Source organism: Bartonella sp. AP19HLJMH (genome assembly GCF_042196245.1).
Classification (GTDB): Bacteria; Pseudomonadota; Alphaproteobacteria; order Rhizobiales; family Rhizobiaceae; genus Bartonella.
Window position 1 is genome coordinate 1 of sequence record NZ_JBHIPX010000004.1, and the last position, 115,343, is coordinate 115,343.

The 115,343-nt window shown below is 37.6% G+C and carries 96 protein-coding genes, 1 other RNA gene and 1 pseudogene; 51 read left to right on the forward strand and 47 right to left on the reverse strand.

The window, feature by feature from the left end; genetic code table 11:
- From ACFINR_RS03155 to ACFINR_RS03230, 16 genes are all read left to right on the forward strand, one after another.
- On the forward strand, positions 1 to 382 hold a 382-nt coding region (locus tag ACFINR_RS03155), incomplete at its 5' end, for a YadA-like family protein (RefSeq protein ID WP_375638348.1).
- Complete coding sequence (locus ACFINR_RS03160; RefSeq protein WP_375632260.1) at positions 379 to 981, forward strand: invasion associated locus B family protein; 603 nt, start codon at positions 379 to 381, stop codon at positions 979 to 981. The genes ACFINR_RS03155 and ACFINR_RS03160, both read left to right, overlap by 4 nt.
- A 903-nt stretch (positions 982 to 1,884) precedes the next feature.
- On the forward strand, positions 1,885 to 3,195 hold the full coding sequence (locus ACFINR_RS03165; RefSeq protein ID WP_375652488.1) for a Ppx/GppA phosphatase family protein: 1,311 nt from the start codon (positions 1,885 to 1,887) through the stop codon (positions 3,193 to 3,195).
- Between the two features lie 29 nt (positions 3,196 to 3,224).
- Entirely contained in the window at positions 3,225 to 3,953 is a 729-nt protein-coding gene (locus ACFINR_RS03170; protein ID WP_375611866.1) for an RlmE family RNA methyltransferase, read from the forward strand.
- Between the two features lie 173 nt (positions 3,954 to 4,126).
- Positions 4,127 to 5,152, forward strand: a complete 1,026-nt coding sequence (gene obgE, locus ACFINR_RS03175; RefSeq protein WP_375632262.1) for a GTPase ObgE — start codon at positions 4,127 to 4,129, stop codon at positions 5,150 to 5,152.
- Between the two features lies 1 nt (position 5,153).
- Positions 5,154 to 6,293 (forward strand): glutamate 5-kinase, encoded by a 1,140-nt coding sequence (proB, locus tag ACFINR_RS03180; protein ID WP_375652542.1) that lies wholly within the window; start codon positions 5,154 to 5,156, stop codon positions 6,291 to 6,293.
- Positions 6,294 to 6,338: 45 nt separating this feature from the next.
- A complete protein-coding gene (locus ACFINR_RS03185; protein WP_375652489.1) occupies positions 6,339 to 7,595 on the forward strand; it encodes a glutamate-5-semialdehyde dehydrogenase in 1,257 nt (418 codons plus the stop codon).
- A gap of 29 nt (positions 7,596 to 7,624) precedes the next feature.
- Positions 7,625 to 8,218 (forward strand): nicotinate-nucleotide adenylyltransferase, encoded by a 594-nt coding sequence (locus tag ACFINR_RS03190; protein WP_375652490.1) that lies wholly within the window; start codon positions 7,625 to 7,627, stop codon positions 8,216 to 8,218.
- Positions 8,219 to 8,329: 111 nt separating this feature from the next.
- On the forward strand, positions 8,330 to 8,716 hold the full coding sequence (gene rsfS, locus ACFINR_RS03195) for a ribosome silencing factor (RefSeq protein WP_375610572.1): 387 nt from the start codon (positions 8,330 to 8,332) through the stop codon (positions 8,714 to 8,716).
- Position 8,717: 1 nt separating this feature from the next.
- Complete coding sequence (gene rlmH / locus ACFINR_RS03200; RefSeq protein ID WP_375632265.1) at positions 8,718 to 9,200, forward strand: 23S rRNA (pseudouridine(1915)-N(3))-methyltransferase RlmH; 483 nt, start codon at positions 8,718 to 8,720, stop codon at positions 9,198 to 9,200.
- 133 nt (positions 9,201 to 9,333) lie between these two features.
- Positions 9,334 to 10,578: a murein hydrolase activator EnvC family protein gene (locus ACFINR_RS03205; protein WP_375613336.1), complete on the forward strand. Its 1,245-nt coding sequence runs from the start codon at positions 9,334 to 9,336 to the stop codon at positions 10,576 to 10,578.
- Positions 10,568 to 11,878 carry a S41 family peptidase gene (locus tag ACFINR_RS03210; protein WP_273790634.1) on the forward strand — a complete coding sequence of 437 codons (1,311 nt, stop codon included), beginning with the start codon at positions 10,568 to 10,570 and terminating at the stop codon, positions 11,876 to 11,878. The genes ACFINR_RS03205 and ACFINR_RS03210 overlap by 11 nt, the downstream gene beginning before the upstream one ends.
- 39 nt (positions 11,879 to 11,917) lie before the next feature.
- A complete protein-coding gene (locus ACFINR_RS03215) occupies positions 11,918 to 12,445 on the forward strand; it encodes an RNA pyrophosphohydrolase (protein WP_375611860.1) in 528 nt (175 codons plus the stop codon).
- A 99-nt stretch (positions 12,446 to 12,544) separates the two neighbouring features.
- Complete coding sequence (locus ACFINR_RS03220; RefSeq protein ID WP_273790632.1) at positions 12,545 to 13,105, forward strand: invasion associated locus B family protein; 561 nt, start codon at positions 12,545 to 12,547, stop codon at positions 13,103 to 13,105.
- A gap of 326 nt (positions 13,106 to 13,431) precedes the next feature.
- A complete protein-coding gene (locus ACFINR_RS03225; protein WP_375652491.1) occupies positions 13,432 to 13,725 on the forward strand; it encodes a YggT family protein in 294 nt (97 codons plus the stop codon).
- Positions 13,726 to 13,747: 22 nt separating this feature from the next.
- The gene (locus ACFINR_RS03230) at positions 13,748 to 14,062 is read left to right on the forward strand and encodes a DUF167 domain-containing protein (protein ID WP_375632266.1); all 315 of its coding nucleotides are present in this window, start codon (positions 13,748 to 13,750) and stop codon (positions 14,060 to 14,062) included.
- Between the two features lie 51 nt (positions 14,063 to 14,113).
- Here the strand turns inward: ACFINR_RS03230 and ppa are convergent, their stop codons facing one another.
- From ppa to mgtE, 3 genes are all read right to left on the reverse strand, one after another.
- Positions 14,114 to 14,644, reverse strand: a complete 531-nt coding sequence (gene ppa, locus ACFINR_RS03235) for an inorganic diphosphatase (RefSeq protein ID WP_375632267.1) — start codon at positions 14,642 to 14,644, stop codon at positions 14,114 to 14,116.
- Positions 14,645 to 14,723: 79 nt separating this feature from the next.
- The gene (gene typA, locus ACFINR_RS03240; RefSeq protein ID WP_330168603.1) at positions 14,724 to 16,550 is read right to left on the reverse strand and encodes a translational GTPase TypA; all 1,827 of its coding nucleotides are present in this window, start codon (positions 16,548 to 16,550) and stop codon (positions 14,724 to 14,726) included.
- Between the two features lie 1,260 nt (positions 16,551 to 17,810).
- Complete coding sequence (gene mgtE / locus ACFINR_RS03245; protein ID WP_375606748.1) at positions 17,811 to 19,187, reverse strand: magnesium transporter; 1,377 nt, start codon at positions 19,185 to 19,187, stop codon at positions 17,811 to 17,813.
- 549 nt (positions 19,188 to 19,736) lie between these two features.
- Here mgtE and ACFINR_RS03250 point away from each other — a divergent pair.
- The gene (locus ACFINR_RS03250) at positions 19,737 to 21,761 is read left to right on the forward strand and encodes a M3 family metallopeptidase (protein WP_375652492.1); all 2,025 of its coding nucleotides are present in this window, start codon (positions 19,737 to 19,739) and stop codon (positions 21,759 to 21,761) included.
- 162 nt (positions 21,762 to 21,923) lie between these two features.
- On the opposite strand, the gene ACFINR_RS03255 is transcribed toward ACFINR_RS03250, so the two are convergent.
- Together ACFINR_RS03255 and ACFINR_RS03260 are read right to left on the reverse strand one after the other, a co-directional pair.
- The gene (locus ACFINR_RS03255) at positions 21,924 to 23,000 is read right to left on the reverse strand and encodes an SGNH family hydrolase (protein WP_375652493.1); all 1,077 of its coding nucleotides are present in this window, start codon (positions 22,998 to 23,000) and stop codon (positions 21,924 to 21,926) included.
- A gap of 14 nt (positions 23,001 to 23,014) precedes the next feature.
- The gene (locus tag ACFINR_RS03260; RefSeq protein WP_375652494.1) at positions 23,015 to 24,271 is read right to left on the reverse strand and encodes a lytic murein transglycosylase; all 1,257 of its coding nucleotides are present in this window, start codon (positions 24,269 to 24,271) and stop codon (positions 23,015 to 23,017) included.
- 265 nt (positions 24,272 to 24,536) lie between these two features.
- Between ACFINR_RS03260 and ACFINR_RS03265 the strand changes: the two genes are divergently transcribed.
- Together ACFINR_RS03265 and ACFINR_RS03270 are read left to right on the forward strand one after the other, a co-directional pair.
- Positions 24,537 to 25,427: a UTP--glucose-1-phosphate uridylyltransferase gene (locus ACFINR_RS03265; protein WP_375613281.1), complete on the forward strand. Its 891-nt coding sequence runs from the start codon at positions 24,537 to 24,539 to the stop codon at positions 25,425 to 25,427.
- A 39-nt stretch (positions 25,428 to 25,466) separates the two neighbouring features.
- Positions 25,467 to 26,459 carry an SIS domain-containing protein gene (locus ACFINR_RS03270; protein WP_375652495.1) on the forward strand — a complete coding sequence of 331 codons (993 nt, stop codon included), beginning with the start codon at positions 25,467 to 25,469 and terminating at the stop codon, positions 26,457 to 26,459.
- 278 nt (positions 26,460 to 26,737) lie between these two features.
- Here ACFINR_RS03270 and ACFINR_RS03275 read toward each other — a convergent pair whose 3' ends face one another.
- The gene (locus ACFINR_RS03275) at positions 26,738 to 27,097 is read right to left on the reverse strand and encodes a hypothetical protein (RefSeq protein WP_375652496.1); all 360 of its coding nucleotides are present in this window, start codon (positions 27,095 to 27,097) and stop codon (positions 26,738 to 26,740) included.
- 253 nt (positions 27,098 to 27,350) lie between these two features.
- On the opposite strand from ACFINR_RS03275, the gene ACFINR_RS03280 reads away from it, so the two are divergent.
- The 3 genes from ACFINR_RS03280 to guaB all read left to right on the forward strand — a co-directional run bounded on the left by ACFINR_RS03280 (position 27,351) and on the right by guaB (position 32,361).
- The gene (locus tag ACFINR_RS03280) at positions 27,351 to 28,736 is read left to right on the forward strand and encodes a sigma-54-dependent transcriptional regulator (RefSeq protein ID WP_375611848.1); all 1,386 of its coding nucleotides are present in this window, start codon (positions 27,351 to 27,353) and stop codon (positions 28,734 to 28,736) included.
- 403 nt (positions 28,737 to 29,139) lie between these two features.
- Positions 29,140 to 30,711 carry a phospholipase D family protein gene (locus ACFINR_RS03285; protein ID WP_375632273.1) on the forward strand — a complete coding sequence of 524 codons (1,572 nt, stop codon included), beginning with the start codon at positions 29,140 to 29,142 and terminating at the stop codon, positions 30,709 to 30,711.
- A 150-nt stretch (positions 30,712 to 30,861) separates the two neighbouring features.
- Entirely contained in the window at positions 30,862 to 32,361 is a 1,500-nt protein-coding gene (guaB, locus tag ACFINR_RS03290) for an IMP dehydrogenase (RefSeq protein ID WP_375613284.1), read from the forward strand.
- Between the two features lie 178 nt (positions 32,362 to 32,539).
- Here the strand turns inward: guaB and ACFINR_RS03295 are convergent, their stop codons facing one another.
- A complete protein-coding gene (locus tag ACFINR_RS03295; protein ID WP_273722522.1) occupies positions 32,540 to 32,686 on the reverse strand; it encodes a hypothetical protein in 147 nt (48 codons plus the stop codon).
- Between the two features lie 467 nt (positions 32,687 to 33,153).
- Here ACFINR_RS03295 and ACFINR_RS03300 point away from each other — a divergent pair, with 467 nt between their 5' ends.
- The 7 genes from ACFINR_RS03300 to ACFINR_RS03330 all read left to right on the forward strand — a co-directional run bounded on the left by ACFINR_RS03300 (position 33,154) and on the right by ACFINR_RS03330 (position 42,212).
- Positions 33,154 to 34,440, forward strand: coding sequence for an RsmB/NOP family class I SAM-dependent RNA methyltransferase (locus ACFINR_RS03300; protein WP_375621173.1), 1,287 nt, complete (start codon positions 33,154 to 33,156; stop codon positions 34,438 to 34,440).
- Between the two features lie 132 nt (positions 34,441 to 34,572).
- Positions 34,573 to 36,129, forward strand: a complete 1,557-nt coding sequence (guaA, locus tag ACFINR_RS03305; protein WP_375652546.1) for a glutamine-hydrolyzing GMP synthase — start codon at positions 34,573 to 34,575, stop codon at positions 36,127 to 36,129.
- A 169-nt stretch (positions 36,130 to 36,298) separates the two neighbouring features.
- Entirely contained in the window at positions 36,299 to 37,021 is a 723-nt protein-coding gene (locus ACFINR_RS03310; protein ID WP_375652497.1) for a glycerophosphodiester phosphodiesterase, read from the forward strand.
- Positions 37,022 to 37,986: 965 nt separating this feature from the next.
- A complete protein-coding gene (gene ugpB / locus ACFINR_RS03315; RefSeq protein WP_375618067.1) occupies positions 37,987 to 39,321 on the forward strand; it encodes a sn-glycerol-3-phosphate ABC transporter substrate-binding protein UgpB in 1,335 nt (444 codons plus the stop codon).
- Positions 39,322 to 39,416: 95 nt separating this feature from the next.
- On the forward strand, positions 39,417 to 40,301 hold the full coding sequence (gene ugpA / locus ACFINR_RS03320; RefSeq protein ID WP_375627662.1) for a sn-glycerol-3-phosphate ABC transporter permease UgpA: 885 nt from the start codon (positions 39,417 to 39,419) through the stop codon (positions 40,299 to 40,301).
- A 10-nt stretch (positions 40,302 to 40,311) separates the two neighbouring features.
- Entirely contained in the window at positions 40,312 to 41,163 is an 852-nt protein-coding gene (ugpE, locus tag ACFINR_RS03325; RefSeq protein ID WP_375613289.1) for a sn-glycerol-3-phosphate ABC transporter permease UgpE, read from the forward strand.
- Between the two features lie 2 nt (positions 41,164 to 41,165).
- Positions 41,166 to 42,212 (forward strand): sn-glycerol-3-phosphate import ATP-binding protein UgpC, encoded by a 1,047-nt coding sequence (locus tag ACFINR_RS03330; RefSeq protein WP_375613290.1) that lies wholly within the window; start codon positions 41,166 to 41,168, stop codon positions 42,210 to 42,212.
- Positions 42,213 to 44,141: 1,929 nt separating this feature from the next.
- On the opposite strand, the gene ACFINR_RS03335 is transcribed toward ACFINR_RS03330, so the two are convergent.
- Genes ACFINR_RS03335 through ACFINR_RS03345 form a run of 3 tightly spaced genes read right to left on the reverse strand, consistent with a single transcriptional unit; the run spans position 44,142 to position 46,695 of the window.
- A complete protein-coding gene (locus tag ACFINR_RS03335) occupies positions 44,142 to 45,059 on the reverse strand; it encodes a metal ABC transporter solute-binding protein, Zn/Mn family (protein ID WP_375613291.1) in 918 nt (305 codons plus the stop codon).
- Positions 45,060 to 45,069: 10 nt separating this feature from the next.
- Complete coding sequence (locus ACFINR_RS03340) at positions 45,070 to 45,939, reverse strand: metal ABC transporter permease (protein ID WP_375630000.1); 870 nt, start codon at positions 45,937 to 45,939, stop codon at positions 45,070 to 45,072.
- A 3-nt stretch (positions 45,940 to 45,942) separates the two neighbouring features.
- Positions 45,943 to 46,695 (reverse strand): ABC transporter ATP-binding protein, encoded by a 753-nt coding sequence (locus ACFINR_RS03345; protein ID WP_375621179.1) that lies wholly within the window; start codon positions 46,693 to 46,695, stop codon positions 45,943 to 45,945.
- 680 nt (positions 46,696 to 47,375) lie between these two features.
- Between ACFINR_RS03345 and nrdH the strand changes: the two genes are divergently transcribed.
- From nrdH to nrdF, 4 genes are read left to right on the forward strand one after another with little or no spacing between them, the layout of a single operon-like run.
- A complete protein-coding gene (gene nrdH, locus ACFINR_RS03350; RefSeq protein WP_005774163.1) occupies positions 47,376 to 47,600 on the forward strand; it encodes a glutaredoxin-like protein NrdH in 225 nt (74 codons plus the stop codon).
- A complete protein-coding gene (nrdI, locus tag ACFINR_RS03355) occupies positions 47,600 to 47,998 on the forward strand; it encodes a class Ib ribonucleoside-diphosphate reductase assembly flavoprotein NrdI (RefSeq protein WP_375621180.1) in 399 nt (132 codons plus the stop codon). The genes nrdH and nrdI overlap by 1 nt, the downstream gene beginning before the upstream one ends.
- Complete coding sequence (gene nrdE / locus ACFINR_RS03360; RefSeq protein ID WP_375633944.1) at positions 47,980 to 50,130, forward strand: class 1b ribonucleoside-diphosphate reductase subunit alpha; 2,151 nt, start codon at positions 47,980 to 47,982, stop codon at positions 50,128 to 50,130. The genes nrdI and nrdE overlap by 19 nt, the downstream gene beginning before the upstream one ends.
- An 11-nt stretch (positions 50,131 to 50,141) precedes the next feature.
- Positions 50,142 to 51,116, forward strand: a complete 975-nt coding sequence (nrdF, locus tag ACFINR_RS03365; RefSeq protein WP_375611833.1) for a class 1b ribonucleoside-diphosphate reductase subunit beta — start codon at positions 50,142 to 50,144, stop codon at positions 51,114 to 51,116.
- On the opposite strand, the gene prmC is transcribed toward nrdF, so the two are convergent.
- The 4 genes from prmC to secA form a co-directional block, all read right to left on the reverse strand.
- On the reverse strand, positions 51,113 to 51,979 hold the full coding sequence (gene prmC / locus ACFINR_RS03370; protein ID WP_375632280.1) for a peptide chain release factor N(5)-glutamine methyltransferase: 867 nt from the start codon (positions 51,977 to 51,979) through the stop codon (positions 51,113 to 51,115). The two genes, nrdF and prmC, sit on opposite strands and share 4 nt — an antisense overlap.
- The gene (gene prfA, locus ACFINR_RS03375; protein WP_375632281.1) at positions 51,976 to 53,052 is read right to left on the reverse strand and encodes a peptide chain release factor 1; all 1,077 of its coding nucleotides are present in this window, start codon (positions 53,050 to 53,052) and stop codon (positions 51,976 to 51,978) included. The genes prmC and prfA overlap by 4 nt, the downstream gene beginning before the upstream one ends.
- 222 nt (positions 53,053 to 53,274) lie before the next feature.
- Entirely contained in the window at positions 53,275 to 53,766 is a 492-nt protein-coding gene (locus ACFINR_RS03380) for a Fur family transcriptional regulator (protein ID WP_375611830.1), read from the reverse strand.
- Positions 53,705 to 56,422 (reverse strand): preprotein translocase subunit SecA, encoded by a 2,718-nt coding sequence (gene secA / locus ACFINR_RS03385; RefSeq protein WP_375652498.1) that lies wholly within the window; start codon positions 56,420 to 56,422, stop codon positions 53,705 to 53,707. The genes ACFINR_RS03380 and secA overlap by 62 nt, the downstream gene beginning before the upstream one ends.
- 435 nt (positions 56,423 to 56,857) lie before the next feature.
- On the opposite strand from secA, the gene ACFINR_RS03390 reads away from it, so the two are divergent.
- From ACFINR_RS03390 to mutT, 3 genes are all read left to right on the forward strand, one after another.
- Positions 56,858 to 57,811, forward strand: coding sequence for a peptidylprolyl isomerase (locus ACFINR_RS03390; protein WP_375611828.1), 954 nt, complete (start codon positions 56,858 to 56,860; stop codon positions 57,809 to 57,811).
- A gap of 129 nt (positions 57,812 to 57,940) precedes the next feature.
- Positions 57,941 to 59,173 (forward strand): bifunctional glutamate N-acetyltransferase/amino-acid acetyltransferase ArgJ, encoded by a 1,233-nt coding sequence (gene argJ, locus ACFINR_RS03395; protein WP_375627653.1) that lies wholly within the window; start codon positions 57,941 to 57,943, stop codon positions 59,171 to 59,173.
- 125 nt (positions 59,174 to 59,298) lie between these two features.
- On the forward strand, positions 59,299 to 59,712 hold the full coding sequence (gene mutT, locus ACFINR_RS03400) for an 8-oxo-dGTP diphosphatase MutT (RefSeq protein ID WP_375627652.1): 414 nt from the start codon (positions 59,299 to 59,301) through the stop codon (positions 59,710 to 59,712).
- A gap of 907 nt (positions 59,713 to 60,619) precedes the next feature.
- On the opposite strand, the gene ACFINR_RS03405 is transcribed toward mutT, so the two are convergent.
- The 4 genes from ACFINR_RS03405 to ACFINR_RS03420 form a co-directional block, all read right to left on the reverse strand.
- Positions 60,620 to 61,483 carry an NlpC/P60 family protein gene (locus ACFINR_RS03405; protein ID WP_375613299.1) on the reverse strand — a complete coding sequence of 288 codons (864 nt, stop codon included), beginning with the start codon at positions 61,481 to 61,483 and terminating at the stop codon, positions 60,620 to 60,622.
- Between the two features lie 152 nt (positions 61,484 to 61,635).
- Positions 61,636 to 63,009 (reverse strand): M17 family metallopeptidase, encoded by a 1,374-nt coding sequence (locus ACFINR_RS03410; RefSeq protein ID WP_375613300.1) that lies wholly within the window; start codon positions 63,007 to 63,009, stop codon positions 61,636 to 61,638.
- 13 nt (positions 63,010 to 63,022) lie between these two features.
- Positions 63,023 to 64,021: a type I pantothenate kinase gene (gene coaA / locus ACFINR_RS03415; RefSeq protein WP_375613301.1), complete on the reverse strand. Its 999-nt coding sequence runs from the start codon at positions 64,019 to 64,021 to the stop codon at positions 63,023 to 63,025.
- A 122-nt stretch (positions 64,022 to 64,143) separates the two neighbouring features.
- Positions 64,144 to 65,133, reverse strand: a complete 990-nt coding sequence (locus tag ACFINR_RS03420; RefSeq protein WP_375652499.1) for an asparaginase — start codon at positions 65,131 to 65,133, stop codon at positions 64,144 to 64,146.
- 220 nt (positions 65,134 to 65,353) lie between these two features.
- Here ACFINR_RS03420 and hslV point away from each other — a divergent pair, with 220 nt between their 5' ends.
- The gene (hslV, locus tag ACFINR_RS03425; protein WP_012754621.1) at positions 65,354 to 65,935 is read left to right on the forward strand and encodes an ATP-dependent protease subunit HslV; all 582 of its coding nucleotides are present in this window, start codon (positions 65,354 to 65,356) and stop codon (positions 65,933 to 65,935) included.
- Positions 65,936 to 67,246, forward strand: coding sequence for an ATP-dependent protease ATPase subunit HslU (gene hslU / locus ACFINR_RS03430; RefSeq protein ID WP_375611822.1), 1,311 nt, complete (start codon positions 65,936 to 65,938; stop codon positions 67,244 to 67,246). It begins immediately after the preceding gene.
- A gap of 19 nt (positions 67,247 to 67,265) precedes the next feature.
- Here the strand turns inward: hslU and ACFINR_RS03435 are convergent, their stop codons facing one another.
- The 3 genes from ACFINR_RS03435 to rpsO form a co-directional block, all read right to left on the reverse strand.
- Complete coding sequence (locus tag ACFINR_RS03435) at positions 67,266 to 68,261, reverse strand: class I SAM-dependent methyltransferase (RefSeq protein WP_375652500.1); 996 nt, start codon at positions 68,259 to 68,261, stop codon at positions 67,266 to 67,268.
- 72 nt (positions 68,262 to 68,333) lie between these two features.
- Entirely contained in the window at positions 68,334 to 70,526 is a 2,193-nt protein-coding gene (gene pnp / locus ACFINR_RS03440) for a polyribonucleotide nucleotidyltransferase (protein ID WP_375611820.1), read from the reverse strand.
- Positions 70,527 to 70,775: 249 nt separating this feature from the next.
- Entirely contained in the window at positions 70,776 to 71,045 is a 270-nt protein-coding gene (gene rpsO / locus ACFINR_RS03445) for a 30S ribosomal protein S15 (RefSeq protein WP_375611819.1), read from the reverse strand.
- A gap of 314 nt (positions 71,046 to 71,359) precedes the next feature.
- On the opposite strand from rpsO, the gene ACFINR_RS03450 reads away from it, so the two are divergent.
- Complete coding sequence (locus ACFINR_RS03450; protein ID WP_375611818.1) at positions 71,360 to 72,988, forward strand: MFS transporter; 1,629 nt, start codon at positions 71,360 to 71,362, stop codon at positions 72,986 to 72,988.
- A gap of 458 nt (positions 72,989 to 73,446) precedes the next feature.
- Here ACFINR_RS03450 and truB read toward each other — a convergent pair whose 3' ends face one another.
- From truB to ACFINR_RS03570, 24 genes are all read right to left on the reverse strand, one after another.
- Positions 73,447 to 74,409 carry a tRNA pseudouridine(55) synthase TruB gene (truB, locus tag ACFINR_RS03455; RefSeq protein ID WP_375652501.1) on the reverse strand — a complete coding sequence of 321 codons (963 nt, stop codon included), beginning with the start codon at positions 74,407 to 74,409 and terminating at the stop codon, positions 73,447 to 73,449.
- 4 nt (positions 74,410 to 74,413) lie between these two features.
- Positions 74,414 to 74,821 (reverse strand): 30S ribosome-binding factor RbfA, encoded by a 408-nt coding sequence (gene rbfA / locus ACFINR_RS03460; protein ID WP_375613309.1) that lies wholly within the window; start codon positions 74,819 to 74,821, stop codon positions 74,414 to 74,416.
- Positions 74,822 to 74,942: 121 nt separating this feature from the next.
- Positions 74,943 to 77,462, reverse strand: a complete 2,520-nt coding sequence (gene infB / locus ACFINR_RS03465; RefSeq protein ID WP_375632288.1) for a translation initiation factor IF-2 — start codon at positions 77,460 to 77,462, stop codon at positions 74,943 to 74,945.
- Positions 77,459 to 78,094, reverse strand: a complete 636-nt coding sequence (locus ACFINR_RS03470) for an RNA-binding protein (RefSeq protein WP_375611814.1) — start codon at positions 78,092 to 78,094, stop codon at positions 77,459 to 77,461. Before ACFINR_RS03470 ends, infB begins: the two co-directional genes overlap by 4 nt.
- The gene (gene nusA, locus ACFINR_RS03475) at positions 78,095 to 79,726 is read right to left on the reverse strand and encodes a transcription termination factor NusA (RefSeq protein ID WP_375613310.1); all 1,632 of its coding nucleotides are present in this window, start codon (positions 79,724 to 79,726) and stop codon (positions 78,095 to 78,097) included. It abuts the gene before it with no gap.
- 47 nt (positions 79,727 to 79,773) lie between these two features.
- On the reverse strand, positions 79,774 to 80,424 hold the full coding sequence (gene rimP / locus ACFINR_RS03480) for a ribosome maturation factor RimP (protein WP_375652550.1): 651 nt from the start codon (positions 80,422 to 80,424) through the stop codon (positions 79,774 to 79,776).
- A 127-nt stretch (positions 80,425 to 80,551) separates the two neighbouring features.
- Complete coding sequence (locus tag ACFINR_RS03485) at positions 80,552 to 81,253, reverse strand: tRNA (guanine(46)-N(7))-methyltransferase TrmB (RefSeq protein WP_375613311.1); 702 nt, start codon at positions 81,251 to 81,253, stop codon at positions 80,552 to 80,554.
- A complete protein-coding gene (metK, locus tag ACFINR_RS03490; RefSeq protein WP_375613312.1) occupies positions 81,250 to 82,518 on the reverse strand; it encodes a methionine adenosyltransferase in 1,269 nt (422 codons plus the stop codon). Before metK ends, ACFINR_RS03485 begins: the two co-directional genes overlap by 4 nt.
- Positions 82,519 to 82,648: 130 nt before the next feature.
- On the reverse strand, positions 82,649 to 83,062 hold the full coding sequence (locus tag ACFINR_RS03495) for a helix-turn-helix domain-containing protein (protein WP_375611810.1): 414 nt from the start codon (positions 83,060 to 83,062) through the stop codon (positions 82,649 to 82,651).
- 148 nt (positions 83,063 to 83,210) lie between these two features.
- Entirely contained in the window at positions 83,211 to 84,845 is a 1,635-nt protein-coding gene (gene lnt / locus ACFINR_RS03500) for an apolipoprotein N-acyltransferase (protein ID WP_375639477.1), read from the reverse strand.
- Positions 84,808 to 85,833, reverse strand: a complete 1,026-nt coding sequence (locus ACFINR_RS03505) for a hemolysin family protein (RefSeq protein ID WP_375613314.1) — start codon at positions 85,831 to 85,833, stop codon at positions 84,808 to 84,810. Before ACFINR_RS03505 ends, lnt begins: the two co-directional genes overlap by 38 nt.
- A 109-nt stretch (positions 85,834 to 85,942) precedes the next feature.
- A complete protein-coding gene (gene ybeY / locus ACFINR_RS03510; protein WP_375652502.1) occupies positions 85,943 to 86,410 on the reverse strand; it encodes an rRNA maturation RNase YbeY in 468 nt (155 codons plus the stop codon).
- Complete coding sequence (locus tag ACFINR_RS03515; protein ID WP_375621222.1) at positions 86,407 to 87,531, reverse strand: PhoH family protein; 1,125 nt, start codon at positions 87,529 to 87,531, stop codon at positions 86,407 to 86,409. The genes ybeY and ACFINR_RS03515 overlap by 4 nt, the downstream gene beginning before the upstream one ends.
- Positions 87,532 to 87,690: 159 nt before the next feature.
- Positions 87,691 to 89,067 (reverse strand): tRNA (N6-isopentenyl adenosine(37)-C2)-methylthiotransferase MiaB, encoded by a 1,377-nt coding sequence (miaB, locus tag ACFINR_RS03520; protein WP_375632294.1) that lies wholly within the window; start codon positions 89,065 to 89,067, stop codon positions 87,691 to 87,693.
- Between the two features lie 31 nt (positions 89,068 to 89,098).
- A complete protein-coding gene (rimI, locus tag ACFINR_RS03525) occupies positions 89,099 to 89,590 on the reverse strand; it encodes a ribosomal protein S18-alanine N-acetyltransferase (protein ID WP_375627639.1) in 492 nt (163 codons plus the stop codon).
- The gene (gene tsaB, locus ACFINR_RS03530; RefSeq protein ID WP_375652503.1) at positions 89,590 to 90,276 is read right to left on the reverse strand and encodes a tRNA (adenosine(37)-N6)-threonylcarbamoyltransferase complex dimerization subunit type 1 TsaB; all 687 of its coding nucleotides are present in this window, start codon (positions 90,274 to 90,276) and stop codon (positions 89,590 to 89,592) included. The genes rimI and tsaB overlap by 1 nt, the downstream gene beginning before the upstream one ends.
- A 713-nt stretch (positions 90,277 to 90,989) precedes the next feature.
- Entirely contained in the window at positions 90,990 to 92,018 is a 1,029-nt protein-coding gene (locus ACFINR_RS03535) for a YeiH family protein (protein ID WP_375652504.1), read from the reverse strand.
- Between the two features lie 69 nt (positions 92,019 to 92,087).
- On the reverse strand, positions 92,088 to 92,696 hold the full coding sequence (gene recR / locus ACFINR_RS03540) for a recombination mediator RecR (RefSeq protein ID WP_375652505.1): 609 nt from the start codon (positions 92,694 to 92,696) through the stop codon (positions 92,088 to 92,090).
- A 30-nt stretch (positions 92,697 to 92,726) separates the two neighbouring features.
- Complete coding sequence (locus ACFINR_RS03545) at positions 92,727 to 93,050, reverse strand: YbaB/EbfC family nucleoid-associated protein (RefSeq protein ID WP_375632297.1); 324 nt, start codon at positions 93,048 to 93,050, stop codon at positions 92,727 to 92,729.
- A gap of 14 nt (positions 93,051 to 93,064) precedes the next feature.
- Positions 93,065 to 95,005 carry a DNA polymerase III subunit gamma/tau gene (locus ACFINR_RS03550; protein WP_375652506.1) on the reverse strand — a complete coding sequence of 647 codons (1,941 nt, stop codon included), beginning with the start codon at positions 95,003 to 95,005 and terminating at the stop codon, positions 93,065 to 93,067.
- A gap of 223 nt (positions 95,006 to 95,228) precedes the next feature.
- Positions 95,229 to 95,326, reverse strand: an RNA gene (ffs, locus tag ACFINR_RS03555) — signal recognition particle sRNA small type.
- Positions 95,327 to 96,913: 1,587 nt separating this feature from the next.
- Positions 96,914 to 97,321 carry a hypothetical protein gene (locus ACFINR_RS03560; RefSeq protein ID WP_375632299.1) on the reverse strand — a complete coding sequence of 136 codons (408 nt, stop codon included), beginning with the start codon at positions 97,319 to 97,321 and terminating at the stop codon, positions 96,914 to 96,916.
- 537 nt (positions 97,322 to 97,858) lie between these two features.
- Positions 97,859 to 98,722 carry a prephenate dehydratase gene (locus ACFINR_RS03565; RefSeq protein WP_375652507.1) on the reverse strand — a complete coding sequence of 288 codons (864 nt, stop codon included), beginning with the start codon at positions 98,720 to 98,722 and terminating at the stop codon, positions 97,859 to 97,861.
- Entirely contained in the window at positions 98,719 to 99,450 is a 732-nt protein-coding gene (locus ACFINR_RS03570) for a 3-deoxy-manno-octulosonate cytidylyltransferase (RefSeq protein WP_375632301.1), read from the reverse strand. The genes ACFINR_RS03565 and ACFINR_RS03570 overlap by 4 nt, the downstream gene beginning before the upstream one ends.
- A gap of 104 nt (positions 99,451 to 99,554) precedes the next feature.
- Between ACFINR_RS03570 and ACFINR_RS03575 the strand changes: the two genes are divergently transcribed.
- Positions 99,555 to 100,118 (forward strand): c-type cytochrome, encoded by a 564-nt coding sequence (locus ACFINR_RS03575; RefSeq protein ID WP_375652508.1) that lies wholly within the window; start codon positions 99,555 to 99,557, stop codon positions 100,116 to 100,118.
- 926 nt (positions 100,119 to 101,044) lie between these two features.
- Here the strand turns inward: ACFINR_RS03575 and ACFINR_RS03580 are convergent.
- The gene (locus ACFINR_RS03580) at positions 101,045 to 101,839 is read right to left on the reverse strand and encodes a molybdopterin-synthase adenylyltransferase MoeB (protein ID WP_375652509.1); all 795 of its coding nucleotides are present in this window, start codon (positions 101,837 to 101,839) and stop codon (positions 101,045 to 101,047) included.
- 87 nt (positions 101,840 to 101,926) lie between these two features.
- Here ACFINR_RS03580 and gshB point away from each other — a divergent pair, with 87 nt between their 5' ends.
- The 11 genes from gshB to ACFINR_RS03635 all read left to right on the forward strand — a co-directional run bounded on the left by gshB (position 101,927) and on the right by ACFINR_RS03635 (position 114,476).
- Complete coding sequence (gene gshB, locus ACFINR_RS03585) at positions 101,927 to 102,874, forward strand: glutathione synthase (protein WP_375652510.1); 948 nt, start codon at positions 101,927 to 101,929, stop codon at positions 102,872 to 102,874.
- Between the two features lie 133 nt (positions 102,875 to 103,007).
- On the forward strand, positions 103,008 to 104,054 hold the full coding sequence (locus ACFINR_RS03590) for a PstS family phosphate ABC transporter substrate-binding protein (RefSeq protein ID WP_375611795.1): 1,047 nt from the start codon (positions 103,008 to 103,010) through the stop codon (positions 104,052 to 104,054).
- A gap of 75 nt (positions 104,055 to 104,129) precedes the next feature.
- A complete protein-coding gene (gene pstC, locus ACFINR_RS03595) occupies positions 104,130 to 105,590 on the forward strand; it encodes a phosphate ABC transporter permease subunit PstC (protein WP_375652511.1) in 1,461 nt (486 codons plus the stop codon).
- Entirely contained in the window at positions 105,587 to 106,876 is a 1,290-nt protein-coding gene (pstA, locus tag ACFINR_RS03600) for a phosphate ABC transporter permease PstA (RefSeq protein WP_375611793.1), read from the forward strand. Before pstC ends, pstA begins: the two co-directional genes overlap by 4 nt.
- A gap of 51 nt (positions 106,877 to 106,927) precedes the next feature.
- Positions 106,928 to 107,686, forward strand: a complete 759-nt coding sequence (gene pstB / locus ACFINR_RS03605; protein WP_375632304.1) for a phosphate ABC transporter ATP-binding protein PstB — start codon at positions 106,928 to 106,930, stop codon at positions 107,684 to 107,686.
- Positions 107,687 to 107,707: 21 nt separating this feature from the next.
- Positions 107,708 to 108,430 carry a phosphate signaling complex protein PhoU gene (gene phoU / locus ACFINR_RS03610; protein WP_375611791.1) on the forward strand — a complete coding sequence of 241 codons (723 nt, stop codon included), beginning with the start codon at positions 107,708 to 107,710 and terminating at the stop codon, positions 108,428 to 108,430.
- 549 nt (positions 108,431 to 108,979) lie between these two features.
- A complete protein-coding gene (locus ACFINR_RS03615) occupies positions 108,980 to 109,813 on the forward strand; it encodes a cell wall hydrolase (RefSeq protein ID WP_375652512.1) in 834 nt (277 codons plus the stop codon).
- Between the two features lie 177 nt (positions 109,814 to 109,990).
- Entirely contained in the window at positions 109,991 to 111,238 is a 1,248-nt protein-coding gene (locus tag ACFINR_RS03620; protein ID WP_375652513.1) for an aminopeptidase, read from the forward strand.
- Positions 111,239 to 111,509: 271 nt separating this feature from the next.
- Positions 111,510 to 112,385 (forward strand): bifunctional DNA-formamidopyrimidine glycosylase/DNA-(apurinic or apyrimidinic site) lyase, encoded by an 876-nt coding sequence (mutM, locus tag ACFINR_RS03625; protein ID WP_375613328.1) that lies wholly within the window; start codon positions 111,510 to 111,512, stop codon positions 112,383 to 112,385.
- 83 nt (positions 112,386 to 112,468) lie between these two features.
- Positions 112,469 to 113,863, forward strand: coding sequence for a M20/M25/M40 family metallo-hydrolase (locus ACFINR_RS03630; protein WP_375652514.1), 1,395 nt, complete (start codon positions 112,469 to 112,471; stop codon positions 113,861 to 113,863).
- Complete coding sequence (locus tag ACFINR_RS03635; protein ID WP_375632307.1) at positions 113,856 to 114,476, forward strand: ribonuclease D; 621 nt, start codon at positions 113,856 to 113,858, stop codon at positions 114,474 to 114,476. The genes ACFINR_RS03630 and ACFINR_RS03635 overlap by 8 nt, the downstream gene beginning before the upstream one ends.
- A gap of 250 nt (positions 114,477 to 114,726) precedes the next feature.
- Here the strand turns inward: ACFINR_RS03635 and ACFINR_RS03640 are convergent.
- A pseudogene (locus ACFINR_RS03640) lies at positions 114,727 to 115,169 on the reverse strand (integrase); the annotation flags it as partial.
- Between the last annotated feature and the right edge of the window lie 174 nt (positions 115,170 to 115,343).

The window sequence follows — 115,343 nt, forward strand, 5'->3', positions numbered from 1 at the left end:
TGAAGAGCAGATGAAGATAGTTCTTGAAGATGCCAATAAGTATACGGATGAGAAAGTTAGTGGTCTTGTCAATGATGGTGTTAACGAGTCGAAATCCTATACGGATATGAAGTTTGAGACATTGAATTATGCTATTCAGGATGTTCGGAAAGAAGCAAGACAAGCTGCTGCTATTGGTCTAGCGGTGTCCAACTTACGTTACTATGATATACCAGGATCTTTAAGTGTTTCATTTGGGAGTGGTTTATGGCGCAGTCAATCTGCACTTGCTATTGGTGCTGGTTATACATCTGAAGATGGAAATATTCGCTCGAATGTATCTGTGACAAGTGCTGGAGGTCATTGGGGAATAGGCGCTGGAATTACTCTGAGGTTGAGATGATAATAGAAAAAATGGCTGTTATTGTAAAAACGAGAAGTATGTTAGTAAAGGTTCTGTTTGCTCTTGCCTTAATAGGCAAGAGCGAAAGCTTTGCCAACGAGAACAATAATATTTATACAGTGCATCCACCGCACTTATCGATACCTAAGGGAGAACCTGGCGAAACACGTCGAATTATTATGCAGTTTTATGATTGGACTTTGATTTGTGACGAAAAACAAAAGCTTAAACATAAGCAAGGTATATGTAATGTGACACAGACGGTTCATGATCAAGAAGGAAATACCATTTTTAGTTGGTCTCTTGTTTCTACGACAAGTGGTCAAGCAGTGATGCTTTTTCGAACATTGCCAAATTCTGATATAAATGTTCCGATTCAAATGTTTGTAAAAGGTGTTAAAAAACCTGTTCTTATTAATTATACGCAATGTAATGAAACGGTTTGTTTGGCACAATCACCTGTAGGGCCAGTTTTGACTAAACAAATAGAGCAGAACAATAAGGTACGTATTTCCTATAAAACTAAAGAAGGTAAGGTATTTTCTTTTACTGTACCATTTAAAGGGTTAAATGCAGCACTTAATTCTTTCCGTCCTTAGAATCCATCGAGTATTTTTAACAAGAGTCATTTTTCCATAAATTGTTGTATTATATTTTTGAGTGTAAATTATAAGGTCAAATAAGTAAGAAGTTTTATATAATATGATATCGAGGTGATTTATTGGAAAGAGTGAGAGTTTTATGAATATAAAGTCACAGTAAGTTCTTTATATGTAATAGAAAATCAAGTTAGTGTTTCCCGTAATGCTTAAAGAATGATTTCGTTAGTTATTAAAAGTAAAAAAGATTAGAAATACTCGATTTATTCCTTACAATAATGAGTAGACTAAATTCTTTTTTTAAGCTTAAAATGGATTTTTAAAGCGGTCTGATTAAGCATTAATATTTTTCAGATAAATTTATAATTCTAGAGTTTTTTTGAACGATAGTTTTTATTGGTATTCACGAAATAACAGCTATTGTAATTGCATTTTGTAGTACTACGGAACTTTTATTCCAGCATAATCAAAGCCATTTCATTGCATATAACAAACGAGGTTTGTGTGTGGATAACAAAAAAATTTTTTTCTTATAAACCGTACTGATGTATAGGTTGTTGTAACCTTAAGAGTCAGCAAATAGTATGATAGTGTAGGTTTGTTACAATAGAGGTGTGCTCCGTGTGAATGGTATCAAGAAAAGAGCATAATTTATAAAAATTGATGTGAACGTAAACGATTAATTTATAGTTTTAAGTTCATAAAGAGATGCATGATTTCACGGAAACAACCGAAAGATTATACAAAAAACTGAATGATGTTAGTGTAGAAAATTTTAATGATAGAAAAAGAAAGAATGATTTCTTGTATATATCATTTGATGCTGCATTATTGCTTTATTTAGGAATGAGCAGAAGAGTTTTCGCGTTTATTTATTGGGGGAACGCTCAAGGGATAAGGGACATGACCCCGTTAAATTATGGTTCAAAAGAGTTAAAGCAAGGAGAAATATACGATACCAAAGCAGATCAATTGTATGATCAGTGCGGTAGTAATACAAATAATCTTTCTGCATTGTCACGAACAGAGGCATACTCTGTCCTTGTTGATATAAAGAGACAACAGAGAAAAAAACATTATGAACAGAAACAGGTTTTTGTTCAATCTGAGGCAGCTTTTGAGTTTCATAATCAGATAATGATAGGTGCTCAAAAAACAAAAAAACTCAAAGCACCTTTTCTTCGACGGTTCCATTCAGTAAAATCTCCACCTCTTTATGCGGCACTTGATCTCGGAACAAATAATTGTCGTCTTCTTATCGCATCTCCCAGTAAACCTGGATATTTTCGTGTTGTTGATGCTTTTTCTCGTATTGTACGATTGGGAGAAGGTTTAATAAATAACGGTTTTCTTAATACACAAGCTATGGATCGTGCGATTGAAGCATTAAAGATTTGTCATTTAAAGCTAAAACAAAGGCATATTAAGCGTTATCGCTTGATTGCAACGGAAGCTTGTCGTTCTGCAGAAAATGGTAGACATTTTATTCAGCGTGTTTTGGAGGAGACAGGTCTTGAATTGGAAATTGTTGATCGGCAAACAGAAGCGCGTTTTGCTGTTACAGGGTGTAGTACACTTGTTGAACCAAATACTGACGCAATTGTGCTTTTTGATATTGGAGGAGGATCATCAGAAATTGTGCTACTTGATGTTTCTCAAAAGCGTTCTTTTCGTTTAGCTCGACAAATTATCGCTTGGACTTCTCTTCCTGTTGGTGTTGTTACGCTTGCTGAACGTTTTGGAGGGAATGATATTAGCTTAGACGATTTTGAAAAAATGAAAAGTTATGTGCGAGGGTTATTAAATAATTTTTCAGATCGTCATAAATTAGGAGAGTTAGCACAAGGTTCAAAGTTTCATCTTTTGGGAACCTCCGGTACGGTTACGACTTTAGCAGGAATGTATCTTAATTTAGAGCGTTATGATAGGAAAAAAGTGGATGGCATTTGGATGAATGATGCGGACATTACACTTATGACACAACGCCTATTATCATGGGATATAGAAAAACGTGTCATAAGCCCTTTTATTGGACGCGAGAGAGCAGATTTAGTTTTAGCTGGTTGTGCAATTTTAGATGTTATTCGGGAAGTTTGGCCAAGTCAGCGTTTAAGAGTTGCTGATCGTGGATTAAGGGAAGGAATTTTGATAGAGCTAATGTTACGCGATGGAGTATGGTGTCGTCATAGAAGGAGCAGAGATTTCAAGCGTTAGAGAATTAAATATGGAGACAATGAATAACGATGAAAAAAACAACAAAAACACCAAGAGGTGGCTATGGAGGTTCAGGGTCACATGAATTATATCAGCGCGTAAAAAAGAAAGCAGGAACCATTAAAGCTTCATCACGACGATGGTTAGAGAGGCATCTGAATGATCCTTATGTCCATCAATCAAAAGTAGATGGTTATCGTTCGCGTGCGGCTTATAAACTCATTGAAATTAATGAGCGCTATAGGTTTTTGAAAAAAGGTCAAAAGGTTATTGATCTAGGAGCAGCACCTGGGGGCTGGTGTCAGGTGGTTGAGCGTATAGTAGGGTCAAGTGATGAGGATCCTAGCGTTGTTGGTATTGATTATTTACATGTTGATCCATTACCTAGAGTTGCCATGTTGGAAATGGATTTTTTGCATACAGATGCACCGCAGAAATTAATTGAAACTTTAGGGACAAAACCGGATGTGGTTCTTTCTGATATGGCAGCGCCAACAACAGGTCATCGTCAGACGGATCATTTAAGAACGATTTATTTATGTGAAGTTGCGGCTGATTTTGCTCTTTCGGTTCTCAAGCCTGGGGGATATTTTTTAGCAAAGGCTTTTCAAGGGGGAGCAGAAAACACTCTTCTTGCAAGATTAAAACAGCATTTTAAAAAAGTCTACCATGTTAAACCACCCGCAAGCCGATCAGAATCAGTAGAGCTTTATCTTCTAGCACTTGAATTTAAGGGAAAAACAAAAGTACAAGAATAGCACCTTCTTTTAAGAAGACTTAATTTTACTTAACCTATTTAAATGCGATGATTTTTTTCTCAAAGAGTTATCAGCGATAGTGACAGTTTTTCTGTTATCAATGATGAAAAACTGGTAAAATTAATGTATTGCCTATAGAGGTAGAGAGATTGATTCCTCAGTGAGTGTTTCCAATGAAATTTCTTGATCAAGCTAAAGTTTATATTCGTTCTGGTAATGGAGGTTCTGGAGCAGTATCATTTCGCCGTGAAAAATTCATAGAATTTGGGGGGCCTGATGGAGGGAATGGAGGACGGGGTGGTGATGTCTGGGCTCTTGTTGTTGATGGACTTAACACGCTGATTGATTATCGCTACCAACAGCATTTTAAAGCAAAAACAGGGGGACATGGCAAGGGGCGTAATATGACGGGTGAGAAGGGTGATGATGTCATCCTTAAAGTTCCGGTTGGGACTCAAATTTTTGAAGAAGATAATGCAACGTTAATATGTGATTTAACGGAAGTGGGACAGCGCTATCGCCTTGCAAAAGGAGGGAATGGCGGTTTTGGCAATCTTCACTTTACAACATCGACAAATCGGGCACCGCGTCGTGCAAATCCAGGTTTGTCTGGAGAAGAGCGTGCAATATGGCTTCGTTTGAAGTTAATTGCTGATGCGGGACTTGTTGGTTTACCCAATGCCGGAAAATCAACTTTTTTAGCTTCTGTAACGGCGGCAAAGCCAAAAGTTGCAGATTATCCTTTTACCACTCTACATCCTCATCTTGGTGTTGTACGAATTGATGGTCGTGAATTTGTTTTGGCTGATATTCCGGGATTGATTGAAGGAGCGCATGAAGGTGTAGGAATTGGAGACCGTTTTTTAGGACATGTGGAACGTTGTCGTGTGCTCCTTCATTTGATTTCTGCTCAAGAAGAAGATGTAGCAAAAGCGTATCAAATTGTGCGTCATGAACTTGAGGCATATGGAAATAATCTAAGTGATAAGACTGAAATTGTAGCTTTAAGCCAGATAGATACTCTCGCTCATGAAGAGCGTGAAGCTAAACGGGAAGCTTTGCAAAGAGCAGCGGATCAACCAGTTATGATGTTTTCTGCGGTTAGCCGCGAAGGTTTAGAAAATGTGCTGCGTGCTGGTGCACATATTATTGAAATATCACGCAAAGAGGAGAACGGTGGGGATAGCAGGATTGATTGAGATGGCTGTTGGATCGCAAAAACTTACACACTATAAACGTATTGTGGTCAAGATTGGATCTGCCCTTTTGGTTGATCCTCAAGCAGGTTTACGGGTTGAGTGGCTTAAAAGCTTGATCAATGATGTTGTTGAATTGCACAAAAAAGGCGTAGAGATATTATTGGTGTCTTCAGGTGCTATTGCTTTAGGAAGGACATTGCTACAGCTTCCTAAGGGGGCTTTGAAATTGGAAGAAAGCCAGGCATGTGCTGCTTTAGGGCAAATTGAGTTAGCAAAAACCTATGGTGATGCGCTTGCTCAACATGGGCTCAAAATAGGCCAAATTTTGCTCACTTTATTTGATACGGAGGAGCGAAGGCGTTATCTCAATGCACGTGCAACGATTGAGATGCTTTTATATTTGGGAGCTGTGCCTGTTATTAATGAGAATGATACTGTTGCAACAACTGAAATTCGTTATGGTGATAATGATCGTTTAGCTGCACGTGTGGCAACAATGGTGAGGGCAGATCTTTTAATACTTTTATCCGATATTGATGGTCTTTATACAAAGTCTCCCCATAGTGATCCTACGGCTGAATTTATACCTTTTGTTGCATCCATTACGCATGATATCGAAAAAATGGCAGATGTTGCTGCTTCAGAGTTTTCACGGGGAGGAATGAAGACTAAGCTTGAAGCCGGAAAAATAGCTAATGCTGCTGGAACGGCGATGATTATCACCTCAGGCAAGCGTATGAATCCCCTTGCTGCAATTGACAAAGGTGAACGCAAGAGTTTTTTTGCGGCAAGTAAGAAATCTGTCAATGCTTGGAAAACATGGATTTCTGGTCATTTAGATCCATCTGGTGTTTTGACGATTGATCAAGGAGCCATTAGGGCCCTTGAATCAGGAAAATCATTATTAGCTGCAGGGGTTATTGCCGTTGAGGGAAATTTCCAACGTGGGGATACTGTTGCAATTGTTGATACAAATGGGGTTGAGATTGCGCGTGGACTTGTAAGCTATGACAAAGATGAGGCTGTACGCATTATAGGACATAAAAGTGAAGAAATTGAAGCTATTCTTGGGTATGAGGCGCGCTCTGCTATGGTGCATCGTAATGATATGATTGTACGTTGCTTGACCAATACTGTTTAAAAAAGTTACTTTTGTTTTTATTGTTTTGGCAGAGTGGATGTTACGATGACTTTAGAAGAACAAATGAAAGATATGGGACAAAAAGCACGCTATGCCGCTGCAGCGTTGGCCGTTGCTTCTTCTGAGCAAAAGAACAATGCATTAGAAATGATCGCTTTAAGTCTAGAGGCTCAGTCAGATGAAATTTTACGGGCGAATTGTCAAGATTTAGAGAATGCTGCTCAGAATAATTTGAAAGCTGCAATGATTGATCGGCTAAAATTAGATGATTTGCGTTTACGTGCAATGATAGACAGTGTTCGCCAAGTTGCTCGTTTGTCTGATCCTGTTGGGCAAGTGATGGATGAATGGACGCGTCCAAATGGGCTTCATATAAGTCGTGTACGAACACCTCTTGGTGTGATTGGCATTATTTATGAAAGTCGTCCAAATGTTACAGTTGATGCGAGTGCTTTGTGCTTAAAAGCTGGCAATGCTGCGATTTTGCGCGGTGGTTCGGATAGCTTTCATTCTTCTCATGCTCTTCATTTAGCTTTGGTACAAGGTTTAGAACGCTCTGGTTTACCTAAAGATGCCATCCAAATGGTTGGAACGACAGATCGTGCTGCCGTTGGGGGAATGCTCAAAGGATTGGATGGAGCGATTGATGTGATCGTACCACGTGGTGGAAAGAGCCTTGTTGCCCGTGTTCAGTCTGATGCACGTGTTCCAATTTTTGCTCATTTGGAGGGACTTTGTCATATTTATATTGATAAATCGGCAGATTTAGATATGGCACGCAATATTGTTTTAAATGCAAAGCTGCGGCGAACAGGGATATGCGGTGCTGTTGAGACAGTTCTCATTGACAGCCAAGCATTAAAAAAGTTTCTTCCTGTTTTAACTGCTTTACAGGAGAAGGGATGTGAAATTCGCGCCACAGAAGATATTGTTTTTCTTATACCAGATGTCAAATTAGCGTCTGAAGAAGATTGGTCGCATGAATATCTTGATGCTATTCTTTCTGTTAAAACGGTTGAGGGTGTTGAGGGAGCCATTTCTCATATCAAGCGTTATTCATCAGGACATACGGAATCGATTATTGCTGAGGATTTAGAAGTGGTGAAGAATTTTTTTAATCATTTAGATTCAGCTATTTTATTACACAATGCATCTACACAATTTGCTGATGGAGGTGAATTTGGTTTTGGAATGGAAATTGGTATCGCAACAGGAAAAATGCATGCACGTGGTCCCATAGGTGTTGAACAGCTAACATCATTTCAATATCACGTTAAAGGAAATGGTCAGGTTAGAGCTTGAGAACACCATTTTTTCCATGGAAAAATTGTATGCCACATGTTGAAAGATCTAATGTTGTGGGTCTTTTTGGTGGTTCCTTTAATCCACCGCATGCGGGGCATCTTCTTGTTGCAAAAATTGCCATTCGGCGTTTGCATCTTGATCAGTTATGGTGGATGATCACTCCAGGAAATCCTTTGAAGGATTGTACACAGTTGCTCTCTTTAGAGGAGAGAATGCAATTAAGTTTTAAACTTATTGACCATCCAAAAATTCGCTTAACAGGTTTTGAACAGGCTATAGGGAGCAAAGTATCAGTAGATACGATTTTTCATATTCTTACCCATTACAGTGGCGTAAATTTTGTATGGATTATGGGGGCAGATAGTTTTACAACGATACATCATTGGTATCGATGGCGTGATATTGTCTCTATGCTTCCTATTGCGATTATTGATCGTCCTTTAGGCAATCGGTCAGCACTTTCCTCTCCTATGGCACATATTTATCGCCGTTTTCGTTTGGATGAGAGAGAAAGTTGGCGCTTACCTTTTATCAAGCCACCAGTTTGGACTTATTTGCATGGACCTTTATCTTTTCAATCTTCAACAAACCTTCGTTTGAAGAAGAATGATTTTTCTTGAACATTTCATAAGATTCTGCTTCTCTTTAGAGAAGTCTCTTTTTTAGATTCCACAACGATAAGAAAGGATATTGAGCTGAAAAACGTTGCACACAAACACTCTTACGATATTATGCCTTCAAAAGAAAAAAAAGTTTTTTCTGTTAGTGAGAGTCTTGAAGTTATTCTCAAGAGTTTAGAAGATACAAAAGCAGAAGATATTGTTGCTATTGATATTCGAGGGAAGTCATCTTTGGCTGATTATATGGTCATAGCTTCAGCAAATTCGCAGCGTCATGTATCGTCTGTTGCTGATCATTTATTACATACTTGGAAAGATAGTGGGCAGGGGCTTGCGCGTGTAGAAGGGCTTGCTGGAGGTGACTGGGTATTGATTGATACAGGTGATATTATCATTCATCTTTTTCGTCCAGAAATTCGTCTTTTTTATAATTTAGAAAAAATATGGATGACGCCGGATTTAAACGATACGGCTTTGCTTCTCTTCGGAGATCATTAAAATGCAAATTTCTATTTTTGCGGTTGGTCGTATGAAAAGTGGGGCGGAGCAAAAATTAGTTCAGCATTATTTGGATCGTTTTTCTAAAATTTCTGGAGATATAGGCTTTCATTTAAAAAAGTTACAAGAGATACCAGAAAGTCGTGCTCAAACAGTTTATCAACGTATGGAGGAAGAGGGGAGAAAACTTATTGAATTTTTACCTGAAAAATGTCGATTAATTGTGTTAGATGAGCGTGGAGAATCGATTTCGTCAATTTCTTTTTCTGAAAAATTGAGGCGTTATCGTGATGAGGGCATTCGAGATGTCGTCATTGCTTTGGGAGGACCTGATGGGCATAATGAACAAATAAGGAAGCGTGCTGATTTTCTTTTATCTTTTGGTTTGATGACGTGGCCACATCAAATTGCACGTATTCTTCTTACAGAACAACTTTACCGCGCTGTAACAATTGAAAATAATCATCCGTATCATCGTTTTTAATATTTTTGTTCAATTTTTAGCACTTATTTATATGTTTATTAATATTGTTTTAGCTGACACCATTTAAAGCATCTCTAATGTATACGATGAGGTGTCATGGTTTTTGCAAATGAAAAAGCTTCTTCATAGAAAGATGCTATATTTATATGAGGAGTGCGTCATATTTGTCATTCTGCTCTTGAGTATATTTTTTTGCTTTTCTGTATCGCATGCGGAAGATACAATGAGGAGTACGGAAGTCCATAAAGAATTAGGAGAAATTCGCCAAAATATTTCACTTTCGCGTGAGCGTGTTGCTTTTCTTATGCATCAAGTTGAGCATTTAAAAAAAGATCAACGTGTTTTGAGTGATGCACTCATAAAGGCGGCTAAAGAAGAACGTATAGTAGCAGATGATATTGCTAAAAGGGAAGAAAAGCTTAAAAAAATGATAGAAAAGCGGGTACAAGTCTATCAAAGTTTAAAAAATCGTCGTGCTGAATTTGCGGAAGTTCTTGCAATTTTGGAGCGTATGGGATTGAATCCGCCTCCTGCTCTTATGATACAGCCAGAGGACGCGTTGGCTTCTATACGTAGTTCTGTTTTATTAGGTACCGTTATTCCTCAGATGCAAGAGAAAACACGAGATTTAACAGAAAAACTCAAGGAGTTGACCAATTTGAGTAATTCCATTACTACGGAATATAAGGCATTAAAGACAAAGCTGCAAAATCAAGCAGAGCAGCGAAAACGTCTAGAGCTTTTATTAGACCAAAAAAACAAACTACAAAAAAAATCAGAAAAAGAACTTACAGAACAGCAACAAAAAAATATTGCTCTTGCTAAAAAAGCGCAGTCTTTAGAAGAATTGATTTTAGAGCTCGACCGTCAGTCAAAACTTAGCTCTGATGCATCAGTACAGGTACGGAAAAGTTTGCAATTGTTAGAACAGTCCAATTTTGAAAGCCGAAAAGGTTCTTTACTTTTTCCTGTTTCAGGAAAAAGAATACATCACTCTAACAAAAGTTCGCAGATTACGCGCTTTGGTGAAACGATAGAAACAGAGTCAGGAGCTGTTGTTATATCACCTGTGGATGCTTTTGTTGCTTTTGCTGGGCCATTTCGTTCTTACGGACATTTAATCATTCTCAATGTTGGAAATGGTTATCATATCATTCTTACTGGAATGTCGAGAATTAATGTAAAACAGGGGCAGTTTGTTCTTTCAGGTGAGCCTCTGGGTATAATGGAAATGCAATTTATTTCAAATAGTGTTGCATTGGATATAGGAAAAACTTCTCCAATGCTTTACATTGAGTTTAGAAAGCAGGGAAAACCTGTAAATCCAACTCCTTGGTGGCAGACTGAAAAAATAAGAAGGAGCCAAAATGATTCGTAAAGTTATTCTTTTGGTCGCTGGGGTATTGCTCGGCGCCTGTTCAATGATTATGGTGCAGTCTGTTGCTGCGAATAATGAAGATAATGCATATAAAAAGCTAGCTATATTTGGCGATGTTTTTGAGCGTGTGCGTATGCAATACGTTACAGTTCCAGATGATAAAAAGCTTATTGAAAATGCTATCAATGGCATGCTCACATCACTGGACCCTCATTCATCTTATTTGAATGCTGAAGAAGCCAAGGATATGCGGGATTCTACGAAAGGAGAGTTCGGAGGTCTTGGTATTGAGGTCACTATGGAAAAAAACTTAATTAAAGTTGTTTCACCAATGGATGATACTCCCGCTTCAAAAGCAGGTATTCTAGCAGGAGACCTTATTTCAAAAATTGATGATGTACAAACGAATGGTCAAACATTGAATGAAGCTGTTAATAAGATGCGAGGTGCTCCTGGAACACCAATTACCTTAACAATTATTCGTTCTGGCGTTGATAAGCCATTTGAAGTGAAGATTGTTCGTGATATTATCAAAGTAAAAGCGGTGAAATATCGGGTTGAAGGTGATATTGGATATTTAAGAGTTATCCAGTTTTCTGAACAGACATTAAATAATCTTCTAGCGGCAATTAAAGATATCCAATCTAAAATTCCTGAAGATAAGCTAAAAGGTTATGTCCTTGATTTGCGGCTTAATCCGGGTGGGCTTTTAGATCAAGCTGTTAATGTTTCGAGTGCTTTTCTCAATAAAGGTGAAATTGTGTCGACTCGTGGGCGCAAAAAGAGTGATGTGACAAGATTTGATGCGAAGCCAGGGGATGTCATCAATGGAAAACCGCTCATTGTTCTTATTAATGGTGGTTCAGCAAGTGCTTCTGAAATTGTTGCGGGTGCATTGCAAGATCATCGTCGTGCAACAATTTTAGGGACGCAGTCTTTTGGTAAAGGATCTGTTCAAACAATTATTCCTTTGGGTGAAAATGGGGCTTTACGCTTAACAACAGCACTTTATTACACGCCATCAGGCACTTCTATTCAAGGAACAGGGATCACACCTGATATTATTGTAGAGCAACCACTCCCTGAAAAATATAAAGGTTATGATGTAAAAGTTGGTGAGTCTGCATTAAAAGGACATATCAAAGGAAAACGAGAGAGTAATAAAGGATCTGGTTCAGCTGCTTTTGTTCCCAAAGACCCTAAAGATGATATTCAATTGAATGAGGCTTATAAACTGTTACGAGGTGAAATGGCAAATGCAGCATTTCCACCAGATCCCAATAAGGATGTGTTAAAGTGAGAATTGATATCTATAGCTTGCGATTTTGAGGAATATTAAATGGATGCAGATATTAATTTGAAGATTCTTCCATATCGCAAATGTGTTGGGATTGTTGTCTTTAATCATGAGGGGAAAGTGTGGGTTGGGCGTCGTTTAATGATGCCCATTCATGCAGATGCAGATATTGACATATCTCATCGTTGGCAGCTTCCTCAAGGAGGGATTGATGAAGATGAAAAACCATTAGATGCGGCATATCGTGAACTTTATGAAGAAACGGGTATTCGATCTGTAAAGTTGATTAAAGAAGCACAAAATTGGTTCCATTATGATTTTCCACAAGAACTTATTGGGTGCACATTAACAAATAAATATCGTGGGCAAATACAAAAATGGTTTGCTTTCCAGTTTACAGGAAAGCTTTCTGAAATTGCGATTAATCCGCCACCAGATGGCAATAAAGCGGAATTCGATCAATGGAAATGGATTGATCTAGAAACCCTTCCGTTGATTGCTGTTTCTTTTAAAAAGCACGTTTATACGAAAGTTGTCAGCGAATTTCGAGGTAGCCTTAGACCATTATAAAAGCTATATGATTATGAGAAAGCTTTTTTTATTAAGATGCTTTATATTATAATAAATAATAAACATGTTTATCTTTTATGTAAAGAACAGGAATATAAAATGAAAAAGTTATTTAATTTACTTATAGTTTTTACTCTCTTGAGTATTTCATCTGTTGCATTTGCAACAAGTTCAAAGCCTCCTGCATCAAAAGATGCGGCAGCGACATTGCCAAATGGAGCTTCTTCTTTGACTGAAACCTACGGTTTGTGGACTATTAACTGTGGTATACAAGAAGGGAAAAGAATTTGTTTTATGCACCGTCAAGAAGTAAATGAGCAGGGGCGTGTTGTTGTGGCTATGGGCCTTACTCTCGATGCTGAGGGTGTTGTATCTGGTAATTTAACAGTTCCTTTTGGCATTTTGGTTTCTAAACCTGTTCGTTTACAAGTTGATGAGGGAAAAGCTGTTATCGAAACCGGTATCCGGACTTGTGTACCAGCAGGTTGTGTGGTTCCTGTTGTTTTTGACAAAAATCACGTAGCAGCTTTACGTTCTGGAAAACAGTTAAAGTTGGCGATGACAATTGCTGCTGCAGGTGAACCAGCTTTGAATGATTTATTTGTTCAGCTAGATGGTTTTAGCAGTGCTCTTAATCGTTTGACTGCTTTGCAGAAATAATTTTAAAACTAAAAGCGGCCTTTAAAAGGCCGTTTTTAGTTTGTTTGTTTTTTATAATTAATAATTAAAACGATGAGATTTAAGATTAATCCTATAAGGGATATTCAGATTTTTTGCCGTTTCTTCTATTTTATGTGCTATTTTTAATTTTGATATTTGTTTTCTAACTGCATCGTCATTAAATAGAGAGATGAAGAATTTAGATGCTTGGTTTTTATTCAAGAAAAAAGAGTATTGAAATATAAAACCATTTTTTGATACACAGACCTGCTTTAATGAAGGTTTTCTATACGCTCTTCTGTTTCCTTGATTGAAAGGGATGACGCATGATTTATGCATTGCTTCGAACGATTGATTTGATTTTTGAGATTTATATCGATATTTTAATCGCTAGTGTCATTTTTTCTTGGCTTTATGTCTTTAATATCATAAATTCGCGCAATCGCTTTGTTGTTTTGATAGGAAGCTTTCTATATCGTCTTACAAATCCCGTTCTAAGCCGTATCCGGCAAATTTTACCAAATTTGGGAACGATTGATATTTCACCTATTGTAGTGTTCATTATTATTTATTTTATTCGTACTTTTATGTGGCGCGTTTACGCAAACATGTATGTATAGAAATATTACTTGAGGCGAATACATGTTTTATCAAGTTGATGAAAATAACTTGATTTTGTTTGTATATCTCATTCCCAAATCATCTGTTGACAAAATAATAGGGGTTGAATGTAGGGATGGTGAAAAACAATATCTGGTTATACGCCTTCGTGCTGTTCCTGAAGATGGAAAAGCGAATAAAGCTCTCATTAAATTTCTTGCGAAGCAGTGGAGAATCCCATCTTCTTCTATTTCTCTGAAAAACGGTGCAATATCTCGCTACAAACAACTTTACTTTTCAACACATTTAGAAGAGCTAAAGCAGATATGGCAATCCTTTAGAGATTACATCTCGTAGAAAAAATAAATAACAAAGCCTATTTTTTATAGGCTTTATTTTATTAAATCGTTATATTTTGTTATTGCGCTCAACAGCTTGCTTAATTAATTCATGAGCAAAGTTTTTATCACGCCATCCTTCAATTTTAGCCCATTTTCCAGGTTCCAGATCTTTGTAATGCTTGAAGAAATGTTCAATTTGTTTGAGTGTAATCTCGGGCAGGTCTGTATAGTCATGAATATTGATATAGCGTTTTGTTAATTTTGTAGTGGGAATGGCAATAATTTTTTCATCTTTACCACCATCATCTTCCATCATTAGAGCTCCGATGGGGCGAACATTGATAACACAACCAGGCATAAGTGGACGGGTATTACAGATAAGGACATCAATAGGATCACCATCATCTGAAAGCGTATGAGGGACAAAACCGTAATTTCCAGGATAAACCATTGATGTATGAAGAAAACGGTCAACAAATAATGCACCAGACTTTTTATCCATCTCATATTTTACTGGCTGCCCACCAAGGGAGACTTCCACAATAACGTTAATATCTTCTGGTGGATTTTTGCCTACGGGTATTTCCTTAATATTCATAGAGACATCCTTTCTGGAATATAGTGAGGCTCAATACAATTAAATATTTTATAAATATTTTACCAAAGAGATTATGAAATTAACTTGAAATTGATGCACGTGTTTTTTCAAAACGTTTACGTTCATTAGGATCAAGATAGAGTTTGCGGAGACGAATATTTTTAGGGGTTACCTCCACAAGCTCATCATCTTGTATCCACGATAAGGCGCGTTCTAATGTCATTTTAATTGGAGGCGTTAGCTTTACGGCCTCATCTTTTCCGGAAGCGCGCATATTGGTGAGTTTTTTCCCTTTTAACACATTAACTTCTAAGTCATTATCTCGTGAGTGGATGCCAATAATCATACCTTGATAGACTTTAACACCCGCATCGATGATCATAGGTCCACGATCTTCAAGATTAAAAAGAGCATAAGCGACAGATTCACCGTTATCATTTGAAATCATAACACCATTAACACGACCAGCAATGTCTCCTTTATAAGGTTCATAAGCATGGAAAAGGCGATTCATAATTGCTGTACCACGTGTGTCCGTTAAAAGTTCAGATTGATAACCAATGAGTCCTCGGGTTGGTGCATAAAAGACAAGGCGGACACGATTACCTCCAGAAGGACGTAATTCCACCATTTCGCCTTTACGTTCAGACATTTTTTGTACAACAGTACCGGAATATTCTTCATCAACATCGATAACAACTTCTTCGATTGGCTCAAGAGTTATTCCATTTTCATCTTTTTGCATAACAACACGTGGACGTGAAACACTAAGCTCAAATCCTTCACGGCGCATATTTTCAATAAGAACTGCAAGCTGTAATTCTCCTCGTCCTGAAACGTAGAAAGAATCTTTATCGGCTGATTCTTCAATTTTAAGAGCAACATTGCCTTCTGCTTCTTTTAACAATCGGTCACGAATGACACGACTAGTTACTTTATCGCCTTCAGTTCCAGCAAGGGGACTATCGTTGACGAGAAAACTCATAGTAACAGTAGGAGGATCAATTGGTTGGGCAGTAAGGGGTTCATTGACAGTAGGGTCACAGAAAGTATCAGCAACGGTACCTTTTTGTAGACCTGCAATCGCAACAATATCACCAGCACTTCCTTCTTCAATAGGTTGCCGTTCTAAGCCACGAAACGCTAAAATTTTTGAAATACGCCCAGTTTCTAAAAGTTTTCCATCTTGTCCAAGAACCTTGACATTTTGATTGGGTTTTAAAGAGCCAGAATGAATCCGTCCTGTAATAATTCGTCCCAAAAACGGATCCGCTTCAAGAATAGTTCCAATCATGCGAAACGGTCCTTCTGCTACACTAGGAGAAGGGACATGCTGCGTCACAAGATCAAATAAAGGACCTAAACCCTGATCTTTTGGTCCTTCAGGGGCTTCAGCCATCCATCCATCGCGTCCAGATCCATAAAGAATAGGAAAATCAAGCTGTTCATCGGTTGCATCAAGAGCAGCGAAAAGGTCAAAAACCTCATTGATGACTTCATCAACGCGTGCATCCGGTCGGTCAATTTTATTAATAGCAACAATAGGGCGCAATCCTACTTTCAATGCTTTGCCAACGACAAATTTTGTTTGTGGCATTGGTCCTTCAGCAGCATCAACAAGTACAATGGCTCCATCAACCATATTGAGGATGCGTTCAACTTCTCCACCAAAGTCAGCGTGTCCTGGTGTATCAACAATATTAATTCGAGTATCTTTCCAAACAACAGATGTCACTTTCGCTAGGATTGTAATTCCGCGTTCTTTCTCAATATCGTTTGAATCCATCATACGTTCGCTTGTACGCTGATTATCACGGAAGTTTCCTGATTGCTTGAGAAGCCCGTCTACAAGCGTTGTTTTCCCATGGTCAACGTGGGCAATGATGGCAATGTTACGCAATTGCATAAATTTTCTTCTTTTCGTTTAATGAAATTTCATTTGAGGCAAAGTCTTTACATTCTTTGCCTGACTATTAGAAAACCTTTTACATGTTTTTTTATAATTTTGGAAGATGGAGGCAATATTTTTATGGCAAAACTATTTATCCAAGTCTTTAAGGCTCTATTGAGCTTCAATTTCTGAAGCTTCGTAAAAGGATTTTTATAGTGCGTATGTTCTATTCTCGAGCTAAGAATTATTCAAAAAATCACCGTCAACTTGATTTCTATCAATATGACACAAGGAATTTATATGAGCTCTTGTAAGAGTAAGTATAAAGCTAGCTGTATTATTGTTGTTGTTTTGCAAAGAGATTGATAAAAATCCGGAATATCTCTCAATCCATAGCCAATTTATTGACAATTTTACAATATTTTTATTCTAAATAAAGCTTTTTCTTATTCTATAACTTGTCAATCAAAATCCAGATCTAATGCAACCGTATATTTGAGGTAAATATTGAGATGATTAAGAATTTTATAAGAAGCTCTAGCTTTTGTATGCCAGATTGGGCAAGAGTTATATCTGTTTGATTTATTTATGAACTCGGCATACAGTCTTATTTAGAAAGAATATGAAGGCATCCAAAGAAAATTCCCATCTTTGCTGTTAATCCAATTTATAATTTCAAAAGCATCTAAAGTAATATCTTTTAAACCATGGAGATAGTGCATTGCCTTACTTTTGTTAATTGCACTCTCTAATAGGAGTATGCTTTTCATGCCAAACAGAACACTTTAAACAGCATATACTTTTTGTTGCATATTCATGTACTTAAGAGAGATTGCTTAACGTACCTACATCCATTCCATGATAGAGCTCATAAATGATATAATATACGCGAATAGTATACTATTAACGCCTTTGTGAAGAAATATAAGGCCTGTTGAGTATCATCATGATTATTCTTTCTCAGCTGTCAATATTGCGCCAGTTTTTGATACGAGAGAGAGAGGATATAAGAAGTATTTTATTTTTTCTTGAATAGTTTTTAGACATACACCGATCTCGTTTGTGACTGGCAAGAAGATGACTTTAATCGATTTAATATGAGAAGCTTTATGATGAGGTAAAATTACGTTATTCGGAGCTGTTATTCAAAAAAATAATAAATTATCTATAGAGCGGTGCGCTAGAAAATAAATAATAAAGCTTATTCTCTTATGGAAAGAATCTTAGGTTACATGACAAGATTTTTCCATAAGTAAGAGTTTTTACTTTACATGTTTAAAGAAGAGTTCCTGACAAAATGAGAGAAGCTACAGAAAAATAGATTATAATGCCCATGACATCTACTAAAGTTGCCACAAAAGGAGCAGAAGCACTTGCTGGATCAAATTTTAAACCTTTAAGAATAAAAGGCAACATAGATCCAGAAAGAGAACCAAAGGTAACGATTCCAACTAAAGCTGTACCCACTGTTGTCGAAATAGCAATCCAATGTTGGCCATAGTCGTAGATACCCAGTTTTTGCCAAAGAGCAATGCGCGTAACACCAATAATTCCTAGTAAGAGACCAAGGGATAGTCCTGTTGGAATTTCACGAATGATCACTTTCCACCAGTCTTTCAACGTGAGTTCACGTAAAGCCAATGCACGGATAATAAGGGATGTAGCCTGTGAGCCGGAATTTCCTCCTGAGCTCATAATGAGAGGTATGAACAGTGTAAGAATAATCGCTTTTTCGAGTTCTGTTTCGAAATGTTGCATAGCACTTGCTGTCAGCATTTCACCGATAAAGAGTAAAGCGAGCCAGCCTCCGCGTTTTTTCATCATTTCAGGAAACTTAATTTGCATATAGGGCTTATTAAGTGCTTCCATACCCCCAAATTTATAGGCATCTTCATTCATTTCATCGACCATAGTATCAAGCACGTCATCAACGGTTACAATGCCAATGACATGGTTACTTTCATCAACTACAGGCACAGAGAGAAGATCATGGCGCTGGAAAAGGCGTGCGATATCTTCATGATGTGTGAAAGGTGATATTGTAATGGGCGAGTCATGGGTAGGGACATTAAGAATTTGTTCATCAGGTGAGGCAAGAATAAGGTTACGCAGGGAAACAGCTTTGAGAAGAGTACCTGTTTTGGGGTCAATTACATAGCTGGTATAAACTGTTTCACGTGTTCGCTCGACCTCACGAATGTGATCCAAAGTTTTTTGTATGGTCCAGTTTGAAGGAACGGCTATAAACTCTGTTGTCATCAGTGCTCCTGCTGTATGATCAGGATAACTGGTGAGTTTTTTAAGTTCAGCGCGCGTTAAGGGGTTAAGCAAGGCATAAAGTCGTGTGCGGGTTTCCTTATCCATTTCTTGAAAGACGTCTGCAGCAGCATCGGCAGACATGCCATCAAGAATTTCAACAGCACGATTTATAGGGAGAAGTTCTAGGATGGCAGCAGGTTGCTCAAGCTCTGGTTTATCAAAAAGTTCGATAACATAATCAAGAGGCAGAAGACTAAGAATAGTTACACGTTCCATGATATCGAGGTCATTGATGATATCAATAGAGTCTGCAAAATGCTGGTTCTTTAACTTTTCAGCGAGAGCTTCAGGAGAAAAATTTTTGAAGTCGAAGGCCGTTTTGATTTCAGTCATGATAAAGTACCTCCTGAAGAGTTGGAGAGTTGTAAATCTAGATAATAGATGAGATAAAAACAAAAGTTTATGGAAGATTTAAAAAAAACTCCCCAGCTATATTCCCAATTGTTAATATTTGAAGTAAAGTCAAGGGTAAATTATAAGTTATAAACAAGTTTCTGAATCACTAAAACGAGAATACAGCTTAATTTGAGGATAATATAAAAACGTAAATGTAAAAATCAGTTCTGATTTTACCATCATTTCTTTAATGTAGTTTGCGATTTTCAAAAGAATCTAAAGCAATATTTTATAAAGAGTGGAGATTATGCTTTTCTCCAAGTGTTTTTGTTAATATGCAATTCTATTGTGATGTGCGAGCGAATAATCTTTATTGCTTCAATATAATATGGTTTGAATGAAAGAACTTTACGATTTTCAGGTTTTTTATTCAATAGGGTTTTGAAAGGTAGTTTTGAAACTCACGAAATAGTTTTAGTATGTTATCAATTTGTGTCGTAAAGATAATTGTTACAGTTTAAATTTATAATGGAGACATAAAGTATTATGACAAAAGCAGCAGTGCTGGACTGGAAGGGATTTTTAGGTCTTCCTGATTTTTCTTCTATAAGTGACGAAGATTTTAAACCCGCTTTTGAACAGGCACTTCAAGAAGCAGAAGAAGAACTAGAGGCAATTGCGATGGTGCAAGAACCACCAACGCTTGAGAATTTTTTGCAGCCTTTTGAGCTTTGCGGCAAAGCGCTTGATCGTGTCTGTTCAATATTTTTCTTACGCACCAGTGCTCATACGAATGTATTAATTCAACAGCTAGAGCAAGAGTTCGTTGTAAAACTTTCTCGTTATTCTTCAAAAATGATGATGGATGCGCGGATATTTGCGAAAATAGATATGCTTTATAAACAGTCGCAGTTGGGCACATTTGAGAGTGAAACAACACGTGTTCTTGAATTATGGTGGAAAAAGTTTGTTTGTCATGGGGCAAAACTCGATGAAAAAGCTAAGAAACGGCTTTTGGAAATTAATGAAAGACTTGCTTTTTTAAATGCTACTTTTGGACAAAATGTCTTAAATGATGAAGCTGAATGGATTCTGTTTTTAAAACAAACAGACTTATCTGGTTTACCGCAAGATCTCATTGCTTCAATGAAGGAAATTGCGTGTGAAAGAGGCAATGAAGAAGCGTATGCATTAACACTAGCACGTTCGATTGTTGAACCTTTTTTAAAATTCTCTGATCGTCGTGATTTGCGTGAGGTTGCATTCCAAGCTTGGGCTAAACGTGGTGAAAATAATAACAAGAATGATAATAAAACAATTATTGTAGAGATTGTTGCGCTTCGAGATGAGCAGGCTAAATTATTGGGATATAAATCTTTCGCAGATTTGAAGCTCGATAATACTATGGCTAAAAGTGTTGATTCCGTTATGGATTTGCTTATGCCTGTATGGAAGCGCGCAAGAGCGAAAGCTTCTACTGAGCAAATTGACTTACAAAATTTTGCCAACAATCAGGGCAGCAATGAATCTTTAGCTGCTTGGGATTGGCGTTATTATGCTGAAAAGCTTCGCACTGAAAAACTTTCTTTCGATAGCGCTGAGATTAAATATTATTTTCAGCTTGATCTTATGATTAAAGCGGCTTTTGGGGTAGCCGAAAAACTCTTTAGCATTACATTTGAAGAAAAAAACGCTGTTACACTTTGGCATCCTGATGCACGTTTGTGGGAAGTAAAAAAGTCTGATGGAAGTCTACTTGGGCATTTTATTGGTGATTATTTTGCACGTTCTTCAAAACGCTCCGGTGCGTGGATGAGTAGTTTGCAATCACAACATAAATTGGATGGCGGACAAAAGCCTATTATCTACAATGTTTGTAATTTTGCTAAACCATCTAAAGGGGAAGTTGCTCTTTTATCACTTGATGATGCACGTACGCTTTTCCACGAATTTGGACATGCATTGCATGGTTTGCTTTCTGATGTCACATGGCCATCTGTGTCGGGAACATCTGTTTCACGTGATTTTGTTGAGCTACCTTCTCAACTTTACGAACATTGGTTAACAGTACCAGAGATATTAAAATCTTATGCTATACATACAAAAACAGGCCATCCTATGCCACAAGAGTTGATAGATAAAGTCTTAGTAGCACAGACATTTAATGCAGGATTTTCTGCCGTTGAATTTATCTCATCAGCTTTAGTGGATATGGCTTTTCATCAAGGCGAAACAGTCACTGATCCAACAGTGTTTGAACGCCAAGAATTAGAAAAGCTGCAAATGCCTGATACAATTATTATGCGTCATCGTCCCCCACATTTTATGCACGTGTTTGCGGGGGATGGTTATGCATCTGGTTACTATTCTTATATGTGGTCGGAAGTCCTTGATGCTGATGCTTTTCAAGCTTTTGAAGAAACGGGAGATGTTTTTAATTCAGAGCTTGCTGATAAGTTGAAACGTTTTATTTACTCCGCTGGAGGAAGTCGTGATCCAGAGGAGCTTTATAAAGCTTTTCGGGGACGAATGCCTTTACCAGAGGCAATGATTAACAAACGTGGACTATAAGATATAACGGTATGGTTAACACCATGCCGTTTTCATATTATTCGAAAGGTACAGTTGCGATTTATGCAAATTTTCTCTTCATTATAGCTCTGTAAACAGAGTTTTTTATCTTATTCGCTTTTTGTTTATAGAGGAAAATAGATTTTGTATTTTAAATAGACATTATGGAAAAGAAAAATTATCAGCTCGATCTTTTTGATGCCCATTTGGTGGAAACCATGATTTTTTTATAAAACTTGACTTTCTTTTGCCTAAAAGGTGAGTGTTTTTTTGTGCCATATCATCGAGGCTCATTGGAGGCTGACGCATAATTTTACTCCGCTCTTGATTCTCTGATTCTTGTATAAGTTTTTGAATAACTTGATCGGTTGAGTAAGAATTTTCATGAGAAAAGGCATAAAAATTTGAAATATTTTTCAATGTTTTTTCTAAATAAGAGGCAAGTTTTTTCTTTCCTTCAGGGGTGAAATGCATGCCATTATTGGTGCGTAATTTGGTTATTTTTCCATTAATATCATAGCCTGAAAAAGAAAAATTTCCTTCTTCATCACTAAAGCCGCTCCAGATATCGAGAAAATACCCTCCTGCTGTTTCTGTTTCTTGTTTATAGAGCGCATTAAAAATTTTCATTTTTTGTGTCAAAAGGTCATTTCCAAAAGAAGGTTGACCTATCCATATCCATGATTTTCCAGAGGCGTGAAGACTTTCAGTAATTTCGATAATTCTTTGTTTGTAGATGCGTATCCATTCTGACTGATCTGTGTTAATCATGTTATGAGAGTCTGTGATGGGTTGATTATCATTTGCACCGATCATCATGATAATAACATCGGGGCTATTTTGATCAATGAGTTTAGAAATATTGCTTTGCCAAGAATAATAATCCGTTCGAACTAAGCCGGAAGCTGGCATTGTGTTGTTCATGATAACGATATCGCTATTATTTATAAAAAATTTCTTAAGTGCATCAGCAACAGCAGAAGCTGCAAAATCCCCTATGACAAGAATGCGCTTTGCATTCTCATTTTTTAGCTTTTGTATGTTTTTTTGTGTTACGATCTTTTTTTGCGGCTTGTCTATTTTTTGTTCTATAATTTGCGGTGGCTGCTGTGTCTGTTTGTTTTGTTGTGACAACCATTTGAAGAAGTTCGTTGCTTTACTTGGGGATGGCTGTAAGATCCCCACAATAGAAAGTGAAAACAGCAATAATGTCAAGTATATCAGGCGAGAAAGAGACAAAACCTTATTCTCCATTATTGTTTGCGAAGGAGAAAAAGCACTTGAGATGATGGATATCCATTTGCTTTTAGACCGTGACGCAGTTGAAAAGCTTTAATTGCTTCGCGAGAGGCTGTTCCGATTTTTCCATCAACATTCCCTTTATAATAGCCCAGTGTCTTTAAGCGCGATTGCAGTTCTTTACATTCTTGGAAAGTAATAGATTGAAAAGGTCTTTGCCAATTATGCACCAATCTAGGATGTCCAGCAATGCGATCAGCAAGAAGGCCAACAGCAAACGCATAACGATCTGCATTATTATAATGTTTCAGAACAAAGAAATTTTTTGTGACTAAAAATATAGGTCCTTTTGCTCCATCTGGATATTTTAATGTTGCTTGTTCAGCTGATGTAGGAAGAGGGTGCCCATTTGCGTGTTTTACACCTAATTTTTTCCATTGTTCAAAGGAATACCAGCCTTCAGGAAGGGTTTTCCTCTGCGGCACTTTTACCTCTACTCCCCAAATAAGATTAGGTTGCCAGCCATTTTTGTGGAGAAGGTTAGCAGCAGTAGCCAGAGCATCTGGAACAGAGTTCCAGATATCACGCCGTCCATCTTGGTCCATATCAACTGCATAGGCGAGATAACTGCTTGGAATAAATTGTGTATGCCCCAATGCACCGGCCCAAGATCCAGTGAGTTGAGAGCGTTTAATTTCGCCACTTTGTAGAATTTTCATAGCAGCAATCAGCTGTGTATATGCATATTTTGCACGTTTTTTATCAGCATAGGCTAAAGTTGCAAGAGAGCGAATGGTATCACGCATTACACTTTTATTAGCTAAAACCTTCCCATAGTTGCTTTCCATTGACCAAATAGCAAGCAGAATATTGCGATCAACACCAAAACGTTTTTCAATTTGAAGAAGCCATTTGTTCCATTTTTGAGTTTGGCGTCGTCCTTCCTCAATTGCAATATCATGGACACGATTATCGAAATAGTTCCATGAAGGAGCAACAAATTCCGGTTGGTATGCGGCGCTTTTTAGAACTTCTGGATCAATGGCATTAACACCTTTAAACGCCATATGAAACGTAGAGGGGGTAATATTGTGAGCAATAGCTATTTTTTTAAATTCTTTAATCCAGTGTTTAAATCCGCTATCAGCATATGAAAGGGGTGCAAAAAACATTAAAAAAGCAGAAAAAATAACGGCAGATCCAGTGAGAAGAGTTCTCCAAGCTATTGACTTCTCTAAAAAAGAGAAAGTCTTCAATTCTGTTTTTTGCATTTTGAAATCCCCATTAATATTCAATTCATTAGATGTGCAATAACTTTATTTTGTATTTAGTTTAATCGATAATATGATCAAGAAGAGGAAAAAACTGAAATAAATAATACGTTTTAATCCCTTCAATAAATTCTCAGACTCTTTTTACATTTTTATTGCTCATTATAATGATAATCAAAACAATAAGATATCTTTTTTACCATTTCGTAAAAACATATGATAAATAAAACAAAAAAGTTATATGAATTCATTGAGGAGGGTGAGTGTGCGTAAAATCCGGAAAGCAGTATTCCCAGTAGCAGGTCTTGGTACGCGTTTTCTTCCTGCGACAAAAACGATTCCTAAAGAAATGCTAACAGTTGTTGATAAACCTGTTATTCAATATGTTATGGATGAGGCGAGGGAAGCTGGTATTGAGCATTTTATTTTTGTAACTGGACGTAACAAAGCCGTTATTGAGGATTATTTTGATGAGCAAGTTGAATTATATACGACACTTGCTGAATGTGGAAAGAAAGAAGATCTTGCACATTTATACCGTTTACAGCCATTACCAGGGTCAACTTCTTTCACTCGGCAACAACAACCTTTGGGATTAGGGCATGCTCTTTGGTGTGCACGTGAATTAGTTGCAGGGGAACCTTTTGCTTTGTTATTACCGGATATGTTGATACAAGCGAAAAAGGGCTGTCTTTCTGAAATGATGAGCCTTTATGAAAAGGTGGGTGGGGGAAATATTATAGCAGTTCAGGAATGCGATCCTAGAGAAACACATAAATATGGTATTGTTGGGAAAGGCAAACAGATTGCAAATGGTTTTGAAATCACAAAAATGGTAGAGAAACCAGCACAAGGTACGGCACCATCAAATTTGTACATCAATGGACGTTATATTTTGCAGCCAGAAATTTTTAATATTCTTTCCACTCAAGAACGGGGAACAGGAAATGAAATTCAATTAACAGATGCTATGATACGGCTTTCAAATGAGCAAGATTTTTGGGGTTTGCAAGTAAAAGGGCGCACTTTTGATTGCGGTTCTAAAGCTGGTTTTATTGAAGCCAACGTTGCATTTTCTTTGGCACGCGCTGATATGCACAGCCACGTTTCTGCTTCATTGAAAAATTTACTAGAAACCATTAATGTCGAAAAGTGATATAGATCTCTCGCTTAATTTTATTGATCGAATTTGATTATGACAATACCGTCTCCTCATATGGCTTTGCAAGGTGCAGTAGCATCAGCGCTTAAAACACTTGCTAGTGAAAAGCAGGGGCTTGAAGCTCTTGAAAAAGCTCTTCTGGAAAGTCTTTCTTCTTCTTTTGAAGCGGCTGTTCAAACTATTAGAAATGCTCGTGGACATGTGGTTATTACTGGTCTTGGAAAAAGTGGTCATATAGGGACAAAAATTGCAGCAACCTTAGCCTCAACTGGAACACCTGCCTTTTTTGTTCACGCTGCAGAAGCCAATCATGGTGATCTTGGTATGATTGGCTCTGATGACGTTATTCTTGCTTTATCATGGTCTGGTGAAACTCAAGAGTTAAGTGGTATTATAAGTTATGCTGCGCGTTTTCGTATCCCCCTTATTGCGATGACATCAAGTAAGCACTCTGTGTTAGGACGACAAGCTGATATTGTACTATTATTACCAAAGATAGAAGAGGCTTGCCCCCATGGTTTAGCGCCTACAACTTCAACAATTATGCAATTGGCAATGGGAGATGCATTAGCGGTTTCTCTTTTAGAAATGCGTGGTTTTACCGCAACGGATTTCAAAATATATCATCCTGGTGGTTCCCTTGGTGCAAGCCTTAAATACGTGTGTGATATTATGCATGAGGGTGATAATATTCCTTTGGTTATGCAGGGAACAGCTATGACTGAAGCGATGAATGTTTTGGTGGAAAAACATTTTGGTTGTGTTGGTGTTGTGAATCAAGAAGGTGAACTAATCGGAATTGTAACTGATGGCGATCTTGCACGTAACATTCATTTTAATTTATCAAAATTTAATGTTGACGAGGTGATGACCAAAGCTCCTAAAGTTGTAAAGCCAAATACACTTGTTGGTGCAGCAACAGCTTTTATTAATGATCATCAGATTGGTGCATTTTTTGTGGTTGAAGATAAAAAACCGATAGGAATTGTTCATTTTCATGATCTTTTGCGCATTGGCGCTGCTTAGATTAAGCTTCCCTATCAAATAAAATGTTATTTTAGGTTGAAATAGATTGAATGATACAAAGTTACAATTTTATTGTGAGGTGGCTTTACTGATATTTTGTGGAAGAAAATAATTATTTTACGCATTTCATAATGTTTAGAAAATTTTCAGGGTAAAGATTATACTAGCCTCTTTGCGTATTTTAGAGAGGATTTTCTATCAGGAGGAGAAAGGATATCGCCTCCTGCTTAATGTGTGTGCTCCCTCTGTTCTTAAGAGAGGTTTCCCTTGTACTTTGTTTAAGATTTCCGCTTAAGGAAAAACTGTGCTCCTGTATGTGAGGTGCAGAGAAGTTGTGTGGCGTCATATGACATTGTACAATTGACTCTAGAAATTGTTCCACGGAGAATAGAGCGTATTTCAATTTCTATATTTTGGGCATTGAGATAATTATATGCTCCTTCTGATAGTTTTTCTTTTGTATCTGCTGCATGCGTTTCAAAAACACCATTGTGGAAAGAAGAAATAATACCATTCTCATCAACCCATTTTCCATCAATTCCAGTTGGCATATTTGAGTTATAATATCGCGAAAAGTTACAGGCACTTAACAGCAAGGCGGTAATTGTAAGACATAAAATATGATAGGTATGTTTCATTTATTGCACTCTATTTAGATTATTTTGCTCTCTAGTTTCTATAACATTATTAAATTACCCCATGAGTCAATATGAAAAATTTGATAAAAATCAATGAAAAAGCAAAAAAATGGAAAAAAATGCCTTAATGTTGTATTTAATTGACAGCTTGATGAAGTTCGTAAGTGAAACACAAGAGGTAAAATATTTCTTATGGTTTACAACAATTTTTATATTAAGCTGCTAAGTAGTCTCAAAGGAGATTATTAACATTATGGTTGGTCCCATTCTTGTTGCGAGTGAAGATTATGGAAGACGTATAGAACTTTCTTCTATGCTGCGAGGTTTTGGTTATCGTGTCATTGAAGCAGAAAATGGTCTCCGTACGATTGATCTTTTACACAGGCGTAAAAACATTGTGCTTGCACTCCTTGATGTCGTTATGAGTGATTTGAGTGTGAGCGATTTGATTAAAATGATTAGAGTTGCTGGTGTTTCTGTTCCTATTGTCGTTATAGCACAACAAGAGAATCAGCATTTACTCCAGAAAGCTTTAACAGCTGGAGCTATTGATTATTGGATCCATCCAGTAACATTATTACGCGTAAGAGTTACGTTGGATATCCTTGCTCTTATTTCTGCCTTGGAGCATGAGGTTCGAGATATTCGGCGAAAAAAAGAGAATCATTTACGGTTTTCTGATCTTTGCGTAAAAAGTAGAGCTATGCAGATAGTGTTAGAACAATCGAGACAAGCAGCAACTTCTTTACAGAATCTTTTGATAGAGGGGGAAGCTGGAACAGGACGTGAGACATTAGCTCGGATTATTCATCATGAGGGATTATTTTCGGAGGGTGTTTTTGTTCGCTTTCAATGTTCAGCCATCGTTGATCCAGAAGAAGAAAATCAGCAGTGGTTTAAAGAATTCCTACCATTGGTTTCTTCTCTTGAAAAAGGGACACTTTGCCTTTGTGATATTGATCGACTTGAGCCCATACAGCAAAAACGGTTTGCTCATTACCTTAAAGAAAGGGAAAGGGATACAAAAGGAGATTTTTTTCCTTTTCGGATCATCGCTATTTCAACATCGCGTTTAAAGGACTTGGTTAATGAGAACTTTTTTTTGCATAGTTTGTTTGAACAATTTTCTCACTTGTCTATTAGCGTTCCTGCTTTACGAGAATTAAGGGATGATTTTCCAGAGATCACACAACGTTTGATTGATCGCATTATCACAGAAACAGGGCGATCACATGTCCATGGTTTAGCAGGCTCTGCTCTTTCCTTGCTTATGCAGTATGATTGGCCTGGCAATAGAAATGAGCTTGAAACCTTTTTATTTCGTGCGATTTTACTCAGTGAAGGACCGTTATTAACTGTTCGAGACTTTCCGCAATTAATGGGAAATTCATTAATGAATGTTCCCAATATCATTGAGGGTAATATGCAAGAAGATAATGAGCAAGAATCGATAAAATTTTTGAATACTGATGGGCATGTACGTACTTTTGCAGAAATGGAGCATGATATTATAGAGAAAGCGATTAAACATTATAAAGGACATATGAGTGAGATTGCGCGTCGCCTTCATATTGGTCGCTCTACACTTTATAGAAAAATGGAAGAATTGAGAGCAATAAGAAATCAAGAACGAAAATAAAATTCATAACAAATTTCTCTTCATGACAAGCATGCGTTTCAAAAAATAGAGTGAATTTTGATAAAGTCCGTGGGGGAAAGCTGAAGAAAACAATCATTTATTATAAAATTTATCTATAGAGGATGATTTTGTTGATTTAAATCAAATATAAATTTTATGTGACTATTTTAATCGTTTGTTTCAATTTATACAATTTTAGTTAAGTTTACATTTATTAAAACAGAGAAGCATTTTTAAAAACTTTTAAATACTACCGCTAAAATTTTTGTATCATCAATATTAAATTTATACTCTCTTAAGCAAGAAGTGGCATTTTACCTGCTATACGATTAAGATAAAGTGATTAGTGTTATTGTTTGCATTACTGATGATGTGATAGTTTAAAATAGAAAGTTTGCCCTCTTTGACTCTTTTACAGATTGTTATTGGTTTTGTCCTCTTTTTTTTTATTGCATCTATGTTGGCAATCTACACCTATGGGCGTTTTGTGAAAAATGCTAGGGGGCAATGTTCTTATGCGTTACCTCTTCAGAAAGATGAAACTAAGCTTGATCGTATCGTCAGTCAATTAGCTGAGAAAGAAAATGGATTGGGGATTGATAAAGATGCCCTTTCTCTCATTATCAGCAATTTGGATGCGTTTTGTGTTCGTGCAATAGGAGCTGCAGAGGCTGGGCGTAGCCTTGATCTGATGTATTATATTTGGGATGATGATTTAACGGGGCGCCTATTATTAAGTGAAATAGTTGAGGCAGCTGATCGAGGGGTTCGGGTACGGCTTCTTTTGGATGATATTAATGCTCAGGCACGTGATCCAGCTTATATTGCGCTAGATAAACATCCTCACATTGAGGTGAGAATGTTTAATCCAGGGCGATCGCGTAAAGGTGGTTTACGCCGTGGTTTAGAAATTATATTACGGGCAATTACTGTAACACGTAGAATGCATAATAAAGCTTTTATTGTTGATGGCAGGGTCGCTTTTGTAGGAGGACGTAATCTTGCAGATTCTTATTTTGATGCTGGTAAAGAATCCCATTTTCGAGATTTAGATTTGATGTTAATCGGTCCTTCTGTTAAAAAGGTAGAAAGTATCTTTGATGATTTTTGGAATAGTGCTGTTGTTTTGCCAATTCATACTTTGGTTGTTCCTAAAAGCGCAAGTGATCTTAGCTATTGGAAAGATAAATTACGAAAGTTTCGTGATTCCAAAGTTGCAAAAGTTTATTTAGATTATGTCAAAGAGCACATTAACTTTAATTGTTTTATCCAAACAGGAAAGCGGTTATTTTTAGCAGACAAAGTTGTTGTTCTTTCTGACCCTCCAGAAAAAGCATTGCGTAAAAAAGCAAGTAATTGGCTTATGAAGGCACTTTCAAAGGTTATTGGAAATGCCCAAAAAACGGTTCAGATTACGTCACCTTATTTTGTTCCTGGTAAGGTTGGCACGCAGAATTTTAGTAATTTGGTTTCAAAGGGTGTTGATGTCAAAATTCTGACAAATTCTTTAGCTGCTACTGATGTAGCATTAGTGCATGGTGGTTATGTACCTTATCGTAAGGCATTGTTGAAAAGTGGTGTTAATCTTTATGAATTAAAAGCGGAAGGCAATACTCATGGGTTACGATTGTTTCGATCGAGTAAGGCAAGTTTACATGCCAAAGCTTTTTTAATTGATCGTAAAACAGCTTTTATTGGATCTTTAAATTTTGATCCAAGATCAGCATCATTAAATACAGAAATGGGCATTCTTTTTGAATGTGCTCCCATTACAGCAAGATTAGATTTGTTGTTTTCTGAAGAAACCACAGGGGAAATGAGCTATCATCTGCGTCTTGGTGATAATAATCGTATTTATTGGGATTTTATTGAAAATGAAAAAAAATATAGCATTGACTATGAGCCAGAAAGCAATTTTTGGCGTCGCGCATTTGCAAAAATAATAAGTTGGTTACCTATTGAATCACAATTGTAAATTTTTATAAACCACACTTAAAAAAAATATTTATTTTTCTTTTCATTTTGTTTGTAGCATGGCATAATTTTTTGCCAATCTACCATGTATGAGAACCGCAGTTGTATTTTAAAGCTTCTTGCGGTGTTTTATTATAAAAGGAATTTTGATATGGCAAAGATTGTTGAAACGGGGACAGGTGCATTGGCACTGACTTTTGATGATGTACTTTTACAACCCGGTCATTCTCTTGTTATGCCTAGTCAAGTGGATCTCAGTACGCGCATTGCAGCGGATATTAAGCTCAATTTGCCATTGCTTTCTGCGGCAATGGATACGGTAACAGAATCGCGTTTGGCAATTGCTATGGCTCAAGCTGGTGGTCTTGGGGTTATTCATCGTAATATGTCTCCTGCAGAGCAGGCAGAAGAAGTTCGCCAAGTAAAAAAGTTTGAATCTGGTATGGTTGTTAATCCAGTCACCATTGGACCAGATGCAACACTTGAAGAAGCAAAATCTTTGATGCGCTCTCATGGTATTTCCGGTATTCCGGTTGTTGAAAATGGTGCTAAAGGTGAAACTGCTGGACGGCTTGTTGGCATTTTGACAAATAGGGATGTGCGTTTTGCATCGGATCCTAAACAAAAAATTTATGAATTAATGACGCATGAAAATTTAATCACAGTGCGTGAAAATGTTCAACTCAATGAAGCGAAGTATCTTTTACATCATCATCGTATTGAAAAATTATTAGTTGTGGATGAACAGAATCGTTGTGTCGGACTGATAACAGTTAAGGATATTGAAAAAGCAAAATTAAATCCAAACGCTGCCAAAGATTCACAAGGTCGCTTGCGTGTTGCAGCTGCAAGTAGTGTAGGGAACGATGGGTTTGAGCGGGCTGAACGATTAATTGATGCAGGCGTTGATATTCTAGTAATTGATACTGCACATGGACATTCTCAGCGTGTATTAGACACTGTTGAGCGTATTAAAAAAATGACGTTTTCTCCAGCTATTATTGCTGGTAATGTGGCGACTGCTCAAGCAACACAGGCTTTGATTGACAGTGGTGCGGATGCTATAAAAGTTGGGATTGGTCCTGGTTCTATTTGCACAACGCGAATTGTTGCAGGTGTTGGTGTTCCTCAGCTTGCAGCCATTATGAATGCTGCAGAAGTTGCTGAAAAAGCGGGCATTCCCGTTATTGCTGATGGGGGGATAAAAGCTTCGGGTGATTTTGCTAAAGCCTTAGCAGGTGGGGCTTGTGCTGCTATGATTGGCTCTCTTTTAGCGGGTACAGAAGAAAGTCCTGGCGAAGTTTATCTTTATCAAGGACGATCCTTTAAAGCTTATCGCGGCATGGGATCTGTTGGTGCTATGGCACGAGGATCGGCAGATCGCTATTTTCAAGATGATGTTCGTGATGAACTTAAGTTGGTTCCTGAGGGTGTGGAGGGGCAGGTGGCTTATAAAGGTCCTATAGCATCAGTTCTACATCAGCTTGCTGGTGGACTTCGTGCTTCGATGGGGTATGTTGGAGCAAAAGATCTCGTAGAGTTTCGTGAAAAAGCAACGTTTGTACGTATTACGAATGCGGGACTCCATGAAAGTCATACGCATGATGTTTCTATCACACGAGAGAGTCCAAATTATCGTGGGCCAGTTTAAAGATACAAGAGCCTAATATCATATTGCATAAATATAAAATTTGCCGAGAACAAGAAAGAGAGACTGCGCTTTTTCTGTTTGTAATTTGGTGTAATAATCCCAAAAAGGAAAGAATTAGAGGTTAAAACTCTAATTCTTTCTGTTAAGACTATATGAAATAAGTTATATAAAATTAGAATTAACTTTTTGTTGTCTTCCGTCCAGTCTTTGACGCACGTTGGCGAGTGTTTGTCTGATCACTTTGAACGGATTTCTTTCCGTTGTTTGAGGGCATTGTATTATGACGGCTTTTAGACGAAGTTGTTTTTCCATTATTATAAGTCATTATTTTCTCCTTTAAAATTGTCTGGCAGTTGCCATTAGAGTAAAAACGGTCATGCCAAATAGTGGTTCCAAGCATTTTCTAAAAAGTTAATTTTTTTGTTGAACGTAAGATGAGCTTGTTTAATTTTATGAGAAGATTTTTTCTATTGTTCAGACAATCCTCGTAAACTTTATTTTACGCCAATAAATTAAAGAGTTTGTTTTTTTCGTAATGCATGGCGGAAATAAGTTTTTTATGGATGGCTACGTATCTTTTAGTATAAGAGGTAGAAGGATAAAAAACGAATGGGCAGAAGATGAAAGGAAAAATTTAGATACTCTAAATTGGATCTTATAAAAAAGTATGATCAGATCGTTTTAAGATTGAATGTAAATTTTTTATGGCGTTGAGAAGGTTTCATTGGCAAGAAGGCGATAATATTATTTTTTAGATGCTTTAAAATTTTATTATTTTAATGGGAGAAATGAATGCGATTAGGTGGGCGTTTGCAAGCAGCAATAGATGTTCTCACAGAGATAGAAATGAAGCATCGCCCAGTAGGAGAAGCTTTAAAGGATTGGGGTCTTTCTCATCGCTTTGCTGGAGCAGGTGATCGTGCAGCTATTGGTACAATCGTTTATGATGTTTTAAGACGACGTTATTCTTTACAATGGCGTATGGAGAGTGATGATATCCGAGATATCGTTTTTGGTGCCTTATTAGATTCTGGAAAAATGACGCTGGAGCAAATTGACGGTGAGTTGACAGAAGATCGGTTTGCACCGCAGTTATTAGGGGCTAAACAGCGTAAATCGTGGCAAGGTCAGCAATTAGTGGATGCTCCAGACTATATTCGTGGTGATATTCCGCAATGGTGTCAAGCGCATCTGCGTCCTTTATTTGGTGATAATTGGATCACTGAAGCGGCTGCGTTAGCAACGCGTCCTTCTTTAGACCTACGGGTAAATAACCTAAAGGCAACACCAGAAAAGGTGCTGAAAGAATTAGCAAAAACCAAACTTAAATCTTTTCCATGGTTTGGGCAAGCTTTAAGAATTGCACCGATTGAAAAGTTTAATCGTCATCCCAATGTTCAAGTGGAACCAGCTTTTCAAAAAGGACACTTTGAAATACAGGATTTAGGATCTCAAATTGTTGCTCACCTTGTGGAAGCGCAAGAGAGCATGCAGGTATTAGATTATTGTGCAGGTGCTGGTGGCAAAACATTAGCTTTAGCTTCCGATATGAACAATCGTGGGCAAATTTATGCTTATGATTCCGATAAAGCGCGCTTAGCTCCTATTTTTGATCGTCTTCGACGCGCTGGTGTTCGTAATGTACAAACACGAGCACAAAAAGAAGAATTGAAGCCATTAATAGGCCAGATGGATAGAGTTCTACTAGATGCACCATGTAGTGGGACAGGAACATGGCGTCGTCGTCCAGATGCGAAATGGCGTTTAACATTAGAACAAGTGAAACAACGCCAAACAGAACAGAGGGCTATTTTGAATGAAGCGATAGCTTATCTTAAGCCAAATGGGCGCTTAATCTATATTACCTGTTCTCTTTTTACAGATGAAAATGAGGAACAAATTTCCCATTTCCTTCAACAACATTCTCATTTTTCTCCAATAGATATGCCAGCGCTTTGGCAGAAACATTTTAGTTTTTCTCCTGTGCAACCAGTTTTTTCAAATTATGGACTTACTTTGTCGCCGGCCACAACACAAACAGATGGGTTCTTTTTATCTGTGTTGCAAAAAAAACATTGATCCATATTCTTACACTTTTTATCATAAACTTTACGAGAATAATCTTTTTCTTAAGAAAACAGGCTTGTGAAAAGAGAAAGATTAAATCATAACTCTCATGAGTTTTCTTTTACAATTGTTGATTGGTTTTCTATGAGCATATCACATCCAGACACTGTTCTTATTATTGACTTTGGTTCACAAGTTACACAACTTATTGCACGACGGGTACGAGCAATGGGGGTATATTGTGAAATTGCTCCTTTTCAATTGGCTTTAGAAGCTGTGCGCCGCATAAATCCTAAAGCTATTATTTTATCAGGGAGTCCTTATTCCGTTATTGATGAGGGCTCTCCGCGTGCTCCAATGGAAATTTTTGAGGCGGGTGTTCCGATTCTGGGTATTTGCTATGGTGAACAAGTCATGTGTATTCAGCTTGGAGGAAAGGTTGAAGCTGGACATGAGCGTGAATTTGGGCGTGCTTTTTTGGAAGTGCAAGAAGAGAGTGCCCTTTTTGATGGAGTGTGGGAAAAAGGTTCTCGTTATCAAGTATGGATGAGCCATGGTGACCGTGTGGCAGCTTTACCAGAAGGTTTTCGTGTCATAGGAACCTCAAAAGGAGCTCCCTATGCGGCTATTGCGGATGAAAAAAGACATTTTTATGCGGTACAGTTTCATCCTGAAGTTATCCATACACCGGATGGTACAAAACTTTTGCAAAATTTTGTTCATAAGATCTCTGCTATTAAAGGCAATTGGTCAATGGCTTCTTATCGTGAGCAGGCAATTGCTACGATACGACAAAAAGTTGGGAAAAGTCGTGTGATTTGTGGTCTTTCAGGGGGAGTGGATTCATCTGTTGTAGCGGTACTCCTTCATGAAGCTATAGGAGATCAACTGACATGTATTTTGGTAGACCATGGGCTGATGCGCAAGAATGAAGCTGAAGAAGTTCTCACGCTCTTTCGTGATCATTATAATATAGAGCTTATTCACGTTAATGCTGCTGATGTGTTTCTTAATGCTTTAAAAGGTGAGACAGATCCAGAAAAAAAACGCAAAACAATTGGTCGCCTTTTTATTGAAGTTTTTGAAGAAGAAACGAAAAAAATAGGAGGTGCAGAGTTTTTAGCACAAGGAACACTTTATCCAGATGTTATTGAGAGTGTGTCTGCTATTGGTGAAACGGTAACCATTAAAAGCCATCATAATGTGGGTGGGCTACCAGAACAGATGAAGATGAAACTTGTAGAACCGTTACGTGAGCTCTTTAAGGATGAGGTTCGCTCGCTAGGACGAGAGTTAGGGCTACCGGAGCAGTTTATTGGTCGCCATCCTTTTCCAGGTCCCGGCCTTGCAATTCGGTGTCCAGGTGCTGTAACACGTGAAAAATTAGAAATTTTACGCGAAGCAGATGCTATTTATCTTGAGGAAATCCGTAAGGCCGGTCTTTATGATGAAATTTGGCAAGCTTTTGCTGTTCTTCTTCCAGTTCAAACTGTTGGTGTTATGGGGGATGGTCGCACTTATGAATTTGTTTGTGCTCTTCGCGCCGTCACATCTGTAGATGGAATGACTGCTGATTTTTATCCTTATGATATGGCGTTTTTAAGTAAGACAGCAGCACGTATTATTAACGAAGTTAGAGGGATTAATCGTGTTGTATATGATGTAACCTCAAAGCCTCCTAGTACTATTGAATGGGAATAATTAAAATGAAGGATAAGTCTTTTAAGAATAAAATATGACTGAGGGTTTGATATTCGAAAAGTGTAGAAAAAATCATTTAAAAATGATTGTGTATTTTCATATGATATAAGCTTTTATCTGGCAATCTGTACGTCAATATCGTTTAAAATTGAGAAGTGTGGGATTTTGCATGTCTGAGAAAAAAGTTGTTGCACACCGTGGAGGAGCTCATCTTTATCCTGAAAATACCCTTTCGGCATTTAATAATGCTATAGCGTTAGGTGTTGATGAAGTTGAATGCGACGTTCATTTGCTAAAAAGCGGTGAAGTGGTTGTCTTTCACGACTTCCGTCTAGACCAATTGGTTGGAAAAAAGGGGTATATTCACGACATTGATAATGAAACACGCAAACAACTCTGCATAAAAGGAAGCCAAGAAGCACCTCCCTTATTAGAAGAAGTGCTTGATCTTTTAGCACCAACGAATGTTGCGTTGCATCTTGAAATCAAAACATGTGGTGAAGTGGAGCGTGAAACAATATTATCCCAAAAAGCGCTTGCACTAATAAAAAGCCGAAATTTATCAGAACGGGTTTCTGCAATTAGTTTTGATCCTTTTATCCTTCGTCCTTTTATTGAAGCAGGAATACCATCTGGTCCATGTGTTGATAATTTCGAAGGTGATATGTACCGTCATTTTTCTGAATGGAAGCAATTAGGTTATTCTGATCTAAGTTTAGATGGCTCTATTGTTTCACAGAACTTTATTGAATCAGCTCTTGAGGCTGGTTTTACTGTAGGGGTATGGACAATTAATGGAAAAGCTCGGTTATCATATTGGCTTGATATGCCTGTACATTATATTACGACAGATCAACCTGATCTCGCATTGCAATTGTGTGCACAAAGGTAAAAATACATCAACACAAAAGGAACTATATATCTTCATAAAGTTAGCGTAATGAAAGAAGAAAAATTATCTAATATACGACAATAATACATTGATTTATAATCATAATTAATATTTTATTCATGTGAGTAAGAGACCTTAATACGTAAGATTCTCTTATTTCAAATATTTTTACAATGAATCAATCAAAATCATTCGTTTGTACATTACAAGCAGGGTTGGTGTGTGGATAAAAAATGATTGAGAAAAGAATAAAAATATTCATTTAACGTATTTTAAATGCAAGATTTGTTGAAGCATTAGGATCGCACATGATGATGTCGTTTTGTACTTTTATGAAGTGTAAAAATGATGGCATACAAAAAGTCTTATATACTTTAATGGAGAGGCTTTAGGGCTTATTTTATAGGTGCTATCATGAAATGTAGATGTATTGAAAGATTTTTTAACAGCATGGAAATTGGTTATACAGTGTCATTTTGTTTTGCGTGAGGGGTGTGATCTTGTTACAGGGAAAGAGACTATTAAGCGCTTCAAAATGATTTTCTTAATTTTAAAAAAATTCTATTTGTCTCTTCTTTAAATTCAGTAGCAACATCGTGTTAAAGTTATAAGCCGAAAGTTATAAGACAAATAATAAAAGAATAAACAATTCTTTTTAAAAAAGTAAATCCAGATATTAAAATAGTCATTGAAATGATATTTACGATCTATATCTTTTTACCAAGTGACTTTTCTTATTTAAGCCATCTCACTTTTTTCAGATAGTTACAAACGCGTATTTCGTGAATACATAAGAAAGCTTATAAAAGAAAATAAATAAATTTAAACAAATTCATTTGACCTTTAGGTGGTTCCTGTTTAAATGAGAGAATATGTTTCTGAAATAAAACTGTCATAGCATGTTCATGTGTAATACTATAAATTTAGGGGTAGTTTGTATTCCATCACTTCAGAAAGGGTGAAGCATGAGTCGTTTTTATCTTTCCATAGCGGCCACGGTTGCTATCATAATGTCCACAGCGGGGATGACAGAAAGTTTTGCACAGACAAAAATCAGCTTTTGGCATTCTATGAGTGGTGAATTAGGAAAGCAAACTGAAAGTCTCATTAACGATTTTAATGCAAGTCAATCTGAGTATAAAGTTGTTTCTTCATTTCGCGGTGAATATGAAGAGGGATTGATTTCACTCATTGCAGCATTTCGTGGAAAGAAACAGCCAGTACTTGCTCAAATTTATGACGTTGGTACTGGAACTATGATGGCTGCAAAAGGCGCAATCTACCCATTTTATCAACTTATGGCTGATACAAAACAAGAATTTGATCCTACAGATTATTTCCCTGCTATTAGTGGTTATTACTCCGATGAACAGGGACGTATTGTCTCTATGCCATTTAATATTTCAACACCCATCCTTTATTATAACAAAGATATCTTTAAAAAAGCAGGGCTTGATCCAGAACAGCCTCCTAGAACGTGGCAAGATATAGAAAACTTTTCCAAGAAAATTCTTGAGACTAAAGCGGCAACTTGTGGTTTTACAATGGCTTATGCCGCTCAATGGATTGGTATAGAAAATTTTTCAGCGTTGCATAATGTTCCTTTTGGAACGAAGGAAAATGGCTTTAAAGGACTTGATTCAGAACTTACATTTAATGGACCTTTACAAGTGCGTATGTGGACTGACCTGAAAAAGTGGTCTGATCAAGGTATTTTCCGTTATGGTGGTCCAGCAGGTGCATTAGATTCAACACCAATGTTTATGGCACAAAATTGTGCAATTTTTATGCAATCTTCAGGATCACATGCTGGAATTGTTTCTGAAGCTCAGTTTAATGTGGGGGTTGGTATGCTACCGTACTATAAGGATACAGAAGGAGCACCACAAAATTCAGTTATTGGGGGAGCTTCTATTTGGGCGTTTAAGGGCCATACTCCAAAGGAATATGCTGGGGCAGCCGCTTTTCTTAAATTTCTTTCAAAAACAGAAAATCAAGCAAAATGGCATCAGGAAACAGGTTATCTCCCAACCACAAAAGCGACTTATGAATTGAGCAAAAAACAACATTTCTATGAAAAAACGCCAGGTGCGGATATAGCTATCAAACAGATTAATCTTAATCCACCAACAGTTAACTCAAAAGGGATAAGATTTGGTAATTTACCACAAATTCGTGCCATTCTTGATCAAGAGTTGGAAGCTGTTCTTAGTGGTTCAAAAACGCCGAAAGATGGTTTAGATGAGACCGTTGAACGTGGAAATAAACTCTTGCGTGAATTTGAAAGATCTAATCATTAATTTCGTTTTATTGTTAAACATTAAAGACTCAACAAAAACGGTTGAGTCCTTTTTGTTTACTTTTTTAAAGTCTCTACATTTAAAGAGCCCTATGAATGCAAGAAAAACATGCATATTTTAAAAATAGTCTACTTTCTTACGGACTGCTTTTTCCTCAGCTTCTTGTGACTTTTTTGTTTTTCTTTTGGCCTGCTGCTCAAGCAATAAAATCATCTTTTGAGCGTGAAGACCCTTTTGGCTTTACAACAACCTTTATTGGTTTTGAGAATTATCTAACCGTTCTTTCTGATCCTACTTATCGGCAATCGCTTTTTACAACCGCAGTATTTTCCATCTCAGTTACTGTCGCTTCAATGACAATATCACTTCTCTTAGCTGTCTGTGTTGATCGTGTCATACGTGCAAAAAAGGCTTATACAATGCTTTTGCTCTGGCCCTATGCTGTTGCTCCAGTATTGGCAGGTATATTGTGGCTGTTTATCTTTCATCCTACCATCGGAATTATCCCTTTTTTTCTCGAGAAAATAGGGGTGCTATGGAATTATCGTATTAATGGCACTCAAGCAATGATTCTTATTGTCATTGCGGCTAGTTGGAAACAAATTTCTTACAATTTTCTCTTTTTTCTTACAGGTCTTCAGTCTGTTCCGCGTTCTCAAATAGAAGCAGCCGCCATTGATGGTGCTGGTCCCTTTAAACGATTTTGGACAGTGGTTTTCCCGCAAATTTCACCAACGACGTTTTTCCTTCTTATTGTCAATGTCAATTATGTTATGTTTGATACTTTTGGTATTATTGATAATACAACTTCTGGAGGTCCTGCGCGTGCAACGAGCATCCTCGTCTATAAAGTATATGACGATGGCTTTAGAAATCAAATAATCGGTGCATCAGCTGCACAATCAACAATATTGATGTTGATGGTTATTGTCTTAACGTTTATCCAGTTTCGCTGGATTGAGCGCCGTGTACAATATTAGGAAACAAATTATGGTTGAAAATCGCCCTGTTTTGAAATTTCTAACCCATATTATTCTCATTGTTGGTATTATCATTATTTGCTTTCCAGTTTATGTTGCTATCATTGCATCAACTCATAGTTCAGCAGCATTTAACTCAGGAACACTTCCTCTTTTGCCTGGGAAATATGCTCTGGAAAATTATAAAACAATCTTTGGTGATGGCCTTGCACAGCTGGGTTTGCCCAACCTCTGGCCACTCTTAATGAATTCATTCATTATGGCTCTTGGGATTAGCGTTGGAAAAATTATTATTTCACTTTTGTCTGCTTATGCAATTATTTACATGCGCTTTCCCTTCCGAAAAACTGCTTTTGTTCTTATTTTTGTTACATTGATGCTCCCTGTCGAAGTTCGTATTCTTCCAACCTATGAGATTGTTGCAAAATTGGGGATGGTCAACACCTATAGTGGAATGATTATTCCACTTATTGCATCTGCGACCGCTACATTTTTATTTCGCCAGTTTTTTTTGACTGTTCCAGATGAACTCTTAGAGGCGGCACGTGTTGATGGTGCAGGTCCAGTTAAATTTTTTAAGGATATTCTTCTTCCTCTTAGTAAAAGCAATATTGCTGCTTTATTTATCATTATGTTCATTTATGGATGGATACAATATCTCTGGCCTCTTATCATCACAACGGATCAAAATCATCAAACGATCCTTATTATTTTAAAACAGCTTATTGTCGAATCACTTCAACATGATCCTCAATGGAATATACTCATGGCAGTATCGGTTGTTGCCATGGTTCCCCCTGTTCTTGTTGTTATCTTCATGCAGCGGCTTTTTATCAAAGGCCTTATTGAAACGGAGAAGTAATTGTGGCCATAATCCAGTTATCAAATATAAAAAAACAGTATGACAACGGCATTCTGGTCATTGATGATTTAAACTTAACTGTTGCCGATAAAGAACTTCTTGTTCTTGTCGGTCCTTCAGGGTGCGGAAAATCGACCTTATTACGTATTATAGCAGGACTTGAACAAGTTACCTCAGGTGAATTATGCATTGATAACGAATGTATCAATGATCGTGAACCAGCTGATCGTGATATCGCTATGGTTTTTCAAAATTATGCCCTTTATCCCCATATGACAGTTCGTGGAAATTTAGAATATGGTCTTAAAAATCGTAAAACTCCTAAAGAAGAAATTAAAAAACGTATCGCACATGCTGCAAAGCTTTTGGAGATAGAACCATTTCTTGATCGTAAACCACGACAATTATCAGGAGGACAACGTCAGCGTGTTGCAATGGGGCGTGTGATTGTACGTCAACCCCGTGTTTTTCTCTTTGATGAACCTCTTTCAAATCTTGATGCAAAATTACGGGCGCAAATGTGTATTGAAATAAAAACACTACAGCGTTCATTAGGAACAACGAGCCTCTATGTTACCCATGATCAACTAGAAGCTATGACATTAGCTGATAGAATAGTCGTTTTGAATAAAGGAGCTATCGAGCAAATTGGAACACCAATGGAAATTTACGATACTCCAGCAACAACATTTGTTGCTGATTTTATTGGTTCTCCTCCTATGAATTTTCTTGATCGCTATGTCTTAGAACAACATTTAGGGCATTCATTTTCTTATGGTGAAGAAACTGATCTTTTAGCATTCAGACCTGAAATAATCTTATTGGGCGAACATCCAGATAAAGGGCCTGTCTTTCACACAAAAATTGAGCTTATCAAGCTTATTGGAACAGGTTGCCATGTTTTAACGCGTTGGAATGGTATCATCTTTACGATTGAAATAAAAGAACGCTTGACACACGACTATGGTCAAAAACTAAGTTTCACTGTTGCTCATCAGAATTTTCATACTTTTAATAAAAACACAGGAAAGCGCACAAATAATAAGTAAGCATTAATTGATGTGATACGACTCTCTTTTATGCTGCGTCATGATAATGGTGTGTTTTGACTTGCTCAATTACATTTACAAACTCAGGTTGTAACCGATGGGATTAAAAACAAAATTTTAACAGTTTTGGTAATGATCTATTGTCCCATAGCGCTGAGAATGTCAAAACATTTATATGAAGAAATTTTGCATTTTCACGGTCTGTAAGAAGAATATAATTTTCAAACATCATTTTCATTATAAAAAATATCAATATAGAATAAATCTTTATTAACCATATTTTTACTCATTTATAATTTTGTTATAAAAAACAACATATTATAATATGTTTCTTGATGTAATAATTTATGTGTATTATAAAAGCAAATGAGAGAAATAGAGAGAAAAAATGAGTTACAGATAAGGAAGGATGCGCCCCATATCTGAGCTTTGATCCCTAACATAAGAAGTCTATTTGATGCACAAAATACGACGCTGTTCTAAATAATCTCTACGAGAATAGGCGCATTCTATTTTACCGCTGGCCATATGATCTAAAATAGTTTCAGAGCTCCTATAAGAAGCATTTGTTTTTTTTTACCAATCACATAAATTAGAGAGAAACCTATGCGCGCATGCTGCAAGTTTATTTTTTCTCATGTAAATCACTATGCAATTCTCAGCAAGGGTATCTGATAAGTTGCAAAAAATCACTGAGAGATAGAAGGCGTGCTTGTTTTAGAATTTTCATTACTTTTAGCGATAAAAGCAGATGAAACACATCTGTAACATCTCATCGATTTTTTCTATATTCTTGAGTTAAAAATTGCCTGTAGATCATCCTCAAACAGATCTTTATGAATATAACATAAGGGATCGATGCGAACATCTATAAGAATCAGCAGAGACAAAGACAATTATGTTATTGTTTTACAAAGCATTTTATAAAAGCTGGTATATTTTTTCAATATATTGCCAGTCTATTAATGGTTTTATGATATTACTTTCTTATAAAGCGCGTGCTTTTTGTTGCTTATAAATCAACCTAAACTTTATACAGCAGTATGTTTGAGAAAAATATGAAGACGGTTCGGTGTTGTATTCAGTTTTTGTATGCCAGAGTAGAATAAGTTTATCTGCTTGTGTAATTTCTAAAATGAGGAGACAGCTTAATTTAGGCAGAATATGAAAGCATCAAATAAAAAATAGATTTTATCTTTATCATCATCTTTTAATTTAGCATTGCAATTTTCAAAAACATCTAAGCCAATGTCTCTTACATAATGGCAATTAAGCATTGCCGAACACATTTTTTTACGTTCTTTGAATAAAATTGCATCTCTCATACAAAACAGAATACCTAAACAGAAGGCTGTTGGGTTGCCAATTTACGCACTTTTTTTAAAAAATATCTTGCAAGGTTGTTCCAACTATTTTTTCACGCAGTCGTTTATAAGTAGTATAACATAAAATCCATTGTGTATCGCCATCTTTATGCTTATAAAAATGCAAGCTGGGGCCATTATCATACTCTCTTTCAGTCTCCAACATTGCAACAATTATTGTGTTGAGACTCTTCATAAGAGGCATTTTTTCTTCAAGTGGTTTTTATTCATACACTAATTCTACTTGCATGTTATAAAGAAGTTGGATAAATAAAAATACTTTAAGAAAGAGACACCAAATTCTTCTTATGAATCGTTTCAAGTGTCGAGAGTTATTGTAAAAGAAGCATTGAAAAATAGAATGCTACTGCTGACAGTTTGGGCACCATGAGGCGATAAATCCACTTACTTTATCTATCTTAGAATCTATAGAGTATAAATTTCTCTGTAAAAGTAACTTTATTTCATATCAATGTTATCAATTATAGCTGTTGGGGCATCATTAGTAACATAATCATAGACTTACGATTTTATGAACTCTTTTTTATCTCTTTTATAGAAGATCTTAATGTTTTGTGATAGCATCAATGATGGTATTCACATTATGTTCCATCATATCGAGATAAGTTGCTGCAGGGCCATTTTTGTTTGACAATGCATCAGAATAAAGTGTTCCACCAATTGTTAAGCCTGTTTCTTTTGCAATCTGTTTTATGAGACGGGGATTAGAGATATTTTCAACGAATAGGGCAGTTGCTTTATTCGCTTTAATTTGTTTTATAAGTTTAGCAACATCGGCTGCGGTTGCTTCAGTTTCTGTTGAAGCACTTTGAGGGGCAAGGATAGTAAAACCATATTCCTTGGCAAAATAGCCAAAGGCATCATGAGATGTGATAATGATACGTTTATCTTTAGGAATGGTAGCAATTTTTGTTTTCAGGGTATCTTGTGCTATTTTAAGTTTTTGGATGTAGGTTTCGGCATTTTTTTTGTAGCTGGTACAGGATTGTGGATCGATTTTACAAAAAGCAGCAGCGATATTCTTCACATAGATTTTGACATTGGGAATTGTTTGCCAAGCGTGTGGATCAATAACGCTGTGGTGGTGATGGGCATTATGTTCTTGATTTTTCATTTTGAGGGAGGGAATGTTAGCGCTAACTTCGACAAGAAGTGCTTTTGTACCACTTGCTGTAATGAGGCGATCAATAAATCCTTCTAAATGAAGCCCGTTGATGAAAATAATTTGAGCATTTCTAAGAGCCTGAGCATCATGGGGGGTAGGTTCATAAGTGTGAGTATTCGCATTGGGACCTACAAAAGTGGTCATAGAGATATGGTTGTCTCCTACATTTTTTACGAGATCTGCAAGAATAGAAAAGCTCGCAACAACTTTGATTTTATTGTGTGCAGAAGCAGAAAATGGAGAAAGGGCAAGCAATAAAGCTCCAAGAAGAACAAATTTTTGAGCAAACTTAGGCACATTTTTTTCCTTAAAGTGAGGAGGTATAAAAGAGGTGGGGAAACCATGTTACAATAAAGCCACGTGGACTTATCAAACAGGAAACAAGATAAATAAATCCTGCGGCAATGATGATAGCAGGGCCGGAGGGAAGTGAAAGATGAAAAGAAAGCAGGAGACCACATACGCTAGAAATGATTCCAAAAAGAGTGGAAAGCGCGCAAATAGGGCCTAGCCGTGAAAACCAAAAACGGGCTGTAATGGCTGGAATCATCATAATACCAACGGAAAGTAATGTTCCTAGTGATTGAAAGCCTCCAACCAGATTCAACACCACAAGTCCAAGCAATGAAATATGAATATATTTACTCAATGGAGAGAGTGATTTAAAAAAGAGGGGATCAAAGCTTTCTAAAACGAGTGCACGCCAAAAAATACAAAGGCTGCAGAGTGTAATCAGCATTATAGTAGCGATTAACCAAAGGGCTTGTGCATCAAGTGCAAGAACCGATCCGAATAAGAGATGAAGCAGCTCAATTGTTGAGTCTTTCAGTGAGATAATAATAACACCTGCTGCGAGTGCAATAAGATAAAAGACGGTCATGGATGCATCTTCTTTCTGAAAGCTGTTTCGTGAAATCAAAATGGTTGCTAAAGCAACAATAAGACCAGCGAAGATGCCACCAAGTGTCATAGATATGAGGGAAAAACCACAAATCAGAAAAGCAATTGCAACACCAGGAAGAATGGCATGAGAGATAGCATCTCCTGTCAAGCTCATTCCACGGAGCATCAAAAATACACCAACAGGACAAGCGCTAATAGACAGAAAAATAGAACCGATAAGGGCGTTTTGCATAAATTGGAAATCAACAAAGGGGGCAAGAAAAAATGTATACACGTCTTATAACCTAAGAAAGAGAGGATCATTGATGAGAAGATTTTGTTTTTGTGCGCTAATAGGAAAAGAATTGGATGTGAGAGGTGGCATAACGTGATGAAGGGTGTTGTTTAAAAACTGTGTTGTTTCTCCATAAAAGGCGTTTTGTTGATCAATTTGAATCATTTGGGGGAAAAATTCTTGCACGATGAGAGGGTTATGGAGTGCTGTGAGAATTGTGCGTCCTTGCTGTTGCCAGTATGTGATCAGAGCAAGAAGGTCTTTTTGGGTATTATGATCTACACCATTGAAAGGTTCATCAAGTAAAATAATATTGGCATCTTGTACAATGATACGTGCAAAAAGAGCGCGTTGTAATTGCCCGCCTGATAATGTTTCAAGCGAACGGGGTGCGAGTTCTGTAAGCCCAACCATTTTAAGAGCATTTTGAATCTTAGAATCATAAGGGCGCTGATTCTTCCATAATCCACAAAAAGACCACAGTCCTGTTTTTACAAGCGTTTTCACATCAATTGGAAATGTTTTATCCACATCACATTGCTGAGCAAGATAAGCAATGCGGCTTTTTTTTGGTTTTGTAATTTTTCCTTTAAGAGGTTTAATCAATCCGGCGATGGCTTTTAGCAGTGTCGATTTTCCAGCGCCATTATCACCTGTTATTGCAACCAATGAACCAGCTTTTAACTTTGCTGAAAAGTTCTTTATTGCTATTCTATTCCTATAGCCTAATGTTGTCTTATTGAAGTACAGATCCATATTTTTTACCATCGTTACTTATTATTTTGGAAACTATGTAATAATATAACGTTTGTCAACAAAATGTTATATTATTACATAGTTTTGAGTACTGAAAATTTTAGTGGGAAGATCGTGGAAAATTAAAAATAATAATTGAATTCACCTTGACGAAAGAGAGAGAGTATATACTATATATAGTATCAAAATGATTGGTGATTCTAAATAAGCACAAGAGAGGGTGTTAGTGTGTTTCGTTTGGTATCTAAGTTATTTCCATTATTGTAAAGAGTTTATTGGCCAAAGGTATAGCAGTATTTTTACTGAAGGGTCTCTTTTGGAAGGATTTCCTTTCGTTTTTGTAATTGATTTTTGCCGTAAAAGAGCAAACAGAGCTCTTGAAAAACGGTAGTTTAGAACATTAGTTTTTTAGACAGCAGGAGGGAATTGTAATGCAAGCAAAAGATTGTTTTATAACTAGGGGGCTTTGCCATTTAAGTTGTAGAATAATCGCTTATTCTCATCATAGTGTTTGAAGTTATTTGATGAGGAATTCTGTTATGTTCAGGAAGCTGTGTATTATTTGAAAATAACCACATGTTTTGCGTACAATTTCTATTTTTTGTTATTCTTGAGTACCTATAAAATTATTAGATTGACCTTTCAGGGTTGATTGTTTGGAATTGTGAAAGTTGAAGAAAATGTCGATCACTATTTATAGCAAACCATCTTGTGTCCAATGTGATGCTACACGCCGCGCTTTTGATGCAAAAGGCATTCATTATCGTGTTGTTGATATTTCTTGTGATGAACAAGCATACAGTTTTGTTCAATCTCTGGGGTATCGTCAGGTTCCTGTCGTTGTTTGTGGTGAAAATCATTGGTCTGGTTTTAGACCAGATATGATTAGTGGTCTTTGTGCTTAATGGGGCTTATTGTTTATTATTCGAGTGCAACGGGTAATACAGAACATTTTGTCTCGCAGCTTGGGCAACGACTCTTCAAAATTGATAAAAAAAAGCCTTCTGCATTGGTTGGTGAACCTTATGTATTGGTTGTTCCTACATATGCAGATGGCGAAGGAAGAGGGGCCGTGCCGAAAGCCGTTGTCCAGTTTCTTAATGAAGCTGAGAACCGAAAATTAATTCGTGGTGTTATTGGCGGTGGGAATCGTAATTTTGGTCGCTATTATAATCTAGCAAGTAAAATTATTGCTGAAAAATGTTGTGTACCTTGCCTTTATCGTTTTGAGCTGCGTGGAACTGATGAAGACGTTATTTATGTAAAAAAGGGATTGGAAAGATTTTGGAAACAATTGGTATAGGACAATCGCAGAAATCGGATCAGATTACTGATTATCATGCGTTGAATGCGATGCTTAATCTTTATGATGAAAATGGTCATATTCAATTTGATATGGATCGGCTTGCTGCGCGGCAATATTTTCTTCAGCATGTTAATCAAAATACAGTTTTTTTTCATAACCTGAAGGAAAAAATAGATTACTTAATAGAGGAAGGTTATTATGAAAAAGCTTTATTTGAGCTTTATGATTTTTCTTTTATTAAAAAGCTTTTTAAACGTGCTTATGCATTTAAGTTTCGTTTTCCTACCTTTTTAGGCGCATTTAAGTATTATACTAGCTATACACTGAAGACTTTTGATGGGAAACGTTATCTTGAACGTTATGAAGATCGCGTTTGTCTTGTAGCTTTATATTTGGCACAAGGGAATAAAGCTCTTGCTGAAAGTTTTGTGGATGAAATTATTACAGGACGTTTTCAACCGGCAACACCAACATTTTTAAATGCTGGGAAAAAACAACGAGGTGAATTGGTTTCGTGTTTTTTGCTACGTGTTGAAGATAATATGGAATCGATAGGTCGTTCGGTTAATTCGGCTTTGCAGCTTTCAAAACGTGGTGGAGGTGTAGCGCTTTGTTTAACGAATTTGCGGGAAGCAGGGGCGCCAATTAAGCAAATAGAAAATCAGTCCTCAGGTGTTTTACCGGTGATGAAACTCTTGGAAGATTCTTTTTCTTACGCCAATCAGCTTGGGGCACGACAGGGGGCTGGAGCTGTTTATTTGCATGCTCATCATTTAGATATTATGAAGTTTTTGGATACAAAGCGTGAAAATGCTGATGAAAAAGTTAGAATTAAAACGCTTTCGCTTGGTGTCGTTATTCCTGATATTACTTTTGAGCTTGCACGGAATAATGAGGATATGTATCTCTTCTCATCGTATGACATCGAGCGTGTGACAGGTAAGCCCTTTAGCGATATTTCTTTAACGGAGCATTATCGTTCTTTTGTTGATAATGCAAAGATTCGTAAAAAGAAAATAAGTGCACGCGTTTTTTTCCAGACATTAGCGGAAATTCAATTTGAGTCCGGTTATCCCTATATTTTATTTGAGGATACTGCTAATCGATCGAATCCGATAGCTGGGCGCATAAGTATGAGCAATTTATGTTCAGAAATTTTGCAGGTGAGTGAGGCGAGTGAACTGGAGACAGATTTAACTTATCGCACGATTGGAAGTGATATATCCTGCAATCTTGGATCCATGAATATTGCCAAAGCAATGGAAAGTCCTGATTTTGGACAGACCGTGGAATCTGCTGTTCGTGCTCTTACTGCTGTTTCGGATATGAGCAATATTGCTTGTGTGCCTTCCATTGCGAAAGGCAATGCTGAAAGTCATGCGATTGGTTTGGGACAAATGAATTTGCATGGGTTTCTAGCGCGTGAGCAGATCTATTATGGGTCTCCAGAAGCGATTGATTTTACCAATATCTATTTTTATATTGTGACATATCACGCCATACGGGCTTCCAATTTAATTGCGCACGAACGTCAAGAAATGTTTGCAGGGTTTGAAAAATCAGCTTATGCAGATGGACGTTTTTTCGAAAAATATATTGAAAAAGAATGGAAACCGCAATTTCCGCTTGTGCAAGAGCTTTTTGCACGGAATAATATTGTTATTCCAGATCAAAAGGATTGGCAGGAACTCAAAAAATTAGTTATTGAGTATGGGCTTTATAACCGCAATTTGCAGGCAGTTCCACCTACGGGATCTATTTCCTATATTAATCATGCCACTTCTTCCATTCATCCAATTGCTTCAAAAATTGAAATTCGCAAAGAGGGAAAAATTGGGCGCGTTTATTATCCCGCTCCTTATATGGATAATACGAATTTGAATTTTTACCAAGATGCTTATGAGATTGGTCCTGAAAAAATTATAGATACCTATGCTGCTGCAACACAGCATGTTGATCAAGGTCTTTCATTAACATTATTTTTTCCTGATACAGCGACCACACGTGATATTAACCGCGCACAAATTTATGCTTGGAAAAAGGGTATCAAGAGTATTTACTATGTACGATTACGGCAAGTAGCATTAAGTGGAACAGAAGTTGATGGCTGTGTTTCGTGCAGTTTATAGGAGATCATCATATGACAAAGATTACAACCAAAAATCCTGTTGTGTGTGCTGTTAATTGGAATAGATTACATGATGAGAAAGATCTTGAAGTATGGAACCGCTTAACTGGGAATTTTTGGTTACCTGAGAAGGTTCCACTTTCCAATGACATTCCCTCATGGTCAAGCTTAACGGATGAAGAACGCAAGCTAACAATTCGTGTTTTTACAGGATTAACGCTTCTAGATACAATTCAAAACACCGTAGGAGCCATTTCGCTTCTGGCTGATGCGATAACAGAGCATGAGGAGGCAGTTTTGACGAATATTGCCTTCATGGAAGCGGTTCATGCACGTTCTTATTCCTCTATTTTTTCAACCCTTTGTTCGACGGTAGAAGTTGATGATGCGTTTAGATGGTCAGAAGAAAATATTCATTTGCAGAAAAAGGCTAGATTAGTACTTGAGCGTTATGAAGCAAATGATCCACTTAAGAAAAAAATTGCTTCGACTTTGCTGGAAAGCTTTTTATTTTATTCTGGTTTTTATTTGCCCATGTATTGGGCCAGTCGCGCTAAGTTAACCAATACAGCAGATCTCATTCGACTGATCATTCGTGATGAAGCGGTCCATGGTTATTATATAGGTTATAAATTCCAATTGGGCTTTGCAAAGCTTGATGAAGCCAAAAGACAAGAAATTAAAAATTTTGCTTTTAACCTGCTCTTTGATCTTTATAACATCGAGTGCAAATATACTGAAGATCTTTATGATGCGCTTGGATTGACAGAAGATGTTAAAATTTTTCTTCATTATAACGCTAACAAGGCTTTAATGAATTTAGGTTTTGAAGCTCTTTTCCCCCCTGAGGTTTGTCGTGTTAATCCCGCTATTTTGGCAGCTTTATCACCAAACTCTGACGAAAATCATGACTTTTTTTCAGGGGCAGGTTCTTCTTATGTCATTGGCAAGGCGGTTGCTACCACGGATGATGATTGGGAATTTTAATGTTTGCATGCAAATAGAAGTGCGCGGGGTATTCCACTGAGGTCTTTGCGCATTTCTAAACATTGGAAGCCATTTGTTTCAAACAAATTGCAAACTTCTTTTTCTTGAGAGTAACCAATTTCAACAGCGATAGTGCCGTTTTCTTTTAAGTAGTTGGCTGCTTCATGGGCGAGCTTTCGATAAAAATCAAGACCATCTTTTCCACCGACAAGAGCGCGCAATGGATCATGTAAGCGCACTTCTTTTGCAAGTTTTTTGATATCTTTTGCGGGGATATAAGGTGGATTGGAAACAATAAAATCAAAGCGATCTGTGACAGAATCAAACCAGTCGCTAAGAAGGGGTGTGAAGCGGTGTGCTACTTCAGCATTTTTTGCATTCTTTGTCGCTGTTTTAAGGGCATCTTCAGAAATATCGACAGCGACTGCATAGGATTGGGGAATTTGTTTAAGAATGGCAATGGCAATGGCGCCACTTCCTGTTCCCATATCAAGGAATGTTGTTCTTCTCGAATTTTCGATCTGTTTTTGGAGAAAAGGGAGAACAAGATCTATCAGCGTTTCTGTATCAGGGCGTGGTTCTAACGTCTCTTGAGATAATGTAAAAGATATACCATAAAATTCTCGTGCTCCTATAATACGGTAAACGGGTTCGCCTGCAATACGCCGTTGTAAAGCCTGTTCTATTTGTATAATATGCTCAGAAGATAGATGCATATCTGGTTTAGAAACTCTTTCAGCAGCATTTATTCCTGTTATCCATTCAATGAGTATTTTCGCATCGAGATCGGCTTCAGCAATCCCTTTCGTGCGCAATTTTTCTTGCATTTGTTGGATAACATTCTTGAAAGAATATTTGCTCAATTATTATCCATTTCCATCAGCAGTCTTGTTTGATGATCTGAGATGAGTGCATGAAGAAGCTCATCAAGATCTCCCTCTAGAATGCGATCAAGCTTATACAAGGTTAGATTAATACGGTGATCCGTGACACGTCCTTGTGGAAAATTATAGGTACGAATACGCTCTGAGCGATCACCAGAACCAACTTGGCTTTTACGAGAAGCTGAACGTTCACTTTCCGCTTTTTGTCGTTCGATATCGAATAAGCGTGCCCGTAAAATTTGAAGGGCTCTTGCTCGGTTTTGATGTTGTGATTTTTCTGCTTGTACGACCATAATTCCTGTTGGAATATGCGTGATACGAACAGCTGAATCCGTTGTATTAACATGCTGTCCTCCTGCTCCGGATGCACGCATTGTGTCGATACGAATATCTTCAGGACGAATATCAATATCAATATCTTCAGCTTCTGGAAGCACAGCAACGGTAGCAGCAGATGTATGGATACGTCCACCTGTCTCTGTTTCAGGGATGCGTTGCACACGATGAACCCCTGATTCATATTTCAATTTAGAAAAGACACCTTTTCCTGAAATGGTAGCAATAATCTCTTTATATCCGCCAACTTCCCCCTCACTAAGTGAAATAATTTCTACTTTCCAATGGTGAGCATGGGCATAACGTTCATACATGCGGAAAAGATCACCGGAAAAAAGTGCTGCTTCTGATCCGCCCGTTCCTGCTCGAATTTCAACAATAGCGTTTTTTTCATCAGCAACATCTTTAGGCAAAAGCAGAATTTGGAGTTCTTTTTCAAATTGCTCTACTTTTTTATATAACGATGGTAGCTCTTCTTGGGCAAGATTACGCATCTCTATATCTGTTTGTTTATCGTTGATAATCGTTTCTAATTCTGTAATCTCTTCGTAAAGAGCATTTAATGCGCGTATAGAGGCAATAACGGGTTGTAGTTCTGCATATTCAGAAGCTAATTTGACATATGTTTCAGCATTTGGATTCGTCGTCATTTGGCTTTCAATTATTTCAAAGCGCTTTTCAAGCTGTCTCATACGATCTTGTGGCAAGGAAACCATGATAATATTGGCCTAATTTTTCATAATACAATTTTTATAATATTTTGTTGCAATGATTGTTTGTTATAATATTGGCAATGAATTACCGTATAGCATCATACAAAGAGGGGTAATAAAGCAATTCTTTTTTTTTGCCAATGAAAACTATTATATTTTAAAGGTAAATTTTTATAAAATTTGATTTGCCTGAGGTATTTTATCTAATGATATATGATTACTTTTTTAAGAGTTTTTTTTTCCGTAAAGTTCAAGGCGGTGATGAATAATATCATAGCCAAGGGATTTTGCAATTTCCTCTTGCAGCTTTTCAATAACATCAGAATGAAACTCGATAACTTGTCCTGTTTCTATATCAATGAGATGATCATGATGTTGCCCATCTGCTTGCTCAAAACGAGATGGACCACCACTAAAGCTATGGCGATGAATTGTTCCATTTCCTTCTAATATTTTCATGGTTCGATAAACAGTTGAGAGTGAAATATTCGAATCTATTTTGTTTGCACGCTGAAAAATTTCAAATGCATTAGGATGATCATTTGTATCAGTCAAAATATCAAGAATAACTCGTCGTTGACGTGTTACTCTTAAACCAGCTGTGCGCAATTCTTGCTCATAATTTCGCTTTTTATTCATTTGCATAGTTTGCTTTTCAAACAAAGGCTCCATGACAGTGTTTGTATTTTTTCTCTGAACCGCAAGGACAACGCTCATTACGTCCAACTTTTCCCCATGTGGTTATATCGTTAGGGTCACGATCTTGTGGATTAACAAATCTATTTTCTTGTGATCGTGCCCATAAGGTGGGAGCATTTTCTTGACTTTGATCATTAAAGACAGAAGAAGCAGCATCAGTTTGCTCAGGCATGGTCGGTTCTGTGGGGTGTTGAATGATTTCAAAGCGCATAAGCTTAGAAGTGACAATTCGGCGCAAATTTCTCAACATACTTTGAAAGAGTTCAAATGATTCTGTCTTATATTCATTGAGCGGATCCCGCTGCGCATAACCACGAAAACCAACAACAGAACGCAAATGGTCTAAACTCACCAGATGTTCACGCCATAACGTGTCAATAGTTTCGAGCAATACTGCTTTGTGAAAATAAGCCATAACTTCTGGAGAATATCGTTCAGTACGCTCATTTTCAAGTTTTGTAACAGCATCTGATACACGCTCTAGAATTTGCTCCTCGGCAATTCCATCTTCTTTTGCCCATTCTTCCACTGGAAGCTCAAGATTAAAGAGTTGTTGAAGCTCTTCTTCAAGAGTTTTTGCATCCCATTTTTCAGAATATGTCCCTGAAGGAATATAAGCCTCTACGAGATCCTCTACGACTTCATTGCGCATTTCAAGGATCATTTCTGATAAATCATCTGCGTTCATGACCTCCATACGCTGTTCAAAAATAACCTTGCGTTGATCATTCATGACATCATCATATTTTAGCAGATTTTTACGAATTTCAAAGTTCCGTGCTTCGACCTTTTTTTGTGCTTTTTCAAGGGCCTTATTAATCCATGGGTGGATAATAGCTTCATTTTCTTTCAATCCAAGTTTTTGCAGCATACCATCCATACGGTTAGAGCCAAAGATACGCATAAGATCATCTTGAAGAGAGAGAAAGAATTTTGAGCGCCCAGGATCGCCTTGGCGACCAGAACGTCCACGAAGCTGGTTATCAATACGACGGCTTTCATGACGTTCAGTAGCGATAACGTAAAGCCCTCCAGCCGCTAAAGCTTTTTCTTTAAGCTTCTGAACATCTTTTTTTATTTCTTCAATTTTAGCTGTTCGCTCTGGACCTTCGGGGATATCCTGTAACTCTTGTCGGATGCGCATTTCAACATTACCACCAAGCTGTATATCCGTACCGCGTCCTGCCATGTTGGTTGCAATGGTGAGAGCTCTAGGAACGCCTGCTTGCGCAATGATATATGCTTCTTGTTCGTGATAGCGAGCATTTAAGACTCTAAAATCGGTAATGCCTTCTTTTCGCAAACGCTCTGCCAATTGTTCTGACTTTTCAATAGAGGTTGTTCCAACAAGAATGGGCTGTTCTTTTTCGTGCGCTTGACGGATATCACGCACAATTGCCCGATATTTCTCTTCTGCTGTTCGATAAATCTCATCATCTTCATCAATACGTTGTATTGGCAAATTTGTAGGGATTTCGACAACGTCAAGACCATAAATATTTCTGAATTCTTCGGCTTCTGTTGTTGCAGTTCCAGTCATGCCAGATAATTTCCTATACATACGGAAGTAATTTTGGAAAGTGATGGAAGCAAGTGTCTGGTTTTCTGGTTGAATAGCAACATGCTCTTTAGCTTCTAACGCTTGATGAAGTCCTTCAGAATAACGCCGCCCAGGCATCATTCGCCCTGTAAATTCGTCAATAATAACGATTTCATCATTGCGAACAATGTAATCTTTATCGCGAGCAAACAGTTTATGAGCTTTTAGAGCATTATTGACATGATGAACGATAGCGACATTTTCTATGTCATAAAGACTCTCACCTTTAAGATGCCCAGCTTGTTCGAGCATTTTTTCAATTTTTTCAGTACCAACTTCGGTAAAGGTCGTTGTTTTTTGTTTTTCGTCTATTTCATAGTCTTCTGGAGTTAAGGCAGGAATAAATGTATCAATAAGGTTATAGAAGTCAGTACGATCTTCTAGAGGACCAGAAATAATAAGGGGGGTACGGGCTTCATCAATAAGAATCGAATCAACTTCATCAACAATTGCGTAATGATGTCCACGTTGGACCATTTGACTATGATCGAAGGCCATATTATCACGCAAATAATCAAAACCTAGTTCATTATTTGTGGCATAGGTGATGTCGCATGCATAGGCTTCTCGGCGGGCATCACTATCAAGATCATGAAGAATCACGCCTGTTGTAAGCCCTAGAAAACTAAAAATTTTCCCCATTGTTTCAGCATCACGACTGGCGAGATAATCGTTTACTGTCACAACATGAACGCCTTTACCTTCCAATGCATTGAGATAAATTGGTAGAGTTGCCATTAATGTTTTACCTTCACCAGTACGCATTTCAGCTATGCCGCAGTCGTGAAGGACCATTCCACCAATAAGTTGCACGTCAAAAGGACGCATGTCATAAACACGTTTTGCGGCTTCACGAACAGTCGCGAAAGCTTCTGGTAAGAGCAAATCAACACTTTCACCTTCACTAAGACGTTTACGAAAGGCATCTGTTTTTTGGCAAAGCTGCTCATCACTTAATTTTACGAATTGTTCTTCCAAAGCATTAATTTGTGCAACTTTTTGGCGGAGTGCTTTGAGATGTCGCTCATGAGCTGAACCAAAAAACTTACGGGCAAAAACACCTAAACTGACCATCTCTGGCCCTTTCTTTTAATTGTTGTCACTCTTGTTGGGTAATTCATACGCTCTCCCCATACTCTACATTTTCTTCAAATTATCTGATATCATTAGTGACATCATGAAATGCAGATGGTACCATTATACTTGCTGGTGTGCAATTTTTCACTCTAATTGTAAAGTAGAGATAAGAGGCTAAGCGCTTTATGTCAACTTTAAGTATGCTATTTAACTGATACAATACAAAGTAATTTAAGATACAATATGTCATTTTTCTCTATTATCATGTTTTTCATCTGCATTAGATAGGATTGGAGAAACTGAGATAAAAGGATAATTTTATACTTTTTTAAAATAAAATTACTAATTTATTTCTCTATGTTTAAAGATTAAAGTGTTATGGTAAAGAAAATTGGAATCTTGAACCTGCCTTCATTTTTAAGGAGTATATTTATGAAATTTAACTTTATCACGCTTTTTTTAGCATCAACTTTATTGGCAAGTACAAGTTTAGGGGTGAGTGCTCAAGAAGGTTTGAATTCATCGTCGAGTGATTTAAAGACTTTAGAGAAAGCTTCTGAAAAAGCCGTTTCTCCTTCTCATGTTATGGCGGTTATTGATGGGAAAAATATTACAGCAGGCCAATTGGATGATTTAGCGCTTGAAATAAATCCTAATTTAGCACGTTTTCCTGATGAACAACGCCGTATGATGGTTCTAAAAGCTTATTTAGATATGCAGGCCCTCGCAAAAGCAGCAAGAAGCAAAGGTCTTGATAAGACAGAAGCTTACGATAAACGTATGGCAGTCATGCGTGACAATGTTCTTCAACAGCTTTATTTTAAACAGGCGATTGTTGATAAAATATCGGATACTGATTTGGAAGCTCTTTATAAGCAAGAAGTTGCTGCTTTACCTAAAGAGGATGAGGTTAAAGCGCGTCATATTTTGGTCAAAACGAGAAAAGAAGCAGAAGCTATCATTAAGCATTTAAATAAAGGCGAAAATTTTGAAGAGATTGCAAAGAAAAGTTCAACAGATGGTTCTGCTGCCGTTGGGGGTGATCTTGGTTATTTTAGCCATGGTCAAATGGTCAAGCCTTTTGAAGATGCCGCATTTGGTTTGAAAGTTGGCGAATACACAAAACAACCCGTTGAAAGTCCTTTTGGTTGGCATATTATTAAATTAGAAGATCGTCGTGTAAAACAACCGCCTGCATTTGATGATGTTAAAGAGATGTTGCGGACACAGCTGATAAAAAAGCGCTATCAAGAACTGATTGTTGATTTGCGTAGCAAGATAGATGTGAAATACCCTGATCCTAATGTTACAAAAATCATGGAATCGCTTCATCAAAATGGGACGCTACTTCCCGATGAGACATCTGATGAAGAAGATACGGAATAGCTAGTAAAAATAAGTAGATAGCCTCTTTAATAGATAATTTGCTAGGTTAGTTTTGTTCAAAAAGCCTAGCAGTTTTCTATGAGAGGTTATTGATCTGCAATCATTTCATTTTTTTATAGAAAGCATATTGTGGTTTTGAAAATCTCTCCTTTGTCGCCTCAAAAGATCCAAGAGCTTTCTCCATTATCTGGTGTACGGATAGCAACAGCTGAAGCTGGGATTAAATATAAAGATCGTACAGATCTTCTTTTCATCATATTCGATAAGCCAGTGAGTGTGGCCGGTGTTTTTACTCGTTCAAAATGCCCATCTGCTCCTGTAGAGCATTGTCGTGCATCGCTTCCTCATGGGGTTGCGAGGGGTGTTGTTGTGAATTCTGGAAATGCAAATGCTTTTACAGGAAGCAAAGGAAAGCACACTACCGATGCAATTATTTGTGCAGCAGCGAACGCTTTAAAGGTTAGAGAAGATGAAATTTTTATAGCTTCTACGGGTGTTATTGGTGAGCCAATGGATGCATCGGGTATTGTCAATCTTTTACCAAGTATGACAGAGACAGCAGAAGAGGGAAATTGGTTGGAAGCTGCAAAAGCCATAATGACAACGGACACATTTCCAAAACTTGCGACGCGCACTTTTGACTGTGGGGGAGAGCGTGTTACCATTAATGGAATTGCAAAAGGTGCTGGTATGATTGCACCCGATATGGCGACAATGCTGTCATTTGTGGTTAGTGATGCTACCATTTCTTCGGATGCACTCCAATCCATGTTATCAGAGGCAGTTGAGGGTTCTTTCAATTCAATTACTGTTGATAGCGATACCTCAACTTCAGATACGCTTATGTTGTTTGCGACAGGAAAAGAACATTTTCCATGTCTTACAAGTAAATCTGATCCGCGTTATGGGGTTTTTGTGAAACAATTGAGTGCACTTCTGCATGAACTTGCACTACAAGTTGTTTGTGATGGTGAAGGTGCTCGTCATTTAATTGAGGTTAATGTGGTAGGTGCTACAACAAATAATGCAGCTAAAACTATTGCTTTATCAATTGCAAATTCACCGCTCGTAAAAACGGCTATTGCCGGTGAAGATGCGAATTGGGGGCGGGTCGTTATGGCAGTTGGGAAGGCCGGTGTTGAAGTCGATCGTGATCTATTGACGATTTGGTTTGGTGAGCATCGTGTGGCCGTGAATGGCGTACGAGATCCTGAGTATTGTGAAGAGACAATAGGTACTTATATGCAAGGTAAGCACATCACGATTCGTGTTGATATCGGTTTGGGTAAGAGTACGGCGACGGTTTGGTCTTGCGATTTAACAAAAGAGTACGTTATGATCAATAGCGATTACAGAAGTTAATGGATGCACTTTATATTTAACAGTTTATTATTTTTCAGAGCAAATGGGGTATGTGAGCTCTTTTAGGAGCAGAGGGGATATGATAGAAAAGTCAGTTATCTTTATGTTCCCTATTGGGGAGTGATATGTGTATGAAAAGTTCCATTCTTCTTGTTGTTGCATGTGCACTGTTAGATCAGAATAATCGTGTTTTGCTTACACAGCGTCCTGAAGGAAAATCACTGGCTGGTTTATGGGAGTTCCCTGGTGGCAAGGTTGAGCAAGGTGAAACTCCGGAAGCATCATTGATTCGTGAATTAGAGGAAGAGCTTGGTATTTATGTTCAACCAAATAATTTACACCCTTTAACATTTGCAAGTCATAGCTATAAAACATTTCATCTCTTAATGCCATTGTATCTTTGTGACCATTATGAGGGCGTTGCGCAAGGACGAGAGGGGCAAAATTTAGAATGGGTTTTTATTAATGATCTTGATAAATACCCTATGCCTGATGCTGATAAACCATTGGTTCAGGTATTGAAAAATCATCTTCTTTAATGTGTTATAAGAAGAAAATATAATTCAATATATTGATTTAAAATAATAATTTATATTTTTTATGTTGAATAGGGAAGTCCAGAGTCGTAAAAAAATTTCTCATATTTCAAATCTGTTTTATGTTAAATTAATCAAAACCATTCTTTTGCACGTTCCAAGCGGGGAGGGTTATGTGGATAAAATTATTTAAGAAAGAAATAAAATACGTGCTGAAAGAACACTCTCCAATAGCCAAGGGTTATCGCAACATTGAGAATTGGCAAAGTGTATAATGATGTCTTTACACGATTCATAAGTATAAAGATAGTGGTAGACAATGTATGTTATACTTTTCACGTGTATCATTGTGAGATGGGTTTGGGTGAACTGAGAGGTATAAGGAGTATTTATTTCATAAGATATCGATAATAGGAAAAATTTCAAAAAATGTTGCTTTTGATTAAGAGGGGTACGTTCTTTACGTAATGTAGAACGGCATTGTGTTGCATATTCACGAGCTTTTTAAAAGAGGCACCTCGCAATGCTCCAAAGCCCATTTCGCGACGGTGCCCGGAATGATATAACGTTAAAGCCCTTATGGAAATAATGTAAAATCTATTGAGCGCCACTATCTTTACGCTTATGAAGGAGTAAGCTGGTTCCAATGTTAGTTACGATAGCTCTTGGCATTTGAGGGCATTCAGAAGGGATATTTTTCTTTTCGTAATCATTTTTACTTATACATCAATTCCGCTTGTGATGAACAGACAAGCGGCTTTGATTGATCCAACATAAAAACAGATTTGAAATAAGAGAATTTTACGATATTTAGAATGCTTGACGCAGAGTGAATGATGGATAATTATCCTTATAAATCAATATATTGTAATAATAAAACATTCAATTAATTTTTTATAGGAGGCATGTATTAAGTTTCTTGAATTGGACGGCGTTTTGCGATAGGATATTGATTTTTTTTAGCGATACGCGTAATTGCTTTTTCCAAGGGCTCAATCATAACGTCCATAGAAAAACCATTTGCGTGAATAATATTTGCGTGACCAACCATAATAGCAACATGATCTTTCCAAAAAATTAAATCGCCTCGTTGAAGTTTATCAGTATCTGTAAGAGGACTGCCTATAGTTTCTTGCTGCATATCGGTGTCACGTAAAACTATTTGATCGGTCATCATCATAGAGAGCTGAATGAGTCCCGAACAATCAATTCCAAAACCGCTGACACCACCCCAAAGATAAGGTGTACGGATAAAGGTTTCTGCAACTGTGACATAATCTTCATATACGCGTCCAATGGGGCTGAGATGACTCGTAATGATTGCTGTTCCATTTTCAAGAATAGAATACATTGTGTCACGGACTTCAATTTCATCAACAACACTAACTTTGCTTCCCATAGATAAAGGGGATACTATTGGTCCACGTAAGTCAGCGTGTAAATATTTAAATGTACGTGGTACTGAAACCACATGCGTTTGTTTTATGGTTGATGTACAAAGAACTTTTGTATCAATATAACCAACATAACCATCTTTGAGTGATTGTCCCCACGACATTGTTTCCCCTTGTTCAAAAATGAGAAGTTCTTCTCCGAATAAGCATTCTGTTTGTCTTTCACTTTTTTTACTATTTTCTTTAAAAAGTCCAGCGACCGCTGTATTAACACGTCTTTTTTCACCTTGAACAAAGCGCTGAGCTGTAATTTCTGTTTCAAGACGTTGATCTGCTAGATCATCTCTGAATGCATGAAGTCTTGGGTCTTTAGAGATCATCTTTTTGCTTTCCATTTTGTTATTTCTTACCTTTAAACAAACTCATGAAAACTGTATTGGTAAGGTTTTTATCCTCAAACAAAACTAAGAACACAGTGTAAGACCAATTATTCTTTAAGCTGCAAAATTGTCCATTTTTGTGGATATTTGTGTCAAAATTCATTTTTAAAAATATTATAAAGGGCACGAATAGTTTGTGCTGATCCACCAATAGGATATCCTGGTTTTTCTTTTGGAACCCATCCATAAAGGTCAAAATGCGCAAAATGTTCAGCTTTTTCAACAAAAGAATTAAGAAATAAAGCAGCCGTTATAGAACCAGCAAAGCTATTTCCAGTTACATTGTTAAGATCGGCAATTGGTGATGATAACATCTCTTGGTAAGGTTTCCAAAGGGGCATTTGCCAAAGAGGATCAAAGACAGCGTGAGCAGATTCAGAAATTTGTTGTGCCCATATTGAATCATTACAATAAAATGCGGGAAGATCTGGTCCTAATGCTATACGCGCTGCCCCTGTTAAAGTAGCCATACAAAGCATGAATTGTGGACTTTCTTCATCACCATAGGCGAGTGCATCGGCAAGGACAAGTCGCCCTTCAGCATCTGTATTACCTACTTCAACACTTAAACCTTTACGACTTTTGAGAATATCACCTGGTCGGTAAGCATTCGCAGAAATTGCATTTTCTACAGCTGGAATCAAAACGCGTAAACGGAAAGGCAATTTTGCATCCATGATAAGTTTAGCCAATCCCAAAACGTTTGCTCCACCCCCCATGTCTTTTTTCATAAGCAACATGTTATTGGCTGATTTAATATCGAGACCTCCAGTATCAAAAGTTACGCCTTTGCCCACCAACGTTATTTTAGGACGATGTTCTTGCCCCCAGAGTAACTCAATCAGTCGTGGTGCAGTGCTGCCTGCTCGTCCTACAGCATGAATCATCGGAAAGTTATGGGTTAAGAGATCGTCTCCACAAATACTTTTGATATGAGCACCATAGGTTTTTCCTAGTTTTCGAGCTTCTTTTTCGAGAGTATCAGGGTTCATATCATTGGCTGGAATATTAATGAGATCACGGACGAAAAAGACAGCTTCATAAATTCGTTGGAGTTCATTAAGATCAATAGCCTCATTGACATGGATAGATAATGATTTGAAAGAAGAATTTTGACGATAGCGATTAAATTGATAGCTACCAAATGCCAATCCAAGATAGGTATTTATTTCATCAGAGGTTGTACCTTCTAAATGCCATTGACCAGCAGGAAGCTTTTGAGCAAGCAGTCCTGTGATAAAAGGATCGTTCCCATTGCCAATTCCAAATAAAACTTTTTTTAAATGCCCCGTTTCGTGAGGAATAAAGAGTATTTGTCCTGCTTTACCAGTAAAGTCATTAACTTTTATCCATGCTGTTGTTGACGCATCAAGTGATAAGTTGGCAAGAGTTCTTTGGTTTACCAAGATGATAGGGCAACTGTTATCGATACGTGTTGAGGTAAAATAAATGTGGTGGTGCTGCATAGTTATGAGATCCTTATAGTCGTCTAAGTGCGACATATTCGACCAAATGATTTTTTCCCTTTCGTAGAATGAGATTGGACCGTGGTCGTGTTGGCAATATATTTTCCTGTAAATTTTTTAAATTAATCGTTTGCCAAAGATCCTCAGCGATTTTTGAAGCTTCTTTTTCATTGAGGTGGGCATAACGATGAAAATAGGATTCAGGATTTTGAAAAGCTGTTTTACGCAAACGTTTAAAGCGCTCCAAATACCAGTGACGAATGACTTCTGTTTCAGCATCGACATAGATTGAAAAATCAAAAAAATCTGATACGAAAGGAATAGCTTTTCCATCTTTAGGAAGATCACTGACCTGTAATACATTAATACCTTCAACAATTAAAATATCAGGACGATCAATGGTAATAGTCTGATTTTCTAGAACATCATAGATCATATGTGAGTAAAGCGGGGCACGTACATTTCCGATACCTGCTTTTATAGCCGAAAGAAAACACAGCAACTTTTTAATGTCATAGGAATCAGGAAATCCTTTGCGATTCATTCGATTTTTTTGCTGTAAGATTGCGTTAGGATAGAGAAAACCATCCGTTGTGATTAGATCAACTTTAAGGCTAGATGTCCATCTTTTCAACAGTTCTTGAAGAATGCGAGCCGTGGTTGATTTTCCTACAGCTACAGAACCAGCAATTCCAATAATAAAGGGCGTTTTTCTACTCTCTTCTTGATGGAGAAACTGCTGACGTTTGTGAAAAAGTTCCTGTACTGCTTCAACATGGCATGATAATAGACGCGATAAAGAAAGATAAATGCGTTGGACTTCTTTAAGATCAATAGGATCATCAATAGAGCGTAAACGCTTAATTTCATCAAAAGTCAAAGTAAGAGGTGTGTCTGCACGAAACTCTGACCATTCTTGTGCAGTAAAAACGCGATAGGGTGAATATCGGTCAGAAACGGATTTGACCAGATTATCTTTCTGATTAATTTTTTGTATAGTCGTATCAATCATTTGTATTAGTCGAGAATTTTTTGCAGCAGCAATTGATTAAGAGCAGACAGATGAGCGGCTTTATTTTCAAGTGAATTTTGTTTTGCATGCTCTCTTCTTTTAAGATAATAGATCATTTTTCATTAACTTATAGTCCAGTCATTCCAGTTTGCACGGATTTGTGCTAATGAGTACCCCTGCGCCCAAAAAGCCCATAAAAGTAGGCGCGCTTTTACGGCTGATAAATAACCAGACATAAGAGCACCAGAAGCAATCATATCGATTTCGGAGCCTTTATAGCCATAAGTTATACGAGTTGTTGAGCCATTACAACAACGACTAGCAATAATGATTGGTATTTTTTGTGCATATTGTTGTACAAGGTCTGCTTCTTGAAAACTACAGTGTCCTGCACCAAAACCAGCAATAACAACTCCAGCATAATACCCACTTTCAAGGCATAGTTTCATTAATTTTGCATCAGATGATAAAGAGGAATAGAGGAGTGCAATTTGATGATCATGGTTTTGGGGAAGATCAAACGTTTTTGGGAAAAATTTTCGATCATTGAAATAAATAAGTTTTCCCTCTAAAATAGTTCCTAAAACACCTGCAAGACCTGATTGAAATGTTTCGACTTTGACGGTATGGCTTTTATAGAGCCAATAAGGTGAATGAATTGCATCATTTATGACAACGAGAACGCCCCTGTTACGACTTTGTGTGGCTGCTGCGACACGAGTGGCTGCTAAAATGTTGGCGGGGCCATCGGCGCCTGCTTCATGAGGCATGCGCATAGCGCCGGTTATGATGAGTGGTTCGGCTTCTTTCCAATAAAGAGAAAGAAAAAAAGCTGTTTCTTCCAGAGTATCAGTCCCTTGTGTTAAAACAATACCTTCTGCACCAGCGTTTATTTGTTGTTTTGCCCACTTAATTATTTCAAAAAGCATTTGAAACGATAAAGATCCACTTGGTATTTGCATTAATGTTTGTGCATTAATATCAGCAACGTTATTTAAATCAGGAACACTTTTTATGAGGTTATCTGAAGTTAAAGTCGGTTGCATGTGACCAAAACTATCAGCAGTCATTGCAATTGTTCCACCTAAGGTCCCTATGGCTATTTTTTTCATAATTTTCCTCTAAAAAGCACAAACTGTTTATATAAAGCTATTTAGCAGTAATTTACATTGACAACAATGATATCATTTTTCCATTTTCAACAAATTGAGTTATGCTGAATCATTGTGTTTTGCTGTATATGTTCTTAAATAGGACAATAGGAATTGAGTTTTACATTGTATGAAAAGAAATCAATATTAAAAAGTAAAGTTAATATTAAGGAGTTTCCTTATGACAGAACATAAGCCAGACATAATGTATGGTACAACAATTATTACGGTACGAAAAGGTGGAAAAGTCGTGATGGCCGGGGATGGTCAGGTCTCTCTTGGACAGACAATTATGAAAGGCAATGCACGTAAAGTGCGTCGTCTTGGAAAGAACGGAGTGGTTATTGCTGGTTTTGCTGGTGCTACGGCAGATGCTTTTACATTACTGGAGAGATTGGAAACAAAGCTTGAACAATATCCTGATCAGCTTATGCGTGCTTGTGTGGAACTTGCAAAAGATTGGAGAACAGATCGCTATTTGCGTCGTCTCGAAGCAATGATGCTCGTGGCTGATAAGAAAGTAACTTTGGCTCTAACAGGGCTTGGTGATGTCTTAGAGCCAGAAGATGGGGTTATGGCAATTGGCTCTGGAGGAAATTTTGCTCTTTCAGCAGCGCGTGCACTCATGGATTTGGATTTGGATGCAGAAACTATTGCTCGTAAAGCTATGGCTATTGCCGCTAAAATTTGTGTTTACACCAATGATCATTTTACGATTGAAACATTGGATGCAGAATTATCTTCTTTAGAGAAAGCTATTTAAATGTGTGTTGTATTTTCCCCTCGTGAAACTGTTTCTGAACTTGATCGTTTTATTATTGGCCAAAATGATGCCAAACGCTCTGTAGCTATTGCACTGCGCAATCGGTGGCGTAGGCAACAGCTTGATGAGCCGATGCGTGAAGAAGTTATGCCAAAAAATATTTTAATGATAGGGCCAACAGGAGTTGGTAAAACTGGTATTGCACGTCGATTAGCAAAACTTTCTGGAGCACCCTTCGTTAAAGTAGAAGCGACTAAATTTACTGAAGTTGGTTATGTGGGACGTGATGTTGAGCAAATTATTCGAGATCTTGTTGAAATTGCCATTTCTCTTGTGCGTGAAAAGAAACGGGATGAAATAAAAGAAAAGGCTCACGTGAATGCTGAAGAGCGCGTTTTAGACGCCCTTGTTGGTAAAACAGCAAGTCCTGCTACCCGTGATAGTTTTCGTAAAAAATTGCGTGAAGGTGAATTGGATGAGAAAGAGATTGAAATTGAAGTCGCCGATAATAATAGCAATAGTGCTTCAACCTTTGATATTCCTGGTATGCCTGGGGCACAAATGGGTATTATGAATTTATCAGATATTTTGGGTAAAATGGGCAGTCGTACAAAAGTCCGTAAGACGACAGTAAAGGATTCTTTTAAACCGCTCATTGATGATGAATCTGAAAAACTCCTTGATCAGGAGCAAATTATTCAAGAGGCGCTTCGTGTTGCTGAAAATGACGGTATTGTTTTTATCGACGAAATTGATAAAATTGCAACCAGGGATGGTGGAGCAAGTGTTGCGGTTTCGCGTGAGGGCGTTCAACGGGATCTTTTGCCTTTGGTTGAAGGAACAACAATTGCTACAAAATATGGGCAAATCAAAACAGATCATATTCTTTTTATTGCCTCAGGTGCATTTCATGTTTCCAAGCCATCTGATTTATTACCGGAACTTCAAGGACGTTTGCCCATCCGTGTGGAGCTGAACCCTTTAACAAGGGAAGATTTACGGCGCATTCTAACGGAACCAGAAGCTAGTTTGATTAAACAATATATCGCTCTTATGGCAACGGAAGAGGTTCATTTGGAAATTACCGATGATGCAATTGATGCTTTAGCAGATATTGCTGTAGATTTAAATGCAAGGATTGAAAATATAGGGGCACGTCGTTTGCAAACAGTGATGGAGCGCGTTTTGGATGAGATTTCTTTCACTGCACCTGATAAAGCTGGAACATCGTTTAAAATTGATGCTGCTTACGTGAGAAAATCTATTGGCGAGCTTGCTGCTGATATCGATCTTTCACGTTTTATTCTTTGAAAGTTATTGCTTGTTCTGTTTATCTGCGTGCTTCGATAATTTTGAAACCATGGGCTTGTTCATGTATCAACACTGTGCGGAAAATATTTTTTAATAATGTTTCATAAGGCAGGTGGCGGTTTGCAACAAAAAGCAGACTGCCGCTTGGCTCTAAGCACTTTGCAGCATTTATAATAAAATTTTTTCCTAATGCAACATCTGTTGTTTGTTGTGTGTGAAACGGTGGATTTGAAATGATTGTGTCATATAGATTTGTGATAGGTTCATGTACAAGGTCATGCCAATAAAAATGAATTGGAAAAGGAGCTGTTATGGATTTAAGGTGCTGTTTTGCTGCTCTCAAAGCATTGTAGTCTGCTTCATAAAGGTCTAGAGCGGTGAGTTTTTCACTTCTTTCAAGCGCAATGTGAGAAAGATAACCCCATCCAGCACCAAAATCAGCCGTTTTTCCAGAAATAACTTTGAGCATATAAGAAGCAAGGGCAGCAGATCCTGGATCAATACGTCCGTGTGAGAACATACCAGAAGTGGTTTGAAATTTACCAAAAGTGAGCGGTGGTGAGCGCAATTGCGCAATGTTATGTCTCTCAATTTGTTGAGGAACTTGCAACCAAAATACAAGACCATGATTTTTAGACAATTTATTGGTGATGGGAACAATTGTTTTGACCCATTTCATCATTGAAGCAGCACCAGCAGTTTTATTCCCACTGATTACAATCCATCCATTGGGTTTAACGCATTCTAATAAATCAAGAAAACAATTTTGGTTCAAACCACGATATTTGCTCAAATGTAAAAATGCACCATCATAGCTGAAAGTTTTATCTATTTGAGGAGAGCAGTGAAATTGAGTATCGACAAATTTTAAAAAATCTGGTCGCCAAGGCGTAATAACTTTTAAATTTTGTGCCCATTCTGGAGCTGGGATTTGTGTTAAACCAAAACTTAGCCAACACTGGTTTGGATCAGGATACGGGAGTTCATGATTTTCAAAAGGCAAAAATAATAACACATATGACTCTTTCAAAGAAAAATGCCACTCCAATATTGGGATGGCATTTCATGATACGATAAGAGGAAAAACTTACTCTTCTTTCTTACGGCGGCGCTTATTTTCAGGTTGTTTTTTTTCATCCACGCACTTTTCTTCATTCATCGCTTTATCACCGGTGATTTCCTTTCCGGTTGTTTGATCAACGACCTTCATTGATAACCGAACTTTTCCACGCTCATCAAAGCCCATTAATTTAACCCAAACTTTGTCACCTTCTTTTACAATATCTGTTGTTTTGGTGACGCGTTCTGATGCAAGCTGAGAGATATGAACGAGTCCATCACGAGAACCAAAGAAGTTTATAAATGCACCAAATTCTGCAGTTTTTACAACTGTTCCTTGGTAGATAGCACCAACTTCAGGCTCATCGACAATAGAATGGATCCAACGTTTTGCTGCTTCAATGGTTTTAGCATCAGCAGAAGCAATTTTAATGGTACCATCATCTTCAATATTAATTTTTGCTCCAGTTTGTTCCACGATTTCCCGAATAACTTTACCACCAGAGCCGATAACATCACGGATTTTATCGACAGAAATATTCATAACTTCGATTCGTGGAGAAAATTCACTCAGCTCAGCACGTGCACTGGTTAAAGCTTTCCCCATCTCATTAAGGATATGGATTCGTCCACCTTTGGCTTGTTCAAGCGCGATTTTCATAATCTCTTCGGTAATACCATCAATTTTGATATCCATTTGCAAGGCAGTAATACCATTTTCTGTTCCTGCGACTTTAAAATCCATATCTCCAAGATGATCTTCATCCCCTAAAATATCAGAAAGAACAGCAAAGCGTTCTCCTTCTTTAATCAAGCCCATAGCAATACCAGCAACAGGGCGTGCTAGAGGAACACCAGCATCCATAAGAGCAAGTGAGGTTCCACAAACCGTTGCCATAGAAGAAGAGCCATTGGATTCAGTGATTTCTGAGACAGCACGAATGGTATAAGGAAAAGATTCTTTCGTTGGTAACATGGGGTGAATTGCCCGCCATGCCAATTTGCCATGTCCAATTTCACGACGACCTGGAGAACCAAGGCGTCCCGTTTCACCCACTGAAAATGGTGGAAAATTGTAATGGAGAAGGAATGTTTCCTTATACATTCCTGTCAAAGAATCAACATATTGTTCATCTTCACCAGTTCCCAATGTTGCAACGACAATCGCTTGTGTTTCTCCGCGGGTAAAGAGTGCTGATCCATGTGTGCGGGGTAAAATACTTACTTCTGATTGGATAGGGCGTACGGTAGAAAGATTGCGTCCATCAATCCGCTTTTGGGTATCAAGAATGTTTCCGCGAACAATTTTTGCTTGCAACTGTTTAAATACGGTTGCAATTTGATCTGCACTAAATTGACAGTCTTTTTCTGGTTCTGGCATAAATTTATTGAGGATTTCTGTCTTTAGTGCATCAATTGCAGCATAACGTTCTTGCTTATCAGTAATTGTGTAAGCCTTTCGTATATCCTGTTCTGCCATTTTCTGCATCGCTTTTTCAAGCTCAGAAAGATCTTCAGGAACAAAATCACGAGGATCTTTTGCAGCAACTTCAGCAAGCTTTATAATGGCATCAAGGACAGGTTGAAGGCCTTTGTGACCAAACATTACGGCCCCCAACATGATATCTTCCGGTAATTCTTGTGCTTCTGATTCAACCATCAAAACAGCACTTTCTGTTCCAGCAACAACAAGATCAAGTTTTGATTCAGGCATTTCATCGATATGAGGATTAAGAATATATTGTCCATTACAATAGCCAACGCGGGCACCGGCTATAGGCCCCATGAAAGGAACACCTGACAGGGTCAATGCCGCAGAAGATGCAATCATCGCAAGGATATCGGGATTGTTTTCGAGATCATGCTGTATAACGGAAACAATAACTTGTGTATCATTTTTATATCCCTCAACGAAAAGGGGACGAATTGGGCGATCAATCAAACGTGAAACCAAAGTTTCATTTTCACTTGGTCGACTTTCACGTTTTAAATAGCCCCCAGGTATTCGACCAACAGCATAGGATTTTTCTTGATAATTAACGGTGAGTGGAAAAAAGTCCTGGTCTGGTTTTGGGATTTTGGCCGATACAACGGTTGCTAAGACAATAGTTTCTCCATAGGTAGCAATCACTGCACCATCAGCTTGACGCGCTATTTTCCCTGTCTCAAGGGTGAGAGGACGCCCAGCCCATTCAATTTCTATCTTGTGCGTTTTGAACATTTTTTATCCTTAATGACCAGTGTTTAAATCTTTGATTGCTTACATTCTGGTTGTGCATAGCATATTTGCAAATTCTGGGGTGAACAACAAATTACTTCCTTTGTTACGACGAAGAGAGAAGTAAATCGTATTAAATGCGAAACGATGAGCAGTTCTATCCCATAATAACTTATCAGTTTTTAAAATTTTTAATTAAAAGCAACACGTTGAAAAAATGGGTGTTTTTTTAATACCACTTCCATTTTTCTTTTAGCGACGCAAACCTAACTTCTTTATAAGTGTCTGATAACGATTTTGGTCAACTCCTTTAAGATAATCAAGAAGACGCCGACGTTGAGATACCATCTTCAAAAGACCACGACGAGAATGATTATCTTTTTTGTGAGATTTAAAGTGGTTTGTTAAATTAGAAATACGTTCAGAAAGTACAGCAATTTGCACTTCTGGTGATCCTGTATCACCAACTTTGTTTGCGTATTCTGCGACAAGAGCTTTTTTACGTTCAGCTGTAATCGACATCGTATTATCCTTTCCAAAAACGAAGAAACATAAAGCCACCCATAGCCGAGATGTCGTTCAGCAAGGGTCTGTGAGAAAACAGGAAAAGTCGAAGACTCTTACCTATTTTCGTTCTTATATAGGAAAGAAGGTTAAAATACTAGTCCTTGACAGCATTTTGAAGTCTTTCTTTAAATAAAAGCTTTTGTTTTGAAATATTGATTTAAATAGAGTTTTATGAGAAGTGTTTTAAACAATTATGCATCCTTTTGATACAAAGATTATGAGTGTGTGTGAGTGGTAACAAAAGTGATAAATAGCGTTGGAGGGAAAAGATGCAGAGCATTTCAACATTAAAACTTTTTCGTAATTCGGTATTTCGAAATTTATGGTCATCTACTCTTATTTCTAATTTAGGGGGGCTGATACAAGCTGTTGGAGCAGGGTGGTTAATGGCGTTGATTAGTTCTTCGCATTCCATGGTTGGGCTAGTTCAAAGTGCCACAACATTACCACTTGTTATGTTTTCTTTGATGGCAGGGGCATTAGCTGATAATTTTAATCGGCGTCAAATTATGTTGTGTGTACAGATTATGATGATGGTCATATCGATGAGTTTATCTGTTTTAGCCTATATGGGATTTCTAACACCTTGGCTTTTGTTATGTTTTACGTTTTTGATTGGATGTGGCACAGCTTTTTATAATCCTTCTTGGCAAGCAACGATAGGAGATATTGTGAGCAGGGAAAATATTCCTGCTGCTGTTAGTTTGAATAGTGTCGGCTTTAATTTGATGCGGAGTGTTGGTCCTGCGATTGGTGGTGCCATCATTGCAACTTTAGGGGCATCGGCTGCTTTTTTGTTTAATGCTATAAGCTATATTCCTCTTATTGGTGCGTTGTTTTTCTGGAAGTCGAATTATGAAAACAACTCATTGCCACGAGAAAGGCTGTTAGGAGCTGTCTCAGATGGTTTGCGTTATGTTGCGATGTCACCTAATCTCTTAAGTATTATGGTTCGAGCGTTCCTTTTTGGTATAGGAGCAACTTCTATTTTAGCACTTTTGCCAATTGTTGCGCATAAAGTTCTTGGAGGAAGTGCCCTTCTTTATGGTACATTGCTCGGTTGTTTTGGGTTAGGAGCCATGACAGCAGGTATTATTAATGCAGTTGTACGGCATCATTTTCGTTCAGAAACAATTATTGCAAGTGCATTTATTGGTTTCGCCTTTTCTTGCTTTTTATTGGGAATCAGTCGTTCACTGATTATAAGCCATATTGCTTTATTTCCTGCAGGGTTATGTTGGGTTTTGGCCTTATCATTGTTTAATACATCTGTACAACTCTCTACACCACGCTGGGTTGTTGCACGTTCTTTAGCTCTTTATCAAACGGCATCTGCCGGGGGGATGGCTATTGGAAGTGCAATCTGGGGAGGTTTAGCTGATGGTTATTCTCCAACAATTGCTTTGAGCGTTTGTTCTTTATTCTTGATTTTTGGTGCTCTTGCAGGGGTAAAATTTAGAATTCAAGAAATTCCTCAGATAGATTTAAATCCTCTTGATCATTTTAGAGAGCCGGAATTATTACTTGACCTCAAAGCAAGAAGTGGCCCGATTATGATAATGATCGATTATAAAATTCATGAAAATGATCTTGAAGAGTTTCTCAAAGTGATGACGCGTCGACGCCATATTCGATTACGTGATGGTGCGCGTCAGTGGGTCCTTTTACGAGATCTTGAAAGACCTGAATATTGGACAGAGGCTTATCATATGCCAACATGGGTAGATTATTTACGCCATAATCATCGTCGTACAAAAGCAGATGCAGAAGTCAATAAGCGTCTACGTCATTTAAATTGTGCTCCTAACGGTATAAGAGTGCACCGCATGATTGAACGCCAAACAATACCTCAAGCCAATGAGATGCTTTTAAAAGTTTCCTCTGATCATCTTCCTTAGGGTTAAAACAGTTTTTGTAAATATTACATATATTAATATTATTTCGATCAATTTTTTAGCATAATCATAAAAAATTGCTATTTCAATATTTAATGAATTGATTTATAATGGTTATTTGTCATTTTTCATGTTGAGTGATAGTTCTGAAAATCTTAAGCTTTTCTCGTTTCAAATCTATTTAGAGTAAATCAGTCCATATCTTTGCTTGTACATTATAAACGAGGACTAAAGTATGAGTAAAAAACGATTGAAAAAGAAATAAAAAGCCTCTTACGAATCCTTTAAATGCAAGGATTGTTGCGACATTAAGAGGAAAAAGTGTGTGGTGGTGTTAGCTTATAGCACTGACTTAAATTTTGATATGAATACGGTAAATATAGACAATGAAAAGCACCATATTTTTCTTAATTGATAGAGAAAAATATCTTTCCGCAAAAGGTGGTTGGGAAAAGAATCGATTAAATTGTGAAAATCCGCTTTGGTTTAAATAGACCTTTGTCGAGAGTGCCAATAGCAAGAAGTTGTTCCTTATAGAGGACACAAATTTCCTCTTCATCAAGAGGTGCTTTGTGATGATTCAAGAGGATAGAATGGCCTCTTATAATTCTCTGTGCTTGAGTTTCATTAAGGATATAGTGAGGGAGGCAATCCAATGCGGCGCTTGTGTCAATTAAGAGCCCATCGAGTGTTGAGAAGTTTTTTTCAAAAGAACGATTATTCTCATCTGTAGTGTTTTTATTTGGCGGAATGGCCGCTTTTAGTTCCTCCCATGTAATGAGCTCTTCTTCATCAAAAGGTGCGACGGCAATACGTCTTAAATCAGCAATATGCCCATAGCAACCGAGATCACGTCCCATATCGCGTGCTAAAGAGCGCACATAAGTTCCTTTTCCGCAGGTTATTTCAAAGACAGAATGCTCTTTAGTAGGCATTTCTAATAACTTGAAAGTTTCTATTTCCACTTCACGGGGCGGAATTTCAACAACTTCCCCTTCACGCGCTAAATCATAGGCACGATTTCCAGCAATTTTGATTGCTGAAAATTGTGGAGGTGTTTGCAAAATAACACCTGTATATTGAGGAAGAAGAGCAAGTATTTCTTCTTGTGTTGGACGTATGAGAGAAGTTTTCGTTATTTCTCCTTCTAAATCATCTGTTGAGCGCTCTTGCCCCCAAGCAATATGAAAACGGTAAGTTTTTTTGCCTTGCATCACGTAAGGGACGGTTTTGGTTGCTTCGCCCAATGCAATGGGAAGGAGACCAGAAGCAAGAGGATCAAGTGTACCCGCATGTCCTGCCTTTTGAGCATGGAAGAGCCATTTAATTTGTGAGACAGCTTCTGTTGATTTCATTCCTTTTGGTTTATCAAATATGACCCAGCCAGAAACAGGACGCCCTTTTTTCTTGTGTTGCCGCGCCATATCTTTAATCCTCATCTGTATCACTATGGTGAAGATCGCGTGCAACCTCAGGCGAGCGAAGGAGGGCATCAATTTTTGAAAAATTATCAAAACTATTATCAAGTCGGAAACGCAGTTCTGGCATATATTTCATTTGTCGCAACGCATGACTGATTTCTCCACGGAGAAAACGACTATGTTTATTGAGGGTATCAACAACATCGGTATGAGAAGCATTTTTAAGAGTGCTGAGAGGTGATACAAAGCAAGTAGCAATTTTTAAATCTGGTGACATGCGTACTTCAGAGACAGAAATAACAATATCTTTTAAGATATCATCAAGCAAAATATCACGCTGTAATATATGCGCTATTGCATGACGTACTTGCTCTGCTACTCTAAGTTGCCGTTGTGATGGCCCTGCATTTTTCATCAAAGTTTTATCCTTGCTACAAGATCTCTTTTTTGACCATTTAGATAAGGAAAAAGAGATATTGTGTATAAAACCTAATAACTTTTCTCATTTCACAACAGAGTAAAGTTATTGGATTATTTTATAATGTGCGATTAATATGTTCGATACGGAAGGTCTCAATGATGTCTCCTGCACGCATGTCTTCATAATTTTCAAAGGCTATTCCACATTCTTGACCACTTTGCACTTCATTGACTTCATCCTTAAAGCGTTTGAGTGTTTTCAGCTTTCCTTCGTGAATAACGATATTATCGCGGATAAGGCGAACACCGGCTCCTCGTTCTATTTTACCTTCTGTAACACGACATCCTGCAACTTTTCCAATTTTTGTAATGTTAAAGACTTCTAGAATTTCAGCATTACCAAGGAAAGTTTCACGCTGTTCTGGTGAGAGTAATCCAGACATAGCAGCCTTGATATCGTCAACAAGATCATAAATGATGTTGTAATAACGAATTTCAATTCCTTGTGTTTTAGCAAAATCACGTGCCTGCTTATTGGCTCGAACATTAAAGCCAATTACAGCAGAGTTAGAAGCTTCTGCAAGAGAAATATCACTTTCGGTAATTCCTCCAGCACCAGAATGTACAATACGCGCACGAACCTCGTCATTTCCGAGTTTTTCCAATGCTGAAGCGATTGCTTCAATTGATCCTTGAACATCTCCTTTTATAATAAGAGAAAAATCCTTAACACCAGTCGTTTGCAATTTTGTCATCATCTGTTCAAGAGAACCACGCGAACCAGTTTGCCGCGCAACAGCTTTATCACGTGCTAATCGTTGCCGATATTCAGAAATTTCACGTGCTTTTGCTTCATGTGTGACAACAGCAAAACGGTCTCCGGCTTGTGGTGTTCCTTGCATGCCTAAAATTTCAATTGGTGTAGAGGGAACGGCCTCTTTGACATGGCGGCCATGGTCGTCAATCAAAGCACGTACACGACCCCATTCATTTCCAGCAACGATAATATCAGAAGGGTGTAATGTACCTTTTTGAACAAGAACTGTTGCAACAGAGCCACGTCCGCGATCCAATTTGGCTTCAATGATAACGCCCTCTGCAGTTCGTTGAGGATCTGCTTTCAGATCAAGCATTTCAGCTTGAAGAAGGATAGCTTCGAGAAGTTTATCAAGATTTTGACCAGTTTTAGCAGAAACTTCAACGTCCAAAGTTTCTCCACCCATAGTTTCAACAAACACTTCATGTTGTAGAAGTTCTGTACGCACTTTTTGTGCATTCGCAGCTGGTTTATCAATTTTGTTGATAGCAACAATGATAGGTACACCAGCAGCTTTCGCATGATTGATTGATTCAATCGTTTGAGGCATAACACTATCATCAGCGGCTACAACGAGAACAGCAATATCAGTAACACGAGCTCCGCGTGCACGCATAGCGGTAAATGCAGCATGACCTGGTGTATCAATAAAGGTAATTTTTTGACCATTTTGTTCTACTTGATAGGCACCAATATGCTGCGTAATACCTCCTGCTTCGCCAGAAACAACATTTGCTTTACGAATAGCATCCAAAAGCGAAGTTTTTCCGTGGTCAACATGGCCCATAATGGTTACAACAGGGGCGCGCTGCTGCATGTTTTGAGGATTATCTGTTATATTAAAGATACCTTCTTCTACGTCAGATTCTAAAACACGTTTAACAGTATGGCCAAATTCAACAGCGATGAGTTCGGCAACATCTGCATCAATAACATCGCCAGGTTTCATCATTTGTCCTTGTTTCATCAAGAATTTAATCACATCAACAGAACGCTCAGTCATACGTTGTGCGAGCTCTTGAATAGTAATCGTTTCAGGAAGAACAACTTCGCGAGAAATTTTTTCTCTTGGTTCTTGATTTTGTGCACGCTTAAACTTTTCCTGTCTACGCCGCATTGCAGCCATTGAGCGCCCACGTGCGCTTCCTTCTTCATCCAGTGCACTATTCAGAGTTAACTTTCCGCGTCTCCGCTCATCAGCTCCTTTGACAACTTTGGGTACACGTATTTCTGACTTAGCAGGATTAGCACGTCGACTATGCCGTTCTTCCTCTTTATTGTCATCTATTTTGCGTTTTTCAACCACGGTTGTCTGTTTAGGGGCAATAGGAATATCTGTCTGTTCAATGAGAGGGGGAACAGGTGGAGTCTGTACTGGCGATATTTCTTCTTCTTGTTGGAGATGTATTTCTTTCTCTTTAATTTCTTGCTGTAAAATTTCTTCACGCTCTTTAGCGCGTCTTGCTTCTTCTTCGGCTTGTTCTCGCGTTATTTTTTCTTGGATATGTGCTTCTTCTAACGCGCGAAGTCTCGCTTCCATTTCAGTTGATGAAAGATTGCTTTTGGTCACAGATTCTTGAGGCTTTTTTCCCTCAAAACGCGGTTTAGAACGCTGGGGGGCCACATGCGGCTTTGTAATGGGCTGTAGGGTTTCAGCTTTTTCATCAGGTCGCGTAATTTTACGCCGTTTGGTTTCGACAACGACAGCCTTCGTACGGCCATGACTAAAATTTTGTTTAACCGTACTCGTTTCCAAGACAGACCTCTTGAGAGTTAGTGTCTTCTTGACGGTTGTTTTGTCGTTGTTATTTTCACTCATTGTACTTCCTTCACGGCTTGGGCCGTCATCTCACTAGACTTACTATGCTTGTCGTCACGATAGCTGATCAATTTACATGTTGTTTTGAGAAATCCTTCAGCAGCTTTTGTGTCCAGTAAGGCCGCGTGCATTACAGGATTAGAGCCAAAAGCCACTCGCATTTCATCACTTGTAAATAAAGATATGGTTTTTATAGTCCGATTTGTTTGTTGTTGTATTGAATGGATGGCCTGTGCAATTTTTCGTTTCCCATCTTCTGTTGTTTCTTTAGCATGAAGTACAAGAATAACTTTACCAGAGCGGATAGCAGCGTCAACCTTTGTTGCTCCCATAACAATTGCTCCCGCTTTTCGTGCCATGGAAAGGCTTGAAAGAGCGGCTTTTAGTAAAAGCGTATCAACAACATGCACAAGATTTGGTGCAACCTCAACATCTGTTTTAAAATTTCTATGAAAAGCTTTCTGTTTGATTGCTTTCTCAATAACAGCGTGATGGGCAGAAATCCAAACGCCACGCCCTGGTAAATTCGCTTTAAGATCAGGAACAATTTGGTTGTTGGGTCCAATAACAAAACGGATCAGCGTTTGTGCTGAAGCATTTTTTCGGGTCACAATGCAAGTCCGTTCATTCATTTAAAGTGTATCCACATCCAAATCATCTATTTTTTCATTTTCTGTAGAATTTCCATCTTCTACAGGATTTTCTGTAACAAGATCAGCTTGGTCTATCCAGCCTGCTTGTACACGTGCGGCTAAAACCATAGCTTCTGCATCTGCGCGTGTAATGTCAAAAGGGGTTAAAATACCAGAAAAATTCTGTGTTTGACCTTCTTTACGTTCTCTCCAACCAGCTAAATCATCAACGGCATAGCCAGCAAAGTCTTCTATTGTTTTTACACCATCCTCACCTACAGCAACCAACATAGCACTTGTCATTCCAGGAAGTGTTCGCAATTCGTCAGAAACTCCGAGCTTTTTGCGTTTTTCATCGAGTTCTTTTTCTTGATGATCAAGATATTCGCGGGCACGACTTTGGATTTCAGCGGCGGTATCATGGTCAAAACCATCAATAGAAGCGATTTCTTCAAGATCAATATAGGCGATTTCTTCAATAGAAGAAAAACCCTCTGATGCCATAACCTGTCCGATCATTTCGTCAACCTCTAAGGCTTCCATAAACAATTTACTTCGTTCAGTAAATTCTTTTTGACGATTTTCAGATTCTTCCTTTTCCGTTAAAATATCAATGTTCCATCCTGTTAGTTGCGAAGCCAAGCGAACATTTTGCCCACGTCGTCCAATAGCAAGGCTAAGTTGATCATCTGGCACAATAACTTCAATCCGTTCAGCATCTTCATCAAGGATGATTTTAGAAACTTCAGCAGGTTGCAGTGCATTAACGACAAATGTTGCCGCATCAGGCGACCAAGGAATAATATCAATTTTTTCGCCTTGTAATTCAGCAACAACAGCTTGTACACGACTTCCTCGCATTCCAACGCATGCTCCAACAGGATCAATGGAACCATCACGTGAAACAACGGCGATTTTAGCCCGTGAACCTGGATCACGAGCAACAGATTTGATTTCTATAATACCATCATAAATTTCTGGTACTTCCATAGTGAAAAGTTTTACCATAAATTGGGGATGTGTGCGTGAAAGGAAAATTTGCGGACCACGCGTTTCACGGTGTACATCATTGACAAAAGCACGAATGCGATCTCCATAGCGGAATGATTCACGAGGAATTAATTCATCACGGCGAACAATAGCTTCACCGCGCCCTAGATCAACGATGACGTTACCATATTCCACACGCTTAACTGTACCAGAAATAATTTCACCAACTTTATTTTTGAATTCTTCATATTGCTGATCGCGCTCTGCATCGCGTACTTTTTGTACAATAACCTGTTTAGCAGATTGTGCTGCGATACGTCCAAAATCCATAGGAGGTAAAAGATCAGCAAAAAAATCACCAATTTTTGCTTCTGCTTGACGTTTGAGAGCATCAGACAAAGTAATTTCCGTTGTATAGTCTTCAACGACATCAACGATTTTAAGCAGGCGCTGTAATTTAATTTCACCTGTTTTAGAATTGATTTCAGCACGAATATTGGTTTCTTGACCATAACGAGAACGTGCTGCTTTTTGAATAGCATCAGCCATCGCAGAAATGACAATTTCACGGTCGATTGACTTTTCACGTGCAACAGCATCTGCAATTTGCAGAATCTCAAGCCTGTTAGCGCTTGTAGCCATCAATTTTCTCCTTCTTTGTGCCACACGATGGGTATTTCCCAGTGATATTATTTTTTGAAATTGAGCGTCTGTATAGAGTCGTTAGCGTTCTCTTCGGCAATGAATTGTTGACTTAAATCTTTATTTTGTTTCAATGCATCGCGAATAAGCTCATCGGTAAGCACTAAATGCGCATTTATGATATCACAAAAGGAAATAGGGGTATACATGGCTTCTCCATAAGCAGCTTTATCAGTGTTTAAAATAAATCCATCTTGCGTGATATTTGTAAGTGTCCCACGAAATTTTCGGCGCCCATCAATTGTTATTTTGGTTTCAATTTTTGCAAGATGCCCTTGCCAATGAAAAAAATCAGATTTTCTTACCAATGGACGATCAATTCCAGGTGATGAGATTTCTAAATGATATTTGCGTTCAATAACATTTTGTACATCAAGGAGGGGAGAAACAGTTCGACTAACAGTTTCACAATCTTCTATGGTCATAGAACCATCGGCACGTTCAACCATAATTTGAAGTGTTAAACCATTTTGACCAAGAAGTTTTACACGAACCAAACGAAAACCTAAAGGTTTAAACAATGGTATGACAAGAGCAGCAATCTGTGCTTCGATACCATCTTCTTCAAACAGGCGCGGTTCGTCAAGATTGCTTATTTTTTCAGCTTCGTTCATACATTTTATCCAAGTTGGTTTCATCAGTTTTATGATATTAAAAAAGAGCGGGTCCAACGGCCCACTCTTCATCATAAGACCAAGAATTTAACTATTAATACTCTTAAATTCAAAATTTTTCAAGTTGTTTATGAGAAAAGCGCTTGATCATTTATTTCTTGATAAAGGTAAGATAGGCAGGCGTTCGTCCTTCGCGTAAAGCTTTTGCTTCATAGCGGGTTCCGCTCCATAGTGGATAAGGGAGTTTCCAGTCTTGAGGGCTTTCTGCTTTCCATTCAAAGTGATCATGTTGTGCACAATGGTACAAAGTCCAGTTTACATAACTGTCTATATCGCTAGCAAAGCGAAAAAATTTTCCTATTTTAAGAACACGAGCAAAACGGTTAAGATTTTTTATATTGATGAAGCGTCGTTTCCAGTGTTTTTTTTTCGGCCAAGGATCAGGATAGAAGAGGTCTATTCCATCAAGCGAGTTATCAGGGAGCCAATCAAGAAGGCGTGTAGCATCATCATTATAGAGGCGAAGACGATTTTGATGGTTTTGATGCTGTTCAAGAGACGACAATATTTTTGCCATGCCATTGATAAAGGGCTCGACGCCGATAAAACCGGTTTTTGGAAAATATGCCATTTCATGAAGTAAATGTTCACCTCCACCAAAACCGATTTCAAGTCGAATTTCTCTTACTTTGCTTGAAAATAAGGATGTAAGGTTTAAGGGAGGAGGGACATTTAAATCAATATTCAAACTGGGGAGAAGCATTTGTATACGTGTAAGCTGACTGTCTCGAAGTTGTTTTCCTTGTCGGCGTCCAAAAAATGCTTCACTCTTACGTATATTATGTTTAATCATGGGATTTGGATCATTGTTTGAAGCGTTTTCACGAGATCAGTTTTTTCCCATGAAAACGAACCATCGTGTTTTGGTTTACGACCAAAGTGACCATAGGCAGCTGTTTTCGCATAAATAGGTTTATTGAGGTCAAGATGTTTTCGAATGCCGGTAGGTGAAAGGTCCATTATTTTGCGGATGGCTTCTTCAATAACCTTTTCATCGACTTTTCCTGTTCCATGAAGATTAAGATAAATAGATAAAGGTTGTGCAATACCAATTGCATAGGAGAGTTGAATGGTGCATCTCTCTGCTAAATGAGCAGCAACAATATTCTTAGCCAGATAGCGTGCCGCATAGGCAGCAGAACGATCAACTTTTGTTGTATCTTTTCCTGAAAAAGCACCGCCTCCATGGGGTGCTGCACCTCCGTAAGTATCCACAATAATTTTGCGTCCCGTTAATCCGGCATCGCTTTGAGGGCCTCCAATGACAAATTTTCCTGTTGGGTTAATATACCAACTACATTGAGCTGCAATGGGAATGTCATGTAAAGCTTGGCGAATGTAAGGTTCAACCACTGTACGTACTTTATTGGAATCCCAGCTTTCATCAAGGTGCTGCGTTGAAAGAACAATGGATGTGACCTCTATCGGTTTTCCATTTTTATAACGTATGGTTATTTGGCTTTTAGCATCTGGTCCTAATTTTCCAGTTTCTCCCTCTCCTTTATGACGAGCTGCGGCAAGAAGTTTGAGAATTTTATGCGCATAATAAATTGGCGCAGGCATGAGATCAGGTGTTTCACGGCAAGCATATCCAAACATGATACCTTGATCACCCGCTCCTTCTTCACCATGCCGATCCGTAGCATTATCAACCCCTCTTGCTATATCAGCTGATTGTGGGCGCAAAAGAACATCAATTTTAACAGTTTTCCAATGGAAGCCTGCTTGTTCATAGCCAATGGTACGAATAGCACGGCGCGCTGCTGTACGAAAACGTGTAGGATTAATGAGTGGAAAGCTAGTTTCATCATAGATGAATTCTTTATTTTTATCTTTTTTTAATAGCGTATCGGGAACACGTACTTCACCAGCGATAACAACACGGTTGACACTGACGAGAGTTTCACAGGCAACGCGTACTAACCATGGATCAGTACCAGTCTTTTCAGCTTCTTTATAGATCATATCAACGATTTCATCGGAAATACGATCACAAATTTTATCAGGATGTCCTTCCGATACCGATTCGCTCGTAAAAAGATAATCTTGATGCGGCATAGGAACTCCTTCAAAAAAGAAAACCAACGATTTAATCAATTGCTTACTAAAGTCGTCACCATTTGCTAATTCTACAGCAAATAGTCAATGCAAATGTATATGAATAAAAGAGAAAAGATATAATTTTAATTTATAACTTATTTGTCAAATCTTCCTCAGAAAGTGCTTTTGCCAAGTCAATAATTTTTCGACGCACTTTAGCATCAGATATATTTGTAAAAGCGCGCATGAGCTGAATCCCTTCGCTGCTAGAACAAAAGTCTATAAAATTGTGTTCACTTTCAGCAAAACCCTCTACTTGTTGGGAGGTAATACCTTTATCAAAAAAGTAAGAAACAGGAACATCCATAATTTCCGCTATCGCTTGAAGACGGCTGGCACCAATACGGTTTGTTCCTTTTTCATATTTTTGGATTTGCTGAAAAGTAATTCCTAATTTTTCACCTAGTTTCTCTTGAGTGAGTCCTAAAATATTACGACGTAAACGGATACGAGTTCCAACATAGATATCTATAGGGTCAGGTTTTTTTCTAGTTTCGGTCATAATGCAACTCTTTATTTCCAGCATTTTTCTTCTAAACCAACATCATATTTATGCGCAGTTGATTTATCATATAATTAAAACAATATGTAATATTTTTTCCCAATATCACTGGTACACGCAACACAATACCGTACAAAGGGCACTTGAATCATTTAAGCTGTTTTGTAAAACCAAAACCAATACGACACAATAGCATAAGGATGAATAAGATAAAAGTAGAGAAAGTTCTGTATTCATTGCTTCCTATAGGGGTAATGGATGATGGAACTTGTGAATCAATAATGCCCACAGCATTTTGTCGAAGAGCTACAACGATTCGTCCATAAGAATCAATAACAGCTGATATGCCATTATTGGCGGCCCGTATGAGGGGGATTCCCAGTTCAACGGCACGAAGCTGTGCTTGTTGAAGATGTTGATAGGGTCCAGGTGTTACACCAAACCATGCATCATTTGTAATATTAATAATTGCTTGAGGTGGGGAGCCTTTAAAAGTCATTTCATGGGGAAATATTGCTTCATAACAAATTAAGGGTAGATAAGAAAATCCGTTTGGCATTGTAACAATTTTGCGCACACTTGCAGCACTATATCCACCAATATTATCAGCAAGGGTACGCAATCCAATTTTTTTCAATAAATTCTGATAAGGAAGATACTCACCAAAAGGAACCAAATGAAGTTTATCGGAAGTATTTAAAATATTACCTTGAGCATTAATGACTGCAATTGTATTAAAATATTGTGTTTGGGAATGAGGTAGATCATTGCTGGCGCGTATTGCTCCAACAATAGCCCATTGTTTAGGTTTTAAAAGAGAGGCAATGCGCATTGTGATAGATGAGTTATCATAGAGAAGGTAAGGAACGGAAGCTTCAGGCCATACGATAAAATCGGGTTCTGAATTTTGATCGGTTGTTGGCGTTGCACTTAGCTTCATATGCGCTTCCAACATAGATTCTCGTGTATTATCACGCAATTTTATATTTTGTTGGATGGACGGTTGAACAATGCGCACCCAATAAGCACTTTTTTGATCTTCAGTTGTGTTTTCTATAGTATGAAGACGATAAAACCCAAAACCACAGTGAATGAATATAAGTGATAAACAAAGAGAAAGTGCCACTTTCTTTTTTTCATCCGTTAATAAAACAGTTGGCAAACTGTAGGCTAAGACAGCAAGAATATTCATTCCGTAAAGTCCTACGATTGCATCAGATTGCATGAACATTGGGGTTGGCATGGCTGTATAGCCAAGAGAATTCCATGGAAATCCTGTGAATAAAAACGCACGCAACCACTCGGATAATCCTAATGCAAAGGCTAAAACAAAAAAGCGTGCTATTCCTTTTGTCCATAATAAACCGACAATGAAACCAGAAAAAAACCAATAAAGAGAAAGGTAGAGTGGAGGGAATAAAATGGCTAATGGGACTGCCCAACCAAAAGAATCTGGATCTGTTAACAAAGCATTGCATAGCCACCAAAGGCCGCAAATAAAATAACTAAAACCAAAGGTTCCACAGCTTAAAGCGTAAGTAAAAAAATGTTTTTTATTGTTTTTGGTGGCCCGTATTGAGTCAAGTAAAACAATAAAGAGAGGGAAAGTTAAAAAGCAAAGAGGTGTTAAATAAAAGGGTGGAAGTGCAAAAGAAGTAAGAGCACCACACAGAAATATCCATGCTTGGCGCTTCCAGCCTGTAACAGAGAACAAAAAAACGATGAAATTGTTTAAAAATGCTGGACTATTCTTTAGGGATGGCATTGTTCTCAAGATTCTCATTTTTGGGAATGCGAAAAATGCGCAATCGTTTAATCCGGCGTTTATCAGCTTCTAAAATACGAAATCTATAGCCAGGTACAGCTTCGACAATTTCACCTTTAGCAGGAATGCGATCAAGAATTGAGACGATCAAACCACCAATAGTATCAACTTCATCACCATATTCCCCTACGATAAAATCAGGACCAAGAGCTTTCTCCACATCTTCTAGTTCAGTTCTTGCATCAACGAGCCATTTATTATTTGGTTCACGTACGATAGCATTGTCGACATTATCATGTTCATCTTCGATATCCCCAACGACTAACTCAACAATATCTTCCATTGAAACGAGACCATCTGTTCCTCCATGTTCATCAATAACTAAAGCCATTTGAGTTCGTGTAGTTTGCATCCGTGTTAATAATTTGCTTGCAAGCATAGAACTGGGAACAAAGAGAACTGTTCGGATCAAATCCAATTCACCAATTGGAGTATGCAAGTCTGTATGGTTTAATTGAAGCAAATCGGATTTTTGTTCGGTTTTTGTTGGGTTGATAATAAAGCGAGTGATGTAGTTAAGAATATCGCGGATATGGATCATGCCGCGCGGATCATCTAAAGTTTCAGCATAAACGGGGATACGAGAATGACCAATTTTTGCAAAACATTTAAGAGTTTCTCCAAGAGAGGTGTTTATTTCTAATGCTTCGATTTCAGAACGAGGTATCATAACATCATCCACGCGTGCTTCACGTAAGCGTAAAATGTTATGCAGCATAGTACGTTCTTCAGGTGAGAAGAGGGCGGTATCTTTTTCATTGTTAGTCGTGAGTGCAACGGTAAGATCATCGCGCAGTGACGTAGATGCACAATTACGACCCCGTAAGAATGAAAATAAATGATTCATCAGGGAATATTTCTCTGTATGATTCGTCTGTTGAGAGGGGTCTTTTTCATTATTAGAAGATGCTTGACTATTATTTTGTGCATTTATTTTGTTTGCCATGGTTTTGAAATCTTTTAGACTTTCTTTTTTATAATAGATAAATAAGAGGCTTTAAATGGTATGCTGGTAATATTGATTTTAAAAGTTAAATTTTATCATTGATAGACAATTATGCGTAAGGATCTTTTATGGAAAGCTTTTGAAGAATTTCTCTTTCGAGCTTTTCCATTTTATATGCTTCATCATCAGTTTCATGGTCATAACCAAGCAGATGCAAGATACCATGAACAATCATATGTGTTAAATGGTCTTGAAATGTTTTTCCTTCTTTCTCTGCTTCGAAAACAACAGTTTCTCGGGCAATAATAATATCACCGAGTATGGGACCAGGTCGATTTCCAGCTTTAAGTGGAAAAGCAGGAAAGGATAATACATTAGTAGATTTGTTTTTGTTGCGCCATTGTGTATTGATTTGTGCCATATGTTCATCATCCGTAAAAAGCAGGCTAATCTCGCTTACAACATTTGCCAATGAAACATGATGCATAGTTGTCATTAATGCTTTTTCAGTGATAGTATAAAGCATTTTCTCATCATTCCACCCTGCGCTTTTAATCATTATATCAATAATAATCATGATGAATCAAATTCATTTTTTAATGCATCGCATGCGAATGATTTTTTTTTATTTTGTATTTCGGAATCAAGATCATAAGCACGAACAATAGCAGCAACAAGTGGATGGCGTACAACATCTTTTTCATCAAAATGCACAATTGCAATATTTTCTACATTTGAAAGAATGCGAATTGCTTCAATGAGACCTGATTTTTGCCCTGTAGGCAAATCAATTTGGCTTACGTCACCGGTAACGATCATACGCGTTCCTTCTCCAAGACGTGTGAGGAACATCTTCATTTGCATGGGGGTAGTATTTTGTGCCTCATCAAGAATAACAGCAGCATGGGCAAGTGTTCGTCCGCGCATAAAGGCGAGAGGAGCAATTTCTATGACACCAGAGGCTAAAATGCGTTCTATTTTTTCAGCGGGCATCATATCATAAAGAGCATCATAAAGTGGTCGTAAATATGGGTCGACTTTTTCTTTGAGATCACCGGGAAGAAAACCAAGATGTTCTCCAGCTTCAACAGCTGGACGTGAGAGAATAATTCGCTCAATGATACCACGTTCTAGAAGCATTGCAGCATGAGCAACAGCAAGATATGTTTTTCCTGTTCCTGCTGGTCCTACACCAAACACAAGTTCAGTATGCTCCATAGCACTTATGTAAGCGTCTTGTGTTGGAGTTCTTGCATGAATTATTTTTTTATGGGTACTCAACCGAGCTGGTATACGTTTCGTTGCAGATTTGTGTGTTATTGTGTCTTCTTTCTGCTTCTTTGGTATATTTGCCATAGCAATCGCTCCTTTTATATCTGATAAAGTGAGCTCTTGATGTGTTTTGGCACGTTCATAAAGCTGCTGCAATACATATTGCGCACGTTTTATAACAGAAACATTTCCACGGATTAAGACTTCATTACCACGCGGATGAATACTAAGTTCGAGTTTTTTTTCGATATAAGCGAGATTTTCGTCAAATTTACCAAAAACTGCTTTTGCATATTTATTATTTTCGAAAATCAAAACAACTTGGCTCACATCTGAAGCGCTTGTTTGTTTCAAGGTATCAGCCTTTTCAAGGGACGTATTTACTTTTTCTTTAATACGCTTTATTTTTTCGGTTGAAGCTTTCAGCCTATTCTCCATATCTACATAAATGTTGCACATTTTGTTAAGTAAATTTTATAAAAGACAATTTTTACAAAAAGTGCACGCTTTAGATGTAATCATTTGCTTTTAAAATAAAAGAGTTTTCCAAAATATTTATTTTTGAACAAGGTATTAGAGGCATGTTTATCTATTTGTCACTTCACCAACAAAACTGTTTGAGCTTGCATTTTTAATATGAATTTCTATCACGCTACCTGTAGAGGCTTCTGTATCGACAACAACAGGTAAAAGCCAAGGGGAACGCCCTACCATTTGCCCTGAGTGACGTCCAGGTTTTTCGATGAGAACGTCCGTTTTTTGATCAATTTTAGAACGCAAAAACGCATTTTGTTGCTCAAGGAGAAGGGCTTGTAAATGTTGAAGTCGGGCATCTTTTACAGATTCATCAACATGATTTTTCATTGTGGCTCCCACTGTTCCAGGACGGGGGGAATATTTAAAAGAATAAGCTGAACTGTACTGTACTTGTTGAATAAGTTTAATGGTTTCTTCAAAGTCTTCATCTGTTTCTCCTGGAAACCCTACAATAAAATCGCCTGAAAAGGCAATATCTGGCCGTACGGTTCGAATTTTTTCGATAAGATGAAGATAATGAGAGCTTTTGTGTTGTCGGTTCATGGCTTTTAAGATGCGATCTGAACCTGATTGAACAGGAAGATGGAGGTAAGGCATTAACATATCAAGATCTCGATGCGCGGCAATAAGGCTATCATCCATATCACGTGGGTGGCTGGTTGTGTAACGCAAACGCTTTAAACCATCGAGTTTTGCGAGATGATAAAGAAGATCGCCAAGACGCCAAGTTTTGCCATCAGCACTTTGTCCATGCCAACCATTGACATTTTGTCCAAGCAGCGTAATTTCTTTGACACCCGCTTCGATGAGTTGAAGGGCTTCCTCGGTAATTTGCTCGACAGACCGTGATATTTCAGCACCGCGTGTGTAAGGAACAACACAAAAAGTGCAAAATTTATCGCAACCTTCCTGTACTGTTAAAAATGCGCTAACACCTCGTTTTCTTACTGCATGTTTATTATGGGGCGGCAAATGAGCAAATTTATCTTCAACAGCATAGTCTGTTTCGATAATTTTTTTTCCTTGTTTTGCTTTTTCTAACAATTCTGGCAAGCGATGATACATTTGCGGACCAATAACAAGATCCACTGTTGGAGCACGGCGCAAGATTTCACTTCCCTCAGCTTGTGCAACACAACCTGTTACACCAACCATCAGGGGTTTATCAGGTGTGCGCTCTTGACGCATAACGCGCAAACGACCAAGATCAGAATAAAGTTTTTCTGCTGCTTTTTCACGAATATGACAGGTATTAACAAGAATAAGATCGGCATCATTGGGAATTTGTGTTGTCACATAGCCTTGCGAACTGAGGCTATCAGTCATCCGTTGGCTATCATAAACATTCATTTGACATCCATAGGTTTTGATAAAAACCTTTTTAGGAGCAACAGGAGGCGTATTTTTAGGATTTACTTTATTCATAGCGCATGTGTAAATGTTTTTTACACAAATCTCAATCTATTTGCTTAAAAGTTTTTTGCATGATAATTGCATCACCACGACCATTTTTTGACGCGTAGTAGGCAAGACGTTCAGAAATTTTTTGAAATTCAAAGCGTTGATAAAGGTTCAAAGCAGAAAGATTTGTGGCTTCTACTTCCAAGAATAATTTTATGGCGCCCTTGTCGTGAAGATAGTGAACTGTGCTTTCAATAAGAAAGGTACCAATTCCTTTTTGACGATAATGAGGGTGAACAGCAATTGTGATGATTTCTGCTTCATCAAGGATGAGACGGCATAGGCAAAAGCCTAAAATTTGATCAGAGTGATCAATGAGAAAAGCTTTGTATCCGAAGATAGAGTGATCTGTTAAGAAATTATCAAAAGCTTGTTTTTCCCAAGAAGGGGTAAAACAATGCTGATGAATTTGATGAAGAGAAGCACTATCATTAACTTGTAGCGGAGCAATTCCAAAATTCTTTTTTGTCAATGAAAATTTGGGCATTATTTTTTTTGTGGTAAAGCAAAATTGGTTTGTTGTTTTGCATCAGCGCTGCGTAGATAGAGTGGGCGAGGTGAATTTTTTGATTGTTTGTTTGCAGCAAGATAAGCATAGTTTACAATATCGGCCGCTTCGCAGGGAATTTTTTCTAGGACAATTTTTTCGTGTATTTTATGGTTTTTAACATGCTCCACAACGACATCAGCAGCTGGGCCAGTCAGTCGGGTTTTTTTTGGCAAATCTTCGAGGATATTTTCAATTGTTTTTAATCTCGGCGCTCCCAAAGGTGTGAGATCATTATGAAAATTTTGATGGTAGAACATCCCTCTCCCTGCTTCAATGACAACAGTAATTGCCGATACTGTACTTTTACTGTTTATGACTTGTGCTGCTAACGCTTCAAGAGCACTCACTCCAACAGCTGGTATTTCAAGTGCTAATGCCAAAGCGCGCGCTGTTGCAACACCGACACGTACACCAGTAAATGATCCAGGTCCAATATTGACAGCAATACGCTCAACTTGATCAAGCGTCATATTGGCTTGTTTCATTATTTGTGTAATCTGCCCAATAATTTTTTCGGCATGTCCTTTGTTCATGCGTTCATTGATACGCGCAATAACAGATTTATGACGAATAAGCGCAACAGCACAATAAATTGAAGCAGTATCTATAGCAAGGATAAGCATAAAAATATTTTAGTTGAATAAAACGATAAATAAAAGTCCTGCTGTATTTTTAATCTTTTCATTATCGTATATTTCATTTGTAAGAAAGTTACTAGTGCCAATAAGCAACAATATCTTTTTATGGGATAGAACGAGATGTTGATTTAATCCTTATTTTTATCACTTTTTGAATGAGTACCTTGAGTATTGTAAGATTCTCTTATTTTAAGTCTACTTATGGTGAAACAATTAAAGTTATTAGCTTGTATATTACAAGCGGAGTTAGCGTATGAATCAAAACTCCTTTCACGAATCGTTTAAATGTAAGGGTTGTCACAACTTGTAAGCTATCAAATAGTACTTTGATGCCACTTGTATTACATAGTAAGTAAAAGTAATTTAAAAGAGGAAAAGTTATGACCCCACATTTTTTCCAAATAAGAATATATTTTATCAGTCTTTGTATAAAAACCTTAGCGTAATGAGAGCAGATGAAAGAAATGGCATTATTTTGCATGAGTTACGTATTTTGATACTACCCTGTTGCAAATCATTATGGACTGAAAAGCACATTTGACAGTTTTCACTTAAATATCAGCTCTTTCAATTTTTTGTATAGAATAATGAGCAGTATTTTAGAACTTTTTCTGGTTTATGAAAGAACTGATTTTAATAATAATGAGGACTTTGGGTTGATTGCATACTACGTTGAAAAAATAATAATCAATGCACATTTAAAATGTTATATGATTTAAATCATTCAATTGTATCATGATAAGGCTACAAATACCGAGAATAATTATGGAGCAGGTTGAAGCCAAAATGACGCGCCATCCTGCTTTTTTTAGTGATCGGATATCAACACCTAATCCTAGTGCAGCCATTGAGATAACAGTAAACAACTGGGCAATAAATTTGATGGGATTGATAGCCTTTTCAGGGATAAGACCACTTGAGCGAACAAGCATCATGATAATAAAGCCAATGATAAACCATGGGACGAGGGTATGTAAACGCAAGCGTGTTTGTGCTGATCGGCGATAAATGATTGATAGAGTAAAAATAACAGGGCCTAACATGAGAACCCGTACTAATTTGACAATTGTTGCAATTTGAACACTCAGAAAAGAGATAGGTGCTGTTGCTGCTAAAACCTGTGGTACAGCATACACAACCATGCCAGCAAGCACACCATATTGGCTAAATGACAAATTCAGAGATGGATGTAAAAAGGGTAGAAATAAAATAATAAGAATTCCTAAAAGAGCAGTGAAGGCAATTGACGCGGCTACATCGTCATGTTTTGCTTTTATGACAGGTGCAACGGCGACAATAGCTGAATTGCCACAAATAGCATTCCCACAAGCGACCAGCATTGCTAAATGTGTAGAAAGCCCGAAAAGTCGGCCGATGGCAAAGCTCAGGATAATCGTTACGAATATCACGAAAATGATACTAGCAAGCAAATTCCAACCAGCTGAAAGGACTGCGTTAATGCTAATGCTTGCTCCTAGAAGAACGATAGCAATTTCGAGAAGTGTTTTTGCAGAAAAGGTGATACCTTTTTGAAAATATGTTGGCAAAGGAAAACAACTACGGATAATCGATCCTAAAAGAATTGCCAAAACAAGGCTTTCAAGCCAAGCTTGTCCCAAAAGCTGTTTTTCTAAGACTTCTAAGCCATAAGCTAAGGCTGATATGAGTAAACATACTAGAATACCAGGACCAAAGTCGTTTAAAAGTGAGAGTTTTTTCTTTATCACTTGAATATTTTCCCCATACAAAGAAATAATAGTAAATAAAACGAGATAACAGGTAAGAGAAAGAAATTTTTAAAGATTTGTTCTTGCTTGTACAGCTGCTGCTAAAGTTCCGTCATCAAGATAATCAAGCTCGCCTCCTACAGGGACACCATGAGCAAGTCGCGTAATTTTAACTGGAAAATTGGAAAGCTGATCGGTGATATAGTGAGCAGTTGTTTGACCTTCGACAGTCGCATTGACAGCAAGAATAATCTCCGTAATAGTAGGGTTTTGTACAACACGCTGTATTAAGGTGGCAATGTTGAGTTCGTCAGGACCTATTCCATCTAAGGGGGAGAGTCGTCCACCCAACACATGGTAACGTGCGGCTAAAGTTTTTGCGCGTTCAAGAGCCCACAGATCAGCAATATCCTCAACAACGATGATTGTTGTATCATCGCGGCGCAAATCTGTACAAATTGAACAAGGATCAATGGTATCGACATTTCCACAAACAGAACAAATGCCGACTTTTTCTATAGCTGCTTGTATAGCTGCTCCTAAAGGCTCCAGCAATGTCTCTTTTTTTTTGATAAGATGAAGTGCAGCACGACGCGCTGAACGTGGACCAAGACCTGGTAACCGTGATAAAATCTGAATGAGACGTTCAATCTCAGGTCCTGCAATGTATTTAGACATATTTTTGTCCCACGGAAAAAATCCGTTTCATTAAAATGGAAGCTTGAAACCTGATGGGAGTGGTAGCCCTGCCGTCATACTTTTGGTTTTTTCTTCTATTGCGATTTCGATTTTTGTTCTTGCTTCATTATAAGCTGCCATAATAAGATCTTCAAGAATTTCAGCTTCCTCAGGTTTGAGTAATGAAGGATCAATTTGAATTGCTGTTATAATATTTTTGCCATTTAAAGTGATATTGACGAGACCACCCCCTGCAGTGCCCACAGCTTGCAGATTAGCTATTTCCTCCTGAATCTTCTGCATTTTTTCTTGCATTTCTTTGGCTTTTTTCATCATGCTCATCATTTCACGCATAGGAATAGGTATCCTTATTCATCATTGATATCATTTTTATTTTTAAAAATATCAGCATTTTTAAAGGTATTGGGGAGTAAATCAAGATCATTTTCTTCTTTATTGAGTCGAATATCGACAATTTTTGCTTCTGGGAAATGATTGAGGATTTTCGCGATATCAGGATCTGTTTCTGCATTGGAAAAAAGAGTCTTTTGAATCGCTATACTTTCCTCCTGTAAGGTTGGGCCACCTCCTTCATTAACAAAAGTTATTGTCCAGCGTTTTTCAGTCCATTGAGATATCTTTTTTTCTATATCATGAGCAAGAAATTGTGGGGTATTTTCAGAAAGTCTTAAGGTAATATGCCCAGCTTCAAAAGAAACAGGATGAACAAATTCTTTAACAAGGAGTTTGAAAGGAACGTCATTGTGCTGTTCGGCTAATTGAACAATATCGTGCAAAGAATTAATCACGAGAGTTTTAGGTTCAGTAATCTTTTCTGTTTTTTGCGTGACAGAATGCGATGAATTTGCAATCTTTTCAGAAAGATCAGTAGATTGAGAAGTTTCTGGAATTTCTGTTACTTCTTGGGCGTTGATTTTGTCATGGTTTTGATTTTCAACTAAATTTTCTGGTTGTAAGGAATGATCTAATTGGTTTTTCAAAGATGTTTTTAAATCTGATTGATCGGGTAATGTATTTGAAACGCTCGAGGAAGCATGGGCTCCGATCATTGTTTCTTTTGTTATATTATTTGCATTTGTAGATTCTTGATGAGAAGAGTTTTTAACCAGTGTGAGAGGCGTTTTTTCTTGCGTAAGCTTTTTTAAAGCCTCATCAAGAGTTGGTAAGTCAGCCATGTGAGCAAGACGAATTAAAAGCATTTCAGCGGCTTGAAGAGGACGTGCAGTTTGATTAACTTCCTGTAAACCTTTGAGTAACATTTGCCAGTTTCGGGATAAAATAGGAACGGAAAGTTTTTTTGAAAAGTCTAAACTTCTTAAACGTTGTTCTTCAGTCAGAGAGAAATCTTCCACTATTTCTGGTGTAAAACGTAAACGTGTGACCAGATGATTAAAATCGGCTAGTTCTGTCAATATAGTAAGAGGATCAGCACCTGCTTCATATTGACTGCGTAATTCATGTAACGCATTGACAACATCGCCCTTCATGATAAATTCAAAAAGATCAATAATACGTGCTTGATCCGCTAATCCTAACATTGTACGCACCGCAATAGCATTAACATTGCCATTGCTATGGGCGATTGCTTGATCAAAAATGGATAATGCATCACGTGCAGATCCTTCTGCAGCACGGGCAATCATAGAGAGTGCTTGATCTTCTACTTCTACCTTTTCATATTTCGCAATTTGACGCAAATGTGCACTCAAAGCTTTTGAGTCAATACGTCGTAAATCAAAACGTTGGCAACGCGAAAGAATTGTAATAGGAACTTTGCGAATTTCTGTTGTGGCAAAAATAAATTTCACATGGGAAGGTGGTTCTTCAAGAGTTTTCAATAAACCATTAAAGGCTTGTGTTGAGAGCATATGTACTTCATCGATAATATAAACCTTATAGCGTGCAGAAACAGGACGATAGCGTATTTGTTCAATAATTTCACGAATATCATCAATGCCCGTATGAGAAGCGGCATCCATTTCTATAACATCAATATGGCGTCCTTCGATAATTTGTGTGCAATGTTCACCAAGAGAGTCCAATACAGTTGTTGGTTGGTCAATATCTTTTGTTTTATAATTAAGTGCACGTGCCAAAATACGTGCTGTTGTGGTTTTACCTACGCCACGAATCCCTGTTAACATCCACGCTTGTGCAATACGACCTTTTTCAAAGGCGTTGGTGAGAGTACGCACCATAGCTTCCTGACCAATGAGGTCAGAGAAGTTTTGGGGTCGATATTTACGAGCAAGAACACGATAGGCTGTTTCTACCGGTAAATTTTCCATGAGTATTTCCAACTTCGAAGTTCTTTATGCGTACATTTTGATAATACAAAAGCATAGATCAATACTGTAGTCTCATATAAAAGGATTTTTTCTTAATCAAATTATTTATGGGACAATTTGTTTAAAAATAACAAAACCCCTTTATTTGCTGCATACAAATGCCGCTTTGAAGATTAAAAATACCTCGCTAAAAGACAGCATAAAAAATAATTTCTTCAGCAAAATAGGAGGTTGGAACGATGACCCGTACCAGAACTCGTTGGGGCTGCTTCTTTCCAGACCTGACCCAGTTGGCGAGTAGTTCGTCCACCACCAACCTCCCAAGTCCATATTGTCGATTTGGAATGAAAAATCAAGCTCAGAAACGAAAAATATCCTAAGAAAGACGAAGAATTTTCCTTTGCATTTAATTTATTGATATATAAACAACAAAGAGATTGTGGATTTACCAGTTTTTATAGCAGTAGCTCTGCATATTTATTTGGTATGAAAATATTTTTTCGCTTAAGATAGTCTGAATGTATAATTATCTCATTCGCTGAAACATGTAAGAGTTTTAGGATAGATACATCTGTTCTAAAACTACGAAATTGAATCATCAAAAATTTACAACAGTCAAAGAAGCAAATAAAGCAGATAGATCATGTGATTGGCTAACATTCGAAAGTCAGGGGGAAGAGTGCTATTTAAAGAATTATAAAATATTGCTTTAATGGTGTTGCTCCTCTATACAAAACAGAACATCCCAAACAGAATACATTTAATGTTATACATTCACAGGCTTTTGAAAGAGCGATTGCTCAATACTCTTAACTATATTTCAAACTCCACTCATAAATAGTATACATGCTTCCCTTGAGTTATAAATCTATTGTTGCGCTACCCTCTTTATGCTTAATACAAAGTATAAATTTTAGCCCTCATACTACTTAACAACTCCCAATGTTGCGATCCCTTGCACTTGAGAGGCTTTATAAGAAGCATTTTTATTCCTTTTTTAATCGTTTTTACTCACACATCACTCCCATTTGTAACTTTCAAGGAAACGATTTTAATTGATTCAATATGAGATTTAAGATGGGAGGATCTTACTTTATTTGTGGTTGTAATTCAGTGTAAGAAAATCAAAGTCTTATAATGATAAGCCAGTATCTTATAAGAGTACCACCTCATTTCTATAGTGAATGAGAATATAAAATATGTAATGTTTTTTCTTTTAACATAATATAAATATATAAATACTGAGTAGATGTTATCGCTCTTTTTTTGCGTGCTTGTTCTTTTAATTAAAAAACATTGATGTTTATCACAAAATGGATCAATATATGAAGTTTCATTATTTGAGAAAAGATTTCATATATTTTTAAGGGGCTGTACTTATACAAGAGAAGATGCAACATTCAACGCTATAGAAATAAGGGGATACTGGTTTTATAAGCATAAAAATGGTTCTTATTCGATATAAGCGATATTTTATAGTTTCAAATAATTATATCCTTTAATAAGGAGGGAAAAGCGAGATGAATTTTTACAAAAGCTGAATGAGTATGATTTAAAATGCAGCGAGGAATGCATCTGTAGAGCAAATTTTACTTTTCTGTTTATCTAAGTGATTTGGGTACGATGTGCTTTATAGTACTTAAAATAAAGCAGTTGCGAAGATAGAAGTCATATTCTTATTAAAAAAATAGCTCTGATAGTAGAAAATACAGAACAATTTAAGTTTAGTCTTTTAGTTTTCGAAAAAGTTCTTTAATATCTAACCTTATAAGCAGCTTAAGGTTTGCCATATTAGGATAAAAATAACCTTTTCAGCGATTAGTTTTAATGGCTCATTATGCCCTATTTTGAAAAAAATACCTGAAAAAAGAATAACTCTACTCAAATTTAGATGTTATAGAAATATTGTTAATCATAATCTCCTGTGTCACAATTTGTTCCAACAACTTTTTTCTTCGTAATATTTTTAAAAATATAATGTCCTGACGAAGGAAAACTTATATGAAGAGATTTTATATTTTTTAGGATAAAGATCTTCTTTTCTTTATCATGGGTTATTTTCTTTTCATCATCAACAGCAATTCTCAATTTGTTTAAATCAGAAGGGGTAGAGTACGATAAAGTAAAGGATACTTTCTTCGGTTTAAAGATACTACAAGAGTATTCAGCTCCTTGATGGATTGTATCGGATGGGATGATCACAACACTTTCATCCAGCCCAAAATTCCATTTTTTCTCACCAAAGCCAGCAAATGCAACACTAGAGTAGGCAAGAATATTTGCGGCTAATAATACTTGCATGAAGATTTTTTTCATTATCCTCTCCTTTTTCTAAAGTGAGGTGAATCATAAATCAATTTTTATAAAGATAAAAGCTCAAACTTAACGCTAAAATCAGGGTTGAGTTGCATTTTCTAGCTTTAAACCATGTTCAGACTGATATCAGTCTAAGAAATTTGAATGCTCTATCATGTATAATAATTTGAATTGTTTTGAGAGCTAATTTAGAAGTTCGTTATCTTTATTGGAATATTGTCAGAGGAAATGACTTTTCTCAAGAAGCTCTCTTTGAATATATAAAGGGAAATAGATGGTACAAGCGTTTTTATTTTTGGTTACTGTGTTTTTTTACACTGGTTTTTATACAAGTTGAAGTGCTTTTTATCATGATATAATTTGTGAAAAAATATTATGGAAATAATTTATATATTCTTTTATGAGCCGTTTTTTCTTCTTCAGTTTTTATGAAGGGTGTTGAGTAGAAAAAAACGAGCTCTTTCAAGATACGTTGCATTATGAAATTTTTACGATGCTTTTTGATATCAACAAAAAATGATAGCAGCTTAATTGCTTTTATATATACGATGTTCGATCGTTTTGTGCTGGATAAGTACCGATAATACGCAGTTCTGCAGAAAAGAAAGATAATTCTTCTAAGGCAAGTTTCATCATCGGGTCTTCAGGATGTCCTTCAATATCAACAAAGAACTGTGTTGCATTGAAATTTTCACCAATTTGATAGCTTTCTAATTTTGTCATATTGATACCATTCGTTGCAAATCCTCCCATAGCTTTATAGAGAGCAGCGGGGACATTGCGCACTCGAAAAAGAAGACTGGTGATGATTTTTTCGCCATTTTGAGGTTTGGGGACATGTCGTTTGGAGCGTGAAAGGATGACAAAACGGGTAATATTATGAGGGTTATCTTCAACATCTCTTTCAAGAATATCAAGTCCATAGAGTTCTGCTGCGATTAAAGGTGCTAAGGCAGCCTGTGAACGTTTAGCATTTTTTTTAATAAATTTTGCAGCTCCAGCGGTGTCAGCAGAAACAACAGGTTTCCAACCGTTGTTTCGTATGATTTTTCGGCATTGTGCAAGGGCATGCGTATGGCTGTGGACGGTTTTAATTTCGTCATGTGTAACGCCGGGCAAAACCATGAGTTGAAAATGGATAGGTAAAAAATATTCATCAATAATATAAAGAGATGACTGTGGTAAAAGATGATGAATGTCTGCAACGCGTCCCGCAAGGGTATTTTCAATAGGGATCATAGCAAGATCAGCTTTCCCGCTTTCCACTAAATTAAGGGCGTCTTCGAAAGTAGCAGAGGGAACAGCATCCATATTGGGGAACATATTGGAGCAAGCAATATGGGAATTAGCGCCGTATTCTCCTTGGAAAGAAATTTTATTGTTTTTTTTAAGTATTTTCATGCTAAAATCTCACAAACTCTATCGAGATCATGTTGTGTGTCTACACCTAAGGGAATTGTATCGACTATTTCCACATCGATACGCATATTGTTTTCTAATGCACGTAATTGTTCAAGTTTTTCACGTTTCTCAAGTGGTGAGGGTTTGAATGATACAAATTTCTCAAGTGCTTCGCGCCTATAGGCGTATATTCCAATATGGTGATAAAGAGGACCCTCTCCATAAGGTGCTTTGGCGCGCGTAAAATAAAGAGCACGAAGGCGATTTTGAGAAAGCGGTGTACCAATGATTTTGACAACATTGGGATCTCTTGTTTCATTTTCTTCAATGATTTTGGCACCCAAGGTTGCAATATCAGTAAAGCTATTTTCTAAAGGGCGTAGCGCACGAATGATTTCACGAGGCATGATTGTTGGTAAGTCACCTTGTATATTTAAAATGGCGTTGTAGCGTTGTTCAGGATCAATACGCACTAAAGCTTCATAAATACGATCAGATCCAGACTTATGATCACCTCGTGTTATGATATATTCATGCCCATAATCTGCAACAGCTTTAGCGATATCATTATGATCTGTTGCAACGATTGTACGTCCTATTCCAGCTTTTTTGGCTTGTTCTACGACATGAACAATCATCGGTTTTCCGCCAATTTCAGCGAGAGCTTTTTGAGGAAGACGGGTTGAGCCCATACGGGCAGGAATAAGAATAATTGGTTCAAGAGCCATTGTAAGATTCCCAATGTCATCTGTGATGCATTTATGATGTTGTGTGTTATAAAGAAAAAGCTTAGACTAAAAATGGTAATGAAACCGTGAACATTTGAGTTTTTATGAATCGCCGGAGATTTATTTATTTTATTTGTGCTTTTTTGTGTGTGCTGGTCGCTGTTGTGGGGATTTCCACACTCAGCAATATAATTTACGATCATCCTACATCAGTCCAATATCATCATACAGTTGCCAAGAATGATATATTTCAAGAAAAACAAAAAGCACCTGATGTTTCCCTATCACTAAATAGCCGCCTTCAACAAGGCAATTTTGAAAATGGCCGTAAAGTTTTTCGCCAATGTGCCATATGCCACACATCTGGACGCAATGAAGCAGGGCGTGTTGGTCCAGTTCTCTGGGAGATTGTTAACCGCCCTTTGGCATCAGCAGCAGGTTTTGCTTATTCACGGGCATTACGTGCTCATTCTGATCAAAAATGGGATTTTGTAACGTTAGATCGTTATTTACATTCTCCACGTGAAGCTTTTCCTGGGACCATTATGTCTTTTCGTGGAATTAAAAATGACCAAGATCGTGCCGATCTTTTGCTTTATTTACGCAGTTTATCCGATCATCCTGTTCCTTTACCAATGGATAATAATAAAGCGAATGAGCCAAATTAACTTATACCATAGATGTTAATTTTAGAAAGAAGTCTGATTTTTTTGTAATTTTAGTTTCACAGTTTTATAAAAAGAGCTCTTATTGATGTTTTGTTAGGGGGAACGCCCCTCACGCAAAACAGAACACATTTAACATTGCATATTTACTCGCTTATTTTAAAGAGATCTTTTATAAAAATGCACTCTTTACACTGTCGTCTGTGGATTGGTTTTCAAGATTTGTGTGCTTCACTTTTTCTACATATACTTGTCTGTGAAATTATTGCTGAAGGATTATCAATTCATGAGCCGCAGCTTTCTGCTTCTGAATGCAATAATTATGTAATTAAAGCTCTCCATGAGGTTTATCTCAATCCTTCTATACACATCAATCCCTATGTACTTTTACATCAAGTCCCATGTATTTTTCTTATGAACAGAGACAATTGATTGTTCTTATACGTGCAATAATTCCTAAGCTGCATTTTATGATGCTCGATGAATAGACGTTTTCTCTTGAGGTTAGAGATGTACGGACAGATCATTGACCTTTTATAGTATCGATCACTAAAATATGACTTAAATTATTTATTTATAGGTTATGGTTTGAAGTAAGCACTTTCATGTGAAACAATTTTTATGTGTGAATAGTAAAATAGTTGAATAGAGTTCTGCTGATTGTATTTTTATCTACGTCGAAAATTTTTTACACAAGAATACTGATAGCAGCTGCGTTCCCACGAGTCTCTGTCCATTTATAGACGATGACATGAAATTATGCTGATAATCCATTATAGAGAATTATTTTTTCACAAAAGGTTTGCCATATTTGTGATAAATTTAATAGGTTTCATTGGTTACAATGTTTCGATGACTTGCGATAAAATTAATTAGTATTTCAATACATATTGCGAGAGTGCTAAAAATTAGTGGAAGAGAGGACATAATCATGATTCTCCAAGCTTCTTAATAACTATGGTATTTTCTTTATAATTTGAGCGTTTATAAGTAATAATATTAAATTGCGCTAATAATCCATTATAGAGAAGAATCTTTCCTACTAATGGCTCTCCGATGTTTGTGATCATTTTAATAACTTCCATTGCTTGTAGGGTCCCAATAACGCCAGGTAAAACACCGATGATTCCAGTTTCAGCGCATGTTGGGATGGTCCCGTGAGCTGGAGGGGTGGGAAATAAATCGCGATAGTGAGGATTATTGTCTTTATACGGCATAAGGACCGTTAATGAGCCATTAAAACGTTCTACAGCACCGCTTATTAGAGGTTTTTTGCATTGGGCAGCGTGATCAGCGAGAAGATAGCGTGTGGTAAAATTATCACTTCCATCAACAATGATGTGGTAAGCATTGAGCAGTTTATCCACATTACTTTTATCTAAGCGTAGGGTGTGTTTTTCAACTACAACATGGGGATTTATTGCTTTTATAGTGGTTTCAGCACTGTCTGTTTTGCTTTTGTTGATTGCATTTGTTTTATGAATAACTTGGCGTTGTAAATTGGAAAGTGAAACGATGTCGTTATCGACAATTCCAAGGGTTCCAACACCTACGGCAGCCAAATAGGTTAAGACAGGAGCACCAAGACCACCCGCGCCTACAACAAGAACACGTGCTGTTTTTAGCTTTTGTTGCCCTGCACCACCAATCTCAGGCAAAATGATGTGGCGTGCATAGCGTTCGATTTCTTTGTTGTTTAATTTTATATCTGTTTCTTGTGTCATAAATTTTCTCTTGTCATAGTTCTTTTATTGTTTACTAAGTTTATGATGCATAGACCAGTCTGCTTTTAGGATAGAGAGGATTTATTTATGAAAATTGCCATTCAGATGGATCATATTTCAACAGTTCGGATTCAAGGAGATACGACATTTGCACTCGCTTTAGCAGCCCAAGAACGTGGACACTCTCTCTTCCATTATACACCAGATCGTTTATCTCTATACGATGGTTGTGTGATTGCACGACTAGAGCCATTGATTGTACATGATAAAGAGGGAAGCCACTATCGATTAGAAAAGCCTGTTCGTACGGAATTAACAGATATGGATGTGGTTCTTTTACGCCAAGATCCACCTTTTAATCTCAATTATATCACAACAACTCATTTGTTAGAGCGTATTCATCCTAAAACACTCGTTGTGAATGATCCTGCATGGGTACGCAACAGTCCAGAAAAAATTTTTGTTACTGAATTTTCTGATCTGATGCCAGAAACATTAATTACCAAAGATATTGAAGAAATAACAGCTTTTAGAGAGACATTTGGCGATATTATTGTTAAACCACTTTATGGGAATGGGGGCGCTGGTATTTTTTATTTAAGACAAGATGATCGCAATTTAGCATCATTGTTAGAAATGTTTGCAGAAATTTATCACGAACCTTTTATTGTTCAGCGCTATTTAGAGGCAGTACGAAAAGGAGATAAAAGGATTATTTTGCTTGATGGTACACCTGTTGGAGCTATTAATCGAATTCCGACAGAAACAGATGTGCGCTCTAATATGCATGTTGGAGGTCGCGCGGAAAATGTGGAGTTAACAAAACGTGATTATGAAATTTGTGAACGCATTGGTCCAGCCTTAAAGGAACGCGGTCTTCTTTTTGTGGGGATTGATGTGATTGGAGATTATATAACAGAAATTAATGTGACGTCTCCTACGGGAATTCGTGAAATTAAACGCTTCTGCGGTACGGATGTTGCTCATTTGTTTTGGGATGTTATTGAGTTCAAGCGTTCAAACAAATTTATTTGACAGAGGACAAAAACATGGTTTTAAAAAAATGATCCATGTTGTTTTTTATATTTGTTATGTTGCAAATGTGAACTAGAATGACCGTATAATATAAATTAAGAGGCTTTGTTTTCAATTTTTAGGGAGTTTATAGATGAACAAAGTATTATCAATTGGAGTGGGATTGATTTTTGCGCTACTGCTGTCAGCAAATGGAGGCAATGCGCGCGATCAAATACAGATTACTGGTTCATCTACAGTTTTACCTTATCAAAAGATTGTTGCTGAAACATTTGGAGAAATTTATCCCCATTTTAAGGTTCCTGTTATCGAATCGGGAGGAACAGGAGCTGGTATTAAGGAATTCTGCCGTGGTATTGGGGAGAACACTGTTGATATTGTTAATGCTTCGCGAGCAATGAAACCGAGTGAATTACAGTCTTGTTTTGATGCTGGTGTAAAAGATGTTGAGGAAATACGTATTGGGTATGATGGCATTGTTTTTGCAACTGATATTAAGGGACCTGATTGGAAATTACAGCCAGTAGATGTTTATAAAGCCCTTGCTGCTCGAATTATTATAGACGGAAAGTTGCAACCGAATAATGTTTTGAAATGGAGTGCAGTCAATAGTGCTCTTCCTGATTGGACGATAGCAGCGTATATTCCTGGAGAGAAGCATGGGACACGTGAAGTTTTTGAGGAAAAATTACTTACTGAGGGGTGTAAAGAGAGTGGGGCAGTTGAGGTGATGAAGTCTTTAGGAATGGATGATAAGGAGATACACACTGCTTGTATTGCGGTACGTAAGGATGGAAAAGCGGTTGATATTGATGGTGATTATTCTGAAACATTTGCGCGTCTAATTTCTAATAAAACAGGGGTTGGTATTTTTGGTTTGTCTTTTTATCAAAATAATGCTGATAGGCTAAAGGTTGCCGATATTAACGGTTTTGCGCCAACAGTTGAGACGATTTCTAGTGGACAATATCCAGTTTCTCGTCCGCTTTTTTTCTATATTAAGAAAGCACATTTAGGTATTATTTCAGGTTTGCGAGAGTATGTTGATTTTTTTCTTTCTGATCAAATGATTGGTCCAGAGGGTCCTTTGGCTGAATATGGTTTGATTGTTTCTCCTGAAAAGGAACGTCAAGCACAGCGTTCTGATTTTTCTGCTGGTCGAGTAATGACATTGAAATAATTTGCAGGGAAAATTTGTTGGATTTCTGAGATAGGAAATTTGGGTGCTATTTTTTTATAAAAACTGAAAGATAAAATGCGCATTTCCTTCATTGTTTTGCTATTATTGATTTTTGGATTTTGTGGCTTTTGTATTTCTTATATGCGAGCACGCATTCTTGAATACAGACAACATAAAATGCATTCTCGTGCGTATTATTATGGCTGGTGGACATTTTTGATTACGGTTATTCCAGCTTTTATTTTTTTAATTGTTTGGGATGCTGGGAGTACAATTTATTTAGAGTATAATGCCTCTCGAGAGCTGGGGGCGTATAGTGCGCATGTAACAGAGCCTGTAAATCACGATCTACTTTGGGAGACACTTCGAAGTCTCGTCAAAAAGATTCATCGCTTTGAGGGGAATCTTTCTACCGCTTCCTATAAGGAAGTGCAGGCACAATTACTCGCGAAGGGATTGATTTTATCCGATGAAGCATCGGATGATGTGTTCAAAATAGCACAGTCGTGGGTATTCTCTTCTGAAAAGCTTAAGTTTATAGGTTATGTTTTTCTTTTTGCTATTGCGTCCTTTGGTTTTATCTGTGGAATGATGCAAATTGCGCCTCATCAACGTGCCCGTAATAAGGTTGAATCTTTTATTATTATTGGATTGATTTGTGCATCTATTGTTGCAGTCTTGACAACAATAGCCATTGCGCTTTCTATGCTTTTTCAGACAGTAAGCTTTTTTCAGTCTGTATCCTTTTCAAATTTCTTTTTAGGAACAGTTTGGGATCCGCGTTTTTCCGCGAGCGGTTCCAGCGATGAAGTAGGACAATTTGGTTTAATACCGCTTCTTGCTGGTACGTTTTATATTGCATTTGTTGCCATGCTTTTTGCTGTACCTATAGGACTATTTTCAGCTCTTTATATGGCGGAGTATGCTTCTTCGCGATTGCGAGCAATTGTGAAGCCATTGTTAGAAGTTCTTGCTGGCATTCCAACGATTGTTTATGGCTTTTTTGCTTTGAAGGTTGTGGGACCATTTTTACGAGATCTCTCTGCTTCTCTCTCAGACGGGGTTAGTTTTATTATGGCACAAAGTGTTTTGACTGCTGGAGTTGTGATGGGAATTATGTTGATACCTTTTGTTTCCTCTTTATCGGATGATGTTATTACGGCTGTTCCACGCATTTTACGTGAAGGTTCTTATGGTTTAGGCGCAACGCAATCTGAAACAATTAAAAAAGTTGTTATACCAGCAGCGCTTCCAGGGATTATGGGGGCTATTTTGTTGACGGCATCGCGTGCAATTGGAGAAACAATGATTGTGGTTTTGGCGGCAGGTGTTGCAGCAAATTTAACACTCAATCCTTTCGAAGCAATGACTACGATGACTGTTAAGATTGTTAATCAATTGACCGGTGATTTTGAGTTTAATTCTCCACAAACTCTGGTGGCTTTTGCCTTAGGGATGACGCTCTTTGTTATGACACTTTTGATGAATATTCTAGCTCTTTATATTGTGCGTAAATATCGGGAACAATATGAATGAATGAAGATTTTTTTCCTCGTCGCAATATTAGTCTCAAGCGTCGGTATTGGGCTGAACGTCGTTTTCGTGCCTATGGTTTGATTGCCATTTTTATTGGTTTATTTTTTTTATTTACGCTTTTATGGTCTATCATTAGTCAGGGTTATACAGCTTTTTTTCAAAGTGAAATGACATTATCGATTTATTTGGATGAAAAGATCATTGATCCAAGTGGTCAACGTAAAACAAAACCACAAGTGCTCATGACGGCGAATTATCCACTTCTTGTACGCAATGCTTTAGCGAAGAAACTTAATATCAATCAAAATGATCGAGCCTCTCTTTTGGACGTTAACCGTATGTTTTCAAATGGTGTCCGTGTTCAACTGCGTGAAATGGTGACAAAAAATCCAAAACTGATTGGCACAATGCAAAAAGTTAAAGTTTTGGCATCTGCGGATATTGATTCTGCTTATAAGGGACAGATTGATCTGCGTGTAGCAGAAAAAAACCGTAAAGTTTCTAATCGACAGATAGAATGGATAAAGCGTTTAGCGCATGATGGTACGCTTTATAAAACATTTAATATTGGTTTTTTTACATTTGGCGCTTCAAGTCGTCCTGAGACTGCGGGATTAGGTGTTGCGATCATTGGTTCTCTTTATATGATAGGCATCGTTTTATTAGTTTCCCTTCCGATAGGCATAGCAACGGCTCTTTATTTAGAAGAATATGCACGCAAAAATAAATTTACAGATTTTATAGAGGTTAATATCAATAATCTTGCAGCTGTTCCTTCAATTGTGTTTGGTCTTTTAGGACTCTCTTTTTTTGTTAATTTTTTAGGATTACCACGTTCAGCCTCTTTTGTTGGTGGTCTTGTTTTAGCGCTCATGACTCTTCCCACGATCATTATTGCAACACGTTCTGCTCTGCGTGCTGTTCCTCTCTCTATTCGTTCTGCAGCTTTGGGGTTGGGAGCATCAAAAACACAAATGATTTTTCATCATGTTGTTCCTTTAGCTGCGCCTGGCATTTTAACAGGCACAATTATTGGAGTCGCTCAGGCTTTGGGTGAAACAGCTCCTTTGCTTTTGATTGGAATGGTTGCTTTTGTTGTTAATATTCCTACGACCCCCATGGATCCAGCAACGGCTTTGCCTGTTCAAATTTTTATGTGGGCGGGTGAAGCAGAGCGTGCTTTTGTTGAAAAGACATCAGGTGCTATTATTGTATTGATGATTTTTCTTGCGATCATGAATATTTCTGCGGTTTTTTTACGTCGACGATTTGAACGCCGCCAGTAATTTTAATAAAACAACAGCTTTGATAAGATTTTTGTAAGGTGAATTTTTGTAATGAAGATTAAAATGCGCGGTCAGGATGTGAAGGTTTCTTACGGAGATAAAGAAGCACTCCACGGTATTACACTTGATATTCCTGAACATCAAGTAACTGCTTTGATTGGTCCATCAGGATGCGGAAAGTCAACTTTTTTGCGTTGTTTTAACCGTATGAATGATACGATTGAAGGCGCTAAAACAACTGGTCTTATTACCTTAGATGGGGAGAATATTTATGACACACGGATTGATGTTGTAGAATTGCGCGCTCGTGTTGGAATGGTTTTTCAAAAGCCCAGCCCTTTTCCAAAATCTATATTTGAGAATGTTGCGTATGGTCCACGCATTCATGGTTTAGTTAAAACACGCTCTGAATTGCATGATGTAGTTGAAAAGAGTTTGAGGCAGGCAGGTTTGTTTGAAGAAGTAAAAGACCGCCTTCATGATCTTGGAACAAGTTTATCAGGGGGACAACAACAGCGTTTGTGTATTGCACGTGCTATTGCGGTTAGTCCTGAAGTTATTTTGATGGATGAGCCCTGTTCAGCTCTTGATCCCATTGCGACAGCACGGATTGAAGAGCTTATCGATGCGTTACGGCAAAATTATACAATTGTTATCGTAACGCATTCCATGCAACAGGCCGCACGTGTTTCTCAACATACGGCTATGTTTCATTTAGGGCATTTGGTAGAAGTTGGTGCGACTGAAATGATCTTTACCTCACCAAAAGAGCAACGGACGCAAGATTATATTACGGGGCGTTTTGGATAGGTGAATTGAGGAGTGTAAGATATGTCTATGAAACATACTGTCCGTTCTTATGATGCAGAACTAAAATATTTAAGAGTAAGGATTACAGAAATGGGGAGCCATGCAGAAAGGATGATTGAACGTTCTGTCGCATCGGTTGTGAGTAGTGATCTTCAACTTGCAACGACAGTGATTGCCGATGATGTGTTTTTAGATGAAGCAGAACGTGACATTGATGAAAAAGCGGTTGCTATTATTTGCAAACGCCAACCGATGGCTGTCGATTTGCGTGAAATTATTGGAGCCATTCGTATTTCTTCTGATCTTGAACGGATTGGGGATATGGCAAAAAACATTGCTAAAAGGACTGTTGCACTTTCAGAAATACGTCAATCTGCTTCTGTTTATCATGGGCTTGAAACAATTACAGCTTTAGCACTCAATCAATTAAAAGAAGTCTTAAATGCTTATACGAGTCGCCTATTAGAGCGTGTTGACGCGGTGCGTGAGCGTGATGAGAAGATTGATGCTTTGTATACTTCTCTTTTTCGTGAACTTTTGACGTATATGATGGAAGATATGCGCAATATTACGGTTTGTACGCACTTACTGTTTTGTTTAAAGAATATTGAACGAATTGGTGATCATGTTACTAATATTGCTGAAATGCTGCATTATATCATAACGGGTTACCATATGTCCTCTGATCGTCCTCGCGATGACCTTACTTATAAAGTTGGGGTAGGTGAGAAGAAAATAGATTAAAATTTTTCTTATATGTATAAAATAAGTTTGTAGATATATGAGTATTTTCTTACAGTGCAGCTATAAGAAGAATAAGATAACCATTTTATGGCAAAGCACAAAGAAGCAACAAAGAGTTTTTTCAGAGAAGCATGGCAGATTGTTAACTCTTGGTTTGACATATTTGTATATTGGATGATATCATCACTCGTATTGTGGCAGGAGGGGAGTTTTCTAGGGGAATTTCCTTTCAGATCATTTTGTTAAAATTTTATATTAAAGGGGATATCTGTATTATTTTTTCGTATGTAGAAGAAGTGGATAGTGTTACTTTATTGTAATTGAAACGTGTGGGTTATTATAGCCTATATTGAACCATGAAGAATAACAATATCGATCTGTAAATTAAGAGTTTTTTATTTTTTATTTTGCATAGATACTTTTTGATTACCTCTTGTATTAAAATTTTACTGAGTGGTAACAATTAGCTATGTACTTTATTGAGAGATACATTTAAAGCTCATTTCAAGACTTGAATATCTCAGAGATTATAGGAATGTGTTGCATAAGATGAAAAAAAATCGTTGGAATGTTTTTGTTACCTGTTGTGTAGCGCCGTTAGTTGTTGTGGGTTGTGCTTCAAGTCATTTAGATGCTGGAAAAATAAATAATAATAAGACAAAAACGGTTACATATCCATTGACAGAGCGTCAATGTCTTATGCGAGCGATGTATTTTGAATCAAATCGCACAAGCCGTGAAGGAATGATTGCCGTTGGAACGGTTGTTATGAATCGTGTTAATTCAACCGCCTATCCTAAGACGATTTGTGGTGTTGTTGGTCAATATAGGCAATTTGCTCCTGGTGTTTTAACGCGTCCTATGACGGAGAAAGCATCTGTTGCTCGTGTAAGAGAGGCGGCTGATGCCGTTTTACGGGGTGAACGAGATAAGAAAGTTAAACACGCTAAGTTTTTTCATACCGCTGGTTTGTCTTTTCCGTATAAAAACATGCATTATGTTCAGGTTGCAGGGGGAAATGCTTTTTATGAAAAACGATCACGTGATGGAGAGCTTCAAGTTCCTACAAATAATCGCCCTTATGATGTTGCTTATGCTTTTGCTCAAGAACGTTCTGGTCATGCGCCAAGCTTTATAGATGAAGGCTTAGAGAGTAGGGGCGTAAAGGCAGAGAAAAGTACATCCCCTTCGACAGAAGTAGCACAGTCCAAGATGGCACATCCTGCGCCTTTTGCTATGGTACAGCTTGATAAAGTTCCTATCCCTGCCTATGCACCTCAACATCTAGCTAGGAAAGAGGAAAATAAAACGATTATGGTTTTACCTTCATCAGATCAGTTGAATGCAATTGTTGCAATGTTAGAAAAACGACACAGGAACTAGTAAGTTTTTCATGACCAAAGAAGGATTATATACCCATTGCGGTTTATGAATTAAGTGAATTTTAGCGATAATGATACGCATAAATATACGTAGAGAAAGCGAACTCAAAGGATCTGAAAAACAATTTATAATATGACGACATAAAGAACGCATTCTATTTAAAGAAGGGTATTGGTAATGTACTTTGATATTCATGAGACAATTTTGCCTGAAATGCTTAATCGTCTTGCAGAAATTACAGTGAAAGTGGGGTTGAATTTACAAGAGGGGCAGGATCTTGTTTTAACTGCTCCAGTTTCAGCGTTACCTTTTGTTCGGCGTATTGCATATCATGCTTATAAGGTTGGTGCTGGTGTCATTACACCAATTTTTAGTGATGATATGTTATCGCTTACACGGTTTGAAAATGCCCATACAGCTAGTTTTGATTGTGCCCCTTCTTGGCTTTATGAGGGAATGGCAAAGGCTTTTGAAAATGGGGCAGCGCGTTTAGCGATTGTTGGTGATAATCCTTTGCTCCTTTCCAATCAGGATTTTGATAAGGTTTCACGTTTAAATAAAGCCACTTCAATAGCTTACCAGCCGGCACTCAAGCAAATATCAAATTTTGCTATGAATTGGTCGATTGTTGCTTATCCAACAGCAGGATGGGCTGAGGCAATGTTTTCTTCTTTACCACTTAATGAGGCGATTAAAAAATTAGCCGATGCAATTTTTTCTGCTTCACGTGTTACAGGAGAAGATCCGGTGCAGGCGTGGACTGTTCATAATGCACATTTGAAGAAACGGTCATCTTGGCTTAATGAGCAGCGTTTTTCTGCCTTACACTTTACAGGGCCAGGGACTGATTTAACTGTTGGTTTGGCAGATGATCATGAATGGCATGGTGGTGCATCCGTTGCTCAAAATGGTGTTATTTGCAATCCGAATATTCCGACAGAAGAAGTTTTCACGACTCCTCATGCTCATAAGGTTGAAGGTTTCGTTCGCTCAACAAAGCCCCTTTCCTATCAAGGAACTCTGATTGATAATATTGAAGTACGTTTTGAAGCCGGGCGTATTGTTGAGGCTCGTGCATCAACAGGCCAAGAAGTTTTACAGCAGGTTTTGCAAAGTGATGAGGGTGCAAGCCGGTTGGGCGAAGTTGCCCTTGTGCCCCATTCTTCACCAATTTCTAAGAGTGGCCTCCTTTTTTATAATACCTTATTTGATGAAAATGCTGCATGTCATATTGCTTTAGGGCAGTGTTATTCCAAATGCTTTTTAGATGGGGCATCATTGACGTCAGAAGAGATTGCAGCACGTGGTGGGAATAAAAGTGTCATTCATATTGACTGGATGATTGGTTCTGGTGAAATTGACATAGATGGCATTACCCAAGATGGTGTAAGAGTTCCTGTATTTCGTAAGGGTGAATGGGCTTAATTTTGTTACCATAAAACACGGTCATTTGAGGTGGGGTGGGATGTAAGCTTTATTGATACGTTAAGTATTTTAGAGTGTGTGTTATATATTCAAGGCAGGGTTTGTCCATAAAGCCTTTAGTTAAATGATTCACATAAGTAGGAATCCAAGTAAAATCCACTCATCAAGAATTTGTTTAGTAGATGTAGAGGAAGTCTTCGTTTTTTGAGGGGGGAAGAAGTCAATTTATCAGTGATACGATTGGAAAGTGTATAATTATTAAAGAAGAGTAATGCCTGAGCTTCCTGAAGTAGAGACAGTTCGTCGTGGACTTGAGTCCGTTGTAACTGATGCAAAGATAGTATCTGTCAAACTTAATCGTAGAGATTTGCGCTTTCCTTTTCCTGAGGCTTTTTCTGAGCGCCTTATTGGCAGAACAATTATAGAACTTGGTCGGCGTGCGAAATATTTATTATTTCATCTTTCTCAGGATGAAACGATTTTAAGCCATTTAGGAATGTCTGGTTCATGGCGTATAGAGAATGATTTTTTAAGAAAAGCTTGTTCAGCGTCAAGTAAATTAGTTAAACATGATCATTTTGTCATGGATATTCAGACAAAGAATGGTGACGTTTATCGTCTTATTTATAATGATGTGCGTCGCTTTGGGTTTATGCTTTTAGTCGATACGGATAAGCTTTATGAACATCCACTTTTAAATAAGCTAGGTCTTGAACCTATAAGTAATTCGTTTTCTGGTCGTTATTTACAAAAGGCTTTTGTTAATAAAAAAATGTCTCTCAAGGGTGTTTTACTTGATCAGTCTATTGTTGCAGGTCTTGGGAATATTTATGTTTGTGAAGCACTTTGGCGGAGTCGTTTGTCTCCACAACGTGGTGCATTTACATTAGCATCAAAAACGGCACGTGCACGTGAATTTGCAGATTCTTTAGCACAAAATATACGCAATGTGATTTCTGAAGCCATTTTGTCTGGTGGCTCTTCTTTACGTGATTATATGCATATAGATGGTTCGCTTGGTTATTTTCAGCATGCTTTTTCAGTTTATGGACGAGAAGGCAAGCAATGTTTGGAATGTGGAGCGCCTATTATGCGCATTTTACAGGCTGGACGTTCAAGTTTTTACTGCTCACAATGTCAAAAATGAATAAGGTGTCTTGCAAAATCTTACAAGAGGCTTAAAGTCATCGCATCTATAATATAATTACACAAGGCTTGAAAGGTTTTTTTATGCTGAATAAAGTACTAACACATCTTGATGGAAATATAGAGAAGAGCCTTGAACGCCTTTTTTCTCTTTTACGTTTTCAATCGATTTCTACAGACTCGGCTTACAAGGATGCATGTCGTAAAGCAGCTGATTGGTTAGTGGAGGATTTAAAAAGCATCGGTTTTGAGGCTTCACGCCGTGATACGCCGGGGCATCCAATGGTTGTTGGGCATCATCCTGGACCTTCAGATGATTGTTTGCATGTGCTGTTTTACGGACATTATGATGTTCAACCTGTTGATCCATTGAGTTTATGGGAGGATGATCCATTTACACCTTCTTTAAAAGAGAGAGATGGAGAGAAAGTTATTTGTGCTCGTGGAGCTTCAGATGACAAAGGTCAGTTGATGACTTTTATTGAAGCATGTCGTGCATTTAAGAAAGAAACAGGGCAGCTTCCTATTAAAGTTACTGTTTTATTTGAGGGAGAAGAAGAATGTGCTTCTCCTTCCCTTATTCCTTTTTTAAAAGCAAATACAGATGAACTTAAGGCAGATTATGCATTGGTTTGTGACACGTCAATGTGGGATGCGGATACACCATCTATTGCTCTTTCTCTTCGGGGAATTATGGCAGAAGAGATTATTATCACAGCAGCGAATCGTGATTTGCATTCTGGTTATTTTGGAGGAGTAGCAGCTAATCCCATTCGTATTTTAACGAAAATCTTAGCAGGACTTCACGATGAAAATAATAGGGCAACACTTCCTAGTTTTTATGATGGCGTAGAAGAAACACCTCCACAGATTTTACAATCATGGAATGCACTTAATTGTACTGCTGAAAATTTTCTTGGTCCTATAGGACTTTCCGTTCCAGCTGGTGAAAAAGGGCGGAGCATTTTAGAGCTTGTATGGGCACGTCCTACCATGGAAATTAATGGTATTAGTGGCGGCTATGAAGGGGAAGGGATGAAAACAGTTATTGCTTCTCAAGCGAGTGCAAAAGTATCGTGTCGTTTGGTGCATAAGCAAGATCCAGAGAAAATACGCCAAGCGTTGCGTGATTATGTACGTAGCTCAATTCCTGCTGATTGTAAGGTTGAATTTAAGAATCACGGTTCTTCTCCGGCACTTCAGATTTCTGATGATTCATCTTTTATCAAGGAGGCGAAGGATGCCTTATCACAAGAGTGGGAAGTGCCCGCTGTCTTGACAGCCATGGGGGGCTCGATCCCAATTGTAGCAGATTTTCGGTCAATTCTTGGTATGGAAACTCTTTTGGTTGGTTTTGGATTGGCTGATGACCGTATTCATTCTCCTAATGAAAAGTATAATTTAAAATCGTTTCATAAGGGGCAGCGGTCTTGGGCGCGTATTCTTGCTGCTTTAGCAAGTAGGAGGGTAAATGGCTGAGATTCGCGTTCATCAAGGTGATTTACCAAACTTAGACAATTATAAAACTGATGCCATTGCGATTGATACCGAGACTTTAGGATTACAACCCTATCGTGATCGTTTATGCGTTGTTCAGCTTTCTTCTGGAGATGGTACTGCTGACGTTATTCAGATTGCTAAAGAACAAAAGAGTGCACCAAATTTGATAAAATTGCTTGAGGATAACGCAATAACCAAAATATTTCATTTTGGGCGTTTTGATCTTGCTATTTTAGCGCATACATTTGGTGTTATGCCAGAGGCTATTTTTTGTACAAAGATTGCTTCGAAACTCACGCGCACTTATACGGATCGTCATGGCTTGAAAGAAATTTGTAATGAATTGCTGAATGTGAATATTTCTAAACAGCAACAATCTTCGGATTGGGCGGCAGAAACGTTATCACAGGCACAAATTGAATATGCTGCGTCGGATGTGTTATATTTACATCGTTTAAAGGTTATATTTGAAGAACGTTTAAGACGTGAAGAGCGAGAAAATGTTGCCAAGGCATGCTTTCAATTTTTGCCTATGAGAGCTAGGCTTGATCTTTTAGGATGGGCGGAAGTTGATATTTTTGCGCATAGCTAACTTTAAAATTGGCTTTTAAATAGAGTTAATTATTGATGTGAGAGGACAAAATGCTTGTACATTATGGGCGTTTTATCCTCTCATCTTTTCTGATAAGAATTATAATAAATTCTTAAGTGCTATTTCATTTGAAGTTTAGGCAATAAAAATACTTTTGCGAATCCATATTTTTTATTTTTGTAACAGCTTTTATTTGAAACAAAGCAATTTTGAGGAGAGGCTGGAAACATACGGTAGGTTGGAAGACTTAAATCTCTGAAACCGGTATACAGCCTAATTGGGGGAGAATATGAATGTGTAAATGTAAAAACCAAATCTCATCTTTACCATCATTTTTAATTCTGCTTTACGACTTTCAAAAGTATTTAAAGCAATGTCTGTTAAATAATAGAGATTACGCATTGCCTCATGTTTTTAATGGATTTATGTTCTTCGTGTAAAATAGAACGCCCTAAACGGAATATATTTGTGTTGCTAATTCATGTGCTTTTTGTAAAGAAACCGACACCCAAGTTCATTTTACGGTGGCGCTCATAAAAGATATAACAATAAAGCTTCCAATACCAATATAAAATCTATTGAACACTACCATCTTTATGCTTATGGAGTAACAAGCCGCTACCATCCACACAACTGTGCCAATTCCCAATGTTGTGTAAGTCCTTAGCACTTGAGACGGTTCATAAGAGACATTTTTAGTCTTTTTAGTGTTTTTATCCACACAGCTCTTCCAACTTGTAACGTGCAAACAAATGGTTTTGATTGATTCAACATGAAAAAGATTTTGAAGAAGAGAATCTTATGGTATTTAGGGTTCTCAGTCAATATGAATAACGCTAAATTATCATTATAAATCAGTATATTATA

Coding starts and splice junctions, on each gene's coding strand:
- ACFINR_RS03550 (WP_375652506.1), bottom strand. CDS start 95,005: ATGGAAAATTTACCGGTAGAAACAGCCTATCGTGTTCTTGCTCGTAAA.
- gshB (WP_375652510.1), top strand. CDS start 101,927: ATGAAAATTGCCATTCAGATGGATCATATTTCAACAGTTCGGATTCAA.
- ACFINR_RS03410 (WP_375613300.1), bottom strand. CDS start 63,009: ATGCAGCACCACCACATTTATTTTACCTCAACACGTATCGATAACAGT.
- ACFINR_RS03575 (WP_375652508.1), top strand. CDS start 99,555: ATGAATCGCCGGAGATTTATTTATTTTATTTGTGCTTTTTTGTGTGTG.
- hslV (WP_012754621.1), top strand. CDS start 65,354: ATGACAGAACATAAGCCAGACATAATGTATGGTACAACAATTATTACG.
- truB (WP_375652501.1), bottom strand. CDS start 74,409: ATGGCGCGGCAACACAAGAAAAAAGGGCGTCCTGTTTCTGGCTGGGTC.
- mutM (WP_375613328.1), top strand. CDS start 111,510: ATGCCTGAGCTTCCTGAAGTAGAGACAGTTCGTCGTGGACTTGAGTCC.
- lnt (WP_375639477.1), bottom strand. CDS start 84,845: ATGAGAATCTTGAGAACAATGCCATCCCTAAAGAATAGTCCAGCATTT.
- ACFINR_RS03185 (WP_375652489.1), top strand. CDS start 6,339: ATGACTTTAGAAGAACAAATGAAAGATATGGGACAAAAAGCACGCTAT.
- infB (WP_375632288.1), bottom strand. CDS start 77,462: ATGAGTGAAAATAACAACGACAAAACAACCGTCAAGAAGACACTAACT.
- secA (WP_375652498.1), bottom strand. CDS start 56,422: ATGGTCAGTTTAGGTGTTTTTGCCCGTAAGTTTTTTGGTTCAGCTCAT.
- pnp (WP_375611820.1), bottom strand. CDS start 70,526: ATGTTCAAAACGCACAAGATAGAAATTGAATGGGCTGGGCGTCCTCTC.
- pstB (WP_375632304.1), top strand. CDS start 106,928: ATGAAGATTAAAATGCGCGGTCAGGATGTGAAGGTTTCTTACGGAGAT.
- ACFINR_RS03505 (WP_375613314.1), bottom strand. CDS start 85,833: ATGGCAAACAAAATAAATGCACAAAATAATAGTCAAGCATCTTCTAAT.
- ACFINR_RS03495 (WP_375611810.1), bottom strand. CDS start 83,062: ATGACCGAAACTAGAAAAAAACCTGACCCTATAGATATCTATGTTGGA.
- ACFINR_RS03470 (WP_375611814.1), bottom strand. CDS start 78,094: ATGAATGAACGGACTTGCATTGTGACCCGAAAAAATGCTTCAGCACAA.
- ACFINR_RS03560 (WP_375632299.1), bottom strand. CDS start 97,321: ATGAAAAAAATCTTCATGCAAGTATTATTAGCCGCAAATATTCTTGCC.
- typA (WP_330168603.1), bottom strand. CDS start 16,550: ATGCAATTGCGTAACATTGCCATCATTGCCCACGTTGACCATGGGAAA.
- ugpA (WP_375627662.1), top strand. CDS start 39,417: ATGCAAGAAAAACATGCATATTTTAAAAATAGTCTACTTTCTTACGGA.
- mutT (WP_375627652.1), top strand. CDS start 59,299: ATGTGTATGAAAAGTTCCATTCTTCTTGTTGTTGCATGTGCACTGTTA.
- ACFINR_RS03565 (WP_375652507.1), bottom strand. CDS start 98,722: ATGAAAATACTTAAAAAAAACAATAAAATTTCTTTCCAAGGAGAATAC.
- rlmH (WP_375632265.1), top strand. CDS start 8,718: ATGCAAATTTCTATTTTTGCGGTTGGTCGTATGAAAAGTGGGGCGGAG.
- ACFINR_RS03215 (WP_375611860.1), top strand. CDS start 11,918: ATGGATGCAGATATTAATTTGAAGATTCTTCCATATCGCAAATGTGTT.
- ACFINR_RS03405 (WP_375613299.1), bottom strand. CDS start 61,483: ATGATCTCTAAAGACCCAAGACTTCATGCATTCAGAGATGATCTAGCA.
- ACFINR_RS03160 (WP_375632260.1), top strand. CDS start 379: ATGATAATAGAAAAAATGGCTGTTATTGTAAAAACGAGAAGTATGTTA.
- ugpE (WP_375613289.1), top strand. CDS start 40,312: ATGGTTGAAAATCGCCCTGTTTTGAAATTTCTAACCCATATTATTCTC.
- ACFINR_RS03630 (WP_375652514.1), top strand. CDS start 112,469: ATGCTGAATAAAGTACTAACACATCTTGATGGAAATATAGAGAAGAGC.
- ACFINR_RS03250 (WP_375652492.1), top strand. CDS start 19,737: ATGACAAAAGCAGCAGTGCTGGACTGGAAGGGATTTTTAGGTCTTCCT.
- metK (WP_375613312.1), bottom strand. CDS start 82,518: ATGCCGCATCAAGATTATCTTTTTACGAGCGAATCGGTATCGGAAGGA.
- rimP (WP_375652550.1), bottom strand. CDS start 80,424: ATGAAACCAACTTGGATAAAATGTATGAACGAAGCTGAAAAAATAAGC.
- phoU (WP_375611791.1), top strand. CDS start 107,708: ATGTCTATGAAACATACTGTCCGTTCTTATGATGCAGAACTAAAATAT.
- rsfS (WP_375610572.1), top strand. CDS start 8,330: ATGCCTTCAAAAGAAAAAAAAGTTTTTTCTGTTAGTGAGAGTCTTGAA.
- guaB (WP_375613284.1), top strand. CDS start 30,862: ATGGCAAAGATTGTTGAAACGGGGACAGGTGCATTGGCACTGACTTTT.
- rbfA (WP_375613309.1), bottom strand. CDS start 74,821: ATGAAAAATGCAGGGCCATCACAACGGCAACTTAGAGTAGCAGAGCAA.
- ACFINR_RS03205 (WP_375613336.1), top strand. CDS start 9,334: ATGCTATATTTATATGAGGAGTGCGTCATATTTGTCATTCTGCTCTTG.
- ACFINR_RS03210 (WP_273790634.1), top strand. CDS start 10,568: ATGATTCGTAAAGTTATTCTTTTGGTCGCTGGGGTATTGCTCGGCGCC.
- ACFINR_RS03260 (WP_375652494.1), bottom strand. CDS start 24,271: ATGCAAAAAACAGAATTGAAGACTTTCTCTTTTTTAGAGAAGTCAATA.
- ACFINR_RS03590 (WP_375611795.1), top strand. CDS start 103,008: ATGAACAAAGTATTATCAATTGGAGTGGGATTGATTTTTGCGCTACTG.
- ACFINR_RS03190 (WP_375652490.1), top strand. CDS start 7,625: ATGCCACATGTTGAAAGATCTAATGTTGTGGGTCTTTTTGGTGGTTCC.
- pstC (WP_375652511.1), top strand. CDS start 104,130: ATGCGCATTTCCTTCATTGTTTTGCTATTATTGATTTTTGGATTTTGT.
- ACFINR_RS03380 (WP_375611830.1), bottom strand. CDS start 53,766: ATGAGCGTTGTCCTTGCGGTTCAGAGAAAAAATACAAACACTGTCATG.
- ACFINR_RS03220 (WP_273790632.1), top strand. CDS start 12,545: ATGAAAAAGTTATTTAATTTACTTATAGTTTTTACTCTCTTGAGTATT.
- ACFINR_RS03635 (WP_375632307.1), top strand. CDS start 113,856: ATGGCTGAGATTCGCGTTCATCAAGGTGATTTACCAAACTTAGACAAT.
- ACFINR_RS03450 (WP_375611818.1), top strand. CDS start 71,360: ATGCAGAGCATTTCAACATTAAAACTTTTTCGTAATTCGGTATTTCGA.
- ACFINR_RS03390 (WP_375611828.1), top strand. CDS start 56,858: ATGAAATTTAACTTTATCACGCTTTTTTTAGCATCAACTTTATTGGCA.
- ACFINR_RS03225 (WP_375652491.1), top strand. CDS start 13,432: ATGATTTATGCATTGCTTCGAACGATTGATTTGATTTTTGAGATTTAT.
- pstA (WP_375611793.1), top strand. CDS start 105,587: ATGAATGAAGATTTTTTTCCTCGTCGCAATATTAGTCTCAAGCGTCGG.
- ACFINR_RS03485 (WP_375613311.1), bottom strand. CDS start 81,253: ATGATTAAACATAATATACGTAAGAGTGAAGCATTTTTTGGACGCCGA.
- ACFINR_RS03420 (WP_375652499.1), bottom strand. CDS start 65,133: ATGAAAAAAATAGCCATAGGGACCTTAGGTGGAACAATTGCAATGACT.
- rimI (WP_375627639.1), bottom strand. CDS start 89,590: ATGCCCAAATTTTCATTGACAAAAAAGAATTTTGGAATTGCTCCGCTA.
- tsaB (WP_375652503.1), bottom strand. CDS start 90,276: ATGCTTATCCTTGCTATAGATACTGCTTCAATTTATTGTGCTGTTGCG.
- ACFINR_RS03295 (WP_273722522.1), bottom strand. CDS start 32,686: ATGACTTATAATAATGGAAAAACAACTTCGTCTAAAAGCCGTCATAAT.
- ACFINR_RS03580 (WP_375652509.1), bottom strand. CDS start 101,839: ATGACACAAGAAACAGATATAAAATTAAACAACAAAGAAATCGAACGC.
- miaB (WP_375632294.1), bottom strand. CDS start 89,067: ATGAATAAAGTAAATCCTAAAAATACGCCTCCTGTTGCTCCTAAAAAG.
- ACFINR_RS03270 (WP_375652495.1), top strand. CDS start 25,467: ATGACAATACCGTCTCCTCATATGGCTTTGCAAGGTGCAGTAGCATCA.
- nrdI (WP_375621180.1), top strand. CDS start 47,600: ATGGGGCTTATTGTTTATTATTCGAGTGCAACGGGTAATACAGAACAT.
- hslU (WP_375611822.1), top strand. CDS start 65,936: ATGTGTGTTGTATTTTCCCCTCGTGAAACTGTTTCTGAACTTGATCGT.
- ybeY (WP_375652502.1), bottom strand. CDS start 86,410: ATGATTATTATTGATATAATGATTAAAAGCGCAGGGTGGAATGATGAG.
- rpsO (WP_375611819.1), bottom strand. CDS start 71,045: ATGTCGATTACAGCTGAACGTAAAAAAGCTCTTGTCGCAGAATACGCA.
- ppa (WP_375632267.1), bottom strand. CDS start 14,644: ATGAATATTAAGGAAATACCCGTAGGCAAAAATCCACCAGAAGATATT.
- ACFINR_RS03170 (WP_375611866.1), top strand. CDS start 3,225: ATGAAAAAAACAACAAAAACACCAAGAGGTGGCTATGGAGGTTCAGGG.
- ugpB (WP_375618067.1), top strand. CDS start 37,987: ATGAGTCGTTTTTATCTTTCCATAGCGGCCACGGTTGCTATCATAATG.
- recR (WP_375652505.1), bottom strand. CDS start 92,696: ATGTCTAAATACATTGCAGGACCTGAGATTGAACGTCTCATTCAGATT.
- ACFINR_RS03545 (WP_375632297.1), bottom strand. CDS start 93,050: ATGCGTGAAATGATGAGCATGATGAAAAAAGCCAAAGAAATGCAAGAA.
- prfA (WP_375632281.1), bottom strand. CDS start 53,052: ATGGTTTCCTTGCCACAAGATCGTATGAGACAGCTTGAAAAGCGCTTT.
- ACFINR_RS03165 (WP_375652488.1), top strand. CDS start 1,885: ATGACCCCGTTAAATTATGGTTCAAAAGAGTTAAAGCAAGGAGAAATA.
- obgE (WP_375632262.1), top strand. CDS start 4,127: ATGAAATTTCTTGATCAAGCTAAAGTTTATATTCGTTCTGGTAATGGA.
- coaA (WP_375613301.1), bottom strand. CDS start 64,021: ATGATTGATACGACTATACAAAAAATTAATCAGAAAGATAATCTGGTC.
- nusA (WP_375613310.1), bottom strand. CDS start 79,726: ATGGCTACAAGCGCTAACAGGCTTGAGATTCTGCAAATTGCAGATGCT.
- ACFINR_RS03275 (WP_375652496.1), bottom strand. CDS start 27,097: ATGAAACATACCTATCATATTTTATGTCTTACAATTACCGCCTTGCTG.
- ACFINR_RS03615 (WP_375652512.1), top strand. CDS start 108,980: ATGAAAAAAAATCGTTGGAATGTTTTTGTTACCTGTTGTGTAGCGCCG.
- proB (WP_375652542.1), top strand. CDS start 5,154: ATGGCTGTTGGATCGCAAAAACTTACACACTATAAACGTATTGTGGTC.
- ACFINR_RS03345 (WP_375621179.1), bottom strand. CDS start 46,695: ATGGATCTGTACTTCAATAAGACAACATTAGGCTATAGGAATAGAATA.
- guaA (WP_375652546.1), top strand. CDS start 34,573: ATGAGCATATCACATCCAGACACTGTTCTTATTATTGACTTTGGTTCA.
- nrdH (WP_005774163.1), top strand. CDS start 47,376: ATGTCGATCACTATTTATAGCAAACCATCTTGTGTCCAATGTGATGCT.
- ACFINR_RS03300 (WP_375621173.1), top strand. CDS start 33,154: ATGCGATTAGGTGGGCGTTTGCAAGCAGCAATAGATGTTCTCACAGAG.
- ACFINR_RS03620 (WP_375652513.1), top strand. CDS start 109,991: ATGTACTTTGATATTCATGAGACAATTTTGCCTGAAATGCTTAATCGT.
- ACFINR_RS03570 (WP_375632301.1), bottom strand. CDS start 99,450: ATGGCTCTTGAACCAATTATTCTTATTCCTGCCCGTATGGGCTCAACC.
- ACFINR_RS03230 (WP_375632266.1), top strand. CDS start 13,748: ATGTTTTATCAAGTTGATGAAAATAACTTGATTTTGTTTGTATATCTC.
- nrdF (WP_375611833.1), top strand. CDS start 50,142: ATGACAAAGATTACAACCAAAAATCCTGTTGTGTGTGCTGTTAATTGG.
- mgtE (WP_375606748.1), bottom strand. CDS start 19,187: ATGACTGAAATCAAAACGGCCTTCGACTTCAAAAATTTTTCTCCTGAA.
- ACFINR_RS03280 (WP_375611848.1), top strand. CDS start 27,351: ATGGTTGGTCCCATTCTTGTTGCGAGTGAAGATTATGGAAGACGTATA.
- ACFINR_RS03310 (WP_375652497.1), top strand. CDS start 36,299: ATGTCTGAGAAAAAAGTTGTTGCACACCGTGGAGGAGCTCATCTTTAT.